This is a genomic window from Actinacidiphila acididurans (genome assembly GCF_016918855.1).
GTDB lineage: Bacteria > Actinomycetota > Actinomycetes > Streptomycetales > Streptomycetaceae > Actinacidiphila > Actinacidiphila acididurans.
The window spans coordinates 57,672-173,014 of sequence record NZ_JADKYB010000017.1 but is presented as its reverse complement, the minus strand read 5'-3'; the positions used below and the strand labels follow the sequence as shown (position 1 = coordinate 173,014).

86 protein-coding genes and 4 tRNA genes (1 of these 90 only partly in view) are annotated in these 115,343 nt (G+C 72.9%); 55 read left to right on the top strand and 35 right to left on the bottom strand.

Annotated elements, in window-relative coordinates:
- From ITX44_RS28280 to ITX44_RS28270, 3 genes are all read right to left on the bottom strand, one after another.
- On the bottom strand, positions 1-371 hold the start of the coding sequence (locus ITX44_RS28280) for an ABC transporter permease (protein ID WP_236061830.1). The gene continues 2,497 nt to the left of window position 1, outside the view; 371 of the gene's 2,868 nt are visible here — the first part of the coding sequence; it begins with the start codon at positions 369-371; its stop codon lies beyond the left edge, outside the window.
- Positions 371-3,970, bottom strand: a complete 3,600-nt coding sequence (locus tag ITX44_RS42335) for an FtsX-like permease family protein (protein WP_205360309.1) — start codon at positions 3,968-3,970, stop codon at positions 371-373. The genes ITX44_RS28280 and ITX44_RS42335 overlap by 1 nt, the downstream gene beginning before the upstream one ends.
- Positions 3,971-4,118: 148 nt before the next feature.
- Positions 4,119-4,523: a globin gene (locus ITX44_RS28270; RefSeq protein ID WP_307795524.1), complete on the bottom strand. Its 405-nt coding sequence runs from the start codon at positions 4,521-4,523 to the stop codon at positions 4,119-4,121.
- A gap of 73 nt (positions 4,524-4,596) precedes the next feature.
- Here ITX44_RS28270 and ITX44_RS28265 point away from each other — a divergent pair, with 73 nt between their 5' ends.
- Positions 4,597-5,493 carry a methyltransferase domain-containing protein gene (locus tag ITX44_RS28265; protein WP_205360305.1) on the top strand — a complete coding sequence of 299 codons (897 nt, stop codon included), beginning with the start codon at positions 4,597-4,599 and terminating at the stop codon, positions 5,491-5,493.
- Here the strand turns inward: ITX44_RS28265 and ITX44_RS28260 are convergent.
- Entirely contained in the window at positions 5,474-6,184 is a 711-nt protein-coding gene (locus ITX44_RS28260) for an FHA domain-containing protein (RefSeq protein ID WP_307795523.1), read from the bottom strand. The two genes, ITX44_RS28265 and ITX44_RS28260, sit on opposite strands and share 20 nt — an antisense overlap.
- 37 nt (positions 6,185-6,221) lie before the next feature.
- On the opposite strand from ITX44_RS28260, the gene ITX44_RS42805 reads away from it, so the two are divergent.
- Positions 6,222-6,467: a hypothetical protein gene (locus tag ITX44_RS42805; protein WP_307795522.1), complete on the top strand. Its 246-nt coding sequence runs from the start codon at positions 6,222-6,224 to the stop codon at positions 6,465-6,467.
- A gap of 90 nt (positions 6,468-6,557) precedes the next feature.
- Here ITX44_RS42805 and ITX44_RS28255 read toward each other — a convergent pair whose 3' ends face one another.
- The 13 genes from ITX44_RS28255 to ITX44_RS28195 all read right to left on the bottom strand — a co-directional run bounded on the left by ITX44_RS28255 (position 6,558) and on the right by ITX44_RS28195 (position 24,742).
- Positions 6,558-7,889, bottom strand: a complete 1,332-nt coding sequence (locus ITX44_RS28255; RefSeq protein WP_205360300.1) for a vWA domain-containing protein — start codon at positions 7,887-7,889, stop codon at positions 6,558-6,560.
- 56 nt (positions 7,890-7,945) lie between these two features.
- Positions 7,946-9,238: a PP2C family protein-serine/threonine phosphatase gene (locus ITX44_RS28250; protein ID WP_205360299.1), complete on the bottom strand. Its 1,293-nt coding sequence runs from the start codon at positions 9,236-9,238 to the stop codon at positions 7,946-7,948.
- 3 nt (positions 9,239-9,241) lie between these two features.
- The gene (locus ITX44_RS28245) at positions 9,242-12,016 is read right to left on the bottom strand and encodes a serine/threonine-protein kinase (RefSeq protein ID WP_372441015.1); all 2,775 of its coding nucleotides are present in this window, start codon (positions 12,014-12,016) and stop codon (positions 9,242-9,244) included.
- Between the two features lie 235 nt (positions 12,017-12,251).
- Positions 12,252-13,535, bottom strand: a complete 1,284-nt coding sequence (locus ITX44_RS28240; RefSeq protein WP_205360292.1) for a hypothetical protein — start codon at positions 13,533-13,535, stop codon at positions 12,252-12,254.
- Between the two features lie 27 nt (positions 13,536-13,562).
- The gene (locus tag ITX44_RS28235; RefSeq protein ID WP_236061828.1) at positions 13,563-14,558 is read right to left on the bottom strand and encodes a glutamate ABC transporter substrate-binding protein; all 996 of its coding nucleotides are present in this window, start codon (positions 14,556-14,558) and stop codon (positions 13,563-13,565) included.
- Between the two features lie 95 nt (positions 14,559-14,653).
- Positions 14,654-16,069, bottom strand: a complete 1,416-nt coding sequence (locus tag ITX44_RS28230; RefSeq protein WP_205360289.1) for a GlnX family signal transduction membrane protein — start codon at positions 16,067-16,069, stop codon at positions 14,654-14,656.
- A 245-nt stretch (positions 16,070-16,314) separates the two neighbouring features.
- On the bottom strand, positions 16,315-17,448 hold the full coding sequence (locus ITX44_RS28225) for an N-acetylglucosamine kinase (RefSeq protein ID WP_307795521.1): 1,134 nt from the start codon (positions 17,446-17,448) through the stop codon (positions 16,315-16,317).
- Positions 17,439-18,701: a 6-phospho-beta-glucosidase gene (locus ITX44_RS28220; RefSeq protein WP_205360288.1), complete on the bottom strand. Its 1,263-nt coding sequence runs from the start codon at positions 18,699-18,701 to the stop codon at positions 17,439-17,441. Before ITX44_RS28220 ends, ITX44_RS28225 begins: the two co-directional genes overlap by 10 nt.
- Positions 18,698-19,615, bottom strand: coding sequence for a carbohydrate ABC transporter permease (locus tag ITX44_RS28215; protein WP_205360285.1), 918 nt, complete (start codon positions 19,613-19,615; stop codon positions 18,698-18,700). Before ITX44_RS28215 ends, ITX44_RS28220 begins: the two co-directional genes overlap by 4 nt.
- Positions 19,616-19,621: 6 nt before the next feature.
- Positions 19,622-20,572, bottom strand: a complete 951-nt coding sequence (locus tag ITX44_RS28210) for a carbohydrate ABC transporter permease (RefSeq protein ID WP_205360283.1) — start codon at positions 20,570-20,572, stop codon at positions 19,622-19,624.
- Positions 20,572-21,903: an ABC transporter substrate-binding protein gene (locus ITX44_RS28205; protein ID WP_205360281.1), complete on the bottom strand. Its 1,332-nt coding sequence runs from the start codon at positions 21,901-21,903 to the stop codon at positions 20,572-20,574. Before ITX44_RS28205 ends, ITX44_RS28210 begins: the two co-directional genes overlap by 1 nt.
- Positions 21,904-22,181: 278 nt before the next feature.
- Positions 22,182-23,402 carry an ROK family transcriptional regulator gene (locus tag ITX44_RS28200; RefSeq protein ID WP_205360279.1) on the bottom strand — a complete coding sequence of 407 codons (1,221 nt, stop codon included), beginning with the start codon at positions 23,400-23,402 and terminating at the stop codon, positions 22,182-22,184.
- A 272-nt stretch (positions 23,403-23,674) separates the two neighbouring features.
- A complete protein-coding gene (locus ITX44_RS28195) occupies positions 23,675-24,742 on the bottom strand; it encodes a mechanosensitive ion channel family protein (RefSeq protein WP_372441011.1) in 1,068 nt (355 codons plus the stop codon).
- A 256-nt stretch (positions 24,743-24,998) separates the two neighbouring features.
- Between ITX44_RS28195 and ITX44_RS28190 the strand changes: the two genes are divergently transcribed.
- Positions 24,999-25,535, top strand: coding sequence for an HNH endonuclease (locus ITX44_RS28190; protein ID WP_205360278.1), 537 nt, complete (start codon positions 24,999-25,001; stop codon positions 25,533-25,535).
- A gap of 59 nt (positions 25,536-25,594) precedes the next feature.
- Here the strand turns inward: ITX44_RS28190 and ITX44_RS28185 are convergent, their stop codons facing one another.
- Positions 25,595-29,053: a beta-N-acetylglucosaminidase domain-containing protein gene (locus ITX44_RS28185; protein ID WP_307795520.1), complete on the bottom strand. Its 3,459-nt coding sequence runs from the start codon at positions 29,051-29,053 to the stop codon at positions 25,595-25,597.
- A gap of 363 nt (positions 29,054-29,416) precedes the next feature.
- Positions 29,417-29,914, bottom strand: coding sequence for a DinB family protein (locus ITX44_RS28180; protein WP_205360275.1), 498 nt, complete (start codon positions 29,912-29,914; stop codon positions 29,417-29,419).
- Positions 29,915-30,117: 203 nt separating this feature from the next.
- Here ITX44_RS28180 and pepN (ITX44_RS28175) point away from each other — a divergent pair, with 203 nt between their 5' ends.
- A complete protein-coding gene (gene pepN / locus ITX44_RS28175; protein WP_205360273.1) occupies positions 30,118-32,694 on the top strand; it encodes an aminopeptidase N in 2,577 nt (858 codons plus the stop codon).
- 409 nt (positions 32,695-33,103) lie between these two features.
- Positions 33,104-34,528 (top strand): alkaline phosphatase family protein, encoded by a 1,425-nt coding sequence (locus tag ITX44_RS28170; RefSeq protein ID WP_205360271.1) that lies wholly within the window; start codon positions 33,104-33,106, stop codon positions 34,526-34,528.
- Between the two features lie 94 nt (positions 34,529-34,622).
- Here the strand turns inward: ITX44_RS28170 and ITX44_RS28165 are convergent, their stop codons facing one another.
- From ITX44_RS28165 to pepN (ITX44_RS28145), 5 genes are all read right to left on the bottom strand, one after another.
- Positions 34,623-34,868 (bottom strand): hypothetical protein, encoded by a 246-nt coding sequence (locus tag ITX44_RS28165; protein WP_205360269.1) that lies wholly within the window; start codon positions 34,866-34,868, stop codon positions 34,623-34,625.
- A 66-nt stretch (positions 34,869-34,934) separates the two neighbouring features.
- The gene (malQ, locus tag ITX44_RS28160) at positions 34,935-37,106 is read right to left on the bottom strand and encodes a 4-alpha-glucanotransferase (protein ID WP_205360266.1); all 2,172 of its coding nucleotides are present in this window, start codon (positions 37,104-37,106) and stop codon (positions 34,935-34,937) included.
- 267 nt (positions 37,107-37,373) lie between these two features.
- The gene (locus ITX44_RS28155; protein ID WP_236061827.1) at positions 37,374-40,700 is read right to left on the bottom strand and encodes a S8 family serine peptidase; all 3,327 of its coding nucleotides are present in this window, start codon (positions 40,698-40,700) and stop codon (positions 37,374-37,376) included.
- 260 nt (positions 40,701-40,960) lie between these two features.
- Complete coding sequence (locus ITX44_RS28150; RefSeq protein WP_236061824.1) at positions 40,961-41,941, bottom strand: hypothetical protein; 981 nt, start codon at positions 41,939-41,941, stop codon at positions 40,961-40,963.
- A gap of 150 nt (positions 41,942-42,091) precedes the next feature.
- Positions 42,092-44,686: an aminopeptidase N gene (pepN, locus tag ITX44_RS28145; RefSeq protein WP_205360260.1), complete on the bottom strand. Its 2,595-nt coding sequence runs from the start codon at positions 44,684-44,686 to the stop codon at positions 42,092-42,094.
- 248 nt (positions 44,687-44,934) lie between these two features.
- On the opposite strand from pepN (ITX44_RS28145), the gene ITX44_RS28140 reads away from it, so the two are divergent.
- The 5 genes from ITX44_RS28140 (at position 44,935) to ITX44_RS28120 (ending at position 48,371) form a co-directional block, all read left to right on the top strand.
- A complete protein-coding gene (locus ITX44_RS28140) occupies positions 44,935-45,570 on the top strand; it encodes a mycothiol-dependent nitroreductase Rv2466c family protein (protein ID WP_205360390.1) in 636 nt (211 codons plus the stop codon).
- A 69-nt stretch (positions 45,571-45,639) separates the two neighbouring features.
- A complete protein-coding gene (locus ITX44_RS28135; protein WP_205360258.1) occupies positions 45,640-46,026 on the top strand; it encodes a VOC family protein in 387 nt (128 codons plus the stop codon).
- A 267-nt stretch (positions 46,027-46,293) separates the two neighbouring features.
- Positions 46,294-46,893: a biotin transporter BioY gene (locus ITX44_RS28130; protein WP_205360257.1), complete on the top strand. Its 600-nt coding sequence runs from the start codon at positions 46,294-46,296 to the stop codon at positions 46,891-46,893.
- 152 nt (positions 46,894-47,045) lie between these two features.
- The gene (locus ITX44_RS28125; RefSeq protein WP_205360255.1) at positions 47,046-47,534 is read left to right on the top strand and encodes a ribose-5-phosphate isomerase; all 489 of its coding nucleotides are present in this window, start codon (positions 47,046-47,048) and stop codon (positions 47,532-47,534) included.
- A gap of 9 nt (positions 47,535-47,543) precedes the next feature.
- Positions 47,544-48,371: an Fpg/Nei family DNA glycosylase gene (locus ITX44_RS28120; RefSeq protein ID WP_205360253.1), complete on the top strand. Its 828-nt coding sequence runs from the start codon at positions 47,544-47,546 to the stop codon at positions 48,369-48,371.
- A 76-nt stretch (positions 48,372-48,447) separates the two neighbouring features.
- Here ITX44_RS28120 and ITX44_RS28115 read toward each other — a convergent pair whose 3' ends face one another.
- The gene (locus ITX44_RS28115; protein WP_205360251.1) at positions 48,448-49,677 is read right to left on the bottom strand and encodes a GNAT family N-acetyltransferase; all 1,230 of its coding nucleotides are present in this window, start codon (positions 49,675-49,677) and stop codon (positions 48,448-48,450) included.
- Between the two features lie 196 nt (positions 49,678-49,873).
- Between ITX44_RS28115 and ITX44_RS28110 the strand changes: the two genes are divergently transcribed.
- Together ITX44_RS28110 and ITX44_RS28105 are read left to right on the top strand one after the other, a co-directional pair.
- Positions 49,874-50,971, top strand: a complete 1,098-nt coding sequence (locus ITX44_RS28110) for a PP2C family protein-serine/threonine phosphatase (RefSeq protein WP_236061822.1) — start codon at positions 49,874-49,876, stop codon at positions 50,969-50,971.
- Between the two features lie 230 nt (positions 50,972-51,201).
- Positions 51,202-51,396, top strand: coding sequence for a hypothetical protein (locus tag ITX44_RS28105; protein ID WP_205360247.1), 195 nt, complete (start codon positions 51,202-51,204; stop codon positions 51,394-51,396).
- On the opposite strand, the gene ITX44_RS28100 is transcribed toward ITX44_RS28105, so the two are convergent.
- Complete coding sequence (locus ITX44_RS28100; RefSeq protein WP_205360245.1) at positions 51,361-52,440, bottom strand: asparaginase; 1,080 nt, start codon at positions 52,438-52,440, stop codon at positions 51,361-51,363. The genes ITX44_RS28105 and ITX44_RS28100 overlap by 36 nt on opposite strands.
- 192 nt (positions 52,441-52,632) lie before the next feature.
- On the opposite strand from ITX44_RS28100, the gene ITX44_RS28095 reads away from it, so the two are divergent.
- Positions 52,633-53,085 (top strand): Lrp/AsnC family transcriptional regulator, encoded by a 453-nt coding sequence (locus ITX44_RS28095; protein WP_205360242.1) that lies wholly within the window; start codon positions 52,633-52,635, stop codon positions 53,083-53,085.
- Between the two features lie 55 nt (positions 53,086-53,140).
- On the opposite strand, the gene ITX44_RS28090 is transcribed toward ITX44_RS28095, so the two are convergent.
- Complete coding sequence (locus ITX44_RS28090) at positions 53,141-54,223, bottom strand: aldo/keto reductase (protein ID WP_205360240.1); 1,083 nt, start codon at positions 54,221-54,223, stop codon at positions 53,141-53,143.
- Between the two features lie 164 nt (positions 54,224-54,387).
- On the opposite strand from ITX44_RS28090, the gene ITX44_RS28085 reads away from it, so the two are divergent.
- On the top strand, positions 54,388-55,317 hold the full coding sequence (locus tag ITX44_RS28085; protein ID WP_307795519.1) for an AraC family transcriptional regulator: 930 nt from the start codon (positions 54,388-54,390) through the stop codon (positions 55,315-55,317).
- A gap of 81 nt (positions 55,318-55,398) precedes the next feature.
- Here ITX44_RS28085 and ITX44_RS28080 read toward each other — a convergent pair.
- Positions 55,399-55,469 (bottom strand) — tRNA-Gly (locus tag ITX44_RS28080).
- A 109-nt stretch (positions 55,470-55,578) separates the two neighbouring features.
- Between ITX44_RS28080 and ITX44_RS28075 the strand changes: the two genes are divergently transcribed.
- From ITX44_RS28075 to clpX, 5 genes are all read left to right on the top strand, one after another.
- Positions 55,579-55,655, top strand: a tRNA-Pro gene (locus ITX44_RS28075).
- Between the two features lie 211 nt (positions 55,656-55,866).
- Positions 55,867-57,264, top strand: coding sequence for a trigger factor (gene tig / locus ITX44_RS28070; RefSeq protein WP_205360238.1), 1,398 nt, complete (start codon positions 55,867-55,869; stop codon positions 57,262-57,264).
- Between the two features lie 333 nt (positions 57,265-57,597).
- A complete protein-coding gene (locus ITX44_RS28065) occupies positions 57,598-58,224 on the top strand; it encodes an ATP-dependent Clp protease proteolytic subunit (protein WP_307795518.1) in 627 nt (208 codons plus the stop codon).
- Positions 58,225-58,285: 61 nt separating this feature from the next.
- The gene (locus ITX44_RS28060; protein ID WP_236061872.1) at positions 58,286-58,960 is read left to right on the top strand and encodes an ATP-dependent Clp protease proteolytic subunit; all 675 of its coding nucleotides are present in this window, start codon (positions 58,286-58,288) and stop codon (positions 58,958-58,960) included.
- A gap of 187 nt (positions 58,961-59,147) precedes the next feature.
- Complete coding sequence (gene clpX, locus ITX44_RS28055; RefSeq protein WP_205360236.1) at positions 59,148-60,431, top strand: ATP-dependent Clp protease ATP-binding subunit ClpX; 1,284 nt, start codon at positions 59,148-59,150, stop codon at positions 60,429-60,431.
- A 105-nt stretch (positions 60,432-60,536) separates the two neighbouring features.
- Here clpX and ITX44_RS28050 read toward each other — a convergent pair whose 3' ends face one another.
- On the bottom strand, positions 60,537-61,541 hold the full coding sequence (locus tag ITX44_RS28050; protein WP_205360234.1) for a hypothetical protein: 1,005 nt from the start codon (positions 61,539-61,541) through the stop codon (positions 60,537-60,539).
- A 116-nt stretch (positions 61,542-61,657) separates the two neighbouring features.
- Between ITX44_RS28050 and ITX44_RS28045 the strand changes: the two genes are divergently transcribed.
- The 16 genes from ITX44_RS28045 (at position 61,658) to obgE (ending at position 85,844) form a co-directional block, all read left to right on the top strand.
- On the top strand, positions 61,658-64,294 hold the full coding sequence (locus ITX44_RS28045) for a valine--tRNA ligase (protein ID WP_205360233.1): 2,637 nt from the start codon (positions 61,658-61,660) through the stop codon (positions 64,292-64,294).
- Between the two features lie 64 nt (positions 64,295-64,358).
- Positions 64,359-65,903, top strand: a complete 1,545-nt coding sequence (folC, locus tag ITX44_RS28040; RefSeq protein WP_307795517.1) for a bifunctional tetrahydrofolate synthase/dihydrofolate synthase — start codon at positions 64,359-64,361, stop codon at positions 65,901-65,903.
- Between the two features lie 13 nt (positions 65,904-65,916).
- On the top strand, positions 65,917-66,252 hold the full coding sequence (locus tag ITX44_RS28035) for a DUF4233 domain-containing protein (RefSeq protein WP_205360224.1): 336 nt from the start codon (positions 65,917-65,919) through the stop codon (positions 66,250-66,252).
- Positions 66,253-66,323: 71 nt separating this feature from the next.
- A complete protein-coding gene (ndk, locus tag ITX44_RS28030) occupies positions 66,324-66,737 on the top strand; it encodes a nucleoside-diphosphate kinase (protein ID WP_205360222.1) in 414 nt (137 codons plus the stop codon).
- Between the two features lie 255 nt (positions 66,738-66,992).
- The gene (locus ITX44_RS28025; RefSeq protein ID WP_205360366.1) at positions 66,993-68,015 is read left to right on the top strand and encodes a rod shape-determining protein; all 1,023 of its coding nucleotides are present in this window, start codon (positions 66,993-66,995) and stop codon (positions 68,013-68,015) included.
- 126 nt (positions 68,016-68,141) lie between these two features.
- Positions 68,142-69,101 carry a rod shape-determining protein MreC gene (gene mreC / locus ITX44_RS28020; protein WP_205360220.1) on the top strand — a complete coding sequence of 320 codons (960 nt, stop codon included), beginning with the start codon at positions 68,142-68,144 and terminating at the stop codon, positions 69,099-69,101.
- 12 nt (positions 69,102-69,113) lie between these two features.
- On the top strand, positions 69,114-69,806 hold the full coding sequence (gene mreD, locus ITX44_RS28015; RefSeq protein WP_205360218.1) for a rod shape-determining protein MreD: 693 nt from the start codon (positions 69,114-69,116) through the stop codon (positions 69,804-69,806).
- Entirely contained in the window at positions 69,803-72,031 is a 2,229-nt protein-coding gene (mrdA, locus tag ITX44_RS28010; RefSeq protein ID WP_205360215.1) for a penicillin-binding protein 2, read from the top strand. Before mreD ends, mrdA begins: the two co-directional genes overlap by 4 nt.
- On the top strand, positions 72,028-73,224 hold the full coding sequence (gene rodA, locus ITX44_RS28005; RefSeq protein WP_205360213.1) for a rod shape-determining protein RodA: 1,197 nt from the start codon (positions 72,028-72,030) through the stop codon (positions 73,222-73,224). Before mrdA ends, rodA begins: the two co-directional genes overlap by 4 nt.
- A gap of 59 nt (positions 73,225-73,283) precedes the next feature.
- Positions 73,284-74,858, top strand: a complete 1,575-nt coding sequence (locus ITX44_RS28000) for a CYTH and CHAD domain-containing protein (protein WP_205360211.1) — start codon at positions 73,284-73,286, stop codon at positions 74,856-74,858.
- A gap of 132 nt (positions 74,859-74,990) precedes the next feature.
- Complete coding sequence (locus ITX44_RS27995) at positions 74,991-76,952, top strand: TIGR03960 family B12-binding radical SAM protein (protein ID WP_205360209.1); 1,962 nt, start codon at positions 74,991-74,993, stop codon at positions 76,950-76,952.
- Positions 76,953-77,911: 959 nt separating this feature from the next.
- Positions 77,912-78,664 carry a TIGR03936 family radical SAM-associated protein gene (locus ITX44_RS27990; protein WP_205360207.1) on the top strand — a complete coding sequence of 251 codons (753 nt, stop codon included), beginning with the start codon at positions 77,912-77,914 and terminating at the stop codon, positions 78,662-78,664.
- A gap of 219 nt (positions 78,665-78,883) precedes the next feature.
- A complete protein-coding gene (locus ITX44_RS27985; protein ID WP_205360205.1) occupies positions 78,884-83,443 on the top strand; it encodes an Rne/Rng family ribonuclease in 4,560 nt (1,519 codons plus the stop codon).
- Between the two features lie 206 nt (positions 83,444-83,649).
- The gene (gene rplU / locus ITX44_RS27980; protein WP_205360204.1) at positions 83,650-83,970 is read left to right on the top strand and encodes a 50S ribosomal protein L21; all 321 of its coding nucleotides are present in this window, start codon (positions 83,650-83,652) and stop codon (positions 83,968-83,970) included.
- 13 nt (positions 83,971-83,983) lie between these two features.
- Positions 83,984-84,238, top strand: a complete 255-nt coding sequence (gene rpmA, locus ITX44_RS27975; RefSeq protein ID WP_205360202.1) for a 50S ribosomal protein L27 — start codon at positions 83,984-83,986, stop codon at positions 84,236-84,238.
- Between the two features lie 160 nt (positions 84,239-84,398).
- Complete coding sequence (gene obgE, locus ITX44_RS27970) at positions 84,399-85,844, top strand: GTPase ObgE (protein ID WP_205360201.1); 1,446 nt, start codon at positions 84,399-84,401, stop codon at positions 85,842-85,844.
- A 73-nt stretch (positions 85,845-85,917) separates the two neighbouring features.
- Here obgE and ITX44_RS27965 read toward each other — a convergent pair whose 3' ends face one another.
- Entirely contained in the window at positions 85,918-86,367 is a 450-nt protein-coding gene (locus ITX44_RS27965) for a GtrA family protein (RefSeq protein WP_205360199.1), read from the bottom strand.
- A gap of 378 nt (positions 86,368-86,745) precedes the next feature.
- Between ITX44_RS27965 and ITX44_RS27960 the strand changes: the two genes are divergently transcribed.
- The 7 genes from ITX44_RS27960 to ITX44_RS27930 all read left to right on the top strand — a co-directional run bounded on the left by ITX44_RS27960 (position 86,746) and on the right by ITX44_RS27930 (position 94,706).
- Positions 86,746-88,326: a glycosyltransferase family 2 protein gene (locus ITX44_RS27960; RefSeq protein WP_205360197.1), complete on the top strand. Its 1,581-nt coding sequence runs from the start codon at positions 86,746-86,748 to the stop codon at positions 88,324-88,326.
- A gap of 191 nt (positions 88,327-88,517) precedes the next feature.
- A complete protein-coding gene (galE, locus tag ITX44_RS27955; RefSeq protein ID WP_205360196.1) occupies positions 88,518-89,489 on the top strand; it encodes a UDP-glucose 4-epimerase GalE in 972 nt (323 codons plus the stop codon).
- 88 nt (positions 89,490-89,577) lie between these two features.
- Positions 89,578-90,693: a glutamate 5-kinase gene (gene proB, locus ITX44_RS27950; RefSeq protein WP_307795529.1), complete on the top strand. Its 1,116-nt coding sequence runs from the start codon at positions 89,578-89,580 to the stop codon at positions 90,691-90,693.
- A gap of 189 nt (positions 90,694-90,882) precedes the next feature.
- Positions 90,883-91,359, top strand: a complete 477-nt coding sequence (locus tag ITX44_RS27945; protein WP_205360195.1) for a DUF8830 family protein — start codon at positions 90,883-90,885, stop codon at positions 91,357-91,359.
- A 36-nt stretch (positions 91,360-91,395) separates the two neighbouring features.
- Positions 91,396-92,697 carry a glutamate-5-semialdehyde dehydrogenase gene (locus ITX44_RS27940; protein ID WP_205360194.1) on the top strand — a complete coding sequence of 434 codons (1,302 nt, stop codon included), beginning with the start codon at positions 91,396-91,398 and terminating at the stop codon, positions 92,695-92,697.
- Between the two features lie 94 nt (positions 92,698-92,791).
- Entirely contained in the window at positions 92,792-93,265 is a 474-nt protein-coding gene (locus ITX44_RS27935) for an SCO2583/SCO2584 N-terminal domain-containing protein (protein WP_205360193.1), read from the top strand.
- 193 nt (positions 93,266-93,458) lie between these two features.
- Positions 93,459-94,706, top strand: coding sequence for an SCO2583 family membrane protein (locus tag ITX44_RS27930; RefSeq protein ID WP_205360192.1), 1,248 nt, complete (start codon positions 93,459-93,461; stop codon positions 94,704-94,706).
- Here ITX44_RS27930 and ITX44_RS27925 read toward each other — a convergent pair.
- Entirely contained in the window at positions 94,588-95,658 is a 1,071-nt protein-coding gene (locus ITX44_RS27925) for a M48 family metallopeptidase (RefSeq protein WP_236061859.1), read from the bottom strand. The two genes, ITX44_RS27930 and ITX44_RS27925, sit on opposite strands and share 119 nt — an antisense overlap.
- Before the next feature lie 291 nt (positions 95,659-95,949).
- Here ITX44_RS27925 and ITX44_RS27920 point away from each other — a divergent pair, with 291 nt between their 5' ends.
- The 6 genes from ITX44_RS27920 to ITX44_RS27895 all read left to right on the top strand — a co-directional run bounded on the left by ITX44_RS27920 (position 95,950) and on the right by ITX44_RS27895 (position 99,965).
- Positions 95,950-96,105: a hypothetical protein gene (locus tag ITX44_RS27920; RefSeq protein WP_205360190.1), complete on the top strand. Its 156-nt coding sequence runs from the start codon at positions 95,950-95,952 to the stop codon at positions 96,103-96,105.
- Position 96,106: 1 nt separating this feature from the next.
- Positions 96,107-96,712 (top strand): nicotinate-nucleotide adenylyltransferase, encoded by a 606-nt coding sequence (gene nadD / locus ITX44_RS27915; RefSeq protein WP_205360189.1) that lies wholly within the window; start codon positions 96,107-96,109, stop codon positions 96,710-96,712.
- Between the two features lie 32 nt (positions 96,713-96,744).
- Positions 96,745-98,571, top strand: a complete 1,827-nt coding sequence (locus ITX44_RS42800) for a LytR C-terminal domain-containing protein (RefSeq protein ID WP_205360188.1) — start codon at positions 96,745-96,747, stop codon at positions 98,569-98,571.
- A gap of 151 nt (positions 98,572-98,722) precedes the next feature.
- Positions 98,723-99,157 (top strand): ribosome silencing factor, encoded by a 435-nt coding sequence (gene rsfS / locus ITX44_RS27905; protein ID WP_205360187.1) that lies wholly within the window; start codon positions 98,723-98,725, stop codon positions 99,155-99,157.
- Positions 99,154-99,804 carry a histidine phosphatase family protein gene (locus tag ITX44_RS27900; RefSeq protein WP_236061857.1) on the top strand — a complete coding sequence of 217 codons (651 nt, stop codon included), beginning with the start codon at positions 99,154-99,156 and terminating at the stop codon, positions 99,802-99,804. Before rsfS ends, ITX44_RS27900 begins: the two co-directional genes overlap by 4 nt.
- Before the next feature lie 88 nt (positions 99,805-99,892).
- Positions 99,893-99,965 (top strand) — tRNA-Ala (locus ITX44_RS27895).
- Positions 99,966-100,184: 219 nt separating this feature from the next.
- Here ITX44_RS27895 and ITX44_RS27890 read toward each other — a convergent pair.
- Positions 100,185-101,117, bottom strand: coding sequence for a helix-turn-helix transcriptional regulator (locus ITX44_RS27890; protein ID WP_205360185.1), 933 nt, complete (start codon positions 101,115-101,117; stop codon positions 100,185-100,187).
- A gap of 301 nt (positions 101,118-101,418) precedes the next feature.
- On the opposite strand from ITX44_RS27890, the gene ITX44_RS27885 reads away from it, so the two are divergent.
- A complete protein-coding gene (locus ITX44_RS27885; RefSeq protein ID WP_372441014.1) occupies positions 101,419-102,930 on the top strand; it encodes an MFS transporter in 1,512 nt (503 codons plus the stop codon).
- Here ITX44_RS27885 and ITX44_RS27880 read toward each other — a convergent pair.
- Together ITX44_RS27880 and ITX44_RS27875 are read right to left on the bottom strand one after the other, a co-directional pair.
- Entirely contained in the window at positions 102,909-103,979 is a 1,071-nt protein-coding gene (locus ITX44_RS27880; RefSeq protein ID WP_205360183.1) for an alkene reductase, read from the bottom strand. The two genes, ITX44_RS27885 and ITX44_RS27880, sit on opposite strands and share 22 nt — an antisense overlap.
- An 86-nt stretch (positions 103,980-104,065) precedes the next feature.
- Positions 104,066-105,448, bottom strand: a complete 1,383-nt coding sequence (locus tag ITX44_RS27875) for a glycosyltransferase 87 family protein (RefSeq protein ID WP_307795516.1) — start codon at positions 105,446-105,448, stop codon at positions 104,066-104,068.
- Between the two features lie 151 nt (positions 105,449-105,599).
- On the opposite strand from ITX44_RS27875, the gene ITX44_RS27870 reads away from it, so the two are divergent.
- Positions 105,600-105,672 (top strand) — tRNA-Ala (locus ITX44_RS27870).
- A 262-nt stretch (positions 105,673-105,934) separates the two neighbouring features.
- On the opposite strand, the gene ITX44_RS27865 is transcribed toward ITX44_RS27870, so the two are convergent.
- Positions 105,935-106,378 carry a hypothetical protein gene (locus ITX44_RS27865; protein ID WP_205360182.1) on the bottom strand — a complete coding sequence of 148 codons (444 nt, stop codon included), beginning with the start codon at positions 106,376-106,378 and terminating at the stop codon, positions 105,935-105,937.
- 283 nt (positions 106,379-106,661) lie between these two features.
- Between ITX44_RS27865 and ITX44_RS27860 the strand changes: the two genes are divergently transcribed.
- From ITX44_RS27860 to ITX44_RS27840, 5 genes are all read left to right on the top strand, one after another.
- On the top strand, positions 106,662-107,600 hold the full coding sequence (locus tag ITX44_RS27860) for a GlxA family transcriptional regulator (RefSeq protein ID WP_205360181.1): 939 nt from the start codon (positions 106,662-106,664) through the stop codon (positions 107,598-107,600).
- Positions 107,601-107,803: 203 nt separating this feature from the next.
- Positions 107,804-109,750: a S53 family peptidase gene (locus ITX44_RS27855; protein ID WP_205360180.1), complete on the top strand. Its 1,947-nt coding sequence runs from the start codon at positions 107,804-107,806 to the stop codon at positions 109,748-109,750.
- 279 nt (positions 109,751-110,029) lie between these two features.
- Positions 110,030-112,906 carry a leucine--tRNA ligase gene (gene leuS / locus ITX44_RS27850; protein ID WP_205360179.1) on the top strand — a complete coding sequence of 959 codons (2,877 nt, stop codon included), beginning with the start codon at positions 110,030-110,032 and terminating at the stop codon, positions 112,904-112,906.
- A 138-nt stretch (positions 112,907-113,044) separates the two neighbouring features.
- Positions 113,045-113,680 (top strand): hypothetical protein, encoded by a 636-nt coding sequence (locus tag ITX44_RS27845; RefSeq protein WP_205360178.1) that lies wholly within the window; start codon positions 113,045-113,047, stop codon positions 113,678-113,680.
- Between the two features lie 138 nt (positions 113,681-113,818).
- Entirely contained in the window at positions 113,819-114,664 is an 846-nt protein-coding gene (locus tag ITX44_RS27840; protein ID WP_205360177.1) for a DegV family protein, read from the top strand.
- Positions 114,665-115,343: the final 679 nt, after the last annotated feature.

Here is a 115,343-nt window from a genome sequence, read left to right as displayed (position 1 = left end):
AGGAAGGTGTGCTCGACGGAGTCCGAGAACCCCGGGTCCAGCACGGACGGCGCCCCCGGGTCCGCGCCCGGATCGTAGTCGTCGGTGAGCGACACCGAACGATCCCGGGGGGACGCAGAGGCGACGGCATGCCGCACCGCGGTGTCCTCGTACCGGTCCACGTCGCGCGGCAGCGCGGCGGCCAGGAAGGCGGTGACCATGACCAGGGCGAAGGTCGCGAGCGCGGCGCCCGGCGCGGTCCGCAGCCGCATCCGGGTCCAGGGCAGGCGGACGGGCCGGTGCGGCTCGCCGGAAGCACCGGACGGACCGGGAACACCGGTTGCAGCGGGCGCCGGTGCGGCGGGCGCACCCGAAAGCGGGGTGTCCGTCATCAGTCCTCCCCCTGGCGGCGCAGTGCCGCTGCCGGGTCGTTGCGGCGCAGGGCGGTGGCGGCCACCACCAGGAGGGGGACGACCAGCACCGCCGCGAGAAGCTCGGCGAGGCGCCCGGGCGGAAGTTCGACCAGCAGGTCCGGCACGGGGCGCCCCGCGGAGGACGTCAGGACGATCAAGGGCGTCACCAGGCGGGTGAGCGCAGTGCCCAGGCCGATCCCCACCGCGAGCGAGATCAGCACCAGAATGCCCTGCTCGGCGGCCATCATCCGGGCGAGCTTGCGGCGGGGCGCACCCAGGGCGCGGAGCACCGCGAACTCACCGGTCCGTTCGCGGATCGCGCCGACCGCGGAGACCGCGAAGCCGACCGCGGCGAGCACCGCGGCGGCCACCACGGCGGCGGGCAGCGCCGACTGCGGCCCGGCGCCCAGCGGGTCGCCCCGCAGTTCGGCCGCCATCTCGTCGCGGACCAGCACGGTGTCCACGTCGGTACGGGCCCGCAGCGCGGCGGCCACCTGAGCCGTGGCCCCGGGACGGGTCGCCACCCACCACTCGGTGGGCTGCAACGGGAGCGCGTTGTGCGACACCAGGAGGCGGTTCATCGTGCGCAGGTCGATCAGCACCGTGCCCGCGTCCTTGTCCGCGGCGCCGCCGTTCGCCCCCGGCGTGTCCCCGGCGTCCGGGCCCTGGTCCGAAGCGCCGCCCGACCCGGCCCCGCCGCTCGAGGAACCCGTGTCCTGGGCCGGCGCCGAGCCGTCCAGTGCCGCCACCGTGTCCCCTGTGCCCGGAATGGCCTTGACGGCCGCAATGATGCGCACTGTGGTATTGAGCCCGTTGATCTGTACGCGGACGGTGTCCCCGACCTTCGCGCCGACCGCCCGCAGATACGACTCGGTGGCGATCGCGGCGGGCACCGGTACGGGCGGCGCGGTCGGCCGGGCCCGTACGGTCACGGTCGGCGGCTGCTGGTAGGCGGTGGGGTCGATGTGCTCGAAGCCGGTGCGGAAGGTCACCGAGAGCAGCGCGGCACCGCCCGCCCGGGTGGCGGTGACCGACGGGTCCTTCCCGCCGGGCAGGTCGCCGAGGGTCGGGTCGTCGAAGAGGGCCGTGGCGGACCAGGGAGCCGCCTTGCCGGCCGCCAGGGGGCGCGAGGTCCCGTCCGTGCCCGTCACCATGGCGGAGGACAGTACGAGCCGGTGCTCCTGGGCGGCGTCGGGCAGCGTGTACACCGCGTCGAGGCGGACCATCCGCAGCGGGGCCGCGGGGGCGCCGCCGGCCGTACCAGCGGCGGCGCCCAGATCCAGCACCAAGGGGTGCGGGCGGCCGTCGGGCGGAAGGTCGCCGAGGACCATGTCGTAGTCGACACCATTGGCGTCGGTCAGCACCGCGCTCAGGTGGTCGGCCTCCTGGCCTGGGACGGCCGTGCCCGCGGTGACGGCGAGGGAGGCGGTGAAGGTGACGGTACGGGCGCCGGCCGGCAGCGGCAGTCCGGCGGTGTCCCCGGAGGCGCCGGCGCCCGGGCCGGCCGGGGACGGACTCCCACCGGAGGGCGCGGCCGACGACGTACCCCCGGACGTAGCTGCTGACGTGCCGCCCGCCGTACCGCCGCCCGGCGAACCCCCGGGTGAACCGCCACCGGGTGAATCCGCAGCCCCACCCCCGTTCGCCCCCGCCCGCAGCGGCGCGAGCAGGCTCGCCAGGCTGCGGCCGCCGGCCAGGTCCGGCCGCATCCGCATCGCGGTCGCCGCCTGTTCGGTGTCGATGGCCAGGACGGTGGCGTGCCGTTCCTGGGTGAGGAGGATCTGGTCGCGGGTGGCGGGCGCGGCGGCGGTGATGCCGGGGACGGAGGCGAAGATCCCGGCCTGGCCGAAGGGCGGCGTGGTCATGCCGGTCACCCGCACATCGGCGCCCACCGCGTAGTCGGCCTGGTCGCGCTGCGAGCGGTCCCAGCTCGCTCCCTGGCCGATCGAGAAGACGCCCATGGCGACGGCCAGCACCAGCAGCAGGGCGGCGCTCGCGCCGCGGCGGGGACGGCGGGCCAGTTGCCAGCCGGCCAGCGCCCAGGCCAGGCCGCGGCCGCGGGAGGCGCGGCGTTCGCCGAGCCGGGCGGCCAGCGGCAGCAGCCGAAGCACCAGCACGGTCCCGGCCAGCAGGCACAGTGCGGGCGCGGCCACCAGCACCGGGTCGATGCCCAGGCCGCCGCTCGCGGTGGTGCTCAGGGCGCCGCTGCCCGAGGCGCGGCGCTGCAACTGCCAGTACGCGACCCCGGCGACCGCCACCAGGGCGAGGTCGGCGCCCGCGCCTATTGCGGCGGGCAGTGCGCGGCGCCTGGTGCGCCGTACCGGGGCGCCGCCTGTGGTGCGTACGGCGGGCGCGATCACGGCCAGCGCACAGGCCGCGGCGGTGACGGCGGCCACCAGCCAGGCCGTGCCCGTTGCGCCCGCGCCCAGGGACGCGCCGGTGCGCGCCATGGCGCCGGTTCCGGCCAGCAGCCTGGTGATCGGTCCGGCCAGCAAAGGCGCCGCTATTGCGGCGGGTATCGCCAGCAGCAGGGCCTCGGCCGCGGCCAGCCGCCCGACCCGGACCCGGGAGGCGCCACGAGCGCGCAGCAGGGCGGTCTCCCCGGCGCGTTCCTCGGCCAGCAGCCGGGCCACCAGCAGCAGCGCGAAGCCGGCCAGCACCACCAGTTGGAGGGCGCCGATCAGCAGGGTGGAGCGGGTGACGAGCAGGCTGCGGCGCAGGTCGTCCACGAGCACCGGCAGGCCGCTGGCCGCCGAGGCGTCGGCGGTGGCCTGGTCGTCGCTGATCGTGGCAAGGGCGGCGCGTACGGAGTCGGCCACCGTGCCCATCCGGGTCGTGGTGATCCGGCGGAAGTCACCGGTCGCCTGCCAGGACATCTCGGCGGGCGCGACGCGGCCCGAGGCGAAGTCGGCGGGGTCGGCCAGCAGCGGGCCGTAGGTGGTGAAGGCCACGGTGTGCACGCCCCGCCCGGCCAGCGGGTCCAGGTGCCAGTACGGGTCGGTGCGGTCGCGGGGCCGGTAGACGCCGGTGACGCGGACGGTGAGCGGGGGCCCGCCCAGCCGGTTGGCCAGCACCAGGGTGCGGCCGGGCCGCACCCCCAGCGTCTGGGCCGCGGCCTCGGGAACGGCCACCTGCACCGGCGCCGACCCGGGAGCGGCCGGGGCCGGCCAGGCACCGGCCGCCAGCACCAGCCGCGCGCGGTCGAAGGTGGCCAGCAGGGTCAGGTCCGGGTCGCCGCCGCGCGGGGTGCCGGCCGGGCGCAGCGCGAGCGGCAGACCGTACGGGCCGGAACGCGTCGAGGAGCGCACAGCGGCTGGCAGGCCGCCGAAAGCGCCGCCCAGGACGCGGCGCAGTTCCCGGTCCATGGGCGCCGGGTCGCCGGACAGCGACGACTGGACCTCGACCGTGGCCTGTCCGGCCGCCTGGTGCCGCAGCGTACGGCGCAGGGCCGCGTCGCCTATGGCGCCGCTGAACGCGGTGAAGGTGGCCAGCACCGAGGTGGCGAGCAGCACCGTCAGCAGGGCGGCGGCCAGCAGCAACCGGTGTGCGCGCACCCGCAGCAGCACGAATCCGGTCATGAGCACCCCCCCGTCCACTTGCTGACGGGATGCTCTCAAACGGGACGAAGAATCTGAACGGCGCCGAGTCCGTCGCAATGTGATCGTGACCGCTCGCCGGGACACGCCGTCCCGGCGAGCGGTCAACGCCGGTGCGCCGGCGGCCGGATCAGCCCCGGGTGTTCACCATGGACGCGGCCGCGTAGACCAGGTAGTCCCACAACTGCCGCTCGTACTCCGGCGCGAGCTCCAACTCGTCCACGGCGGCGCGCATGTGCCGCAGCCAGGCGTCGTGCGCGGCCCGGTCCACGGCGAAGGGCGCGTGCCGCATCCGCAGCCGCGGGTGGCCGCGCTCGTCGCTGTAGGTGCGCGGGCCGCCCCAGTATTGCATCAGGAACAGCCGCAGCCGCTCCTCGGCCGGGCCCAGGTCCTCCTCCGGGTACAGGGCCCGCAGCTCCGGGTCGTCCGCCACACCCTGGTAGAACCGGTGCACCAGACGGCGGAAGGTCTCCTCGCCGCCGACCAGCTCGTAGAAGGTCTGCTGCTGCAGCTCGCCCCGCGGGATCTCAGTCACCCTCCCATGGTGCCAGGCTCCCGGACGGAGGACCCGGGTCGTAGGACCAGGGGCCGGGGCGCACGATGGAGGCATGGCCGAGACCGCGCAGGAGCAGCGTTACCGGGTCGCGGCACGGGCGCTGCGGGCGCGGATGGTACGGCGCATCGTGGCGGGCGGCGGCCTGACCGACCCCGCCTGGCGGCAGGCGTTCGCCGAGGTTCCCCGGCACCTGTTCGTGCCGGTCTCCGTGCCCGGCGGCAACCCGTCCGGCGGCCCCGGTGGCGCGAACGACCCCCGCAGCGTGCTGCGCCGGCTGTCCGCGGCCTATGCCGACCGGCCCATCGCCACCCGGGTGGTGGCCGGCGAACTCGTCTCCTCGATCAGCCAGCCGTCACTGATGGCGCAGATGTGCCAGGCGCTGGACCTACGGGACGGCCAGCGGGTGCTGGAGATCGGCGCGGGCACCGGCTACAACGCGGCGCTGCTCGCCCACCGGCTCGGCCCCGGGGCCGTCACCACCGTGGACCTCGACCCGGAGATCACCACGGCGGCCCGGGCGAACCTGGCCGCGTACGGCACCTCGGCCGCCCGCTCGGTGGTCGTGGTCACCGGCGACGGCGCGCTCGGGCACCCGGACGGGGCACCGTACGACCGGATCGTGGCCACCTGCGAACTGCCCGCCGTCCCGCCGGCCTGGCTCGCGCAGGTGCGCCCCGGCGGTCTGATCCTCGCGCCCGTCGCCACCGGGCTGGCGCTGCTCACCGTGCACGGCCCGGAGCGCGCCGAGGGCCGCTTCCTGCCGACCTCCGCCTACTTCGTGCCGCTGCGCGGCCCGGGCATGGTCGCCGCCCCGGTGGCCGGCCCCTTCAGCGGCCGACACCCGGCCCGGACCCGCTTCGGCCTGACCGTGCACGGCACGCGCCAGTGGCTCTGGCTGGACGACCCGCGGGGCCCGCGGACCTGGCCGCTCAGCCCTGCCGCAGGGTGATGGTGGTCCAGGCGCCGACGTGGACCCGGTCGCCCTCGCGCAGCTGGACCGGGGTGTAGGGCGGGATCGGGTCCTCGGCGAGATTGACGGTGGTGCCGTTGGTGGAGTCCTGGTCCACCACCGCCCAGGTGCCGTCGGACTGCTGGACCAGCACCGCGTGCTTGTGCGAGACCCCCGGGTCCTCCGGGGCGCGGGCCAGGTCGATGTCGGGCGCCTCGCCCGTGCTGTGCCGGCGGCGCCCGATGGTGATCTGGTTGCCGGTCAGCGGGAGCTGGATCTCCGGGGAGAAGGCGGGGAAGTACAGGCCCTGCGCGTCCGGGCCGCTGCGGGCCATCATCGCGGTGAAGTACTCGCGGTCCGCGGCGACCACCGCCACCCAGCCGGCGCCGCGCACGGGCGTGCCCGGCACCACCGTGGGCGGCGCGGCGGGCATCCCGGCCGAGGTGGCCCCGCTCGAAGCGGCCCCGGCCGCGTCCGGGCCACCGGAGGTCACGGTGCGGGCGGGCGGCGGCGAAGGCGTGGACGGCGGTTCCAGCAGGAAGTCCCCGGACCCCGCGGCCAGCGTCAGGGACTCCACGGGCACCGGCTCCGCGGGCCGGTTGACCTGCGAGGGCCGGGAGAGCTGCGAGTCGTACCGCTGGTAGGGCGGGAACCCCGGCGGCGGGCCGGTCACCGGGGGCGGGCCCGTCACCGGCGGTGGGCCGTGCGGGACCACGGTCGCCGCATGGGTGCCGAAGTTGTACGCGCACTCCTCGCAGAAGGGCGCCGCGCCCTCCCTCGGGGTGCCGCACTGCGGGCACATCTCGGCCGGGGCCGGCTGCTGCGCCGCGAACGCGGGCGGCGAGACCGACGACGGCGGAGTGGAGGCCGGCGAGGCGGAGGATGAGGACGCCGAGGACGCCGGCCGCTGCGGGTACGCGGACGGCGTCATCCGCATTCCGCAGACCTCGCACCAGTCCGAGGTGCTGGACTGATGGTTGTTCGGACAGATCGGCATGATGCCGGCCCCCCTCCGCCGCGCCGGGCGGCTCACAGGTCGTGTGCGAGCACTGCGCAGCAGGCAGTCACTTCTTCACGCGTACGGTCTTGGTCGACCGCGTCTCCAGGGTCATCTCGTCGGCGTCGGCGACTTTCGCCTTCAGCCGCACAGTACCGCTCGCGGCGTCGACCACGTCGACCACCTTTGCCAGCAGCTTGGCGGTGTCCTCGTTGCCGGAGGCGCTGGCCAGTTGCACCGCGCGGCCCAGCTTCGCGGTGGCGCTGTCCAGGTCGCCGGCCTTGCGCGCCTCCAGGCCCTGCTGGATGACCTGGGCCAGCTCGGCCTGCCCGGTGTAGTGGGCGACCTGCGGGCTGATCCGGGTGGAGGCGGCCATGTCGTCGGTCCACAGCGCCCGCACCAGCCCCTGCCCGAGGGTCTCCGCGGTGCCGTCGGCGGCCGGCAGCACCAGCGAGACGCGGGCGGCCAGCCGCTCCTGGCCCACCTCGGCAGGCGGCACCCGGACGCTGATGTGGTAGTCGCGGGACTCGTCGCCCCACGAGCCGGTGGGGTAGTCCCCGGCCCGCGGACCCGCCTCGGTACGACGCGCCGTCAGATCCTCCACCGTGGGCGCGACCTGCTTGACGAAGGCGATCTCGGAGCCCTGCGGCGTCCACAGCCGCAGCGCCACGTCCGCGATCTCCTTGCCCATCGCGTTCTCCATCATCGCCTGGAAGTCGGCGGCCAGGCCCGCCGGGTCGGCCACGATGTCGACCGAGCCGAGCAGCGCCGAGGCGATCCCGGTCAGCTCCTTGACCTCCCAGTCGGTGCCGACCCCGCGCGCGTCACAGGTGAAGCGGCCGGCACAGGCGTCCAGGGTGTCGCGCAGGTCCTCAGGCTTCTCGTGCTCGTTGCGGCCGTCGGTGAGCAGAATGCCGTGACGTATCGTCACGTCCGACGTGGCCAGCAGCTTGTCGGCCAGCCGCAGCCAGGTGCCGATCGCGGTGCCGCCGCCCGCGGAGAGCTTGCGCAGCGCCTGCTTGGCCTGGTGCCGGGTGGCGGCACTGGCGACGGCCAGGCCGCCGTCCGCCGGGTAGATCTCGCGCGCCACATGGGTGCCGGCCACGATGGCGAAGGAGGTGCCGTCGCGCAGGGCGTCCACGGCCACCGCGGTGGCGTCGCGCGCGTTGCGCATCTTGGTCGGCGGATACTCCATCGAGCCCGAGCAGTCCACCATGATCACCACGCCCGCGGCGGCCGGATTCCCGGCGCCGGACAGCGGCTGGCCGCCGGTGGTGCCGCCGCCGGTGGCGGTGACCGTCACGATGGCGTTGACCTCAGCGGCACCCTCGGGCAGGTATTCGTTCTGGTACACGTCGACCGAGAACTGCGGCACGTTCGACTTGGAAAGATTGGCCATCGCTTCCTGCGCTCCTTAAGAACCCTCGCAAAGCCCCGCCCCCCGGCGCCGGCCGGCTAGGCGGACGGAATTCCCGCCCTGGACACGGTGGCCGGGAAGGGCAGCACCGCGACCGTCACGTTGTCGTGGCCGCCGCCGTCCAGCGCGACACCCAGCAGCGCCCGGGCGCTCGCCAGCGGCCGGCTGCGCGCGTCCGGCAGCACCACCTCGGCCATCTCGGCCGCCGATTCCGCGTAGTTCCACAGCCCGTCGGTGCACACCACGATCACCCCGGGCCCCTCCGGCCGGAAGGCCGCCACGTGCGGATCGACCTCCACCGCGTCGGCGCCCAGCCAGCCGGTGATGGCGTGCGCGCGCGCGTCTGCGTACGCCTCGGCCTCCGTCATCAGTCCCGCGGCGACCATCCGGGCCGCCCAGGAGTCGTCCTCGGTCAGCCGCGCGGGCGGCCGGCTGCGGTCGTCGGGGATCCAGTACGCGCGGCTGTCACCGATCCAGCCGACGGTGAACACCGGCCCGGTGACCACCGCGCTCACACAGGTGCAGGCGGGTGCGTTGTGGTGCGGGCGGGCCGCCGGGTCGTCCTCGTCGGCCAGCGCGGTCACCGCGTCGAAGGCGGCCAGCAGCGCGCCGCGCATCGCCTCCTCGGCGCCCGTGCCGCGTTCCAGGGCGGCCAGCAGCGATTCGCCGCCCGCCACCGAAGCGGCGGCCGAGGCGTCGTCCGGGCGGTGCGCGGTGGACACGCCGTCGCAGACCACGGCGGCGACCGCGGGGGTGCCGTCGGGCAGTGAGGCGGTGGCCACCACGAAGGCGTCCTCGTTGCGGTGGTGCCGCAGCCCCCGGTCGCTGACCGCGGCCACGCCCTCCAACTCCTGCTCCTGGTGGTCGCGCTGGCGCGGCTGGGCGTGCCCGCAGTGCTCGCAGTAGCCGTCGTCGTCCACTCCGCCGACCCCGCAGGCCACGCACACCGCCTGGCCGGCCGCCGGCGCCGGCGACTCCTCCTCACGCGGGTCGGACAGCCGGGCCACCAGACCCAGCGCCAAGGTGTCGCTGTCGCCCTGCGTCCCCTGCGGCGGGGCCAGCACGAAGGAGCCGGTCTCGTCGGGGCTCGGGCCGTCAGGTGCCGTCGGCCCGGTAGCGGTAGCGGTCGCGGGCGGGGCCATGGACCCGGCGGCCGGCGCGGGTGCCGGACGCGGTTCCGGCGTCCTGGGCGCGGCCAGGTTCAGGCCGCACCCGCCGCAATAGCGGTCGGTCTGCTCCAGCGGTTCCCCGCAGTCCGGGCAGAGAAGCGGGGGAGCGGGGCGGGCGGCCGGCGGGGCCGTGGAGGCGGTCGGGTCGGACTGTGCTGCCATCGGTCACACCCACGTCCGGGGGCGGAAGCGGTTGGCGCGCTCCACCAGTTCGATCCTCGTACTGCCGTCGGTGGCCAGCCTGGCCAGCACCCGGTAGGAGCTCTCCAGGCCGAACCGAAGGCCGCGCTCGCTGAGATCGGCGCCCAGGACGCCGCCGGTCAGGCCGGGCACGGGCGCGCCCATGGCGCCGGGCGCGCTCTCGCCGGAGCGGCCGGCCAGCACCCAGTCCAGGGCGGTGCCGAGCACCTCGGTGGCCAGCTGCTCGCGCCGGTCGGAGTCCAGGCCCTGCCGCTGCAGCGCCTCCACCTGCCGGGAGGCCGCGTACAGGTCGGTCAGCAGCGGCTCCGTGGGCGCGCGGTCGCGCAGCCGGGCTCGTACGGACGCCACCCGGGCGGCGGTGAAGTGGATGGACGCCTCCGGCACCGATTCCAGCGCCTCCACCGCCTTTGACCGGTCGCCGGCCCGCAGCAGCACCCTGGCCAGGCCGAACGCGGCGCTCACATAGCTGTGGTCGGTGGCCCACACCAGGCGGTAGTACTCGGCGGCGTTGTCGAGCTGGCCCAGCACCTCGGCACATATGCCGAGCGCCAGCTTCGGGGCGGGCTCGCCCGGGAAGGCGTCGTAGACCGCGTCGAAGCTGAGCGCCGCCGTCTCCTGGTCGCCGGCGCACAGCGCGGCCAGGCCGCGGTGCCACACCACCCGCCAGTCGGCGCCGGCCTCGGGAGCACCGGAGCCGGCGCCCGGACCGCCGGAGCCGCGCGAGCCGCTGGCACCTGAGCTGCTGGCCCCTGAGTTGGGCCCCGAGCCATTGGCCCCCGCACCGCCGCCTCCCGAGCCGTCCAGCGACTCCAGGACGCCGAGCGCGCCCGCCGCGTCGCCCAGCTCCAGCCGGGCCCGTACCTCGCGCAGCCGTCTTTCCACCGAGTCCTCGGGCGCCGACTGGAGCGCCACCAGCAACTCGGCGGGGGCGGCGGCGGACAGGCCCGCCAGGAAGCCCGCGTTGGGGTCACCGGGGTCCACGTGCGGCACCGGCAGGGCGAGGACGGCCTGTGCGGAGTCCAGCCGGGACACCACGGGCCGGGCCGGGCCCCACACGGCCGGGGCGGCGCCGGAGACGGCCGCGGGGGCCGTACCGGGCGCGGCGCCGGCACTGATGGCCGTACCCGCCGCGGCGGGCGCGCCACCGGGCAGGGCGGCCACCGCCGGAGCGCCCGCGCGGGCGCCCTTGCCGCGGCCGCGCGCCGCGGCGCCCAGCGTCGAGGTGTCGCCGTTGACCGGCCGGACCAGTTCGGTGTCCACCACGCGCAGTTCGGGCCCGAACAGGGTGGACAGGGCCGGCCGGGGCTGCCCGGTCTCCAGCGCGACGACCTCCCGCAGCACGCCCAGGAGCTGGTCGGCCATCTCCTCGGCGGAGGCGAACCGCTTGCCCGGGTCGGGGTCGGTGGCCCGCACCAGCAGCCGGTAGAAGGACTCGTACCGCTGGAACACCTCGATGTTGGCCGGGTCCGGCAGGCTGTCGGCGAAGACGGTGGTGTAGCCCTGGAAGTCGAAGGTGAGCACCGCGAGGGTGCGGGCGACCGTGTACAGGTCGGAGGCGACCGACGGGCCCACCTCGGCGACCTCGGGCGCCTGGTAGCCGACCGTGCCGTAGATCGCCGACTCGGTGTCGTCCATCCGCCGGACCGCGCCCATGTCGATGAGTTCGAGCCGGTCCTCGGTCTGGATGGCGTTGTCGACCTTGAAGTCGCAGTAGAGCAGGTTGCGGCTGTGCAGGTGGCCGAGCGCCTCCAGCGCCTCCACCGCGTACGCGATGGCCTGCGCGACCGGCAGCGGCTGGCGCCTTCCGTCCGCGCCGCGCCGCTCGTTGGCGATCTCCTTGAGCGACTTGCCGCCCACGTAGGCCATCACGATGTAGCCGTCGAGGGTGCCGGTGCGCTGGTCCAGGTGCTCGACGAAGTTGTAGATGCGCACGATGTTGGGGTGCTCGATCTCCGCCAGGAAGCGGCGTTCGGAGACCGCGGCCGCCAGCGCGTCCTCGTCGCCGGTGTCCAGCAGGCCCTTGAGCACCACCCACCGGTCGGAGACCGCGCGGTCCACCGCCAGGTAGATCCAGCCCAGGCCGCCGTGCGCCAGGCAGCCCACCACGTGGTACTGGCCGTGCACCACGTCGCCGGGCCGCAGCTTGGGCGTGAAGGAGTACGGGTGCCCGCACTTGGTGCAGTAGCCCTCCGTACGCCCCGGCCGGTCACCGCGGCCGCGGCCCACCGGCGCCCCGCATTCGCTGCGGCTGCAGAACCGCTTGCGCTCGGGCACCTCGGGGTTGGCCAGCACCATGGCGGCGGGATCGGGCCGCGGCACCGTCGGCACCGCGACAAGGCCGGCGCCCAGCTTGCCGCGCGCCGGGCCGCTGTTGCCGCTCTTGCTGCTGCGTACCGACACCGAGCGGCCCACGGTGCCGCCGCTGAGCCCCTGCGACAGCCGGCCGGAGACCGACCGGCGCGACGACTGGGAGGAGGACCGGGAGGACCGCGAGGACTGCGAACCGGACCGGCCGGAGTCCGAGCCGGTCCGCGCGGACGGCAGGTTCGCCGCCGCGCCCGGGGCACCGGCCGCTGCCGCCGTCGCGGAGCCCGCCGCGACCGCGGCGCCCGCGACTCCCGCCGCCCCCGCGCCGAGCGGTCCGGCACCGGCCCGGTTCTGCGCCGCCGGCGCGGCGGCCGGCTGGGCCGCCAGTCCGCAGGTGTCGCAGTACAGCTCCCCGCTGCCCATGTCCTCCATGGTCCCGCCGCAACCGGGCCGTTGGCACTTGCTGCTCACGGTTGTCCCCCTCAGCCTTTCCCCTGAACCTGCGGCCCTCTCGACCGTGCAGACGTAAGCGTGGCACCGAACGGTTCTCGTCCCGCGCGTTTCGGCGTGTGTACGGTTCCGGTCATCCGTACGGGACGCGCCACTTCGGTGCCCGCCCCGTTGATGCCTCCGGCCCGACCGGGCACTTCGGCCCCGGTTCTCCGCGTCACGCGGGCCCCCTGCGGTCGGTCGGGGTCCGCGGGGTGCTGCCGATCTCGGTGACCGCCTGCTGGTAGCGCTGCACCGCGCGGTCGGCGGCGGCCAGGTCGCACGGCGCGCTCCACAGCAGCCGCCGCGCCTGGTCGTAGCGCTCGATCAGCACCGGGTCCTCGGCCATGCCCAGGCGCGCCACCTTGGCCCGGTACGCGTCCAGCCGGCCGCGCAGCTCGGCGCGGACCGCCAGCGGCGCGGTGACCGCGCTCAACGAGTCGCGGGCGCGCAGCAGTTCCTCGTCGGCGGTCTGCTCCAGGCCGTCGAGCAGCGGCGAGAGCCGGTGCCACTGCGCGGTACGGGCGAACTCCTCGGCCGCGGCGAGCTGTTCGTGCAGCGCCGCGGCCGGGCCGCTGACCGCGGGCACGTCCGAGGCGAGGATCTTGGACAGCACCTCGACGCGGGCGCCGCGGGCCTCGGTCAGTGTCCGGTCGGCGCGGGAGAGCACGTCGCGCAGCCGGACGAGCCGGTGCTCTGCGTCGTCGCGTACGTGCAGCACCGCCTCGACCTCGCGGCGGATCTCCTCCAGTTGCCGTCCGGCCTGCTCGTAGCGGGAAACGTCGGGCCGGCCGGGCGCGGGCACCGGCTGCCAGAAGGCCAGCGGGTCGGAGACCGTACGGGCCCGCAACTCGGCCAGCTCCCGGACCAGGTGTTCCAGGTCGTCGCCGGACGGGTGGGTGCCGGGCCGGACGCCCACCGACTGGGCCAGCGAGCGCACCCGCTGGGTCTCGGCGGCCAGCAGGTCTATCCGGGCGGGCAGCGCGGACCACACGGAGTCGGCGGCGGCCACCGTCTCCATCGCCTGGTCGTACCAGGCGTTCATCCGCGCCAGCAGCTTCTCCAGGCTGAGTTGTTCGGTCAGCCGGGCCGGGCCGGTCAGCGAGCGGGCGTGGTCGGGCACGGCGGCGCCGGTAACGGTCACCCCGTCGCCGCGCAGCAGCTCGGTGAGCCGCGTCAATTCCGTCTGGGTCGGCCAGCGGCGCCGGGCCCGCAGCTCACGGGCGGCGTGCAGCGCGTCCGTGTACGCCTCGAAGTGCGTCCACAGCGCGGAGATCGCCGCGTCCGTGGCGGCCCACCGCTCCTTGGTGACACCGGTCAGCTCGGCGCCCTCCAGCAGCCGGCGGCCCGAGTGGTCCTGGAGCGCCAGCAGGGAGGACTCGACCGCCTCGTGCTCGGCCCCCAGCCGCGCCAGGGCACGGTCCACCTCCTCCCGGCCCATCACCGGTCCCGCGACCGCCATCACACCCTCTTCCTGTGCGTCCGCCCGTCATCGGTACACCGGGGCCGGCGGCCCGGTGATGCCCGGCAGTTCCTTGGCGAGCCAGGTGCGGTACGACTGCATCCACGCGCTGTCCGCACCGCCCGACTCGTACTGCGCCAGCACCTGGTTGACACGCCGTACGAGGTCGTCGTCGGCCAGGTTCATGGCCACACCGTACGGCTCCCGGGTGACGGGTTGTCCGACCAGGTGCGTCGTGGGGTCCTGCGCGGCCTGTCCTGCGGCCAGCGCGTTGTCGGTGAACACCGCGTCGGCCTGTCCCAGTTGCAGCCGCACCAGGCAGTCGAGCTGGTTGTCCAGGGCCAGTATGCGCGCGCCGTGCGGTGCGGCGTCCAGCGCGCTCTGGCCGGTGGAGCCCTTCGCGGTGCACACCCGGCGCCCCTTGAGGCTGTCGTCGAAGCCGGTGACGGGGGAGTCCTTGGCGGTCAGGAGCTGCTGGCCGGCCGTGAAGTAGGGCACGGAGAAGGCGACCTGTGCGGCGCGCGCGCAGTTGACGGTCATGGTCCGCACCACCATGTCGACCCGGTGGTCGGTGATCGCCTGGATCCGCTGCGAGGTGGGCACGGTCAGATACTGCACCTTCGAGGAGTCCCCGAGGACGTCCTGCGCGATCGCCTTGACGATGTCGATGTCGAACCCGGCCAGCCGGCCGGTGGCGGGGTCCCGGAAGCCCCACAGGTAGCTGTTCTGGTCCACGCCGACCAGCAGCCGGCCGCGCGCCCTGATCCGGGCTACCGCGGCGCCGTCGGTGCTGCCCGAGGCCGGGTTCAAACTCGCCGAGCAGTCGTCCCGCGGTCCCGCCGGCCCCTCGGCCGGCGCCCGCCGCGCCGCCGCGCCGACGGGCGCCTGGGTACGGCCTTCCGCCGCGCCCTTGCCCGCGGCGGCCTGCCCCCGGCCGGCCGGCACCAGCACGGCGGTGACCGCCAGCGCGCATGCCGCCGCAATGGCCGCGACTGCGATCCGCCCGCGCACTGTCGCTCGCAACTTCCCGCGCCTTTCCGTCCGCCGCCGGCCGTGTGCCTCCAGGGAGGGCTCCCCGCAGGGGCCGGCCGCGGCCCCTCCTGCCAGGTTCCTGTCGCTCACCGGTACTCCGAAAGTCGCCGCCCGATGCCCAGGAGCGCGCCCGCCGCGGCGAGCACGGCCAGCAGACCGGCGCCGAACGGGAGCAGCGACAGGGCGCCGTGGCCGCTGTCGGCGGCCGAGCGGAATTCCGTCTGCTCCTGGTGGACGGCCTGCTCGAGGTCCTGGTCCACCCGGTCGAAGCACTGGCCGGTGGTCTGGGTGACGGTGGCGCCGCCCGCGTCCTTGCCGCCGATCACCTCGGCGACGGCGGTGGCGTAGTCGCCCTTGTTGTCGCTGGCCCGCTCGGCGGCGTGCCGCTGCCGCCAGATCTGCACGCTTTTGACCGCGGCGTTCACCGGGGTGCGGCCCGCATTGGTGTCGGCCAGCGCCAGGGCCTGGGCGAGTTCGCCGCCCACGCCCTTGGGATCGGTGCCGGCCAGGCCGTTCATGCCCTTGGCGAAGCTCGCGTCGTAGGAGTCGCCCGAGCCGCGCGTCACCAGGGTGAGGTTCTCGTCGCCGCGCGCTTGGAGCACCGCGATCCGGGCGTTGTTGAGCACCTGGAGCGACTTGGCGCCGTGCGCATAGGAGTCGCCGAGGTCCCCGCGGGCCACCAGGTGCGCGGTCAGCAGCCACACCAGGGCCACCGCGGCGGCGCCGCTGGCCGCCATCATGCCGCGGTTGAACACCCGGTTGGTGCGCAGGTAGTGCCGCCGCTGCGCCCACACCAGGGCGGCCAGCGCCACGGCGCCCAGCGCCCACGCCGCCCACGGCAGCGCCCTGGACCGGGCGTAGTCGTGGTTCAGCCGCGCGGTCTCCGCGCGGTAGAGGGTGTTCGCGGCGCTGAGCAGGCCGTTGTCCTTGCGCATCTGCTCGTTGGCATACCGCAGATACGCGCCGCCGAGCGGGAAGCCCTGGCGGTTGTCGGCCTGGGCGGTGGCCACCAACTGTGTGTAGTAGGGAAGCTGGGTGCTCAGCGAGGTGAGCGCGGCCGCGTCCGTGGCGCCCCTGCTGTTGGCCGCCGCCTGGGTGATCAGCGTCGAGGCCTGGTCGATGTCCTTGCGGTAGCGGTCCGCGACGGACTGGGGCTCCTCGCCGCCGACCAGGAAGCCGCCGGTGACGGTGGCGTCGGCGTCGGCGAGCAGCCGGTAGATGTCGGCCGCGTCGCTGCTCAGCGGGCCGCTGTGGTGCAGCACGTTGTCGGCCGCGGTCGAGCGTTCGGTGATCTGCCACGCCGTCACCCCGCCGAAGGCCACTGCCAGGAGGGCCAGCGCCGCACCGATGATCCGCAGCCGGCCAGGCTCGGTGGTGGCCGCGCCGCGTACCCGGTCCGAGGTCTCCCGCCAGGCCCTGCGGCGGCCCTCCGGCTCCGGCGCGCCCGTCCCCGGCCGCCCGGTCCCCTCCGGCGGCGCCGGCTTCGTCGGCGTGTGCGTCACATGACCTCCCCCAGCCCCGGACCTACGACGTGCGCGGGGTCACCCAGAAGTATGGCTGCCGCCGCTTGCACGCTTCCACGCACGCAGGGGCATTTCGGTTCCGTCGGATCATGGGCCACGCGGGCCGGGGACGCAACAGCGGCCGAGGTCGCGGCGGTTCGCCGTGACGCCGGCCGCTGCCGTACCCGTCACCATGGCGGTGGGGAACGGCCCGGCGCCATTGCGGCGGTCCGGCTCCCCGGCGCTCAGGCGTAGTGCGCCCGCAGCCGCTCCTGGGCGGCGGCCGGCGCCCCGGTGTGGTCCAGGCCCAGCAGGGCTGCGCCCAGCACCGGCGGAGCGGTCACCACCCGTGGCCGGGCCTTGGGGGCTCGGGCCGTCAGCCGTTCGGCGATCCGGTCCATCAGGTACGGATTGCGGGCCGCCATCACCCCGCCGCCGAGCACCACGTCGGTCTCCTGGTCCAGCAGGTCGAGCCGGTCCAGGGCCACGGCCGCCAGCACCACGATCTCCTCGGCCTGCCGGTCCAGGATCGACCGGGCCAGCGGGTCGCCCGCGTCTGAGGTGGCGAACAGCACCGGGGTGAGCTCGTGCCTGCGGTGGGCGGGGATCGCCCCCAGGTGCAGCGCCTCGATCAGCGCGTACATGCTGGGCAGCCCGAAGTGGCCGGGCAGGGTGGTGGCCAGCGCGGTGGGGCCGCCGCGCCCGTCCTCGGCGCGGGCGGCGTACCACATCGCCTCCTCGGCGAGCCCCGAACCGCCGCCCCAGTCGCCGGATATCCGGCCCAGCGCGGGGAAGCGGGCGGTGCGTCCGTCCGGCAGCATGCCGACGCAATTGATGCCGGCTCCGCACACCACCGCCACGCCCCGCGGCGCGTCCACTCCGGCCCGCAGGATGGCGAAGGTGTCGTTGGCGACGCGCGTCGACCGGGCCCAGCCGCAGGCGTGCACCGCCGCCTGCAGCTGTTCCTCCTCCACCGGCAGATCGGCGTTGGCCAGGCAGGCGGAGGTGTGCTCGGCGAGCGGTGTCCCGGCGCTCGCCGGGTCCCCGGGGCCCGGCAGGCCCGCGTCGGCCGCCGCGCGCGCCACGGTGCGCGCCAGCTCCGACACGGCCGCCGCCACCCCGACGACGGGCGGCTGGAAGCCGCCGCCGCGGGCGGCGCCGAGCACCGTCCCGTCTGCGGCGATCAGCGCCACGTCGGTCTTGCTGTTCCCCGCGTCGACGGCGAGGACGCCACCGGGGACGAGCGGCTCGACGTCCCTTCCGGGCCGGGGGTCCGGGTTCGTCCCGGAACCGTGAGCCCGGTCGGGATCCGTCCCTGGCCCGGGGCCCTGGCGGGCGTCCCCACCGGGCCGGGGGCTCGGGTGGAGGTTCAGGCCCACGCCAAGTGCTCCCGGTTGTGCGCGATGAGACGGTCGGTCAGGGCCTCGGCGTACTCGTACTGTCCGATCAGCGGATGGGCCAGCAAGGCCGCGAAGACCCGGTCCCGCCCGCCGCGCAGCGCGGCCTCCAGCGCGAGGTCCTCGTACGCGGTCACGTGCGCGACCAGGCCCGCGTACAGCGGCTCCAGCGACGGCACGGGCAGCGGGGCTGCCCCGGTGGCGTCCACCGCCGCGGGCACCTCGATCACGGCGTCGTCGGGGAGGAAGGGCAGCGTCCCGTTGTTGTACGCGTTGACTACCTGGACGTCGCCGGTGCCGCGCAGCAGCGAGGAGGCCAGCGCCACGGCCGCCTCGGAGTAGAAGGCGCCGCCGCGCTTGGCCAGCAGGGCGGGCTTCTCGTCCAGCGCCGGGTCGCCGTACATCTCAAGGAGCTGCTTCTCCATGGCGGCCACCTCCGCCGCCCGGGAGGGGCGGGTGCGCAGCTCGCGCACCACCTCGTCGTGCGCGTAGTAGTAGCGCAGGTAGTACGAGGGCACCACGCCGAGCCGGTCCACGATCTGCCGCGGCATGTGCAGATCCGCGGCAATGGCGTCGCCGTGCTCGGCCAGCAGCTTGGGCAGCACGTTCTCGCCGTCCGGGCCGCCGAGCCGCACCCCGCGCTCCCAGGTGAGGTGGTTCAGGCCCACGTGGTCCAGGTGCACCTGCTCGGGCGCCACGTCCAGCAGGGCGGCGAACTTGCGCTGGAAGCCGATGGCCACGTTGCACAGCCCGACCGCCCGGTGCCCGGCCTGCAGCAGCGCCCTGGTGACGATGCCGACCGGGTTGGTGAAGTCGATGATCCAGGCGTCCGGCGCGGCCCGCCGTACGCGTTCGGCGATGTCCAGCACCACCGGCACGGTACGCAGCGCCTTGGCCAGCCCGCCCGCGCCGGTGGTCTCCTGGCCCACGCAGCCGCACTCCAGCGGCCAGGTCTCGTCCTGCTCGCGGGCGGCCTGCCCGCCCACCCGGAGCTGGATCAGCACCGCGTCCGCGTCCGCCACGCCCGCGTCCAGGTCGGCGGTGGTCACCACGGTCGCCGGGTGGCCCTGGCGGGCCAGGATCCGCCGGGCCAGGCCGCCGACCAGCTCCAGCCGCTCGGCGGCCGGGTCGATCAGCACCAGCTCCTCGACCGGCAGGGTGTCGCGCAATCGCGCGAATCCGTCGATCAGTTCGGGGGTGTACGTGGACCCGCCGCCCACGACTGCCAGTTTCATCCCTTGACTCCCGTCAGGGTCACGCCTTCGATGAAGGCCTTTTGCGCGAAGAAGAAGACGACGATCACGGGGGCCATCACCAGTACGGTGGCCGCCATGGTGAGGTTCCAGTTGGTGTGATGGGCCCCCTTGAAGGACTCCAGGCCGTAACTGAGCGTCCAGGCGGCCGGGTTGGAGCTGGCGTAGATCTGCGGACCGAAGTAGTCGTTCCAGCAGTAGAAGAACTGGAAGAGCGCGACCGCGGCGATGGCCGGCTTGATCATCGGCACGACGACGGTGAGCAGGGTGCGCACCTCGCCGCAGCCGTCGACCTTGGCGGCCTCGGTGTACTCCTTGGGCACGGTGAGCAGGAACTGCCGCAGCAGGAAGATGGTGAAGGCGTCGCCGAAGGCCATCGGGATGATCAGCGGCCACAGGGTGCCGTCCATGCCCATCTGCTTGGTCCAGAACAGGTACATCGGGATGATGATCACCTGCGGCGGCAGCATCATGGTCGAGATGACCAGCATCATCACCAGGTTGCGGCCGGGGAAGCGGAACTTGGCCAGGGCGTACGCCACCGGCAGCGACGACACCACGGTCAGCGCGGTGCCGGCCACCGCGTAGACCAGGGTGTTGCGCCACCAGGTCAGGAAGCCGGGCGTGTCCCACACGGTGCGGAAGTTGGACCACTGCCAGGTGTGCGGCCACAGGTCGCGGGTCAGCGCCTGGTTGTCGCTCATGACCGCGGTGAGGAAGACGAACACGAAGGGCAGCACGAAGAAGGCCGCGGCGGCCAGGCCCAGGGCGTGCACCGCGATCCACTGCAGGGCCCGCCGGCGGCGGGCGGCACGCCGGGCGCGGGTGCCGGAGGCGGTGCCGGGCCGGGGCGCGGAGGCGCCGCGGGACAGGGTGGCGGGGGTGGCGTGGGTCATGTCCGGTCAGTCCTCCGCGGAGATCAGGCCGCCGCGACGGCGCATCAGCAGCGCGGTGAAGGCCATCGCCAGCACGAACAGCACCAGGGCCACCACGCACGCGGCGCCGTAGTCGAAGCGCTGGAAGCCCAGGTTGTAGACGAGCTGGGGCAGCGTCAGGGTGGAGCGGTCCGGATAGCCGGGCTCGAACTGCTGCCCGGAGTTGCCGATGATCCCGGAGGCGACCTTCCCGGCCACGAGCGGCTGCGTGTAGTACTGCATGGTCTGGATGACCCCGGTGACGACCGCGAACATCACGATGGGCGAGATGTTCGGCAGCGTCACGTACCGGAACCGGTGCCAGGGCCCGGCGCCGTCCAGCTCGGCGGCCTCGTACTGCTCCCGGGGCACGTCCAGCAGCGCGGCCATGAAGATCACCATGAGGTCGCCGATGCCCCACAGGGCGAGGACGGTCAGCGCCGGCTTGGACCAGCCGGGGTCGGTGAACCAGCCGGGGGCGGGGATGCCGATGCCGCCCAGGACGTGGTTGACCGGCCCGGTGCCCGGGTTGAGCAGGAAGACGAACGCCATGGTGGCGGCTACCGGCGGCGCGAGATACGGCAGGTAGAAGGCGGTACGGAACAGGCCCGCGCCGGTCTTGATCTTCGTGATCAGCAGCCCGATGCCCAGCCCGAAGACCACCCGCAGGGTGACCATCACCACAACCAGCCACAGGGTGTTGCGCAGTGCCGGCCAGAACAGCGGGTAGTCCCGGAAGACGTAGGTCCAGTTCTTGCCGCCGGTCCATGTCGGCGCGGCGAAACCGTCGTAATGGGTGAAGGAGAAGTAGAGCGTGGACAGCAGCGGGTAGACGAAGAACGCGGAGAACCCGACGATCCAGGGCGACAGGAAGGCCAGTGTGCGCAGCGCGGCCTTGCGGCGCTTGGCCCGCAGCAGGGGGTGGACGGCGGTGCTCATCAGCGGGCCTGCGCGATGTCCTTGTCGACCTGCGAGTCCACGCCCCGCAGCCCGGCCTGCAGATCCTTGACCTTGCCCGACTCGTAGGCGTAGCCGAAGTCCTGGAGCGTCACCTGGTACGCGCCGCCATTGATGCTGGCCGGCGTGGTGGTGCTGGCCGGGTTCTGCGCGATGTCGATGAAGGTACGGAAGCCCGGGTCCGGGTCCAGCTTCGGGGACTTCAGCGCGGCCAGGGTGGAGGGCACGTTGTGGATCGCGTTGGCGAAGGAGACCACCGCGTCGGTGTCGGTGGTCATGAACTTCACCAGCTCCCAGGCGGCGTTCTTCCTGGCGCTGTTGCTGGCGATGCCGATGACCGTGCCGGACAGGTAGCCCTTGCCGTAGGTGCTCGCCTGGTCGTCGGGCACCGGGAAGGGCGCCACGCCCAGGTCGTTCATGCCGGCGTCGCGGGCCATGCCCAGCCGCCACTCGCCGTCGATGCCCATCGCCACCTGGCCGGTGTGCAGCGGGTTCTTGGCGCCGAATTCGTCACCGAAGGTGTTGCGGTACTTCTCCAGCTTGTCGAAGCCGCCGAGCGCCTTGACCATCTGCTGCTGCCAGCTGAACATCGCGGCGAACCCGGGGTCCTGGGCCACCTGCGACTTGCCGTTCGCGTCGAAGTACTTCACGCCCCACTGGGCGGCGAGGTGGCCGGGCGTGGACTCGTAGCCGTGGAAGTCCGGCATGAAGCCGAGCTGACGGTACGAATTCCCGCTGGTCTTCGTCAGCTTGACCGCGTCCTGCTGGAACTCGCTCAGCGTCTTCGGCGGCGCGCTGATGCCGGCCGCCGCGAACTCCTTCTTGTTGTAATACAGCCCGTACGCGTCGCCGAGCAGCGGCAGGGTGCAGCGCTTGCCCTGGTACTGGGTGTACTCCAGCATCGGCTTGGGGAAGGTGGCCGCCGGGTCGATGCGGTCGCGGCTCAGGAAGGGCGCGAGGTCGGTGAAGGCGCCCGAGGAGCAGAACTTGCCGACGTTGTCGGTGGTGAAGGACGACACGACGTCCGGGGCCTGCGAGCCGCCGGCCCGCAGCGCCTGGTTGATCTTGTCGTCGGTGATGTTCGCCTGCACCTTGACGTGGATGTTGGGGTGCGCCCGCTCGAACCGGGCGACGTTGTCGTTGATCGCCTTCAGCTCGTTCGGCGCCGACCAGCCGTGCCAGAAGGTGATGGTGACGTCCTTGGTGGCGTCGTCGTTCGCCGAGGACGAGTTCTGGCCGGTACACGCGCTCGCCAGCAGCGCTATCGCGGCCGTGGCCGCCACGGCGGCGGCTGCCTTCGTCAGACGGGTCACTGCTGTCTACCTCCGGAGGGGCGAGGGTGCGGGGGTGCTGAGGCACTCCGGGAGCGCGGGGATGCTCGGGGAGCGCGCGGGCGTACGGCGCGGGTGCGGCCGGCGTGCGGAGGGTGCGGGTACGGGTGTGGTGGGGGGACGGGGGGCGGACGTGGGTAGGGGGTGCCGTCGGAACGGCGGTGGGCCTCCTGCCGGGTGGCGGTCGAGGCGGGCCGGTGCCGTTCCGCTCGGGGAGCGGCCTGACGCGGGTTCGGTGCGGCCGGGTGGGTTCGGTGGGGTCAGCGCGAGGTGTCGAACACCTCGTCGCGGGTCGTGGCCAGGGCGCTCTCCAGTGCCCCGTTGAGCACGGGGTGGGTCTGCACGGTGCCGAGCACCAGGCGGGGCCTGGGCACCGCGAGTTCGGCCAGCTCGGCCTGGATCATGGCGCGCAGCGGCTCGCCGCCGGCGGTGATGACGTCGCCGGACAGCACGATCAGCTCCGGGTCGAGCACCGCCACCATGGAGGCCAGGCCCACCGCGTGACCGGTGGCGCAGCGGGCCAGCAGCTCGGCGTGCGCCCCGCTCTCCTCGCCGGCCTCGTACCGCTCGCCGGCGTCGGCCAGCAGTGCGGCCGCCGCGTCCGGCAGGGTGCCCGGCGGCTGCTCGATGTGCAGCTCCCGGGCGATCCGCAGCACCGCGTTGCAGCCGGCCAGCTCCTGGAAACCGCCGTTGTTGGCCTTGGTGACGTTGCGGACCAGCGGAGTGCCCGGCACCGGCAGGAAGCCGACCTCGCCGGCGCCTCCGGTCCAGCCGCGGTGCAGCCGGCCGCCGATCACGATGGCGGCGCCGATGCCCTCCTCGTTCCACAGCAGCACGAAGTCCTCGTGGCCGCGGGCGGCGCCGATGCGCTGTTCGGCGACCGCGGCGAGGTTGACGTCGTTGTCGTACTCCAGCGGCAGGGGCAGTGCCGCGGCCAGCTCGTCCAGCAGCGCCGGCGAGTGCCAGCCCGGCAGGTGACTGGCGTAGCGCAGCCGTCCGGTGCTGGGGTCGAAGGCGCCGGGCGTGCCGATCACCACCCGGTGCAGGTCCGAGCGGCCGAGCCCGGCCGCCTTCACCGCGCCGTCCAGCGCCTGCACCACTTGCTCCACCGCGCTGCCGGCCCGGCGGTGCGGGGTCGGCAGCCGGTACGAGCCGACGGTGCGGCCGGTGATGTCGGCGACCGCCGCCCGGATCCGCTCGGTGTTGACGTCCAGGCCGGCGACATGGGCGGCGTTCGGGTTCACCGAGTAGAGCTGCGCGTTGGGGCCAGGGCGGCCCGCGGTGGTGCCGGTGACCTGCACCAGGCCGGCTGCCTCCAGACGGGCCAGCAACTGCGAGGCGGTGGGCTTGGACAGCCCGGTCAGCTTGCCGATCCGGGTCCGCGACAAGGTGCCGTGTTCCAGCAGCAGGTCCAGCGCGGCGCGGTCGTTCATGGCGCGCAGTACGCGCGGCGTTCCAGGGGTGCCAGCCATGCGCGCCATCCTCCCTCAGTTCACTGTTAGGAAAGTTTCCTATTGGCGAAACGAAAGGTAGGCCCGCGCCGATCGGAGCGTCAAGGGGGATCGGCGGTGGTTCGCCCAACTCGTTATGAACCCCCGGGCATGTACCCGGGGCGTGTGCCGGACACGGAACAGCCCCCGGCACCACCAGCGTGCCAGGGGCCGTGCGCGCGGGAAAGAGGCCGTACGGCGCGAGGAGGGGGGCTACGGCGCCGGAGAGGCCGTACGGGCCCGCGACGGGCCGGCCGCGGTCCTCACTCCCCTGTGGCGGGCGGGGGCACCGGCGGGCGCGGCGGGGTGACCGGGACCGGCTCATCGGCCGGCGCGGGGGCGGCGGTCTCCACCGACAACGGCATCGGGGCCGTCGGCTCGGCGGCCGTCGCCACCGGCACCCCGCTGGTGATCACGATGCCCGCCTCGTCGAAGGCCCGCTTGATCCGCCAGCGCAGTTCCCGGGCGACTCCCGCGGACTCGCCGGGCATGGTCTTGGCCTGCACCTGGATCACCACGGACTCCGCGCTCACCGACGTCAGGCCCAGCACCTGCACCGGCTCCCAGAGCTTCTCGTCCCAGGGGTCGTCCTTGGCCAGTTCCTCGGCGGTGGCCGCGATCACCCGGCGGGCCCGGTCCAGGTCCTCGTCGGTGCCCACCTGCACGTCCACCACCGCTGTCGCCCAGCCCTGGCTGAGGTTGCCGATCCGCTTGACCTCACCGTTGCGCACGTACCAGATCTCGCCGTTGTCGCCGCGCAGCTTGGTCACGCGCAGCCCGACCTCTATGACCGTGCCGCTGGCGACGCCCGCGTCGATCACGTCGCCGACGCCGTACTGGTCCTCCAGGATCATGAAGACGCCGGACAGGAAATCCGTCACCAGGTTGCGCGCGCCGAAACCGATCGCCACGCCCGCGACGCCGGCGCTGGCCAGCAGCGGCGCCAGGTTGATCTGCAGCACCGACAGCACGGTCAGCGCGGCCGTGCCGAGGATCAGGAACGACGCCACACTGCGCAGCACCGACCCGATCGCCGCGCTGCGCTGCTTGCGCCGCTCGGCGTTGACCAGCAGGCCGCCCAGCGTGGTGTTGGCGGCGGCCGCCGCGCCCCGGTTCATCCGGTCGATCAGCCGGGTGATGGTGCGCCGCACCACGTTTCGCAGCACCAGGGCGATCAGCAGGATCAGCACGATGCGCAGGCCGCCCGACAGCCATCCGGCCCAGTTGTCGTCCACCCAGGTGCTGGCCTGAGCCGCGGTGTGCGGCAGGGCGAGGACAGGGGAGCGGGGAGCGGTGGCAGGCGCGGCGGCCAGGGACGTCGCGGTGGGCACGGGTGGAACCTCCGTCGGATGGATCGGCTTCCAATCTATCCGGCGACCGATGCCGTCTCGTTGCCGTCCTCGAGGGGCGGAAGGGCCGGCGGCGGGGGATGAACAGGACTGTGAGGCCAAGTCCGAGCAGAAGTGTGGTCCAAAACACCCTCGGTCCGTTACCCGGGCATGGTGGCGCGGTGCCCCGCCTTCCGGAGAGACTGAGACAGATCGTCCCGGCGCGAGCCACGCGCCGCCGGCGTTAGAGGAGGCATCCGTGCCGCATGTCCTGGTCCTGAACGCGTCGTACGAACCGCTCGGTGTCGTACCGCTCCGCCGCGCGCTCGTCCTCGTGCTCAACAACAAGGCCGTGTGCCTGGAGGAATCCGGCGCCTACCTGCACAGCGAGACAGAGGCGCTGCCGGCGCCCAGTGTCGTCAAACTCACCAAGTTCGTGCGCGTGCCCTTTCGCGGCACCGTGCCGTTGACCCGGCGGGCCCTGTTCGCCCGGGACGGCGGCAAATGCGCGTACTGCGGAGCCGCCGCAACCAGCGTCGACCACGTCATTCCGCGCAGCCGCGGCGGGCAGCACGCCTGGGACAACGTGGTGGCCGCCTGCAGACGGTGCAATCACGTCAAGGCCGACCGCCATGTGGCCGAACTCGGCTGGCGGCTGCGCCATCAACCCGCCCCTCCCACCGGTCTGGCCTGGCGGATCATCGGGACCGGCCATAGGGACCCGCGCTGGCTGCCATACCTGCAGCCTTTCGGCGCGGACGACGCCCTGGCCCGGATCGACGGCATATCAGCCTGAGACCCGGGCCTTCGTGTGTCACGGGGTGCCCGCCCGCCGCCCGCCCGCGGCGGACCGGGTCATCCCGTGACCGCGTATGCCTGGACGCTGTACAGCGAGTAGCCGTACTTGGTGGCCCGCCGCACTCCCTGCACCCGCAGGAAGCGGGTCCCGGCCGCCGCGTCCGGCCCGTCCAGCCATACGGTCTCGGTGCCGCCGGCGCCGTCCGCCACCGTCGCCGCGGTGTGCCAGGTGGTCCCGTCCGTCGAGACCTGGATCTCGTAACGCGCCGCATAGGCGTCCTGCCAGCGCAGCACCACCTTGCCGACCCGGGCCGGGGCCGGCAGCTCGACCTGCACCCAGGCGTCGTCCCGCACCGGTGAGGACCAGCGGGTCGCCGGATCGCCGTCGGCCACCGCGGCCGCCGGGAAGTCCGCCGTCTCGTCGCCGGAGGAGGTGGCCACCGAACCCGGCACCAGGTCCGGGCCGCCGGTGTGCGGGTGGGTGCGCAGCGTCAGGCGCCGCTCCACCGTGCGCCCGGCCACGGTGACGCGGACCGGGACGGTGTACGTGCCGGGGGCGGTGTCCGCCGCGACCCGTACCGTCAGCGGGACGGCTGCCGTCGCCCCGCGGGGCAGCGTCAACTGCGCCGGGGCGGTCACCGTGACGCCGTGGGGCGCGCCGCCCACCGCGACCGCCGCCTGTGCGGCGCGCGGCAGTCCCGAGGCCACCCGGGCGGTCAGCGTCGCCGTCGAGCCGGCCTCCGCGTCCAGCACGGCCGCCTGGTCCAGGGTGACCCTGGGCGCGTCCGCGAACCACGGCACGATCTCGTGCACTCCGGCCGCGTCGGACAGCCGTACGGCGTCGGCCAGCACTCCGGCGTGCACCTCGGTCCAGCCGCTCGGGTCCAGGGCCCCGATGCGCCGCCAGACGCCGCCGGTGCGGACCTCCACCGCGACCGGCTGCGGCACCGGGCGCGGCGGCCGGGGCACGGCTCCGACCGGGACGGGCGGCGCGGGCGCGTTCGGCGGGCCGGGCGGGAAGACGTACGCGGGCGGCGCGGTGGGCGGGGGGCCGCCGGCCGCCGCAATGGTGACGGTGTCCAGCAGCCGCGCGCCGCCGAAGCCGACGGTCACCGGGCCCGGGCCCGAAGAGGTGGTCAGGTCGCCGTCGACCACCGCGGCGGCGTTCGCCGGGCCGGTCGCCTTCGGCGCGCTCTGGCCCGGCACGGTCACCGAGAACTCGCGCACCATCACCGACGCCGACTGGGTGTCGGTCGCCCGCAGCCGGATCCGGCGGGCCCGGGTGCCCGGCGGCAGGGTCGCCTCGATCACCGGCTGGTCGTGGTATTCGGCGATGCGCCGCCAGCCCGAGCCGTCGTCGTCGGCGACCTCGAGGACGGCGTCGTGCAGGAAGTCGTCGGAGCCGCTGCCGTCGCCCATGGCGACGCGCACGGCCGAGACCGGCCTGGCCGTTCCCAGGTCCACCCCGATGGTGTCGTCCGGCTGCGGCGGGGCGTCGCTGGCCCAGGCCGTGCCGTCCTTGCCGTCCACCATGGCGGAAGGGTCGGTGCCGTGCCCGGAGGCCATCGAGGTCGTCGCGGTCCGCCCGTCGGTGCCCACCCCGGCCCAGGCGTCGCCGTCGTCCACCGCGCGGGACAGGAAGTCGTCGAGCACCTGGCCGCCGACCTTGACCGTGCCCTGCGCCAGGGCGGCACGGTCCCGGTCCAGGGCCTGCCGGGCCCGCCAGGCGGCGGCGCCGTCGTTCCGCGCCTGGGCCAGCAGCATGTCCACCGCGTGCCCGCCGGCCGCCCCGTACAGCGACATCCGGTCCAGCCACGGCCCCACCTCGTCGCCGAAGGTGCCGTCGGCCAGTGCGCGCAGGTTCGTCTTGGCGCCCTGAAGCACCGTGAAGGCCGAGCGCAATTGTGTCGCCGCCGCCTGGGTGCGCTGCGGGTCGCGCGCGTCCATGGCGTCCTGGAACGCGGTGACCAGCGGCCGCAGATACGCCGACTCCTCGCCGCCGAGCGCGGAGGAGGACTCGTTGCCGGCCAGCGCGCGCAGCGCCGCCCTGGTACGCGGGTCGGGGCCGGCCAGGTCGTCCACGGCGGCCTGCCAGGAGGCGGCCGGGTCGTACCCGCCCGGGTTCCAGGCGTAGTCGGCGGCGGTGAACAGCGGGATCCGGGAGGCGGCCGGCTGCTGCATCGCGGAGGCCAGCACCCCGGCCGACACCGTGGCCAGCGCCGGCTCGCGGCCGGTGTAGGGCCCGAGGAACAGCCGGCCCGGGGCGAAGTCGTTGACCGGGTAGTCGTCCACCGTCAGCAACGGGTGCCGCAGCGCCGCCCTGGCACCGGCCACCTGGGCGCCGGTGATGGTCTGCGGCAGCACGCCCACACCCGTCCAGGCCACCTCCACCCCGGGGTCCAGCGCCGCGGCGAGCGCGGTCCGGTACGGGGTCGGGCCGTCCTGGTAGTACTCGGTCGGCAGCAGCGACAGGTCGGCGGCGCCGTAGCGCTGCTGGAGGTGGGCGGCGACCGCGTTGGCGACGCTCGCCTGGGCGCGGGCCGCCGCGTCCGGGCCGGTGCCGAACCGGGCCGTGTCGGCGCCGCAGTGCCACTCGCTGTAGCTCACGTCCTGGAACTGGAGCTGGAACGCGCGCACCCCCAGCGCCCACATCGCGTCCATCTTGCGCTCCAGGGCGCGCAGGTCGCCGGGCGAGCCGAAGCACATCGACTGACCCGGCGCCACCGCCCAGGCCAGGGTGACGTGGTCGCGGGCGGCCCGCTCGGCCAGCGCCCGGAAGCCGGCGCGCTGGGCGGCCGGGTACGGCACGCGCCACTGCGTCTGGCGGTACGGGTCGTCGCCCGGCGCGTACAGGTAGCGGTTCTGCTTGGTCCGGGCCATGAAGTCGAGCTGGGCCAGGCGCTGGGCCTGCGTCCACGGCTCCCCGTAGAAGCCCTCGGTGACGCCGCGCACGGGGGCGGCGGGCCAGTCCCGTACGGTCACCCCCGCGAAGCCGGCGGCGCCGCCCTGGCGGATCACGAGCTGACGCAGTGTCTGGGCGGCGTGGTACAGGCCGTCGTCGCCGCGGCCGTCCATGGCGACCGTGCCGCCGCCTACCGCGAGCCGGTAGCCGCCGTCGGGCAGGTCGCCCTGCGCGGGGGCGTGCAATTGTGCCAGGGGCGCGGCCGCGGGCGCGCCGGCGTAGACCGTCAGCCCCGGGCCGGGGCGGTCGGAGCGGACGACGTCCTGCGCGCCGGCCGTGCGCAGCACGTCGTCGATCTCGTCCAGCGCGTACGGGTCGGCGCCGCCGTCGGCGACCAGCGTCACGGTGGCGGTGACCGGCGCGAAGGTCCCCTGCGGCTTGATGGTCTGCGGCCTCGGCCACACGGAGGGGACGGCCGGCCCGTGTTCGGTGCCGGTCGCGGTCGTGCCGCCGGCCGCCTGACCGGAGGGCTGGTCCGCCAGCGCGGGGGCCTGCCCGAGCCATCCGCCGACCACGGTGGCCACCACGGCCACCGCCGAACTCCTCCGCAGCACGCGACCTCCCTGCGGCACGTTTCCGACTGTCCGACTGTTGGATTGTCCGGAGTTCCGGCGCGACGGTGCTCCGGCGCGCGCCCTCCGGCATGCCGGCCGCGCTGCCGACGACACGGGGGCCCGGTGAGCTTCCGCGGCACCCCGGTGGGGCGCCCTTTCCGCCGGGCGTCCGGCGTACCCGCGGTATTTCGTCGCCGGACCGCGAGAACATCACTCCCGCCACCCGTGTGTCAACGTCCTCTTCCGCGCCGGTTTTCCGCAGGCTGGGCGGCCGGGACGAACCGGGGCGGTCCCGCGGCCCACCCGGACGTGAAACCCGCAGGTGCGGGTGGTTCTCGGGCCGGCTCCGCAGGACGCGGACCGTCAGTCCGTCAGCACCAGCCACTGCCGTCCGTCGATGAGTTCGCGGGCCGCGTCCAGGTGGCCGGCGTGCGTGGCGGTCTCCGCGATCACGTGCAGCAGGATCTCCCGCAGCGTGCCGAGCCGGCTGTCCGCGAACAGGTCCGGCGGCCACCAGGCGGGGGCGTCCTGCGCACGGCGGCCCGCGACCACCGCGTCGCACAGCGCGGCCTCTTCCCGGTAGGCCGCCAGAACCGTCTCGGCCGGCTCCTGCGGCCCGACCCGCCAGGCTTCGTCCCCACTGGTCAGCCCCTCGATGACGGTCGCCTCGCCGGCGGCCACCGCCCGGAACCAGAACCGCTCCACATCCAGCGTCAGATGCCGCACCATCCCCAGGCACGACCACCCCGACGGCAGCACGGCCCGCCGCAGCGCCTCCTCCTCCAGCCCCGCCAGAATTTCCGTCACATGCCGCCGCTGCCCGTCCAGACACGCCAGCAGCGCCGCGATCTCCGCATCCATTCGGCTCCCCTTTCCCCCGGACTCCTCGGCCGGCCCTCAACCTATCGGCGCGGCCGGTCGCGCCCCGGACCCGCGGCGGCGGTCGCCCGGGGGCCGGAACAGGACTTCGCCGTTGATCCCGAGTTGTCCACAGGGTGTCCGGCGAGGGAGGGGGCGACATGCGAGGATGGGCTTTCCGGACAAGGACGTAAGGAGTGGCCACCGTGGCTGGAACGAACCTGACGCGCGAGGAGGCGCAGGAGCGCGCACGCCTGCTCACCGTCGACTCGTACGCGGTCGAGCTGGATCTGAGCGGCGCCCAGGACGGCGGGACCTTCAGCTCGCGGACCACGGTGCGGTTCGACGCGGCCCAGGAGGGCGCCGCGACGTTCATCGACCTGGTGGCGCCCACCGTGCACGAGGTGGTGCTGAACGGGACGGCGCTGGACCCCGCCGAGGTGTTCGCCGACTCGCGGATCGCCCTGCCCGGGCTGGCGGCGGGGGCCAACGAGCTGCTCGTGGTCGCCGACTGCGCGTACACCAATACGGGCGAGGGCCTGCACCGCTTCGTCGACCCGGTCGACAAGCAGACCTACCTGTACACCCAGTTCGAGGTGCCCGACGCCCGCCGCGTCTTCGCCAGCTTCGAACAGCCTGACCTCAAGGCGGCCTTCACCTTCACCGTGACGGCCCCGGCCGGCTGGACGGTGATCTCCAACTCGCCGACCCCCGAGCCCACCGAGGACGGCGTCTGGAAGTTCGCGCCGACCCCGCGCATCTCCACCTACATCACCGCCCTGATCGCCGGTCCCTACACCTCCGTGCACAGCAGCTGGGAGGACGGCAGCGGCCGCAGCGTGCCGCTGGGCATCTACTGCCGGCCGTCGCTGGCCGAGTACCTGGACGCCGAGGCGATCTTCGCCGTCACCCGGCAGGGCTTCGACTGGTTCGAGGAGAAGTTCGACTTCCCCTACCCCTTCGCCAAGTACGACCAGCTCTTCGTCCCGGAGTTCAACGCCGGGGCGATGGAGAACGCGGGCGCGGTCACCATCCGCGACCAGTACGTCTTCCGCTCCAAGGTGACCAACGCCGCGTACGAGGTGCGGGCCGAGACCATCCTGCACGAGCTCGCCCACATGTGGTTCGGCGACCTCGTCACCATGGAGTGGTGGAACGACCTGTGGCTGAACGAGTCGTTCGCCACCTACACCTCCATCGCCTGCCAGGCCCATGCCCCTGGCTCGGCCTGGCCGCACGCCTGGACCACCTTCGCCAACTCCATGAAGACCTGGGCCTACCGGCAGGACCAGCTCCCTTCCACCCACCCGATCATGGCCGAGATCAAGGACCTGGACGACGTCCTGGTCAACTTCGACGGCATCACCTACGCCAAGGGCGCCTCGGTGCTCAAGCAGCTCGTGGCGTACGTGGGGATGGACCAGTTCTTCGCCGGCGTGCAGGCCTACTTCAAGGCCCACGCCTGGGGCAACACCCGGCTGTCCGACCTGCTCGGCGCCCTGGAGGAGAAGTCCGGCCGCGACCTGAAGACCTGGTCCAAGGCGTGGCTGGAGACCGCCGGCATCAATGTGCTGCGGCCCGAGATCGCCGTCGGCGCGGACGGCGTCATCACCTCCTTCTCCGTCCGCCAGGAGGCCCCGGACCTGCCGGCCGGTGCCAAGGGCGAGGCGGTGCTGCGCCCGCACCGGATCGCCATCGGCGCCTACGACCTGCGCGAGGGCAAGCTGGTGCGCACCAACCGGATCGAGCTCGACGTCGACGGCGAGGTCACCGAGGTGCCGCAGCTGGCCGGCGCCCGCCGCCCCGACGTGATCCTGCTCAACGACGACGACCTGTCCTACGCGAAGGTCCGGCTCGACGAGCAGTCGCTCGCGGTCGTCCGCGACCACCTCGGCGACTTCACCGAGTCGCTGCCCCGCGCACTGGTGTGGGCCGCGGCCTGGGACATGACCCGGGACGGCGAACTGGCCGCCCGGGACTACCTGGAGCTGGTGCTGCACGGCGTCGCCAAGGAGACGGACATCGGCGTCGTCCAGTCCCTGCACCGCCAGGTCAAGCTCGCCCTGGACCTCTACACCGACCCCGCCTGGCGCGAGAGCGGCCTCACCCGCTGGACCGAGGCGACCCTGGAGCACTTCCTGGCCGCCACGCCCGGCAGTGACCACCAGCTCGCCTGGGGCAGGGCGTTCGCCACCACCGCCCGCACCTCCGAGCAGCTCGACATCCTGGCCGGCCTGCTCGACGGCACGGTCTCCTACGAGGGGCTCGCCGTGGACACGGACCTGCGCTGGTCGCTGCTCACCCGGCTGGCCGCCACCGGGCGGGCCGGCGAGGACGAGATCGCCGCCGAGCTCACCCGCGACCCCACCTCCGCGGGCGAGCAGCACGCGGCCGCCGCGCGGGCCGCCCGGCCCACCGCCGAGAACAAGGCGGACGTGTGGGCGTCCGTGGTGGACGACGACAAGCTGCCGAACGCCGTGCAGGAAGCGGTGATCGGCGGGTTCGTCCAGTCCGACCAGCGGGAGCTGCTGGCGCCGTACACGCAGCGGTACTTCGCCGAGGTGAAGCGGGTCTGGGAGACCCGCAGCCACGAGATGGCCCAGCAGATCGTGGTCGGCCTCTACCCCGCCCTCCAGGTCTCCCAGGCCACCCTCGACGCCACCGACGCCTGGCTGGACCGGGCGGAGCCGGTGCCGGCGCTGCGGCGGCTCGTGGTGGAGAGCCGGGCGGGGGTCGAGCGGGCGCTGCGGGCCCAGAAGGTGGACGCGGCGGCCGCTCGCTGAGCGGGTAGCAGCAGGTCCTTCGAAGGGGTGAGGGTCGCACGGACCCTCACCCCTTCGGCGTGCCCGGACCGGGAACGGCGACAGCGACAGCGACGGCGACGGACGACCGACCTCCCGCCTGCCGAGGGCCCGTCAAGCCCGTTCAAGCCCCCCGCATCACCGCCCCCGTTGGGCGAGAAGGGCCCCCGTCAATCCCGGCAACCCGCCGTGCACACGGTCGTGTGACATCCGAGACAGGGCATGGCGAATTCCGGGCAAACCAGGGGAAGCTGAGGCCAAGCGGCTGCGTCCCGTTGGTCACATGTTCACCGTTCGCCTCCATCGCATCACGCCTTGCTGTCGCGAGAGTTTTGAAGAGTCCACGTCAGGACTCGCACCGGCAGCTCAAGGGACCTCAAGGGAGGACTACATGGCCGAGTTGACTCGACGCCGGCTCCTCGGTTCGGCGGCGGGGGCGATCGGCGGTTCGGCGGCGCTCGCGCTGCTGCCGCCCAGCGTGCGGCGGGCGGTCGCGGCGGGACCGCCGCAGAACAGCTCGCTCGCCGACATCGAGCACGTCGTCCTGCTGATGCAGGAGAACCGCTCCTTCGACCACTACTTCGGCACGCTCTCCGGGGTCCGCGGCTTCGGCGACCCGAACCCGCTGACCCTTTCGACCGGCCGCTCGGTGTTCTACCAGCCCGACTCGGTCAACCCCGACGGCTACCTGCTGCCCTTCCATCTGGACACCAGGACGACCAGCGCCCAGGCCATCCCCTCCACCAGCCACGCCTGGTCGGTCCAGCACCAGGCGTGGAACAACGGCAGGATGGACAAGTGGCTGCCCGCGCACCGGTCGGCCGACGGAGCCAACGGGCCGTATGTGATGGGCTATTACACCCGCGACGACATCCCGTTCCAGTTCGCCCTCGCCGAGACGTTCACCGTCTGCGACAACTACTTCTGCTCGGTGATGGGCCCGACCTGGCCCAACCGGCTGTACTGGATGACCGGCACCATCGACCCGGGCGGTACCAAGGGCGGCCCGGTGACCAGCAACAGCGCGCCCAAGCCGTACACCTGGACCACCTACGCCGAGCGGCTCCAGGCGGCCGGCGTGAGCTGGAAGGTCTACCAGCAGACCGACGACTACGGCTGCAACATGCTGGAGCAGTTCGCCAACTTCAAGAACGCCAAGTCCGGCTCGGCTCTGTACGAGAACGGCGTGCGCCCGCAGCCCGAGGGCACCTTCGAGGACGACGCCCGCAACGACCGGCTGCCGACCGTCTCCTGGATCATCCCCACCAGCACCCAGTCGGAGCACCCCGACTACCTGCCGGCCGCCGGCGCCGACTTCGTGGCCCAGAAGCTGGAGGCCATCGCGTCGAACCCGGCGGTGTGGGCCAAGACCGCGTTCATCCTCAATTACGACGAGAACGACGGCCTGTTCGACCACGTCCCGCCGCCCACCGCGCCCACCGGCACGGCCGGCGAGTTCGTCCAGGGGCTGCCCATCGGGGCCGGTTTCCGGGTGCCCGCGATCATCGTCTCGCCCTGGACGGTCGGCGGCTACGTGGCCGGCGAGGCCTTCGACCACACGTCCCCGCTGCGGTTCCTGGAGCAGGTCACCGGCGTGAAGGAGACCAACATCTCCGCCTGGCGGCGCTCCACCTTCGGCGACATGACCTCGGTGTTCCGCTTCACCGACGCCCGGCCGGCCCCGCAACTCCCCACCGACACCGCGGCTCAGCTCGCCGAGGCCGAGCAGGAAGTCGCCACCCTGCCCAAGCCCAAGCTGCCCGGCGCCGCGCAGAGCGTCCCGGTCCAGGAGCCCGGGTCCCGCCCGCACGTGTAGCCCGTACGAGAACGTACGCCCGTATCGACGGCGTCGTCGGTGCGTACGCCTGGTCCGCCCGTGTCGTCCGCGGCGACACGGGCTCGGGCGTGCGTCAGTTGTCCTGCTGCTTGCCGCGGGACTTGTCGGTCACGATGACCAGGCCCGCGATGATCGCGAAGAGCACGAGCGGCGTGGCCACGAACAGGCCGAGCGTCTGGGCCACGCTCAGGCCGGAACCCGGGTCGTCGCCGTTGTCCCGGGTCAGCGCGAACGCCGGGGACGACATCAGCAGCATGAGCGTGGTCCCGGAGGTCACGACCCCGGCCCGCACGAGCTTCTTGGTGAGCTTCTTGTCCACACGCTCAATGTAGTGACCACCCCGGCGGGGCGCGCGCCCGGGGGTCCCTTACGGCGCGCGGCCCGCTCAGCGCGCCCCTTCAGGGCCGCCCCCGTCCGCCCCGCCCTCGTCGGACCGGCAGCCCTGCGACCCGCACCCTTCCCACGCGGCCGCCTCCGAAGTGGCCGCTTCCGAATGCACCTCCGCCAGCGCCCGCCGCACCTCATCCGCGAGCGCGTGCAGCCGGGGCGAGGCCGTCAGCTCCTCCAGGGACATCGGCGTGCCGTCCGGCCCGGCCACCGGAAGACGCCAGTTCGGGTACTCGTCCCAGGTCCCGGGCAGATTCTGTGGACGGCGGTCGCCCACCCCGTCGGGCAGCCACACCCCGATCATCCGGGCCGGGGTGCGGGCCAGGAACCGGTGCACCGCCTTGATCACCGCCTCCTCGTCGGCCGCGCCCTCCGGCAGCAGCCCCAGCCGGCTGAGCAGCGCCAGCCACTCGGCGACCTCCGCCGCCTGCTCGGCCTGCTCCTCGGCGAGCGGCCGGCCGAGCAGACCGAGCCGGTCCCGCAGCTCCACGTGCTCGCCGGTGAGCCGGGCGGCGGTGCTCGGCAGGTCGTGCGTGGTGGCGGTGGCCAGGCACGACGCCCGCCACGCGGAGGGCGGCAGCGGGCGCCGGTCGGCGGCCGGGCCCTCGTAGCGCCGCTCGAACCACAGCACCGAGGTGCCCAGCACACCCCGGTCGGCCAGTTCCTCGCGCACCCCCGGGCCGACCGTGCCCAGGTCCTCGCCTATGACCACGGCCCCGGCCCGGTGCGCCTCCAGCGCCAGCAGGCCGAGCATCGTGTGCGCGTCGTAGCGCACGTAGGCGCCCTCGGTCGGCGGGCGGCCGGCCGGCACCCACCACAGCCGGAACAGGCCCATCACGTGGTCCATCCGCAGGCCGCCGGCGTGCCGCAGCATGCGGGCGATCAGGTCGCGGTAAGGGGCGTGCCCGGCCTCGGCGAGCGCGTCCGGGCGCCAGGGTGGCAGCCCCCAGTCCTGGCCGCGCGAGTTGAACGCGTCCGGCGGCGCCCCCACCGACATGCCGGCGGCCAGCACGTCCTGCATCGCCCAGGCGTCGGAGCCGGCCGGGTGCACGCCCACCGCCAGGTCGTGCACGACGCCGATGCCCATCCCGGCGTCCCGGGCCGCCCGCTGGGCCGCGCCGAGCTGCGCGTCGGTCAGCCAGGTGAGCCAGCAGTGGTGGTCCACCCGGTCCAGCCGCTGGGCGCGGGCCCGGGCCACCTGCGGGGAGCGCGGGTCGCGCAGCGCGGCCGGCCAGGTGTGCCAGTCGGGCCCGTGCACCTCGGCCAGCGCCGACCAGGTGGCGTGGTCGTCCAGCGCCTGGCCCTGCTCGGCCAGGAAATCGGCGTACGCGGCGCGCCGGCCCGGGCTCAGCGGGACATCCCGCAGCAGGTCCAGCGCCTGCGACTTCAGCGCCCACACCGCGTCCCGGTCGATCAGCGCGTTCCCGGTCAGCACGGACCGCCGCAGCTCGTCGGCCTCGGCGGACAGCAGCGAGGCGCGCTCGCGGGCCCGCGGCGACAGGTAGGCGTACTCCGGGACCTCCTCGATCCGCAGGTACACCGGGTCGGGGAAGCGGCGGGAGGAGGGGCGGTACGGGGAGGGGTCGGTGGGCGGGCCGGGCACGGCCGCGTGCAGCGGGTTGATCTGGACGAAGCCGGCCCCCAGCGCCCGGCCCGACCAGGCCGCCAGGTCGGCGAGATCGCCCAGGTCGCCCATGCCCCAGGAACGCCCGGACAGCACCGAGTAGAGCTGGGCCATGAAGCCGAAGGTGCGCCCCGCCGGGCCGGGCAGCCGCTCGGGGGCGACCACCAGCTCGCCCCGCACGGTACGGCCGTCGGGCGCGGTGGCGAGCAGGACGTACGAACCGGGCTCGTCCGGGGTGCCCGTCACGAGGTCGCCGGCGGTGGTCCGTACCTCCAGGCCGGCCGGCTCCGGCACCCGGCCGGCCAGCGCGTCGCGCACGGTGCCGCGGCCCGCCCGTACCACCGTGAGCGGCGGCAGCACCCGGTCCGCCCGGGCCCGCTCGTACTTCTCGGCGGCCCGGGCCACCGCCTCGGGGGTGCTCGCGTCCACACCGAGCGCGGCCAGCACCGCCACCACGGTGTCCTCCGGCACCCGCACGCTCTTCCCGGGCGCCGGCTCGTACGTCACGTCGACGCCGTGCAGTCCGGCGAGCCGCAGACGGTCCATCCCCGCTCCGTTCGTTCGTCTCCCGGGCTCCCGGGCACCCGCTCGGGTCCCTCCGGCGGCCGGACCCGGGCCTGTTGTGCCCTACCCCGCCGGGTCGGGCCTCATGTCCTGCCCCCGGCCGTACGGACGCGCGAACGGCCGCAACCGTGAAGACCGCAGGGCGCACGTACGACAGCTGCCCGTGCAACGGACGGCGGGGCGGCCGCCGAATCGGCGACCGCCCCGCGGACAGTGCTCAGCGCACGCCTGCCGCAAACCCCTACGGCACTACGGCACCGTCTTGGTGATGATCACACTGCCGGTGCCGGCGACCGAGCCGCGCGCGTCGAGGAGCTGGACCTCGCCGAAGAGCTGCCGGCCCTCGGGCGCGGCCGAGGAGGCCAGCACCGAGGCGGTCACCTGCGCCGAGGCGCCGTGCGCCAGGACGACGGGCGCCGAGCCGTCCACCGAGACCTGGCCGAGGGAGTCGGCGTAGTAGACGTCCTTGTAGGAGTACGTCGTCGTGCCGGCCGGCACCGAGTAGCCGTCCACCTCGAAGGTGTAGGTGCCCGGCGCCGGGTCGGTCAGGCTCACCGACTCCTCGGCGTCGCCGTCCGCGGACTGGCCGACGAGCGTGCCGTCCCGGTAGACGTACAGGTCCAGGTCCGCCGAGGCGTCCGACGGCGAGCCGATCGCGACGTCCAGGCGCGACACCCCCGAGCCGAGGGTCAAGGTGGTGGTCTGCGTGTCGCCCTGCGCGATGGTGGGCGTGGCGGTGGCCGCCGAGCCCAGCGGGCCGCCCTCGAGCGTGCCCTGGATCGGGGCGAAGCCGTTGGTGACGGTCCAGGAGACCGGCGCCGGGGTGCCGACCTTCGCCTCGTCCACGGTCCGCACCGCCGGGTCGAAGGCCGCCCCGAGCACGGAGACGGTCAGCCGGTACGGGTTGTCCAGCAGCGGCGAAGTGCGCCGCGCCTCCACCTCGATCTCCCACACGCCCGGCATGGGCGCGGTGTAGGAGCGCACATCCGGCCGGCAGACGTTCGCCGGGTTGTCGTAGTTCGGGTAGCAGTCGGTCGTCTGGTGCGGGTCGAGCGGCACACCGTAGGGGTGCATGGTGATGAACCGGGTCTGGCTGCCCGGCTTCAGCCCGTCCATCGCGATCTCCAGCGAGGTCGCGCCGGCCGGCACCGTGACGAAGTACGAGGTGGTGCTGTCGCGCTCGATCGAACCGGAGCGGGTCAGGGTGTACGACGGGCCCGCCGCCGGAGCGGAGACCACGACCGCGGCCGGGATCCGGGTGTCGGTGCCGCGGGTCAGCGGGTCGTCCAGGTTCAGCAGCGCGCTGTGCACGCCGGCCGAGCGCGGGCGCGCGGTGATCCGCAGGTTCACCGGCTGGTTCAGCGGCAGCCGCACCAGCGGGCCGCCCTCGACCCGGAACGTCCCGTCGTTGTGCGCCCAGCTCAGCGTCTGCCACTGGGCCGCGGCCGGGCCACCGGTACGGGTGACGGTGACGGTGTACGTGCGCGAGCCGCCGGCGGTCAGGCCGCCCTCGCGGTCGTACACGCCGGTGCCGTAGCCGGGGGTCTGCAGGAAGGAGGACAGCACCGTGTTCACCGGGGCCTTGACGGTGTACGTGTCCGCGGACACGCCCCGCTTCAGCAGGTCCCAGGCCCGGCCCACGGCCACCAGGCCGGCGCCCTGGTCGACCGTCTGGAAGCCCGGGATCTCACGGGCGGTGCTGGTCAGCGCGGGGCGCAGCTGCGCCGGTGTGACGGTCAGGTGGTGCTCCTTGGCCGCCGACAGCAGCAGCGCGGTGGCACCGGTGGCCTGCGGGGAGGCCATCGAGGTGCCCTGGAGCATCGCGTAGCCCGGCGGCAGGCTGTAGCCGGCCTCCTTCACCGGGGAGCCAGGCTCCCAGGTCGGGATCGCGTTGATGGACGCGCCCGGCGCGCTGATCACCGGGGCCAGGCCGCCGTCCTCGCGCGGGCCGCGGGAGGAAAAGGGCAGCATCGAGTACGGCACGGTGACCTGCGAGCCGTAGTTGGCCGCCCAGGTCTCCTTGGAGATGGCCGCGCCCACGCTCAGCACGTGGTCGGCCAGGCCCGGGTCGCCGATGGTGTTCAGGCCCGGCCCGTCGTTGCCGGCCGAGATGACCAACTGCACCCCGTAGGTGTCGATGAGCTGCTTGTAGAGCAGGTCACGGGCGCTGGCACCGTCGTTGAGGGCGCCGAGGCCGCCGATGGACATGTTGACGACGTCCACGTGGTGGTTGACCACCAGGTCCGTCATGCCCTCGGTGAGCGCGATGTTGGTGCAGCCGCCGGTCCAGGTGCAGGCCCGCGAGGAGACGATCTTCGCGCCGGGCGCGGCGCCGTTCATCTTCCCGCCGAACAGGCCGTAGGCGCTGGTGATGCCGGCCACGTGGGTGCCGTGCTCGGACTCCACCACACCGATGTTGACGAAGTCGGCCGTCTTGCCGACCCAGGACCCGCCGTAGGGGTCCATGGGCACGTTCTTGCGGATCTCGATGGTGAACGGGATCGACTCCGAGATGGCCGTCGCCGGGTCGTCGGTGCCGAAGTGCCCGATCTGGAAGCCGTCCTTGTACGGCTTCATCGGCGTGTCGTCGGTGAAGTCGCCGTTGTTGTTCAGGTCGACCCGGACCGTGCCCGCGGCCGGGTCGTAGAGCAGGCCCCACACGTCGGTGGTGTCGCCGTCGCGGTTGAGGTCGCCGTTCATGTCGCCGCCGATGGTGGCGGACTCCGCGAAGCGGGCGAACTTGTACGTGCCGGCCGGCGCGGTCCAGGTGCGGCCGGCGCTGGTGAAGGAGGGCCCGGTCACGTCGGTGACCATCGCGCGCCAGGTGGCGTCGCCGTCCAGGATCGGGTCGGTGGCGGTCACCCAGTCGACGATCTTGCGCTCGCCGGTGCTGGTCCTCTGCAGCGCCGGGTGGCCGACGTCGACGCCGGCGTCCAGGATGCCGATGGTGATGCCGCGGCCGTCGGCCGTGGGGTGGTCCTTGACGAAGTCCACCGCGCCGGTCTCGAAGGCCGGCTGGTAGGGGTTCTTCGCCGGAGTGTTCCGGTCCGGGCCCGGATACGTGGCCGCGGGCCTGGAGTGGCGCGCGGCGGCCGGGGTGGTGTCGGCGGCCGGGGTCGGGTCGTCGAGCGCGATCTCCTGCTTGAGGTCGATCGCCAGCACCTGCGGCAGCTTGCCGGCCGCGGTGATCGCGGCGGCGGCCTTCGCGGTCGGCACGGTGGCCCGCACGTAGCCGACCTGGTCGTAGGTCAGGCCGACGCTGGCGCCCTGCGCCCGCAGGCTCGCGGCGACCCGGGCGGTGTCGCCCGGGGTGGCCGCCACCATGAAGGTGACGTTGCGGGCCTTGTCCGCCTCGGCCTTGGCCAGGGCGGCGGCGTCCGCGGCGCCGAGCTTGTCCGGGGCGTCCTTGCCGGCCGAGGCGGCCCCGCCGGGCGCGGCCGGCGCGGGCGTTGACGGACCGGTCCCGGCACCGGCGGACGCGACGGCGGGCCCGGCGCCGGCCAGCGCGGCCGCCAGGCCCGCCGCGAGCGCGACGCGGACCGCCCGTCTGCGTATGGAGAAGTGAGCGAAGGTCATGGGCATCCTTGGCTGTGCGTTGGCGAGGTGTTCGCTGTGCGGAGCCGTACGACCGCTCACATTGAAGGAATGGGGTGCTCTTTGGGGAGTGTTGACCTCGTCATGGCCTTTCGCTGACGCATTTCCGCCACACGCCATCGGGGACATACAGGGGTGATGCGGCGCAATTCACCAGGGTGCGGGGGGTCGGGCGGAACAGCCGGCGGGCCGTCGGTCGACGCGTTCCGGTACGGTCCGTCCCCCGACCCTCGTCCGCGCCGTCACCTGGGCGTGACCACCACGTACGCGGCCGGCGCCCCCTCTCCCGAGGCCATCAGGGCGGAGAGCACCACCCCCGCCTGCTGCTGCTCGGCGTCCCGCAGCGCGTCCGCCGTCACCGGCAGCACCGTGATGCCCAGCGCCTCCAGCCGCTCGCGGTGCCGGGCCGACCACGAGTCCGTCCCGCCCTTCGGACAGGAGCACGCCTCGATCACCAGCGCCACCGCGTGCTCGGGCCAGTACGCGTCCACCCCGCCCAGCGGCGGCCCGCCCGGCAGGGTCAGCCGCACGTTCCACACCGGATCGGGCAGCCGGTGCCGGCGCACCATCGCGTACAGCCGCTCCTCGGCCAGCGCCCGGCCCTCGGCGCGCAGCACATCGGTCGCCCCGCACACGTGCGGAGCCTCCAGCAGCCCGCCCCGGGTCAGTTCGGCGATCACCGCCTGCGCCTCGCAGTGGCCGCGCCGCACCGCCTCGGCGAACAGCACCCGTACCGTGTCGACGTCGTCCAGCGCGGCCACCGCGTCGGCCAGCGCCCGGGCCGGCGGCGCGCACGGCACCCCGGCCACGTCCCGCGGCTGCGGCAGTTCGTCGGCCCGGTGCAGCGCCACGTCCCCGGCGTCCCGCAGCCGCCGGTGCCGGCCGATCAGCACGTCGATGCGCGGCAGCCCGGCCAGCGCGGGCACGCAGGCGAATCCGTACAGGGCCAGCGCCGCCGGCCCGGTCACCATCGCGCGCGGCGCACGCGGGTCGCGCCCGGCGTACAGCAGCGCGGCACGCACCCGTTCCTGACTGCTGGGCGGGCCCGGATGCAGCAGATACACCTGCGGCAGCACCTGCTGCCAGGGGCCGCCGGGCCCGCACCGGTCCGCGATCTGCTGGTCGCTCAGGCCGCGGTGCTTGAGCCTGCGTTCCGTCACCACGGTGTCGGCGGCCCCGCCGTGGTGCCCGGCCGCTCGGGGAGAAGGCTGGTTCACGTTCATGCGCAGTGGATTCCCGCGCCCCCGGCGGCCCCGAACCCCTGTTACACACCTGTCGGCAAAACCGGACAACTCCGGGCTAAAGTCCACATGTTCGGATGCCGAGAGGGGAGGCGCCGGCGCAGCGGCCGGCCCTCCCCTCAAAGGCGCGGGTCACAGGCTCGCGTCGCAGGACTGGGCGCGCAGGGCGCGGGCCAGGTCGTCGCGGGACTCCAGGACCAGGCGGCGCAGGGCGGGGGCCGCGTCCTCGTGGGCCGCCAGCCAGGCGTCGGTGGCGGTCAGGGTCTCGGGGCGGTCCTGGAGGGAGGGGAAGAGACCGCGGACGACGGCCATCGCGATCTCGATCGAACGCGTGGCCCAGATCCGCTCGACGACGGCGAAGTACGGGTCGGCGTAGGGGGCCGTCAGCTCGCGCTGCCCGGGCTGGGCGAAGCCGGCGATGGTGGCCTCGACCAGGGCGTTGGACAGCGTGTCGGACTCGACCACCTCGGCCCAGGCCGTCGCCTTGACCTCGGCGGAGGGACGGGAGGCCAGACATCGGACCGCGTGCCGGTGGCCGGAGGCGGTGTCGTCCCGGGACCGCTCGGCCGCGATCTCCGCCGCCCCGGCGGCGCCCTGCGCGGTCAGCGCGGCCAGGAACGTCCAGCGCAGCTCCTGGTCCACCTCCAGCCCGTCGATCTTGGCCGAGCCGTCCAGCAGCCCGCGCAGCAGTTGCAGGTCGGACGCCGACGCCGCGACCTCCGCGAAGAACCGCGCCCAGGCGAGCTGGTGGCCGCCGGCCGGCTCGGCCAGCCGCAGTTCGCGCAGGGCGCCCTGGGCCACCTCCTGCCCGGCGGCCTCCCGCGCCTGCGGCGCCACGAACTGGGTCAGGGCCGCGCGCGCCTGCTGGTGCAGCGACTGGAGCACTCCGATGTCGCTCTCCCGCCCGGCGAACCGCAGCACCAGGTCCAGGTAGGCCCGGGCCGGCAGCAGCGCGTCCCGGGTCAGGTTCCACACCGCCGACCAGGCCAGCGCCCGGGCCAGCGGGTCGGTGATGTCGCCCAGGTGCCCGCTCAGCGTCGTCAGCGAGGCGTCGTCGAAGCGCATCTTGCAGTACGTCAGGTCGTCGTCGTTGACCAGCACCAGGTCCGGCCGCGGCCGTCCCACCAGGGCCGGTACCGCGGTGGCCGGCCCGGCCACGTCGATCTCGACCCGGGCGTAGCGCTCCAGCGCGCCGCCCGCGCCCAGCTTGTACAGGCCGACCGCCACCCGGTGCGGGCGCAGCCGCGGCTGCTCGCCCTCGCCGGTCTGCAGCACCGTGAGCGAGCTGATCCGCCCCTGCTCGTCGCACACCACCTCCGGCGTCAGCGAGTTCACCCCGGCCGTCTCCAGCCAGGCCGCCGACCACTGGGCCATGTCCCGGCCCGAGGTCTCGCCGAGCACCGACAGCAGGTCCACCAGCGCGGTGTTGCCGTAGGCGTGCCGCTTGAAGTACCGCCGCGCGGCCTCCAGGAACGCCTCCCGCCCCACGTACGCCACCAACTGCTTGAGCACCGCGGCGCCCTTGGAGTAGGTGATGCCGTCGAAGTTGAGCTTGGCGGCCTCCAGGTCGGGGATGTCGGCCACCACCGGGTGCGTGGACGGCAACTGGTCGGCCCGGTACGCCCAGGTCTTGCGGCGGTTGGCGAAGGTGATCCACCCCTCCCCGTACCGCGTCGCCTCGACCTGCGAGAAGGACGCCATGAAGTCGGCGAAGGACTCCTTCAGCCACAGGTCGTCCCACCACCGCATGGTCACCAGGTCGCCGAACCACATATGGGTCATCTCGTGCAGCACCACATTGGCCCGGTGCTCGTACGACGCCCGCGTCACCTTGCCGCGGTAGACGAACTCCTCGCGGAAGGTCACCAGGCCCGGGTTCTCCATCGCCCCGAGGTTGTACTCGGGCACGAACGCCTGGTCGTACTTGCCGAAGGGGTACGGGTAGTCGAAGGAGTCGTGGAAGAAGTCCAGCCCCTGCTTGGTGACCTCGAAGATCTCCTCGGCGTCCAGGTGCCGGGCCAGCGAGCGGCGGCACAGCACCCGCAGCGGGATCTCCAGCGCCTCGCCGCCGGTCAGGGCGCGCGTGTAGTGGTCCCGCGCCACGTGGTAGGGGCCGGCCACCACCACCGTGATGTAGGTGGAGATCGGCCGGGTCGGCAGGAAGTCCACCGTGACGCCGCCGTCCGGCGCCGGTGCCGGCTCGCCCTGCGCCGCGCTGTTGGACAGCACCTCCCAGCCCTCGGGCGCGGTGACCCGGAAGGTGAAGGGGGCCTTGAGGTCGGGCTGCTCGAAGTTGGCGAAGACCCGGCGGGAGTCGGCCGGCTCGTACTGGGTGTACAGGTACACCTCGCCGTCCTCGGGGTCCTCGAAGCGGTGCAGGCCCTCGCCGGTGTGCGAGTAGAGGCACTGCGCGTCGACCTCGAGGGTGTTGTGCTCGGCGAGGCCCTCCAGCGCGATCCGGGCGCCGTCGAAGACCGCCGCGGGATCCAGGTCGCGGCCGTTGAGCCGGACCGAGGTCACCGACCGGGCGATCAGGTCGGCGAAGGAGGAGGCGCCCGGCTGCGCGCACCGGAAGTCGATCACCGTGGTCGAGCGGAACGTGCGCTCGGCGCCGCCCGGCGCGGGCCCGGTGGCCGACCGCACGTCCAGCGCCACGTCGTACCGCTCGACGGACAGGATCGCGGCCCGGGCTCGGGCCTCCTCACGGCTCAGGTTCTCGCCGGGCACGGGCACACTCCTTCGGGTGGTTCACTCAGGTGGTACGCGGTGTTGTCACATACCGGTGGTATGTGACTGTGTACACGAGGGGCAGGGGTCTCCTGCCCGACAGGCCATCCTTTCACCCGGGGAATGCGGTCACGCACATGCCGCGTTGTGCGTTGTGCAAGAGGTGTGCCCAATGCGTGTCCGGCGTGGCGCACCCGGCCGGAACCGTCTGAGGAGTACCAGTGACCGCCACCGCCCCCGAAACCGAGCTGCAGGACACCGCCACGACGACGGCCGACTTCTGGTTCGACCCGCTGTGCCCCTGGGCGTGGATGACCTCCCGCTGGATGCTGGAAGTGGAGAAGGTCCGCCCGGTCCGGGTGCGCTGGCACGTGATGAGCCTGGCGGTGCTCAACGAGAACAAGCTGGACACCCTGCCCAAGGAGTACGCGGACTTCCTGCGCGACGCCTGGGGCCCGGTCCGGGTCGTGATCGCCGCCCAGCAGCAGCACGGCGACGCGGTCCTCGCCCCGCTCTACACCGCGCTCGGCACCCGCTTCCACAACCAGAAGCAGCCCCGCACCCGCGAGACGATCGTGGCGGCCCTGGAGGAGGTCGGCCTGCCCACCTCCCTCGCGGACTACGCCGACACCGACACGTACGACACCGAGCTGCGCGCCTCCCACAAGGTGGGCATCGACAAGGTCGGCCAGGACGTTGGCACCCCGGTCATCGCGGTGCCCGGCGCCGACGGCGACGAGGTCGCCTTCTTCGGCCCGGTGGTCACCCCCACCCCGCGCGGCGAGCAGGCCGCCCGGCTGTGGGACGGCACCCTGCTGGTCGCGTCCACCCCGGGCTTCTACGAGATCAAGCGGACCCGGACGGCCGGCCCCAGCTTCGAGTGACGCGCTCCGCGTCGCGATCCCCCCACTGTCCCCCCCGCTCCCGTGTTCCCGTGAGATTGCGGTCCCCTCATGCCACACCTCGGACTGGTCACCGTCGTGGTGCGCGACTACGACGAAGCCATTGATTACTACCGGCGCGCGCTCGGCTTCGAGCTGCGCGAGGACACCCCGCGGGTCGACGGCGGCCGATGGGTGGTGATGACGCCGCCCGGCGCCCGGGAGACCGGTGTGCTGCTCGCCGAGGCCTCCGACCCCGGGCAGCAGGCACGGGTCGGCGACCAGACCGGCGGCCGGGTCGGCTTCTTCCTGAACACCGACGACTTCGACCGGGACTACAAGCGGATGGTCGCCGAGGGCGTGGTCTTCGAGGAAGAGCCGCGCACCGAGCCGTACGGCGTGGTGGTGGTCTTCCAGGACCTCTACGGCAACCGGTGGGACCTGATCCAGCCGGCCTGAATTGGTGGTTCCCCACAGTTCCCGGCAACCCGCGCGGGGCGGGGCGCGGCCGTCCGCGCCCGCCCCGCTCGCGGCGGCAAACGTGACATGGCTCACGTCACCTGCTGAAACACCCTCACCGGCGGCATCCGGGCACTGCCTTGACCGGGCACGGAAGGCTCCAAGTGAAGGTCGGCGGCTTTGTAGGTGCCACACGATGATCGGCCCCGTGGGGCCGGGGTAGCGTCACGAGGTCCGCTTTCCCTCACCCACCTCCGGGGAGTCCCGATGAGCACCGCCGCCCCGGCCGCGTCGGCCGGCACCGTCCTGGCCGACCTGCTGCCCGCCTCCTCCGCCGCCCGCGCCCGGCTGCGCGACGCCGCCCTGATCGCCGGCGGCGCCGGCCTGACCGGCCTGGCCGCCCAGCTCTCGGTGCCGGTGCCCGGCTCGCCGGTCCCGGTCACCGGGCAGACCTTCGCCGCGCTGCTGGTCGGCACCGCGCTCGGCGCCCGCCGCGGCTTCGCCTCGCTCCTGCTGTACGCCGTCGCCGGCGTCGCCGGTCTGCCGTGGTTCGCCGGCGGCTCCTCCGGCTGGTCCATGCCCAGCTTCGGCTACATCCTCGGCATGCTCGCCGCCTCCGCGGTCGTCGGCGCCCTGGCCCGCCGCGGCGGTGACCGCACGGTGCTGCGGATGGCCGGGGTGATGGTGCTCGGCTCCGCCGTGATCTACGCGATCGGCGTCCCTTACCTGGCCCACTCCGCCCACCTGTCCGCGAGCCGCGCGGTCGCCCTGGGCCTGCGCCCCTACCTGCTCGGCGACGCCATCAAGGCCGCGCTCGCGATGACCGCGCTGCCCGCCGCCTGGAAGCTGGCCGGCGGCCGGGACTGAGCCGCAGCGGGCGCCCGCGGCCGGTACACCTGTGTCCGCCCGGGCGCCCGCGGCCGTGCACCCGCGTCCGCCCCCCCCGGCGCGCCCCGGGTCCCGCCGGGGCCGGGCAGGGCAGGCGCGCCGGGCCCCGCCGGGCATGACAGACTCGGGGCATGCGCGTGTATCTCGGCTCGGATCATGCCGGCTTCGAACTCAAGAACCACCTCGTGGAATGGCTCACCGCGGCCGGGCACCAGCCCGTGGACTGCGGGCCGCACATCTACGACGCGGTGGACGACTACCCGCCGTTCTGCCTGCGGGCGGCGGAGCGGACCGCCGCCGACCCGGGCAGCCTCGGGATCGTGATCGGCGGCTCGGGCAACGGCGAGCAGATCGCGGCCAACAAGGTCAAGGGCGTTCGGGCCGCGCTGGCCTGGAACGAGCAGACCGCCTCGCTGTCCCGGGAGCACAACGACGCCAATGTGCTCAGCATCGGCGCCCGGATGCACTCCCAGGAGGAGGCCACCAAGTTCGTCGAGATCTTCCTGGCCACCCCCTACTCGCACGTCGAGCGCCACCAGCGCCGTATCGACATGCTCACCCGCTACGAGGCGACCGGGGAACTGCCGCCGGTCCCCGCGCACCACCCGCAGCAGGACTGAGCCGAGGGCATGCCCGAAGGACACACGATCCACCGGCTGGCGCAGGACATCGGGGAGCGCTTCGCCGGCCGTCCGGTGCGGGCGAGCAGTCCGCAGGGCAAGTTCGCCGACAGCGCGGCGCTGCTCGACGGCACCGTGCTGGAGGCCACCGACGCCCACGGCAAGCACCTCTTCCTCGGGTTCGGGCCGCTCGGCTGGGTGCACATCCACCTGGGCCTGATCGGCACGGTCGCCTTCGAGGGCCCGGCCAGCGACACCGTACGGCTGCGGCTGGCCGGCGCCGGACCGGGCGGCCCGACCATGGACCTGCGCGGCCCGGCCGCCTGCGCGCTGGTCACCGACGGCGAGAAGCAGGCGATCGGCGCCCGGCTCGGCCCCGACCCGCTGCGGCCCGACGCCGACCCGGACCTGGCCTGGGCCCGGATCTCCCGGTCCCGGGTGTCGGTGGCCGCGCTGCTGATGGACCAGAAACTGCTCGCCGGGGTCGGCAACGTCTACCGCGCCGAGGTGCTCTTCCGGCACGGCGTTGACCCCTTCCTGCCCGGCCGGGCGCTTTCCCGCGAGCTGTGGCGGGCGATGTGGGCCGACCTGGTCGCCCTGATGCGCCAGGGCGTGCGCAACAACCGCATCGACACCGTCCGCCCCGAGCACGAGCCGGCGGCGATGGGCCGTCCGCCGCGGGTGGACGACCACGGCGGCGAGGTCTACGTCTACCGCCGGGCCGGCCTGCCCTGCCTGCTGTGCGGCACCGAAGTACGCACCCAGGTGCTGGCCGCCCGCAATCTGTTCTGGTGCCCCACCTGCCAGCCGCCGCAGGAGGCGTCCGTACGTCCGTAGCGGCCGTCGTACGGGCGCACACCGGCCACGTCGTACGTACGCGGGCCTCCGCGTGGCCCGCCTCCGCGCGGCCCGCTCAGAACCCGTGCGGCAGCCACGGCTCCACGTCGCCGTGGAAGGCCGCCGACGCCTCCCGCAGCGCGCCCGGCCGCAGCTCGCGTACGGTCCCGGCGGCGGCCATGGCGCGCAGGGTCGGGCCGCCGAGGTAGGCCGCGCCCAGGTCGCGTACGGGCACGGCCAGGTCCGCCGGTGCGGTGGTCCGTTCGCAGGTCGCCCCCTCGGCGTCGCCGGACAGCCGCCAGGCGCCGGAATTCCACGGGCAGAAGGGGTCCTCGACGGCGAGCACCACGTCCACCGGACAGGTGTAGGTGCGGGCCGACAGCGCCGCGCCCACGTCGACCAGCCGCAGGTGCAGCCCGTCGCGCCAGCCGAGCCGGCAGCGGCGCAGGTCGGAGACCAGGTGCACCAGCGGGTCGTCGGCCGGGCGGTTGCGGAAGGCCACCGAGGAGGTCAGGTCGATGTCCGCCAGGTACTGCCACAGCGCGGCGCCGACCGCGGGGTCCAGGGCCTCGAGGTCCTTGAGCCGGACCACCGACTCGCTGCCGCCCGCGCCGCGCTGGGGCTTGACCGCGTACCGGGCGTAGCCCCGTACCTCGCCGTCCAGTTCGGCGAGCACGCACAGCAACTCGGTGGCGCCGTCCCGGTCCGCGGGCGGGTCCAGCACCGGCTTCCGCTCCCAGCCCGGCTGCCGGGCCAGCATTCCCGGCCGCCCGGCGACCACCTGCGCGTACACCGCCTCACAGGCGTCGAGGGCCGCCGCGGCCGGGCCCAGCCGGAACCGCACCCGCCGCCCCTCCTCGGGCACGGCGAAGCTCACCCTGGTGGTGTCGACGGTGCCGGACATCTCGCGGGTGGCGACGCCGTAGCCGAAGCGGCCGTAGATAGCGGGCTCGGAGGCGGTGAGAATGGCCACGCTCTCGCCGCGGGCCCGGAAGTCGTCGAGCTGCCGGCGCATCATGGCGGTGAGCACCCCGCGGCGCCGGTGGGTGGGCTGGACGCTGACCATGGTGACGCCGGACACGGCCAGCGGGGCGCCGCCGGGAACCGTCATCCGGAAGGAGAAGGCACCCGCGGTGCCGATCAGCTCCTCCCCGTCCCAGGCCGTCAACGACCGCTCGGTTTCGGTCAGTTGTCGCCACAGCTCGCGGTCTTCCGGAGCACTGGCCGGCCAGCCGAAGGCCCGCGCCAGCCGGTCGAAGTAAAGGTCCCACAACTCGGGCGCCAAGGGCCGTACGTCGGTCGTCATGAATCCTGCCTACCAGCCGGACGGTGTGCGGGCGAACACATTTCCGGCCCCGGCGGGACCTGCACGGCAGCTCCCGCCGAGGGGAGGAGTCCGGTCTCACAGTCCATCCCGCCTGCGCGATGCCAGGTCGGATGGGTAGGGTCGCCGGGACATGGCAAAGAGGGTGGCAAATGAAGGTATCGGGCTACGGTGGCGCATGCGCTGGCACCGGGCCCGGCTCACCGTGCGCCGCTCCGCCGTCGACTACTTCCGCGGCGACGCCCCGGACTGGACGGGCCTGGCCGTCCTGCTGCTGACGGTGCCGGCCCTGGCCGTCACCACCGTGTGCGTGCCCGTCTGGTGCCCGCCCAGCGCCCTGGTGCTGCCCATCCTCACCGGCGGCCTCCTGCTGCGCCCGGCGAGCCTGCTGCTCCTCTACGCCGCCTCCGCCGTCGCCCTCGTCTCGGAGTCGGCGGTGCTCGGCCCCTACCGCGAGGGTCCGGCCCGGGTCACCCCCGGCACCGTGCTGGTGGTGACCGCGGTCGCGCTCACCGGCCTGATCATCGCCCAGTTCCGGGCCCGGGTCGGCGTGCCCTGGCGGCGCGGCCACACCATGCTCTTCGACCTGCGCGAACGCATCCGCGTGCAGAGCCGCTTGCCCCGCCTCCCGGCCGGCTGGCACGCCGAGATGGCGCTGCGGCCGGCCGGCGGGCAGTCCTTCTCCGGCGACTTCGTGGTGGCCACCCGCACCTCGGAGGGGCGGGTGCTGGAGGCCGTGCTCACCGACGTGTCCGGCAAGGGCATGGACGCGGCCTCGCGTTCACTGCTGCTGTCCGGCGCCTTCGGCGGACTGCTCGGCTCGCTGCCGCCGCACTCCTTCCTCCCGGCCGCCAACGGCTATCTGCTGCGCCAGAACTGGGACGAGGGGTTCGCCACGTCCGTGCACCTCGTGCTCGACCTGGAGAGCGGCGACTACGAGCTGCTGTCCGCCGGGCACCTGCCCGGCGTCCAACTGCACGCCGGCAGCGGCCAGTGGGAGGCGATAGCCGCCGAGGGGCCGCTGCTCGGGGTGTACGACGGGGCCGAATTCCTCGGCGTCAAGGGCACCTTGCGGTCCGGCGACGTGCTGCTGCTGTTCACCGACGGGCTGGTGGAGACCGCCGAGCGGGACATCGCCGAGGGCATGGACCGGCTGATAGGGGAGGCCGACCGGTTCGTGGCCACCGGATTCCGCGGCTCCGCCTGGCGGTTGATCGAACAGGTCGCCAAGGACGTCAACGACGACCGGGCGCTGCTCGTCGTCTGCCGGGACTGAACCAGGGGTCTTGTGACGGCGTTTCAGGGCGACCGTGAGTCTTCTCACGGCTTGCCCGGCGCAAGCTGCCGCCATGTGGCGGATTCGCTCATCTCCCAGGTGGGAATGGGATTATGGGCCACACGGGTCTCCCGTGTCGCCGGGTGATGGCACCATGGGGAACGGGCGTGGCGGGGGCAGCGGAGCGGTCCCCGGGACCGAGGCATTACCTGACGAGGAAGTGATCCGCTGTGGTTATCTCCGCATCCGCTGTGCTCATCCTGGCGGTCATCTTGTTCGTGCTGATCCGCAACAAGTCGATCAAGTGGGGACCGGCGCTGGTGGCCGCCCTGTTCGGCTTCTTCCTCGCCTCGACGAACATGGCGCCGACCGTCAACCGGTTCCTGACGTCAGTGGCCAACACCATCGACCAGATAAAGTTCTGACGCCGGAAGCGCCTGGCCGGGGGTGCCCAGCACCTGCCGCAGGACCGCCTCGGCGTCCGTGTCGGCATCTTCGGCATCCTCGGCATCCGAACCGGCCGCCGCGCCGGACAGGGCGTCGGCGGCCAGCAGCGAGGCCAGGACCGCGATCCGGGCCTGGCCCGGGCGCAGCGCCCCGGCCAACTGGGCGCCGGCGGCCACCAGGTCCACCGCTCCGCCGCCGGTGTAGATCGGCGCCACGGCGCCGGCTGCCACCCGGGTACTGACCGCCACCAGGACACCGTCCCCGGTGGCCTTGCGCACCGTGTCGGCGATCTCCGGATTGGCGTTGCCGGCGCCGGTGCCGGCGAGCACCACACCGCGCGCGCCGGCCGCGAGCGCGGCCTCGAACAGCACGCTGTCGGCGTCGCTGTGGTGCATCACGATGTCCACCCGGGGCTCGGCGGCCCCGGGCGCGGGCAGCGGCAGCGCGGCCGGCCGCGGCCGCCGGCGCCCCCAGGTCACCCGGCCGAACTCCACCCGGCCCAGCGGCAGTCCGTCCGGGTCGCCGAAGGCGTGCAGGCCCGTGGTGTGCTTCTTCACGGTGCCGCGGGCGGCGAACACCCGGCCGGCGAAGACGATCACGGCGCCGATGTTTCGTCCGGTGGCCGCGGTCAGCAGCGCGTCGTAGAGATTCCCGGCCGCGTCGCCGTCCTCCGCGTCCAGCGGCTGCTGGGCGCCGGTGAACACCACCGGGCGGCGGTCGGCGTGGAAGAGGTCCACGAAGAACGCGGACTCCTCAAGCGTGTCGGTGCCGTGGGTGACAACGATGCCATCCACCGACGGGTCGGCGAGGTGCTCGTGCACCGCGTGCAGCAGGCGGAGCTGGTGGCCGGTGGTCAACCGGGAGCTGTTGACCGTGAACAGGTCCACCACCTCGACGTCCACGCCCTCGGGCACGGCGCCGGCGGCCAGCACCTCCCGCCCGGCGGCCTCGGCGGCGTACCCGTCGCCCTGCCAGCGGCTGGCTATGGTGCCCCCGGTGCTGATGACCACGACGCGTCGCACGATGCTTCCGCCTCCCTGTGCTTGCCGGCTGCTGGTTGCCCCCGTGCGTCGGGCCCGCCGCTCGCGGGCCCGATCTGTGACTGCGCAATCCGTGACTACGTACCCCTCCAGCACAATGATATGCGCGTAGACCTGCCATATGATTGCGAATACTGGCCGGTATTCCGTTCAAGCGTGCTACAAACCACTCCTATGGATGCGATCGACAGACGAATCTTGCGCGAGCTGCAGGCCGACGGCCGGCTGACCAACCAGGAACTCGCCCAGCGGGTGGGGCTGACGCCTTCCCCCTGCCTGCGCCGGGTACGCCAGTTGGAGGACGACGGGGTGATCCAGACGTATCGCGCCGTGGTGAACCCGGTGGCCGTCGGTCGCGGCTTCGAGGTCTTCGCCTCGGTGGAGGTGCGCCGCGACCCCGCCTCGGTGGCCGCCTTCGAGGCCGAGGTCCAGGAGACGCCCGACGTGGTGGAGGCGTACCGGCTCTACGGCGCGCCCGGCTGCCTGCTGCGGATCGCGGTCGCGGACTCCGACGCGTACGAGCGCTTCTGGACCGACAAGCTGATCGCGCTGCCGGGCGTCACCGACGTGAACTCGCAGATGATCATGAAGCGGATCAAGTCGCCGGGGGGCATTCCGGTCGACTGAGCGGGTGGCGGCGGGCTCTTGGGGGCATTCAGCGGCACCCGGCGGCGCGGGGCACTCAGTACCGCACGGCGCTCTGCGTCAGCGGCGGGTAGATCCCGGACGGCTCGCCGTCGACGGTGGTCCCGGCGAACTGGAGCATGGCCCGCAGCGCGCCGTGCATCGGCGCGGGGTAGTCCAGGACCGGGGCGGAGACCTCGTCCAGCGCCTTCAGGTGCTCCGGGGCGAGGGTCACCTCCAGGCCGGCCAGGTTCTGCTCCAGGTGGTCCACCCGGCGGGCGCCGACGATCGGCACCACGGTGCCCTCGCGCGCCCGCAGCCAGGCCAGCGCCACCGCCGCCGAAGAGGTGCCCAGTTCAGCGGCGACCGCGGCGACCGCGTCGATCACGGCGTACTCCTCTTCACTCGGGCCGCCGACGAAAGCGGTGCGGGCCGAGTCGGTGACCTGGACGTCGCGCCGGTACTTCCCGGACAGGAAGCCGTTCTTCAGCGGGCTCCACGGCACCAGCGCCATCCCCTGGTCGCGGGCGAGCGGGGCGAGTTCGCCCTCCACCGTGCGGGCCAGCAGGGAGTACTCCACCTGGAGCGCGATCAGCGGGGTCCAGCCCTTGAGCAGCGCCGTCGTCTGGGCCTGGGCGGTGAGCCAGGCGGGGGTGTTGGAGAAGCCGATGTAGCGGACCTTGCCGGCCCGGACCAGGTCGTCCAGGGCCCGCATCGTCTCCTCGATCGGGGTGTTGCGGTCCCAGTTGTGCAGCCAGTACAGGTCCAGGTGGTCGGTGCGCAGCCGGCGCAGGGTCTCCTCCAGTTGGGCGATGACCGAGCGGCGCCCGGCGCCGCCGCCGTTGGGGTCGCCGGGGAAGAGGTTGGTGAAGAATTTCGAGGCCAGCACCACGCGGTCGCGCAGTCCCGGGCGGGCGGCGAAGAAGTCGCCGAGGATCCGCTCCGAGTGGCCGTTGGTGTAGAAGTTCGCGGTGTCGACGAAGTTCCCGCCGCGGTCGAGGTAGGCGGCCAGGATGCGCTCGGACTCCTCGACGCTGCATCCGGCGCCTCCCGGATCCTCTCCGAATGTCATCGCGCCGAGGGCGAACGGGCTGACCCGCAGCCCCGAGCGGCCGAGGGTGACGTAGTGGTCGAGCGGCATGATCGTGCTCCCAACGGGTCGGTATGTCTGGCTTGCCGTCCCTTTCATCGAACCCTGACTCGCCCCGCCCGCGGTAGACCGATCCGCTCGACCTCTTGCCCGATCCTGCCGATTCCGCCTCGATCGGGCTTGTCCGGCTCTCCACCCGGTGGTTCAGTGAAGGTGTGCCCGACACCGCCGAGCTGCTGGCCGAGATCCGCGACCGCGTCGCCGCCCACGCGCGGCCCGACCTGCGTACCACCGTCGACGGGCTGCTGCTGTCCAGGGTGGAGTCCACCGAGCCGGACCATTCGCTGACCGAACCGCTGCTGGTCGTCATGGCGCAGGGCGGCAAGCGGCTGCTGCTCGGCGACCAGGTCTTCGAGTACGGGGCGGGGGAGTGCCTGGTGGTCAGCGCGGACCTGCCGGTCACCGGCCACTTCCTGGGCGCCACGCCGCGCACTCCGGCGCTGGGGGTCGGGCTGGCGCTGCGCCCGGCGGCCATCGCCCCGCTGCTGCTTGAGGCCCCGGCGGTACGACGCCCCCGCGGCCCGGCCGGCGCGCCCGCGATCGCCACCGGCGAGGCCGGCCCCGACCTGCTCGACGCGGTCGCCCGGATGCTCAGGCTGCTCGACCACCCCGCCGACGTGCCCGTACTCGCCCCGCTCGTCGAACGGGAGATCCTGTGGCGGCTGCTGACCGGCCCGCACGGCGCCATGGTCGCCCGGATCGGCCTGGCCGACAGCAACCTCTCCCACGTCGGCCGGGCCATCCGCTGGATCCGCGACAACTACGCGGAGCCGCTGCGCATCGCCGACCTCGCCGGGCTGGCCGGGATGAGCCCGTCCGCCTTCCACCGCCACTTCCGCGACGTCACCGCCATGAGCCCCCTCCAGTTCCAGAAGCGCATCCGCCTCCAGGAGGCCCGCTCCCTCCTCATCGCCCGCGCGGGCGACGTCGCCGGCGTCGGCCACCTCGTCGGCTACGACAGCCCCACCCAGTTCAGCCGCGAATACCGGCGCCTGTTCGGCGCCCCACCCGGCCGCCACACCTCCCACCTCCGCACCGCCCCGCCCCCCGGGGAGGCCGCCCGCGACACCCGCTCCCTCCCCTGACCGCCGCCTGGAACAAGATCGGACACGCAAACGGCCCAGGACCACGGAAACCGTCCGTGACCTGGGCCGTTGCAGAGAAAGAGCGGGCGACGGGAATCGAACCCGCGTAGCTAGTTTGGAAGACTAGGGCTCTACCATTGAGCTACGCCCGCGTGCCCGGTGATTCTGGCACATCGCATAGTAGCCGGTCGAACGGTGGAGTGGCGGGTGAATACCGGCTGCCCACAGTTGTGGCGGCATGTACTCTACGTGTCGCACCAACGGGGTGTGGCGCAGCTTGGTAGCGCGTCCGCTTTGGGAGCGGAAGGCCGTCGGTTCGAATCCGGCCACCCCGACCAGCACTTCCGCGGCCGGGCCGCGGTGCGGGGGCGGGCCGGCGGACGCGGCCCGCACATGGCCGGCAACGGCCCCTCCGGGCACTGCCCGGCCCGCCCGGGACCCTTGTGCTACGGGTACGATGGCTGGACGGCGTCCGCACGCGCGCAGCCTTGGTACGCCACGCACCGCGGACCGCCACCACCAACGTAAAGCCCCCAAGGAGACCCAACCGTGAAGAGCGCCGTCGAGACTCTGAACCCGACCCGGGTTCGACTCACTGTCGAGGTGCCCTTCGAGGAGCTCAAGCCCAGCCTCGACGCGGCGTACAAGAAGATCAACGACCAGGTCACGGTGCCGGGCTTCCGCAAGGGCAAGATCCCTGCGCGCGTCATCGACCAGCGCTTCGGTCGCGGCGCGGTCCTCGAGGAGGCCATCAACGAAGCGCTGCCGAAGTTCTACACCGAGGCGGTCGAGAGCGGGGAGCTCAACGTCCTCGGCCAGCCGGACGTCGACATCACCGAGTTCAACGACGGCGACGAGCTGAAGTTCACCGCCGAGGTGGACATCCGCCCGACCCTGGAGATCCCGGACTACTCCGGCATCGAGGTCGTCGTGGACGCCGTCGAGGTCGCCGAGGAGGACGTGGACACCTCCCTGGAGCAGCTCCGCGACCGCTTCGCCTCCACCACCCCGGTCGACCGCCCCGCCGCCGAGGGCGACGTCGTGGTCGTCGACCTGGAGGCCTCGGTGGACGGCAAGGTGCTGGACGACGGCATCGCCACCGGCGTCAGCTACACCATCGGCTCCGGCCAGCTCCTGGAAGGCATCGACGAGGCCGTCACCGGCCTGTCCAAGGGCGGCTCCGCCACCTTCACCTCCGAGCTGCGGGGCGGCTCCGCGGCCGGCGTCGCGGCCACCGTCAAGGTCGACGTCTCCGACGTCCAGGCCCGCGAACTGCCCTCCCTGGACGACGAGTTCGCCCAGCTCGCCTCCGAGTTCGACACCCTGGAGGAGCTGCGCGAGGACAGCCGCAAGCGGCTCGCCCGGGTCAAGGCGTACGACCAGGCCACCCAGGCGCAGGAGAAGGTGCTGGACGCCCTGATCGAGCTGGTCGAGGTGCCGATCCCGGAGAAGCTCCTCAAGGACGAGATCGAGACCCGGGTGCACAACCTGGAGCACCACCAGTTCCCGGCCACCGGGCAGACCTGGGAGTCGTTCCTCGAGGGCGAGGGCAAGACCCGCGAGGAGTACGACGCCGAGCTGGAGAACCAGTCGGTCAAGGGCATCAAGACCCAGTTCATCCTGGACGAGCTGGTCAGCAAGGAGAAGCTGTCCGTCAACCAGGAGGAGCTGACCGAGCACCTGGTGCGCCGGGCCGCCTCCTCCGGGATGACCCCCGACCAGTTCGCCCAGGCCGTCGTCGAGGGCGGCCAGGTGCCGATGCTCGTCGGCGAGGTCGCCCGCGGCAAGGCGCTGGCCCTGGTCGTCGAGGCCGCCAAGGTCACCGACACCAACGGTGAGACCGTCGAGCTGGAGGACGAGGAGGACGAGACGGCCGAGACCGTAGACGCCGCCGCCCTCTCCGGCGAAGGCGCGGCCGCCGAGGACGAGCAGCCCGCCGAGCAGTGAGCCGTCACGGGCCCGGACGCCACCCCGCGTCCGGGCCCGTCGCATGTACGGCCACCGGTCGCCCGTACGCCCCCGGGCGGCCCGTGCCGCCCGCGTACGGCCGTACGACCGCCGTGTCCGCCGCGCCGCGCACATCGCCCCACCTCACGCGCGGTCCCGTACCGCTGCGGCGTTGCCCGGGCACGGCCCGGCACCCTGCGCTCACAGCGAACAGTAGGCCGTAGGGGATTGCCCGGCCCCACCTGCGCGTTAGGGTCCGTAAGCAGGAGGGCCCCCGGCCCGAAGACAACTCAGCGGCGGCTGCGGCCGCCCGAACAGCGAGCAGGTGGACACGTGACGACTCCGATGCCTTCCGCCGCCGGCGAGCCGACCATCGGTGGCCTCGGCGACCAGGTCTACAACCGACTGCTCGGCGAGCGGATCATCTTCCTGGGCCAGGCGGTCGACGACGACATCGCCAACCGGATCACCGCGCAGCTCCTGCTGCTCGCGGCCGACCCGGAAAAGGACATCTACCTCTACATCAACAGCCCCGGCGGCTCGGTGACCGCCGGCATGGCCATCTACGACACGATGCAGTTCATCAAGAACGACGTCGTCACGATCGCCATGGGCATGGCCGCATCCATGGGCCAGTTCCTGCTGACCGCGGGCACCCCCGGCAAGCGGTTCGCGCTGCCGAACACCCGCATCCTGATGCACCAGCCCTCCGCGGGACTGGGCGGATCGGCCACCGACATCAAGATCCAGGCCGAGCAGCTTCTGCACACCAAGCGCCGGATGGCCGAGCTGATCGCCGAGCACTCCGGCCAGAGCTTCGAGCAGATCACCAAGGACTCCGACCGCGACCGCTGGTTCTCCGCCGAGGAGGCCCAGGAGTACGGCCTGATCGACGGCGTGATGCTCTCCGCCGTCCACGTCCCGGGCGGTGGCGGCACCGGCGCCGGCAACGGCTCCTGAGCCGCACAGCCCCCCGACTCACTCGAAGCTCCTCATCACCAGGACGGTGGACGTGAACCCCATGAACTTCCCCGGCAGCGGCCTGTACGAGCGCACCCGGGCCGAGCGGCCGGGGCTGCTCGGTGCCGAGGCCCGCTACGTCGTCCCCCGCTTCGTCGAACGGACCTCGCAGGGCATCCGCGAGTACGACCCCTACGCCAAGCTCTTCGAGGAGCGGGTGATCTTCCTCGGGGTCCAGATCGACGACGCCTCCGCCAACGACGTCATGGCGCAGCTGCTGTGCCTGGAGTCGATGGACCCGGACCGGGACATCTCCATCTACATCAACAGCCCCGGCGGCTCCTTCACGGCGCTGACCGCCATCTACGACACCATGCAGTTCGTCAAGCCGGACATCCAGACCGTCTGCATGGGCCAGGCGGCCTCGGCCGCCGCGGTGCTGCTGGCGGCCGGCACCTCCGGCAAGCGCATGGCGCTGCCCAACGCGCGCATCCTGATCCACCAGCCGTACACCGAGACCGGCCGCGGCCAGGTGTCCGACCTGGAGATCGCCGCGAACGAGATCTTCCGGATGCGCCAGCAGCTGGAGGAGATGCTCGCCAAGCACTCCACCACGCCGATCGAGCAGATCCGCGACGACATCGAGCGGGACAAGATCCTCACCGCCGAGGAGTCGCTGGCCTACGGCTTGGTCGACCAGATCGTGTCGACCCGCAAGAGCTCCGTATCGGTCTGAGTGTCGGTCTTACCGACCCGACCGTCCCCGGCCGCGCGTGCGGCCCCCCGGTCCGCCCGCGCGGCGAGTGGACAGGCGAGTACCGCCAAGGGGGGCCCACACGAGGGGCACGGCAAGGTACCGTCGATGAGAGAAGCACCAGGCTCCGTTGAAGGCCGACGGATCCCAGGCGAAGGGGAAACACCTCGTGGCACGCATCGGTGACGGTGGAGACCTGCTGAAGTGCTCGTTCTGCGGGAAGAGCCAGAAGCAGGTGAAGAAGCTCATCGCAGGCCCGGGCGTGTACATCTGCGACGAGTGCATCGACCTCTGCAACGAGATCATCGAGGAGGAACTCGCCGAGTCCTCCGAGGTGCGCTGGGAGGACCTGCCCAAGCCGCGGGAGATCTACGAGTTCCTGGAGAGCTACGTCGTCGGCCAGGAACCGGCCAAGAAGGCGCTCTCGGTGGCGGTGTACAACCACTACAAGCGCGTCCAGGCGGGTGAGAACGGCCGCCCCGGGCACGAGGACTCCATCGAGCTGGCCAAGTCGAACATCCTGCTGCTCGGCCCGACCGGCTCCGGCAAGACCCTGCTGGCCCAGACGCTGGCCCGGATGCTCAACGTACCCTTCGCCATCGCCGACGCCACCGCCCTCACCGAGGCCGGGTACGTCGGCGAGGACGTGGAGAACATCCTGCTGAAGCTGATCCAGGCGGCCGACTACGACGTCAAGAAGGCCGAGACCGGGATCATCTACATCGACGAGATCGACAAGGTCGCCCGCAAGAGCGAGAACCCGTCGATCACCCGGGACGTCTCCGGCGAGGGCGTGCAGCAGGCGCTGCTGAAGATCCTGGAGGGCACCACCGCCTCGGTGCCGCCGCAGGGCGGGCGCAAGCACCCGCACCAGGAGTTCATCCAGATCGACACCACGAACGTGCTGTTCATCGTGGGCGGCGCGTTCGCCGGTCTGGAGAAGATCATCGAGTCCCGGGCGGGCGCCAAGGGCATCGGCTTCGGCGCGACCATCCGCTCCAAGCGCGAGCTGGACATGACCGACCAGTTCTCCGACATCATGCCGGAGGACCTGGTGAAGTTCGGGATGATCCCGGAGTTCATCGGCCGGCTCCCGGTCATCACCAGCGTGCACAACCTGGACCGGGAGGCGCTGCTGCAGATCCTGGTCGAGCCGCGCAACGCGCTGGTCAAGCAGTACCAGAAGCTCTTCGAACTCGACGGCGTGGAGCTGGAGTTCGAGCGCGGCGCGCTGGAGGCCATCGCCGACCAGGCGATCCTGCGGCAGACCGGCGCCCGCGGCCTGCGCGCCATCATGGAGGAGGTCCTCCAGTCGGTGATGTACGAGGTGCCGTCCCGCAAGGACGTGGCCCGCGTGGTCATCACCGCCGACGTGGTGCACTCCAACGTCAACCCCACGCTGGTGCCGCGCGAGCCGCGCATCGTGGGCAAGGGCGAGCAGAAGAGCGCCTGACCGCTCCACGCGGAGGGCAGGAAACCGCGCACGCGGCACATACGCACAAGGGGGCGCCCCGGTCACCGCGACCGGGGCGCCCCCTTGTGCGCGTACCGAAAGGCGTCAGGAGATCTGCACCCGGCTGTCCTTGCGGACCCGGGCGGTCAGGTCGGCCGCCTGGTCCATGCTCTGGCCGCTGCCGCCGGTGGCGATGCTGGCCAGGTCGAAGGACAGGGTGTAGCCGACCGTGCTGTAGTCCGCCCACAGGCACACCGGCGTGGTCAGGACCTTGCCGCTCACCGTGGACTTGGTGGTCTGGCACTCCATGACCGCGTCGTCCATCCCGGCCGGGTGGACCTGCTGCGGGCTGCCGACCAGTTCGGTCTTGTCGCCGCTGCCGTCGGTGGAGGTGTCCTTGGCCGCCTGCTGCTTGAGCTCGGCGAACATGCCGTCCACGACCTTCTTCGGGTCCGCGACCGTGCCGTACACCCCGCTGAAGGTGAGCATCTTGCCGGTGAGCTGGGAGCCGGACGTGTAATTGGCCGCCACCTGCGTCGGGTTGGACACGCCCAGCGCCCTGAGCTTGGCCAGGTCGGTGTCGTCGAACCCGTCGCTGGAACCGGTGCCGTCGTCGGACTTCTTGTACGTGTCGGCGACCGTGGCCGGCGTGGTCAGCTTGTAGTGCTTGCCGTCGTTCGTGATTGCGCTGCCGCCGCTGTTCCCGCTGCCCTTGGTGACGAAGAAGACGCCCGCGCCCACCGCGACCAGCGCGACCACCGCGCCGACGATGATCCCGGTGCGCTTGCCGCCGCCTTGTGGGGCCTGCGGCTGCTGGTAGCCGTAGGGCTGCTGCGGCGGGACCTGGCCGTACGGCGGCTGGCCGTAGGGCTGCTGCGGCGGGGCCTGCGGGGGTGCCTGCTGGGGGTAGCCGTACGCCGGCCGGCCCGCCGGCGGCGCGGCCGGCGCCCCGTACCCGGGCTGCGGCTGGCCGTATCCCCCCTGGTAGCCGCCCTGGCCGTAGCCCGGCTCGGCCGGCTGGCCGTAACCGCCCGGCTGGGGCGGCTGCCCGTAACCGCCGGGCGGCGGCTGCTGCCCGTACGGGTTCGGTGGCGGCTGGTTGTAACTCATGAGCTTCGTCCCCTCCGTTAACGAGTCCGCCCATCCTTGCGGATCCGGGCGGGCCCACGACCGCGGGGGTGCAACTGATTCGTAACAGCTCCGTCCGCACCCGTAGAATTCATCGCGTGACCGAGAACACTCAGCAGGGCCCCGCACGCGGGCCGCAGGACAGCACCCCCGCACTGCCGACCACGTACGCGCCGGCCGAGGTAGAGGGGGCGCTGTACGAGCGCTGGGTGGAGCGCGGCTATTTCGAGGCCGACGCCAAGAGCGACAAGCCGCCGTACACCATCGTCATCCCGCCGCCGAACGTCACGGGCAGCCTCCACCTCGGGCACGCCTTCGAGCACACGCTCATCGACGCGCTGACCCGCCGCAAGCGGATGCAGGGCTACGAGACGCTGTGGCAGCCCGGCATGGACCACGCGGGCATCGCCACCCAGAACGTGGTCGAGCGCGAGCTGGGCAAGGAGGGCAAGTCCCGCCACGACATGGGCCGCGAGGCGTTCGTCGAGCGGGTCTGGCAGTGGAAGAACGAGTCCGGCGGCCAGATCTCCGGCCAGATGCGCCGCCTCGGTGACGGCGTCGCCTGGTCCCGGGAGCGCTTCACCTTCGACGAGGGCCTGTCGAAGTCCGTCCAGACCATCTTCAAGCGGCTCTACGACGACGAGCTGATCTACCGCGCCGAGCGGATCATCAACTGGTGCCCGCGCTGCCTCACCGCCATCTCCGACATCGAGGTGGAGTACGAGGAGGACGACGGCGAGCTGGTCTCGATCCGGTACGGCGAGGGCGCGGACAGCGTCGTCGTCGCCACCACCCGGGCCGAGACGATGCTCGGTGACACCGCGGTCGCCGTCCACCCCGACGACGAGCGGTACCGGCACCTGGTCGGCCGCACCATCAAGCTGCCGCTGACCGAGCGGTCCATCCCCATCGTCGCCGACTCCCATGTCGACCCCGAGTTCGGCACCGGCGCGGTCAAGGTCACCCCGGCCCACGACCCGAACGACTTCGAGATCGGGCAGCGGCACGGCCTGCCGGCCATCACCGTGATGGACGAGCACGCGGTGATCACCACGCACGGCCCGTTCCAGGGCCTGGACCGGTTCGAGGCCCGCTCGGCCATCGTCGCCGCGCTGCGCGCCGAGGGCCGGATCGTCTCCGAGGTCCGCCCGTACCGCCACTCGGTCGGCCACTGCTCGCGCTGCAAGACCACCATCGAGCCGCGGCTGTCGATGCAGTGGTGGGTCAAGGTCGCGCCGCTGGCCAAGGCCGCCGGCGACGCGGTCCGCGACGGACGGGTCACCATCCACCCGCAGGAGATGGAGAAGCGGTACTTCGACTGGGTCGACAACATGCACGACTGGTGCATCTCGCGCCAGTTGTGGTGGGGTCACCGGGTCCCGGTCTGGTACGGCCCGAACGGCGAGCAGATCTGCCTCGGTCCGGACGACGAGCCCCCCGCCGGCGAGGGCTGGACCCAGGACCCCGACGTCCTGGACACCTGGTTCTCCTCGGCGCTGTGGCCCTTCTCCACCCTGGGCTGGCCCGAGCCGACCGAGTCGCTGGCCAAGTTCTATCCCAACTCCGTCATGCTCACCGGCTACGACATCCTGTTCTTCTGGGTCGTCCGGATGATGATGTTCGGCCTGTACGCGATGGACGGCCAGGTGCCGTTCGGCACCATCGCCCTGCACGGCATGGTCCGCGACCAGTTCGGCAAGAAGATGTCCAAGTCCTTCGGCAACGCGGTCAATCCGCTGGACTGGATGGACAAGTACGGCTCCGACGCGCTGCGCTTCACCCTGGCACGCGGCGCCAACCCGGGCGTCGACGTGCCGATCGGCGAGGACTGGGTCCAGGGGTCGCGCAACTTCGCCAACAAGATCTGGAACGCCACCCGGTTCGCGCTGATGAACGGCGCCACGGTGGCGGGCCCGCTGCCCGCCCCCGAGCAGCTGTCGGCCACCGACCGGTGGATCCTGTCCCGGCTGAACTCGGTCGTCGCCGAGGTCGACGCCTACTACGACGACTTCCAGTTCGCCCGGCTCAGCGACACCCTGTTCCACTTCGCCTGGGACGAGGTCTTCGACTGGTACGTCGAGCTGTCCAAGACCACCTTCACCGGCGGCGGCGAGGCGGCCCGGGTCTCCGGCCGCGTCCTCGGCGAGGTCCTGGACGTCGTGCTGCGGCTGCTGCACCCGGTGATCCCGTTCGTCACCGAGACGCTGTGGACCACCCTGACCGGAGCCGAGTCCGTGGTGATCGCCGACTGGCCGGCCGACAGCGGCTTCCGCGACCCGGCCGCCGAGGCGGAGATCGCCGAGGTCCAGCGAGTGGTCACCGAGGTCCGCCGGTTCCGCAGCGACCAGGGACTGCAGCCCGGCCAGCGGGTCCCGGCCCGGCTCACCCTGGGCGGCACCCTGCTGGCCCCGCACGAGGAGGCCATCCGGCAGCTCCTGCGGCTCCAGCCGGCCGCCGAGGACTTCCACGCCACCGCGACCCTGCCGGTGGCCGGCGCCACCGTGGAGCTGGACCTGTCCGGCGCCATCGACGTCGTCGCCGAGCGCAAGCGGCTGGCCAAGGACCTCGCGGCCGCCGAGAAGGAGAAGGACCAGGCGGAGCGCAAGCTCGGCAACGAGGGCTTCCTCGCCAAGGCGCCCGAGCAGGTGGTCGCGGGCATCCGCACCCGCCTGGCGGCCGCCGAGTCCGACATCGCGCGGATCACCGCGCAGCTCGCGGCCCTGCCGCAGGGCTGACACCGCACCCGCCGCGACGGGCCCGGGCCGATCGGCCCGGGCCCGCATCCGTAGACTGGACGCCGTGAGCAACCCCACCGGCGACGAGCCGTACGAGCCGGACTTCGCGCAGGACCACGAGCCGGGCCCGGCGGACGACGACACGCAGGACGAGCCCCGCACGCCGCGCGAGGCCGACATGGCGGTCATCGAGGCCGGCAGCCGTACCCTGCGCGCCCAGGTCTCCGCGCCCTCCCCGGAGGACGACGTGCCGGGCCGCCCGGCCGACCCCGCGGTGGACCGCGAGCTGCGCGCGGTGGAGGAGGAACTGCTCGGCCGCTGGCCGGAGACCAAACTCGACCCGTCGCTGGACCGGATCGCCGCGCTGATGGACATCCTCGGCGAACCGCAGCGCGCCTACCCGTCGATCCACATCACCGGCACCAACGGCAAGACCAGCACCGCCCGGATGATCGAGCGGCTGCTGCTCGCCTTCGAGCTGCGCACCGGCCGCTACACCAGCCCGCACGTGCAGTCCGTCACCGAGCGGATCAGCCTGGACGGCACCCCGATCGCCGCCGAGCGGTTCATCGAGATCTACCGGGACATCACCCCGTACGTGACCATGGTGGACGAGTCCCGGCCGCACCGGCTGTCCTTCTTCGAGGTGCTGACCGGCATGGCGTTCGCCGCCTTCGCCGACGCGCCGGTGGACGTCGCCGTGGTCGAGGTCGGCATGGGCGGCAGCTGGGACGCCACCAACGTGGTGGACGGGCAGGTGGCCGTGGTCACCCCGATCTCGCTGGACCACACCGAACGCCTCGGCCCGACGCCGGGCGACATCGCGGTGGAGAAGGCCGGCATCATCAAGCCGGACGCCACCGTGGTGCTCGCCCAGCAGCCCGCGGACGCCGCCAAGGTGCTGCTCAAGCACGCCGCGCAGACCGACGCCACCGTGGTCCGCGAGGGCGAGGACTTCGGCGTGGTGCACCGCGAACTGGGTGTCGGCGGTCAACTGCTCACCCTGCGCGGCCTGGCCGGGGAGTACGAGCAGATCTTCCTGCCGCTGCACGGCGAGCACCAGGCGCGCAACGCGGCGGTCGCGCTCACCGCGGTCGAGGCGTTCTTCGGCATCGGCCGCATGCACCTGCGCACCCTCGACGCGGACACCGTGCGGCAGGCGTTCGCCTCGGTGACCTCCCCGGGCCGGATGGAGGTGGTCCGCCGCAGCCCCACCGTGGTGCTGGACGCGGCCCACAACCCGGGCGGCGCGCAGGTCACCGCGGCCGCCGTCAGCGAGGTGTTCGGTTTCACCCATTTGGTCGGTGTGGTGGGACCGAGCAGCGACAAGGACGTACGCGGGCTGCTGGAGGCGTTCGAGCCGGTGTTCGCCGAGGTCGTGGTCACCCGCAACTCGACCGCGCGGGCGATGGACGTGGACGATCTCGCGGCGCTGGCCGTCGAGGTGTTCGGCGAGGACCGGGTGCAGGTCGAGCCGCGGCTGGACGACGCCCTGGAGGCGGCGATCACGCTCGCCGAGGACGAGGGCGAGTACGCGGGGGCCGGTGTGCTGGTCACCGGCTCGGTCATCACCGTGGGAGAGGCCCGGCTGCTGCTGGGCCGCAAGTGAAGGGACGCCTCCGGTGCGCACGTTGTGTTCCACCACGCTGATCAGCGAGTTCTTCGTCATCGGGTTCGCCGGGCTGGTGGCCATGAAGCACCCCGACCTCTCCCAGGCCCAGGTGTGGTCGGTGTGCGGGGCCGCGATGGCGGTGTGCGTCCTGCTGTGCGGGGTGCTCAGCCGGCGCGGCGCGGTCGCGGTGGGCTGGGTGCTCCAGGCGGCCCTGGTGGTCAGCGGCTTCGTGATCGGTACGATGTTCTTCCTCGGCGTGGTCTTCGCGGCGCTGTGGTGGGCGTCGGTCCACTTCGGCCGCAAGGTCGACGCGATCCGGGCCCGTAACTCCGCCTCGGCGGCTTGACGGCGCGGGCGGCCTTGTAGGCTCATGGCACATCCGCCCGTCATATTTGCTCATGCCTCAGGAGCCGTACCGTGTCCCAGCGCACCCTCGTCCTTCTCAAGCCGGACGCCGTTCGCCGCGGCCTGATCGGCGAACTGATCGGCCGTATCGAGCACAAGGCGGGCTGGACGATCAGCGCCCTGGAACTGCGCACCCTGGAACGGCCGGTCCTGGAGCAGCACTACGCCGAGCACGTCGGACGCCCGTTCTACGAGCCGCTGATGGAGTTCATGTCGGCCGGTCCCTCGGTCGCCATGGTGGTCGAGGGCGAGCGGGTGATCGAGGGAGTACGCGCCCTGGCGGGCCCCACCGACCCGATCGCCGCGCCCGCCGGTACCATCCGGGGTGACTACGGCACCATCACCCGGGAGAATCTGATTCACGCCTCGGACTCGGCGGAATCCGCCGAGCGGGAAATCAAGATCTTCTTCCCCGGCCTGGCCTGACCGGGGCCCGAACAGGGCCTGATCACGGCATGTCCGGGCGCGGATCATCCCCATTGATCCGGGGAATGTCCGGGGGCATATGACGAGGTCGATCGGGAACCATTCACCCCGACACGGCGTCACCATTACAGAGGTCCGCTGTGTGTTCTGATGACAATGACGTCGGAACCCGACCGCCGCGCCCGGCCGGGCGCGACTACGATGGAATCTCCGCTCACGCTCGGGAAGGCCAGACGTATCCACATGGCGAACAACATGTCGTTCATCGGCCGTGACATGGCTGTCGACCTCGGGACCGCCAACACGCTGGTGTACGTCAGGGGCCGCGGGATCGTCCTCAACGAGCCGTCGGTGGTGGCGGTCAACACCAACACCGGCGGCATCCTGGCGGTCGGTGCCGAGGCGAAGAAGATGATCGGCCGCACCCCCGGCAACATCGTCGCGGTGCGCCCGCTGAAGGACGGCGTCATCGCCGACTTCGAGATCACCGAGCGCATGCTGCGCTACTTCATCCTCAAGGTGCACAAGCGCCGTTACCTGGCCCGGCCGCGCGTGGTCATCTGCGTCCCCTCCGGCATCACCGGCGTCGAGCGGCGCGCGGTCATCGAGGCGTCCACCCAGGCCGGCGCCCGTACCGTGCACATCATCGAGGAGCCCATGGCGGCGGCGATCGGCGCCGGCCTGCCGGTCCACGAGGCCACCGGCAACATGGTCGTGGACATCGGCGGCGGCACCACCGAGGTCGCGGTGATCAGCCTGGGCGGCATCGTCACCGCGCAGTCCATCCGGGTGGCCGGCGACGAGCTGGACAACGCGATCATCCAGCACATCAAGAAGGAGTACAGCCTGCTGCTCGGCGAGCGCACCGCCGAGCAGATCAAGCTGACCATCGGTTCGGCCTTCGCCTCGAAGGCCGACGAGGAGCACACCGAGATCCGCGGCCGCGACCTGGTCAGCGGACTGCCCAAGACCGTGGTGATCTCGGCCGCCGAAGTGCGCAAGGCCATCGAGGAACCCGTCAACAGCATTGTCGACGCGGTGAAGACCACCCTGGACAAATGCCCGCCGGAGCTGTCCGGCGACATCATGGACCGCGGCATCGTGCTGGCCGGCGGCGGCGCCCTGCTCACCGGCCTGGACGAGCGGCTGCGGCACGAGACGGGCATGCCCATCCACATCGCCGAGTCGCCGCTGGACTGCGTGGCGCTCGGCGCGGGCAAGTGCGTCGAGGAGTTCGAGGCGCTGCAGCAGGTCCTCGACGCGGCGCCGCGCAGATGACCGCGCGGACCACGACGGCCCGGTCCATCTGATCCGGCGTCGGCACCGGATCACCGCACACTGGCACCGACCGGCCGCGGCCCGAAGCGGCGGCGGGTCCGATGAGGAAGGCACGGACTGGCGCCCGTGAGGGACACACGAGAGAGCCGGCTTCTGCTGGTGCTGCTGGTGGTGATCGCGTTCGCGCTGATCACCGTGGACATCCGGGGTGGTGAGAACTCACCCCTCGACGGCCCGCGCCAGGCGGCCCAGTCCGTCTTCGGCCCGGTCGAGAACGGTGTCTCCCACGCGGTGGACCCGGTGGGCAACGCCTTCTCCGCGATCCGCGACTCCGACGGGAAGGCCGCCACGGTCCGCCGTCTGGAGCGCGAGAACCTGGCGCTCAAGCAGCAGCTCGGCAGCAAGGACACCACCCGCGCCCGGGCCGCGGAACTCGACCAGTTGCTGCGCACCGCCGGCGCCGGTCAGTACACCATCAAGGGCGCGCAGGTCATCGGGATCGGCGCGGCCCAGGGCTTCTCCTGGACCGTCACGATAGACGCGGGCAGCAACGACGGCATCACCCGCGACATGACGGTCATCAACGGCCAGGGCCTGGTCGGCCGGGTCACCACCGTCGGCCCGTCCACCGCCACCGTGCTGCTCGCCAACGACCCGGACTTCACCGTCGGCACCCGGCTGGAGGGCTCGCAGGAACTCGGCTTCGCCACCGGCCAGGGCGAGAACCCGATGCGGGTGCAACTGCTCAACGGCAAGGCCTCGGTGCACAAGGGCGACCGGATGGTCACCTTCGGCTCGGAGGCCGGCAAGCCCTTCGTGGCCGGCGTCCCGGTCGGCACGGTGGTCGGCGTCGAGCCGTCCGCGGGCAACCTGACCAAGACCGTGCTGGTGCAGCCGTTCGTCGGGTTCACCCGGCTGGACATCGTCGGCGTGGTCGTGGTCGGCCCGCGCAGCAACCCGCGGGACGGTGTGCTGCCGCCGCGGCCGACCACCGCGCCGCCCGCCAGGCCCACGGCCAAGGCGACCCCCAAGACTCCGACGACGCCCGGCGGCACCGCGACCCCGAGCACCACCGCCACCCCCTAGGACGGCCCACCCATGCGCCTCAACCGGATCGTGCTCTCCGCCTTCCTGGTGGTGATCGCCATGGTTGTCCAGGTCAGCGTGCTGGCCCGGCTGCACCTGCCCGGTGCCGTGCCCGACCTGCTGCTGCTCACCGTGCTGGGCCTGGCCCTCACCTACGGCCATGTCGGCGGCAGCCTGGTCGGCTTCTCCGCCGGCCTGCTCGCCGACCTCGCCCCGCCGGCCGACCACGCGGTGGGCCGGTACGCGCTGGTGCTGTGCGTGGTCGGATACGCCGCCGGGCTGGCCAAGCCCGAGTCGGGCCAACTGCGCACCGCCGTCGGGCCCATGCTGGTGGTCATCGGCGCGGCCGTCACCACCACCTTGCTGTACGCGGGGGTCGGCAGCCTGGTCGGCGACACCGCCGGCGCCCATGTGGGCGTGGTCAAGCTGCTGTTCACCGCGACCGTCTACGACCTGCTGCTCGCGCCCTTCGTGGTCCCGGTGGTGATGGCCCTGGCCCGCCGCTTCGACCACGACCCGATCACCGAGGACGCCTCCGGCGGCTTCGGCACCCGGAACCGTTCGCGCGGCGGCCCGCGGATGGGCCTGCGCCCCGGCGTGCGGCCCGGGACCCGTACCGGGATCAGCCCGCAGCGCGGCCTGTTCGGCCGGGCCGGAAAGATCGCCAAGACCACGTCGATGGCCAGGGGAGGGGTGCGCCGGTGAGCAACATCCCGGACACCGGACGGAACACACGGATCACCATCCGGCTGGTGATCCTCCAGGTCATCGTCGTGTCGCTGCTGCTCACCCTGGGCGGCCGGCTGTGGTACCTGCAGATCCGCAACGGGCAGCAGTACCAGCAGAAGGCGGCCAGCAACAACACCCAGCAAGTGGTCACCCCGTCCGTGCGCGGCTCGATAGTGGACGACCGCGGTGTGCCGCTGGCCGACAACGAGACCCGGCTGGTGGTCTCGGCCAGCCGTACCGACCTGCTCAAGCAGGCCGACGACGGGCAGGCCGTGCTCACCCGGCTGGCGGGCGTGCTCGGCATGAAGCCCCAGGACGTGATGGACAAGGTCCGGCTGTGCGACGCGCAGACCCCCCGGCCCTGCTGGAACGGTTCGCCCTACCAGCCGATCCCGATCACCGACGCGGCCACCACCCAGCAGGCCCTGCAGATCATGGAGCGCCGCGAGGACTTCCCCGGCATCACCGCCGAACCCACCGCGGTGCGCCGGTACGCGTCCCCGAACCAGGCCAACGCCGCCCAGGTGCTCGGCTACCTCGGCCCGGTCACCGACCAGGAGGTCGCGGACTCGGCGAAGACCAGCAACCCGCTGCTGCGTTCGGACCAGATCGGCCGCTCCGGCCTGGAGAGCGCCTACGACGAGCAGTTGCGCGGCAAGGCGGGCGTGACCCGCTACGAGGTGGACAACCTCGGCCGGGTGATCGGCAAGGCCGGCGACACCCCCGCGGTGCCCGGCGACACTCTGGTCACCAGCCTCGACTCGCGGGTCCAGGCGGTCGCCGAGCGCGAGCTGGACACCGCCATGAAGGAAGCCCGCCAGACCTACGACACGATCACCCACGAGAACTACAAGGCCGACTCGGGCGCGGTGGTGGTGATGGACAACCACAGCGGCCGGATCATCGCCATGGCCAGCGCCCCGACCTACAACCCGAACGTGTGGGTGGGCGGCATCTCCGCCAAGGACTACAAGGCGCTCACCGACGCCAAGTCCAACTATCCGCTGCTCAACCGGGCCATCCAGGGCCAGTCCGCGCCCGGCTCCACCTTCAAGGTGGTCTCCACCTCCGCCGCGGTCAACGCCGGGTACGACATCAACGGGGCCTACCCGTGCACCCAGTCGATGACCATCGGCGACCGGGTGTTCAAGAACTTCGAGGGCGAGTCCTTCGGCGACATCTCGCTGGAGCGCGCCCTGGAGGTCTCCTGCGACACCGTCTTCTACGGCATCTCCTACGACCAGTGGCAGAAGGACGGCGGCACCGACCCCAAGCACCCCAAGGACTGGTTCTACAAGACCGCCCACCAGTTCGGGCTCGGTGCCAAGACCGGCGTCGACCTGCCCGGTGAGGTCACCGGCCGGGTCCCGGACCGGCAGTGGAAGAAGGACTTCTGGGACGCCAACAAGAACTACTGGTGCGCCACGGCCAAGGCCCACAAGAAGGACAAGAACCCGCCGCTGGGCATCGCCATCGCCATAGAGAACTGCCCGGACGGCTACGTGCTGCGCGCCGGTGACTCGGTCAACTACGCGATCGGCCAGGGCGACACGCTGGTCACCCCGGTCCAGATGGCCCGTGTGTACGCGGCGCTGGCCAACGGCGGCACCCTGTACGAGCCGACCCTCGGCAAGGCGGTGGTCAGCCCCGACGGCAAGACCATCACCCCGATCAAGCCCAAGGTCACCGGCCACCTGCCGGACACCCCGAAGACCCTCGCGTACATCAACAAGGCGCTGGCCGGCGTGATCACCGACGGTACCGCCGCCTGGAAGTTCGGCGGCTGGCCGCAGGACAAGATCCCGCTGCACGCCAAGACCGGTACCGCCGAGGTCGCCGGCAAGCAGACCACGTCGTGGCTGGACACGTACACCAAGGACTACACGGTCGTGATGACCATCTCCCAGGCCGGTACCGGTTCCGGCGGTGCGGGTACCGCCATCCGGCGGATCTACGAGGCGATGTACGGGATCACCCCGGACACCCCGCAGATCGACCCGAAGAAGGGCCTCATGCCGACCCCGGTCGCCACGCTGCCCAAGGTCAACCCCGACGGGGTGGTCGTGCCCGCCTCCTACGACGTACCGCTGCTCGTGTCGCCCACCGGCTCGCACACCGCGGATGCAGGCGGGCCGGTCCCGGCCGCGCTCACCCCGACACGTACCGAACGGCTGCTCTACGGCAGGAAGTACGCGGCATGAGCGCGCACACGTATTCCATCCGCCGGTTCACCCCGGAGCGGTCCACGCTCGGCAAGCTGTTCGCGCGGGACTCGGTGGTGCGCCGGATGGACTGGCTGCTGCTGTTCGCCGTCGCGCTGCTGTGCGGCATCGGCACCCTGCTGGTCTACTCCGCGACCCGCAACCGCACCAACCTCACCCACGGCGACCACTACTACTTCCTGATCCGGCACCTGATGAACGCCGGGATCGGCCTGGCCCTGGCGATAGGCGCCATGGTCATAGGGCACCGCAGGATGCGCGGCCTGGTGCCGTTCCTCTACGCCTTCTCGATCCTGGGCATCCTGGCGGTGCTCAGCCCGCTGGGCTCGACCGTCAACGGCGCCCACTCCTGGATCGTGATCGGCGGCGGCTTCTCGATCCAGCCCTCGGAGTTCGTGAAGGTCGCCATCATCCTGGGCATGGCCATGGTGCTGTCGGCCCGGGTGGACGCGGGTGACCAGAAGCACCCGGACCACCGCACGGTGCTCCAGGCGCTGGGGATCGCGGTCCTGCCCATCCTGATCATCATGCTGATGCCGGACCTCGGCTCGATCATGGTGCTGGCCTCGATCATCCTCGGGGTGCTGCTCGCCTCCGGCTCCTCCAAGCGCTGGGTGGTCGGCCTGATCTTCGCCGGCATCGCCGGATCGCTGCTGGTCTGGAAGCTCGGCGTGCTCAGCAAGTACCAGGTCGACCGGTTCGCGGCGTTCGCCAACCCCGCCCTGGATCCCTCCGGTGTCGGTTACAACACCAGCCAGGCCCGTATCGCCATCGGCTCCGGCGGCCTGCTCGGCAAGGGCCTGTTCCACGGCACCCAGACCACCGGCCAGTTCGTGCCCGAGCAGCAGACCGACTTCGTCTTCTCGGTGGCCGGCGAGGAACTCGGCTTCGTCGGGGCGGCCTTCATCATCCTGCTGGTCGGCGTCGTCCTGTGGCGCGCCTGCGCGATCGCCCGCCAGGCCACCGACCTGTACGGCACGATCGTCGCCGCCGGGGTGGTCGCCTGGTTCGCCTTCCAGTCCTTCGAGAACATCGGCATGACGCTCGGCATCATGCCGGTCGCGGGTATTCCCTTGCCCTTTGTCTCCTACGGCGGATCATCGATGTTCGCCAATTTCGTGGCCATAGGACTGCTGCAGTCGGTGAAGATGCAACGGCCGATGTCGGCGTAGCGGAACCTGTCCCGCCGAACGGCATTGCCTCGCGGGGGCGGTGCGATTAGGTTCCACCCATGGGCACCCGGGTCCGCGAGACGGAACGGAAGTACGAGGCCGCGAGCGACGGCCGGGGCCGGGTACGGCCCGCTCCGGCCGATCTCGCGGACCTGCCCGAGGTCGCCGCGACCCGCGAGCCCGCGCCGGTCCGGCTGGACGCGGTGTACTTCGACACCCCCGCCCTCGCCCTCGCCGCGCACCGCCGGACCCTGCGCCGGCGCACCGGCGGTGACGACGAGGGCTGGCACCTGAAACTGCCCGCCGCCGAGGCGGACACCCGCACCGAGGTGCGCGCCCCGCTCGGCCCGGCCGAGGGCGCGCCGCCGCGGGAACTGCGCACCGAGGTCGCCGCGGTGGTCCGCGGCCGTCCGCTGGCCCCCGTGGCGCGGCTGCGCACCGAGCGCCGCCGGGTGCTGCTGCTGGCCGGGGACGGGCGGACCCTCGCCGAGATCGCGTACGACAAGGTGACCGCGTCGGTGCCGGCCGCGGACGCCGACGCCCGGGACACGGCGGGAGCCGTCGGCCCCGGGCACAAGGACACCGGCGCCTGGATCGAGGCGGACAGCTGGACCGAGGTCGAGGTGGAACTCGCCGAGGGCACACCGGACCTGCTGGACGCCGTGGAGGAACGCTTCGTCGCCGCCGGCCTGCGCCGCTCCCGGTCCGGCTCCAAGCTCGCCCGGGCACTCGGCGACGACCGCCCGCCGGTACCGCCGCCGCCCCCCGACCCGGTCGTCACCGCCGGCCAGGTCCCCCTGGGCTACCTGTACGCCCAGCTCACCGCGATCCTCGCGCTCGACCCGGCCGTGCGCCGCGACGAGGAGGACGCCGTGCACCGGATGCGGGTGGCCACCCGCCGGGCCCGCAGCGCCATGAAGAGCTTCCGCCGCGAACTGGACCGCGAGGTCACCGACCCGATCGGCGCCGAGCTGAAGTGGCTCGCCGCGGTCCTCGGCGGCGCCCGGGACCGCGAGGTGCTCGCCGAACGACTGGGCGCGCGACTGGCCGAGCTGGGAGGCGGGCAGGCCGGCCCGGACGTGCGCCGCCGCCTGCTCGACCCGGGCGACCACCGCGCCGCGCACGCCGCCGTCGTGGCCGAACTCGACGGCTCCCGCTATTTCGCGCTGCTCGACGCCCTCGAAGCGCTGCTGGCCGCGCCGCCCTACCGCCGCCGGGCCGCCGGGCCCGCGGCCGAGGCCGCCGCCGCGACCGTACGCCGGGACCACGCGCGGCTGCGGCACGCCGTCGAGGCCGCCCTCGCCCTGCCGCCCGGCCAGGACCGGGACGTGGCGCTGCACGAGGCACGCAAGGACGCCAAGCGGGCCCGTTACTCCAGTGAGGCCGCGCGCATCGTGCTCGGCGGCAGGGCAGCGGCCCACACCGCCCGAATGAAGGGCGTGCAGCAACTCCTCGGCGAGCACCAGGACAGCGTGATGTGCCGGGTCGCCGTCGCCGAGGCCCGCCGGCAGGCCCGCGCGGCCGGCGAGGACACCGCGCCGTACAAGGCCCTCCGGCGCAGGGAACGGGAGATCGCCGCCGACATCGAGGCCCGGCTGCCGGGGGAGTGGCGGGCGGCGGACCGTCCGCTCTGAGCGGCGCCGCCTCGGTCCCGGCGGTGCGCGGCCCGGTCCCGGCGGTGCGGGCCCACCTGCGGGCGGCCGTGACCGTCATCCGGCTCGGGTAGTGTGGGGTGATTCCACCGCCAGCTCACGAGAGACGCCGAGATGCCTGTCGAGTCGGTCTTCCCCCGCCTGGAAGCGCTGCTGCCGCATGTACAGAAGCCGATCCAGTACGTCGGAGGGGAACTGAACTCCACCGTCAAGGACTGGGACAGCGCCGACGTGCGCTGGGCGCTGATGTACCCCGACGCCTACGAGGTCGGCCTGCCCAACCAGGGCGTCATGATCCTCTACGAGGTGCTCAACGAGCGCGCGGGCGTCCTGGCCGAGCGCACGTACAGCGTCTGGCCCGACCTCGAAGCGCTGATGCGCGAGCACGGGGTGCCGCAGTTCACCGTGGACGCCCACCGCCCGGTGCGCGCCTTCGACGTGCTCGGCGTCAGCTTCTCCACCGAACTCGGCTACACCAACCTGCTGACCGCCCTGGACCTGGGCGGCATCCCGCTGGACGCCGCCGAGCGCACCCTGGACGACCCGATCGTGCTGGCCGGCGGGCACGCCGCGTTCAACCCCGAGCCGATCGCCGCCTTCATCGACGCCGCCGTGATCGGCGACGGCGAGCAGGCCGTGCTGGAGATCACCGACGTGATCCGGGCCTGGAAGGCCGAGGGACGCCCCGGCGGCCGGGACGAGCTGCTGCTGCGGCTCGCTCGCACCGGCGGGGTCTACGTGCCGCGCTTCTACGACGTGGAGTACCTGCCCGACGGCCGGATCGCCCGCGTCGTGCCCAACCGGTCCGGCGTGCCGTGGCGGGTGGCCAAGCACACCGTCATGGACCTGGACGAGTGGCCGTACCCCAAGCAGCCGCTGGTCCCGCTGGCCGAGACCGTCCACGAGCGGATGTCCGTGGAGATCTTCCGCGGCTGCACCCGCGGCTGCCGTTTCTGCCAGGCCGGCATGATCACCCGCCCGGTCCGCGAGCGCTCGATCACCGGCATCGGCGAGATGGTGGACAAGGGCCTGCGCGCCACCGGCTTCGAGGAGGTCGGCCTGCTGTCGCTGTCGTCGGCCGACCACAGTGAGATCGCCGACATCACCAAGGGCCTGGCCGACCGGTACACGGACGACAAGATCGGCCTGTCGCTGCCCTCCACCCGGGTCGACGCGTTCAACATCGACCTGGCCAACGAGCTGACCCGCAACGGCCGCCGCTCGGGACTGACGTTCGCGCCCGAGGGCGGGTCGGAGCGGATCCGCAAGGTGATCAACAAGATGGTCTCCGAGGAGGACCTGATCCGCACGGTCGCCACCGCGTACGGCAACGGGTGGCGCCAGGTGAAGCTGTACTTCATGTGCGGGCTGCCGACCGAGACCGACGACGACGTGCTGCAGATCGCCGAGATGGCCAAGAAGGTCATCCAGAAGGGCCGCGAGGTCACCGGCCAGAACGACATCCGGTGCACGGTGTCGATCGGCGGGTTCGTGCCCAAGCCGCACACCCCGTTCCAGTGGGCCCCGCAGCTCGGCGTGGAGGAGACCGACGCGCGGCTGGAGAAGCTGCGGGACGCCATCCGCGGGGACAAGCGGTACGGCCGCAACATCGGCTTCCGCTACCACGACGGCAAGCCCGGCATCATCGAGGGCCTGCTCTCCCGCGGCGACCGCAGGGTCGCCGACGTGATCCGCGCGGTGTACGCCGCCGGCGGCCGCTTCGACGGCTGGCGCGAGCACTTCTCCTACGACCGCTGGCTGGACGCCTGCGAGACCGCGCTGCCCGCGCACGGCGTGGACCTGGCCTGGTACACCACCCGCGAGCGCGTCATCGAGGAGGTCCTGCCCTGGGACCACCTCGACTCCGGCCTGGACAAGGACTGGCTCTGGGAGGACTGGCAGGACGCCCTCGACGAGACCGAGGTCGACGACTGCCGCTGGACCCCCTGCTTCGACTGCGGCGTCTGCCCGGCCATGGACACCTCGATCCAGATCGGCCCCACCGGCAAGAAGCTGCTGCCCTTGACGGTCGTCAATTCCGCGCCCGCTCCGGCGGCGGCCGGGCACGCGCATTAATCACCTCCACCCGGTACCGGGCACCGGCGCGACGGGACTGCCTGCGCGCCCTCGTGCCCGGTACGGGCCGGGGCGCCGGCGTGCGTGCGGGTGTCCGTGACTTCCGCCGGGTGCTGATTTCTCTGGGTTGTTCCGGATCCTTCTGGTATGGCGTGCGGAATATCCGGCTCCGGAAATGTGCATTCACTTTTTACCCGTAACGATGCTGCTCCTGTGCTTCAATGAGAGCAGTGGGAACGGTGAGCGGCTTCGGGGTGGGTCCGGCACCCCGGATCGTCGTTCCGTACGGGGGCCATGAATGAAACTTGTACGATTCCCTGCCGCCGGCACTGCCGCGGCTTTCACTGTGTGCAACAGTGCGCCCTCGACCCGGGCGCAGACACTCGGCCCCGCGCGCCGGTCCCGTAGCTGAACGAGCCGTCACCCAGGGCGCTTTGGCGCACCCCTGTGCTCCGCCGCGGTCCGGCTCCGCCCCCTTCCTCCGGGGCCGGTCCGCGGCGGACCCCCGCTTTCGGCGGCCGGCGGTTCCCGGTAATCGGGGTCCGTCCGCCGCTCAATTCCGACGGGTGCGGAAAACCCGGAAATCGGGGAAACCGAATAACCGGACAGGTGTCCTGGCGTAAAAACATCGGTGTGTCCACCACGTACCGCCGATGAACGGTTCCGCATGCCCGCTCCCGGTGTCCTCGCCCGGTCGGCGGGCCGGTCGTCGTGCCCGCCGCGTCCGGCAGGTTGTCCACAGGGGCGGTACGGGCGGCGCGAAGGACGGGGCACGCGGCGTAACCTTGTATACGTACGGACCGGGCCGCACCGGGAAGCAACTTGTGGAAGTGCCGCCGTGGCACCGGCCGTCACGCCAGCGCCGGCAACGGCGACCGCCACGACCAGCAGCACACGACGAGAAGGACTGAACGACACTGGGCAAGCGACAGCCCGAAGGCCCCCCGCCCGCACCCGCGGTGCAGCGCATCCGCCTGCGGTACACCAAGCGCGGCCGCCTCCGGTTCACCAGCCACCGCGACTTCCAGCGCGCCTTCGAGCGGGCACTGCGCCGCGCCGAGGTGCCGATGGCCTACTCGGCCGGCTTCACCCCTCACCCCAAGGTGTCGTACGCGGGCGCCGCACCCACCGGCGTCGGCAGTGAGGCGGAGTATCTGGAGATCGCGCTCGCCAAGGCGCGCGACCCGGAGCCGCTGCGGGCTCTGCTGGACGCGTCGCTGCCCGCGGGGCTGGACGTCGTCGAGGCCGTCGAGGTCCGCACCCCCGGACTCGCCGAACGCCTCGAGGCGTCCGTGTGGCAGCTCCGGCTGGACGGGGTCGAGCCGCAGGACGTGCGCCGGGCGGCCGCCGTGTTCCTCGCCGCCGACACCGTGGAAGTACAGCGCGACACCAAGAACGGCGTCCGCACCTTCGACTGCCGGGCCGCAGTGACGCGGCTGGAGGTCGTGGACACGGACGCAGTGCACAATGATGCCGATAGGCCGCACGACCGCGCCTGTGCGATACTGCGGCTGGTTGTGCGGCATCTGACACCTGCCGTACGACCCGACGACGTACTGTCCGGCCTCCAGATCGCGGCCGACCTCGCGCCGCCGGTCCCCGCAGCGGTGACCAGGCTGGCGCAGGGGCCGCTCGACGAGGAGTCCGGTACGGTCACCGACCCGCTCGCGGCCGACCGCGACGCCGTGGCGGTGCCGGCCGGTTCCGCCTAGGTACGACGTCGACGCGGTGCCGACGAGACCGGGAGCCACCCGGGCCCGGCGCCGCTGACCACATGAGACTTTCGCCGGCCCCCGATGGGCGGGCCGGCGAGCGACACAGCAGCTCCCGTGCGGCGCCCGCGCCCCCGGAGGGCGGTTCCGCGTACCAAGCGGCAGACCCCCGCCGGTCCACGGCACGGCGCCCGGGAGCATGACGGGAGCAATGCCCGAATGCCCGAGACCGAACCGACCGTGCCGGAAGTGAACCCCGGCACCACCGACAACGAGACCGCCGGCGCCCAGGCCGCCGACGAGACCGCGGCCCCGCGCCGCCGACGTCGCGCCGCCTCCCGCCCGGCGGGACCCCCGGCCGCGACGGACGCGGCCGCCGACGGCGCCGCACCGGCGTCCGCGCAGCCCGGCGAGGGCGGCGCCGAGGCCGCCGAGGGCGAGCCCGCGGCGCCGGCCCGTACCCGCCGCCGCGCGACCCGTAAGGCCACCGCGCCCGCCGCGCAGGGCGACGCCGACCAGTCGGCCGCCGCTGCCGAGGACGCACCCGCCGCGGAAGAGGCCGTGCCCAAGCGCCGCCGGACCACACGTAAGGCGACGGCCGCTGCTGCCGAGCCCGCCGCCGAGGCTCCTGCCGCCGCCCCGGAGGGCGGCGCGACCGATGCCGGTTCCGCGCAGGCCGCCGAGGGCGAGTCCGCGGCGCCGGCCCGTACCCGCCGCAGGGCGACCCGCAAGGCGACCGCGCCTGCCGCCGAGGCGGAAACAGCCGCCGCTGAGGCCGCGCCCGCGCAGGCCGGTGGCGACACCGCCGAAGCCGAACCCGCCGCGCGCCCGCGGCGCCGCACGACCCGTAAGGCCACGGCTGCCGAGCCCGCCGCCGCAACGGCGGAGGCCGACGCGGCCGACGCGGCCGCCGCCGCCGAACCCGTCGGTGAGACCGTTGCCGCCGAGGGCGAGTCCGCCGCGCCGGCCCGTACCCGCCGTCGCGCGACCCGCAAGGCCACCGCGCCCGCCGCCGAGGCCGAACCCGCCGCAGTCGCGGCGGCCGAGGAGCCGCCCGCCGCCGAAGAGGCCGCGTCCAAGCGGCGCCGGGCCACCCGTAAGGCCACGGCTCCGGCCGGTGCCCCGGCGGAGGCGGTCGTGGAGGCCGCGCCCGCCGAGCCGGTTGCCGAAGCCGCTGTCGCCGAGCCCGCCGCCGAGGAGACGCCGGGCCGTACCCGTCGCCGGGCGACCCGCAAGGCGACCGCGCCGGCCGGTGCCCCGGCGGAGGCCGAGGTCGTCGTGGCGGCCGGAGCGCCCGCCGGGACCGCGGCGCAGGCCCCCGTGGCCGAGCCCGTCGCCGAGGAGCCGGCGGAGGCCGCGCCGGCCCGTACCCGTCGCCGGGCGACCCGCAAGGCCAGCGCGCCCGCCGGACCGCCGCCGGCCGCGGAGGCCACCGAGGCCGTACAGGCTCCGGTCGCCGAGCAGCCCGCCGCCGAGGAGGCGCCCGCGTCCAAGCGGCGTCGGGTGACGCGCAGGACGACCGCAGCCGAGGCCGAGCAGGCGCAGGCCGCGGGCGCCGGGGCGCGGAAGGGCGCGGCGGTGCCGACGTTCTCCGCGGGCTCCGCGGGCGAGGGCTCGCGGCGGCTCAAGCCCGGTGCGCTCGCGCCCAGGGACGAGAGCGTGCACGCGTACACCGGTGCCGCGCGCACCGAGGACGGCGGCTGGCTGGTCGAGGTCGACGACGCGCACGAGATCCGCGGCTACGGCGACACCCTGGAGCAGGCGACCGCCGAGGCCGTGGCCGCGGTGGCCCTCGCCTTCGGGATCCCCGCGCAGTCCGTGGTGATCGAGGTCCGCACCGAGGACGTCGCCGCCGAAGAGGCGGTCACGGAGGCGCCGGCCCGGGGCCGGCGGCGTGCCGTACGCCCGGCGATGGCCGTCTTCCAGGCGCCGGTGTTCCAGGCCCCGGCCCCCCCGAAGCCTGCCGCGGAAGAGCCCGAGGACCGCGCCGTGCAGGGCGACCAGGCCGAGCACGAGGAAGAGGCGGAGGAGGAGCGCCCCTCGCGGCGGCGCCGTCGCCGCCGCGGCCCGGGCGAGCCGTACGCCGCCGTGACCGCCGCCGACGAGCCGGAGACCGAGTCCGCGGCCGACCTCGAGACCGAGGCGGAGACGGAGGCCGAGGGCGAGGTCGAGGAGGCCGACGAGGGCGAGGGCGGCGAGCGTCCTTCGCGCCGCCGTCGCCGCGGTGGCCGCCGCCGGCGCCGGGGTGACGCCGCCGAGGCCGGCGAGAGCGCAGCCGAGGACGAGACCGACCAGGACCACGACGAGGACGAGGGCGAGCCCGAGGCCGAGGAAGGCGCCGAGGACGAGGACACGGACGTCTCCGGCACCAGCAGCAGCCGGCGCCGGCGCCGTCGTCGCCGCCGGGGCACCGAGGCCGCGGCCGAGGAGACGTCCGGCGACGACCCGGAGCGCACCGTCGTGAAGGTCCGCGAGCCGCGCCCGCGCACCGAGGGCACCAGCGTCGACGAGGTGCAGTCCATCAAGGGCTCCACCCGCCTGGAGGCCAAGAAGCAGCGCCGCCGCGAGGGCCGCGAGCAGGGCCGCCGCCGGGTGCCGATCATCACCGAGGCCGAGTTCCTGGCCCGCCGCGAGGCGGTCGAGCGGGTCATGGTGGTGCGGCAGAACGGCGAGCGCACCCAGATCGGCGTGCTGGAGGACAACGTCCTCGTCGAGCACTACGTCAACAAGGAGCAGGCCACCTCCTACGTCGGCAACGTGTACCTGGGCAAGGTGCAGAACGTGCTGCCGTCCATGGAGGCCGCCTTCGTCGACATCGGCAAGGGCCGCAACGCGGTGCTCTACGCCGGTGAGGTCAACTTCGAGGCGCTGGGCCTGTCCGGCGGGCCGCGCCGGATCGAGACCGCGCTCAAGTCCGGCCAGTCGGTGCTGGTGCAGGTCACCAAGGACCCGATCGGCCACAAGGGCGCCCGGCTGACCAGCCAGGTCTCGCTGCCCGGCCGTTACCTGGTGTACGTGCCCGAGGGCTCGATGACCGGCATCAGCCGCAAGCTGCCCGACACCGAGCGGGCCCGGCTGAAGACCATTCTGAAGAAGATCGTCCCCGAGGACGCGGGCGTCATCGTGCGCACCGCGGCCGAGGGCGCCAGCGAGGATGAGCTGCGCCGCGACGTCGAGCGGCTCCAGGCGCAGTGGGCGGACATCCAGAAGAAGGCCAGGACCGGCAACGCGCCGACGCTGCTGTACGGCGAGCCGGACATGACCGTGCGGGTGGTCCGCGACATCTTCAACGAGGACTTCTCCAAGGTCATCGTCAGCGGCGACGACGCGTGGAACACCGTCCACGAGTACGTCTCGCACGTCGCGCCCGACCTGGTGGAGCGGCTGTCGCGGTGGAACTCCGACGTCGACGTGTTCGCCACCTACCGGATCGACGAGCAGTTGCTGAAGGCGCTGGACCGCAAGGTCTGGCTGCCCTCCGGCGGGTCGCTGGTGATCGACAAGACCGAGGCCATGGTCGTCATCGACGTCAACACCGGGAAGTTCACCGGGCAGGGCGGCAACCTCGAGGAGACCGTCACCCGCAACAACCTGGAGGCGGCCGAGGAGATCGTCCGGCAGCTGAGGCTGCGGGACCTCGGCGGCATCGTGGTGATCGACTTCATCGACATGGTGCTGGAGTCCAACCGCGACCTGGTGATGCGCCGGCTGCTGGAGTGCCTGGGCCGGGACCGCACCAAGCACCAGGTGGCCGAGGTCACCTCGCTGGGCCTGGTGCAGATGACCCGCAAGCGGGTCGGCCAGGGGCTGCTGGAGTCCTTCTCCGAGACCTGCGTGCACTGCAACGGCCGCGGCGTGATCGTCCACATGGACCAGGCCACGACCGTCGGCGGCGGGGGCAAGCGCAAGCGCCGCCGCGGCGCCGGGGCCGGCGAGCCGGACCACGAGCACGAGCACGTGCTGGAGCCCGTGGCCGGGACCGGCCCGGAGCCTGCCGTGGCGGGCTCCGAGGAGGCCGTTGAGGCCGCCGGGGGCGAGCTCGAGGAGCTGCCGGAGCTGGAGCCGATCGAGGTCGGCGAGTCGGACCTGGTGCCCTCGGTCGGCGACCCGGAGGAGGAGTGGTTCGGCACCGCCGCCGAGGCCGAGGCCGCCGCGGCGAGCACGCGCGGCCGGCGCCGGCGCGGCAGCCGCAAGGCGACCGCGCCCGCGGGCGCGCCCGCCGCCGCCGACCGCGAGCAGGAGGCCGCGGTGGTGGTCGTGCCGGTCAGCGAGCCGGTCGTGGTGCCCGAGCCGGAGGTCTCCACCGAGCCGCCGGCCCGTACCCGCCGCCGCGCGACCCGTAAGGCCACCGCGCCCGCCGGGGCGCCGTCGGCCGCCGAGGAGGCGACGGTCGTGGTCGTCGCCCCGGAGCGCCCGGCCGCGGCTGCCGAGCCGGAGCCCGAGGTCTCGACCGCGCCGCCGGCCCGTACCCGGCGCCGTGCCACCCGTACGGTCGCCCCGGCCGGTGAGGACGCGGCGGTCGTCGTGGTGCCCAACACGGCGTCCGGGGAGGCACCCGAGGCCGCGGTCACCGGGGACGGCGAGGCCGAGGAAGGCGCGGAGCCCAGGAAGCGGGCCGCCCGTACCTCCGCGGCGAAGAAGACGCCGGCCAAGAAGACGGCGAAGAAGGTGACCGCCAAGAAGACCGCCGCCAAGAAGACCGCGGCGAAGAAGACGGCCACCAAGAAGACGGCGGCGAAGAAGACCACCGCCAAGAAGGCGGCCGCGTCCGCAGAGTGACACCGGATTCGCCCGGGTGAGCGGCCTGCGAGCCGCCCGCCCGGGCGAATTTGACCCGGTCGAGGGCACTCCGTAACCTTGACCTTCGGCGTTTGTACGCCTACCCCTGAGCACCTTCCTCCCGGCGGTCCGCCGGGAGAGGCCTCCCGAGCGTCACTGGGGCGGCTGGCATCCGGGGTCCGAATCGAGCAGAGAGTGAGTTCCGCGTGTACGCGATCGTGCGCAGCGGCGGGCGCCAGCACAAGGTGGCCGTCGGTGACATCGTCGAGGTAGACAAGATTTCCACCGGCAAGGTCGGCGACACGGTCGAGCTCTCGACGCTGCTCGTCGTGGACGGCGAGGCCGTCACCAGCGACCCGTGGGTGCTGGCCGGCATCAAGGTGGAGGCGGAGATCGTCGACCACCACAAGGGCCAGAAGATCGACATCCTGCGGTACAAGAACAAGACCGGCTACCGCCGGCGCCAGGGCCACCGCCAGCAGTACACGGCGCTGAAGATCACCGACATCCCGGTTGCGGCGAAGTAAGGACTGAGGAGAGATGGCACACAAGAAGGGCGCGTCGTCCACCCGGAACGGCCGTGACTCCAACGCTCAGCGGCTCGGCGTGAAGCGCTTCGGCGGTCAGGTCGTCAGCGCCGGTGAGATCATCATCCGCCAGCGCGGCACCCACTTCCACCCGGGCTCCGGCGTCGGCATCGGCAAGGACGACACTCTGTTCGCCCTGTCGGCCGGTGCGGTCGAGTTCGGCAAGAAGCGCGGCCGTCGCGTCGTGAACATCGTTCCCGCGGCCTGAGCGGCGGCGCAGGGACTTCTTCGAGGGCGGACCCGCTTCCCGGCCACGGGACGCGGGGCCGCCCTCGGTTCGTTCGACCCGCACCCGCCCGCCGCGCGTGACCGCCGCCGCGCGACGGCCCTGAGCAGCATCTGTCCGAGCATCTGGAGGAAGAGCCACCATGACCACCTTCGTGGACCGCGTCGAGCTGCACGTCGCCGCGGGTAACGGGGGCCACGGCTGCGCCTCCGTGCACCGGGAGAAGTTCAAGCCGCTCGGCGGCCCGGACGGCGGCAACGGCGGGCGCGGCGGCGACGTGATCCTGGTCGTCGACCAGGACGTCACCACCCTGCTCGAGTACCACCACAGCCCGCACCGCAAGGCCACCAACGGCAAGCCCGGCGAGGGCGGCCACCGCTCCGGCAAGGACGGTACCGACCTGGTGCTGCCGGTGCCCGACGGCACCGTGGTCCTCGACAAGCGCGGCAATGTGCTGGCCGACCTGATCGGTCAGGGCACCACCTTCGTCGCCGCCCAGGGCGGCCGTGGGGGCCTCGGCAACGCCGCGCTGGCCTCGGCGCGCCGCAAGGCGCCCGGCTTCGCTCTGCTCGGCGAGCCCGGCGAGGGCGGCGAAGTGGTGCTGGAGCTCAAGACGGTGGCCGACGTGGCGCTGGTGGGCTATCCCAGCGCCGGCAAGTCCTCGCTGATCTCGGTCCTGTCCGCGGCCAAGCCGAAGATCGCCGACTACCCGTTCACCACCCTGGTGCCCAACCTCGGCGTGGTGACCGCGGGCGAGACCGTCTACACCATCGCCGACGTGCCGGGCCTCATCCCGGGCGCCAGCGAGGGCCGCGGGCTCGGCCTGGAGTTCCTGCGGCACGTCGAGCGCTGCTCGGTGCTGGTGCACGTGCTGGACACCGCGACGCTGGAGGCCGACCGTGACCCGGTGACCGACCTCGACGTCATCGAGGCCGAACTGCGGGCGTACGGCGCCGGGCTGGAGAACCGGCCGCGGCTGGTCGCCCTGAACAAGGTGGACGTGCCCGACGGGCGCGACCTGGCCGAGCTGATCCGGCCGGACCTGGAGGCCCGCGGCTACCGGGTGTTCGAGGTGTCCGCGGTCTCCCACGAGGGGCTCAAGGAGCTGTCGTACGCGCTCGCCGGGATTGTCGCCGAGCACCGGGCCGCCCAGCCGGTGCAGCAGGCCACCCGGATCGTCATCCGGCCGCAGGCGGTGGACGACGCGGGCTTCACCGTCACCCACGAGGGCGAGTTCTTCCGGGTCCGCGGCGAGAAGCCCGAACGCTGGGTCCGCCAGACCGACTTCGCCAACGACGAGGCCGTCGGCTACCTCGCCGACCGGCTCAACCGCCTGGGCGTCGAGGACGAGTTGGTGAAGGCCGGTGCCAAGGCCGGTGACGGCGTCGCCATCGGCCCCGACGAGGACGCCGTGGTCTTCGACTGGGAGCCCTCGCTTGCCGCCGGCGCCGAGATGCTGGGCCGGCGCGGCGAGGACCACCGCCTGGACGCCCCCCGGCCCGCCGTCACCCGGCGCCGCGACCGGCAGGCCGAACGGGACGAGGCCGACCAGGAGTTCCGCGCCTTCGATCCCTTCGGCGAGAAGTGACCCTCCTCGGCGAAGGGTGACCCTGCCCGGCGAGCCGTGACCGGACGGCGCCGACGCTGAGCACTGCCTCGGCTCAGCGCCCGGCGACCGGCTCGGCCGCCGGCGCCGGCTCGGTGGGCGCTTCCGCCTGCGCCTTCCCGGAGTTCAGCAGGATCCTCCGCGACAGGACGTATGTGAACGGGATCGCGGCCGCGGCCGCCACCAGGGGCGCGATTTTGTCGTTCATGTGCGCGCCCTCCACCAGGGCGAACACGCCGACGCTCGTCACCACGTAATTGGTGAGATTGGTCAGCGGGAAGAGCAGGAACTTCTTCCAGGTCGGCCGGGTCCGGTAGGTGAAATAGGTGTTCAGGAAGAACGACCCGATCATGCTGAGCACAAAGGCGCAGGTATAGGCCAGGAAGTACGGCATCAGCGGGTGCAGCGCCAGGTAGAAGCCGTAAAAGGTGGTCGTGTTGACCACGCCGACGAGCGCGAAGCGGACGACCTGGAGCAGCTGCGGCGAGCGGAGCGAGCGTTGCACCACTGAAGGGTGCTGCTTGGCGTGGCTTCCCGTCAACGCGGCTCCCTCAGGGTCCGGCGGATCCGCGCATCGAAGAGCCCGATCACAGCCTCTTCGTCGAAGCAGGGAACTACGATCGACAATCGCATGGGTCACCGGGTCGCTTTCGGGGTCGTACGCGGCTGGGCGCGGGTACGGAGAGTGCGGGATTCGGCACGTTTCGTGCGCGTTTCCCAGCGTACGGCGCACAGGCTCCCGTAACCCGGACACCGCCGGGTGTACGGCCGATGTTCAACGACGGGCCCGGAGCGCAGGAAGAAGAGTTCACCCCGGTGTGGGCAACCGAAAACGGCAAATACTACTCTGGCCGCTTGGAGAAGATCGCGGAAGTGAGGGTCCTTGAAGGCGCGTGTCAGTGTCGTCGTGATCACATTCAACGACGCGGAGCATGTCACCACGGCCGTCGAGTCGGCGCTGGCCCAAGGTGACCACGTCGGCGAGGTGATCGTCGTCGACGACTGTTCCACCGACGCGACCGCGGAGGCGATCGCGGCGGTGGCCGACCGCGACCCCAGGGTCCGGCTGGTGGCGCGCACCACCAACAGCGGCGGCTGCGGCACCCCCCGCAACGACGGCCTGGCCGCCGCCCAGTACCCCTACCTGCTCTTCCTCGACAGCGACGACATCCTGCCCGAGGGCGCGGTGGCCGCCCTGCTGCCGCTCGCCCAGAAGCACCGCGCCGACGTCACCGCCGGCCGGGCCGTGCGCCGCGAACTGCCCGGCGGCCGCGAGACCGTGTGGGCGCCGAAGATCTACGGCGACGGCGCGGCCCTGCCCGGCATCGTCCTGACCGGCATAGAGGACCACCCCGAACTGCTCTGGGACACCCTGTCGGTCAACAAGCTCTACCGCACCGCCTTCCTGCGCGAGCGCCGCATCACCTTCCCCGACGGCGCCTTCCACTACGAGGACTTCGTCTTCACCGCCCGCGTCTACGCCGCCAAGCCGCGCATCGCGTACACCGACGAGCCGGTCTACGTCTGGCACGTACGCCGTCAGGCCGCCCGGCTGTCCATCTCGCTGCGCCGCGGCGACCTGGCCAACTGGCGGCACCGCGTCGCCGCGCACCGCGGAGTGGTGGACACCCTCCGCGACGCCGGCGCCTACGGCCTCGCCGAGTCCGCGCAGGCGAAGTTCCTCGACTACGACCTGCCCATGTACGTCAGAGAACTGCCGCAGCGCTCCCCGGGTTACGTCTCCGGTTGGTGGAAGGTGACGCGGGACTACGTGGCCGGCTTCGACCGGGAGGGCGTCGCGCAGGCCACGGTCCCGTCGCGCTGGATGGCCCGCGCGCTGACCGCGCCCGGCGCCGACGAGCCCGAGCCGGGCGCCGCGGGGCTCGGCCGGCTGGTGGAGCTGGCCGCCCGGCCGCCCCGGCTGATCCCGCCGTACGGCAGCACGCCCCCGCCGGAGCTGGCCGAACTCCCCCCGGAGCAGCTGCCGGTGACCGTCGAGGCGCGGGTGCAGACCGGCGCCAACACCCGGCTCGCACTGCGGGTCCGCGAGCTGTACGGGCGGCTCGCCGCGCTGCACCCGGTCGCGCTGCGGGTGGAGCTGACCGAGCGCGGCACCGGCCGGCCCGCGATCACCCTGGAGACCCCGCTGATCGGCGAGGGCACGGACTGGACCGCCGCGGTCCGGCTGCGCACCGCCGACCTCGCCCGCGGCGGCCGGCTGGCGATCTGGCACATCCGCGCCGAGATCCGGTACGCGGGCACCTCCGCCCGCACCATGACCGAGGTGCGCGCCGCCGACGGCCAGGAGGCCCGGCGCGGCGCGGTGGTCCGCCCGACCGGCCAGGTGCTGCTGGTGCAGACCCACATCACCCCCGGCCGCGCGCTGATCCTCCGGGTCGCCGACGGCGTGCAGGGAGCCCGCCGGGTCGCCAGCGGACGGCTGCGGCGGCTGCTGGGCAAGTGACCGGCACCGGCCGCCACCGTGCGGCGGCCGGGCACCGCGGACGACACGGTGGCGGGCGCCGCGAAGGGCACCGTGAAGGGCCTGCGGACGGGTCCGCGAGGGTCACGCGGGGCTCGCGAACGGCACCGCGAAGCCCGTCCCCGTTCACCCCGGATTCACCCCGGTGACCGCCGGCCGTCTAGACTGACCGGATGACCTGGATGATCACCGGCGGTGCCGGATTTATCGGTTCGCACGTCGTCAAGGCGATGACCGAGGCCGGCGAGCGGGTCGTCGTCCTCGACGACCTGAGCACCGGCGACCCGGCCCGGCTGCCGGCCGACGTCCCGCTGGAGCGCGGCACCGTGCTCGACCGCGCCGTGCTGGACCGGGTGCTGCGCGAGCACATGGTGGACGGCGTCGTGCACATCGCCGCCAAGAAGCAGGTCGGCGAGTCGGTGGAGCGCCCGCTCTGGTATTACCGGGAGAACGTCGAGGGCCTGCGCACCGTCCTGGAGGCCGCCGCCGGCGCCGGGGTGCGCCGCTTCCTGTTCTCCTCGTCCGCGGCCGTGTACGGGATGCCGGACGTGGACCTGGTCACCGAGCAGACCCCGTGCGAGCCGATGAGCCCGTACGGCGAGACCAAGCTCGCCGGCGAGTGGCTGGTCAAGGCGGCCGGCCGGGCGCACGGCATGGCCACCGCCGCGCTGCGCTACTTCAACGTGGCCGGCGCGGCCACCCCCGAACTCGGCGACCCCGGCGTGTTCAACCTGGTCCCGATGGTCTTCGAGCGGCTCTCGCAGGGCAAGCCGCCGCTGATCTTCGGCGCCGACTACCCCACCCCCGACGGCACCTGCATCCGCGACTACATCCACGTCGAGGACATCGCCTCCGCGCACCTGGCCGCCGCCCACCGGCTCATCGAGGACCCCCAGGCCGCGCTCGTGCTCAACATCGGCCGCGGCGAGGGCGTCTCAGTGGCCGAAATGGTGGAGATCATCCGCGAGGTTTCGGGCCACACTGGGATCGAACCCGAGGTGGCCCCGCGCCGCCCCGGCGACCCGGCCCGTGTCGTCGCCTCCGCCGAGGCCATCGCCAAGGAACTGGGCTGGACGGCCAAGCACGACGTCCGGCAGATGGTCACCTCGGCCTGGGCAGGCTGGCAGGCGCGGCACCCGGAGTAGCCGGCCGAGGGGCGGAGCGACACGAAGGACACACGTGACCGCGCAGGTGACCGGCCGGGCGAGCGAGGAAACGGGCGAGGCCGGGGAAGTGAGCCGGGCGGAGGTCCGGCAGGCCCGCCGGATCGTGGTCAAGGTCGGCTCGTCGTCGCTGACCACCGCCGCCGGCGGGCTGGACGCGGACCGGGTCGACGCCCTGGTCGACGTGCTGGCCAAGGCTCGCGAGGAGCGGGAGATCGTCCTGGTCTCCTCCGGCGCCATCGCCGCCGGGCTCGCCCCGCTGGGCCTGTCCGGCCGCCCCCGTGATCTGGCCCGCCAGCAGGCCGCGGCCAGCGTCGGCCAGGGCCTGCTGGTGGCCCGCTACACGGCCTCCTTCGCCCGCTACGGCATCCGCGTCGGCCAGGTGCTGCTCACCTCCGACGACGTCAGCCGCCGCGCCCACTACCGCAACGCCTACCGCACCCTGGACCAGCTGCTGGCCATGGGCGCGCTGCCGGTGGTCAACGAGAACGACACGGTGGCCACCGACGAGATCAGGTTCGGCGACAACGACCGGCTCGCCGCGCTCGTCGCCCACCTGGTCCGCGCCGACCTGCTGATCCTGCTCTCCGACGTGGACGGGCTCTACGACGGCGACCCGCGCACCCCGGGCACCCGCCGCATCGCGGAGATCCGGGGCCGCAAGGACCTGGAGGGGATCTCCATCGGCAGCGCCGGCCGTTCCGGGGTCGGCACCGGCGGCATGGTCACCAAGGTGGACGCGGCCGGCATCGCCACCGGCGCCGGGGTGCCGGTGGTGCTCACCTCCGCGGTGCACGCCGCCGACGCGCTGGCCGGCCGGCCCACCGGCACGTACTTCCACCGCACCGGGAAGCGCTCCGCCGACCGGCTGCTGTGGCTGGCGCACGCCTCGGCGCCGCGCGGCGCGCTGCGGCTGGACGCGGGCGCGGTGCTGGCGGTCACCGAGCGGCGCAGTTCGCTGCTGCCGGCCGGGCTCACCGCTGTCGAGGGCGACTTCACCGCGGGCGACCCGGTGGACCTGCTGGACGAGGCGGGCCGGGCGGTCGCCCGCGGCCTGGTCAACTTCGACGCCCGGGAACTGCCCCGGCTGCTCGGCCGCTCCACCCGCGACCTGGCCAAGGAGCTGGGCCCGGCCTACGAGCGCGAGGTCGTGCACCGGGACGACCTGGTGCTGCTGCATCCCTGATCACCGGCGGACCCGTTCCGCCGCCCGGGTGAGTCCCTTGCATCGGGGGCATGGGCCGCCCCTTCGCAGGACCTGCACGGGGCTTCTTGGCCAAAACACCTCCGCGGTCCCCACGAGCCTGGTCAACTCTTAGAGGGCCCTCTTCCGGGGTCACGTCGGGGGAGTCGTCCACGGGACAGGAGGCCGCCTGTGAAGCGAGGGCGTCAAGGGCCGTCGTCCAGGGGCCCCGGGGAGCGCGCGCTGGTCAGCGTCGACGGCGTCGGGGCGGACGGCCCGGGCGACGGCGACGCGGCGTCCGGCGGCCGGTCCCCGCGGGAACCCGACCCGGCCCGGCTGTGGCACGTCACCCTCAGCGTCGCGGGGCCGCGCACCCCGCTCGCCGAGGTCCGGCGCGGCCTGGAGCAGCTCGCCCACGACCATCCCTTCCTGCTCACCAGCCGCTACGCCACCGACCACGCCGAGGTCCGGTACTGGGAGGAGGCCCGCGACGTGCACGACGCGGCCGCGATGGCCCTGCGGCTGTGGGGCGAGCACCGCTCGACCGCCGGGCTGCCGCCCTGGGAGACCGTCGGCCTGGAGGTGATCGACCGGGACACCTACCACCAGCGCCTGGCCGAGGGCTACGGCCCGCCGCCCGCGGCCCCGGTGGGCGTACATCCGTTCTGACCCCTTCCGCGGTGTCCCGACCGGTACGCTGCACGCATGACCGCCAGTTCCTGGGCCATGCCCTCGCCGCTCCCCACGTCGCCCGTGCTGCTCGCCGCCTACCGCGCGCGAGCCGCCGCCGCCGACCTGGCCCCGCTGCCCAGGGCCGTCAAGGACGACGCGCTGCTCGCCATCGCCGACGCCCTGATCGTCCGCACCCAGGAGATCGTCGCGGCCAACGCGCAGGACGTGGCCAAGGCCGAGGCGGCCGGCACCAGCCCGGCGATCGTCGACCGGCTCACCCTGACCCGGGAGCGGGTCGCCGCCATCGCCGCCGACGTCCGCCACGTGGCCGGCCTGCCCGACCCGGTCGGCGAGGTGGTGCGCGGCTCCACCCTGCCCAACGGGCTCGACCTGCGGCAGGTCCGGGTCCCGCTCGGCGTGGTCGGCATCATCTACGAGGCCCGGCCCAATGTGACGGTGGACGCCGCCGCCCTGTGCCTGAAGTCCGGCAACGCGGTGCTGCTGCGCGGCTCCTCCTCCGCCTACACCTCCAACAACGCCCTGGTCACCGTGCTGCGCGACGCTGTCGGCGGCGCCGGCCTGCCGGCCGACGCGATCCAGCTCGTCCCCGGCGAGAGCCGCGAGTCGGTCACCGAGCTGATGCGGGCCCGCGGCATGGTGGACGTGCTGATCCCGCGCGGCGGCGCGGACCTGATCCGTACCGTCGTGGAGGGTTCCACCGTCCCGGTGATCGAGACCGGCACCGGCAACTGCCACGTGTACGTGGACGCCGACGCCGACCTGGACACCGCCGTACGCATCCTGGTCAACTCCAAGGCCCAGCGGGTCAGCGTGTGCAACTCGGCCGAGACGCTGCTGGTGCACCGGGACATCGCCGAGCGCTTCCTGCCCCTGGCGCTGGACGCGCTGGCCGAGGCCGGGGTCACCGTGCACGGCGACTCGCGGGTGCTGGAACTGGCCGAGGCGGCCGGCAGCAAGGCCACCGTGGTTGCGGCCACCATGGACGACTGGGAGACCGAGTACCTGTCGTACGACATCTCCGCCGCGGTGGTGGACTCGCTCGACGCGGCTGTCGGTCACATCCGGCTGTGGTCCTCCGGGCACACCGAGGCCATCGTCACCTCCTCGCAGCCCGCCGCCCGCCGCTTCACCCAATTGGTGGACGCGGCCGCCGTCATGGTCAACGCCTCCACCCGGTTCACCGACGGCGGCCAGTTCGGCTTCGGCGCCGAGATCGGCATCTCCACCCAGAAGCTGCACGCGCGCGGGCCCATGGGGCTGCCGGAGCTGACCTCCACCAAGTTCGTGGTCACCGGGGACGGTCACATTCGTTGACTTGCGCCTCCGGCGTACCGGCGGGTGACCGGCGGCACACCGCGGGACCACATTCCCCTGCCCAAAGGACCAACTTCCGCATTACCCTGGACAGATGCCGGACGATGACGAGTTCGCCTCCGTAGTCCTCGACGAAGATTTCGTACGGTCCGCTCTGTTCCATGAGCCCACGGCCCGGGAACGGATGCTCGCCGTTGCCGAAGGTCCGATGTTGCCGCCCGGCGCTCCCGGCCGGCGCAGAAGGCCCGCTGCCGTCCCCGAGCTGGACGACGACGAGGCCGAGTCCGACGAGCTGTACGCGGCCGGGCATCCGTACCGCGGCAGCACCACCCGCTGGCATCGCCCGGTCGCCTGGGCCCTGGCGGTGGTCATGGGCATCGGCGTGGTCGCCCTCAGCTTCGCCGCGGTCTACCGGGGGGCGGGCGGTGGCCGGCAGCCCGCGCCGACGGCGCCGTCCAGCGGCTCGGTGGGCACGGTCGACCCCGGGTCCGGCACCGTCGCCACCACCGGCGGCAGCCCGGCCGGTGCCCGCAGCACCGTTCCGGTTCTCACCACCCCTCTGCCCTGAGGCGTGCTCGAGGCGAGCCCCGGGATGTGCCCTGAGAGCGTGTTCCCGGGACGTGCTTTCAGGGCGGGCTTTCAGGGCGTGCTCCAGTACATGTGCCCCGTCGGCGCGGGTTCATGTTCCGTGCCCTGACCGGTTGTCAAGTTGACCGGTACCAGGGCGTTTATTCACCGGCTCGGAGACTTAACCTTGTGATATGAGCGGGCCTGGAGACCCTCCCGAGGGCACGCCCGAGGGCGCCCCGGGAGGCGGTGACGACGACTACCGATCCGTCGTCTTCGACGAATCGTTCGTGAGAGCTGCCCGGATCCAGGAGTACTCCGCTCAGGAGCGGCTGGACGGCGGCGGCGCCGCTCGGGCCGTCCGGGTCCGGCACGCGATGCCGCACGTCCTGGCCCGCCAGGCGATGGCGCTGGTCCTGCTGCTCGTCCTGGCCTTCGGCTTCGCGGTCTACATGGGGGTGCGGCATCCCTACCGCTCCGACCCCGTGGTGCCCACTGCCCGGCTGCTCACCACGGTGATACCGCTGGTGCCTACCGGCCCGGTGCCCGCGGTGTCCGCCGCGTCGCCCTTCGCGGGCAGCTCCGCCGCGCACTACCGGATCGGTGTGGACGGGATCGACCCCGACGGCTCCCGCCGGATCGGCGACTTTTCCGAGCAGGAGGTCGACGAGGCGTACGCCACCGCCAAGGAGTACCTGACCGACTCCTCGCTGGACACCCGTACGGTGCTCGCCGGCGACGTCGGCGCGGTGCGCAACCTGCTCAGCCCCGGGCAGCTCGACCAGTTCGACGCCAGCCTCACCCGGCCGGCCGACGACGGAATGCACGAGGCCACCGGTTGGCTGGTCCGCTTCGACCCGGCCGCCCGGGTCCGGCTGGTCACCGACGAGATCCGGGTGCAGGGCACTCTCCAGGCCGCCGAGACCAGGGACAACCAGCTCGAAGTCACGGCCGACCACACCTTCGTCTACGCGCTGCGCGGGCCGGCCCCGGCCGGCGCCGCCTCGCTGTTCACCGTGCGGCGGCAGCTCACCTTCCGCTTCGACCACGAGGACCTGCGCGAGCACCACATCCAGGTGGCCCGCGCCGACATCGCGGCCGGCCCGCTGGCCTGCGTCGCCCCGCTGGAGGGCTTTCGCCCGATATTCGCCGGGCACACCGCCTCCGGACCGGCGCCGAGCGGCAACCCGTACGACCACGATCACCCGGTCGGGGCGGTGTGCACCCCGATGGGGGGCGCGAACGGCGCGAACAGCGGCGCTGCCGGTCCCGGCGATCTCACCGGTACCGGCGGCACTGCCGGGCGTACGGGTCCTGCGGGTCCTACGGGTTCGGGCCGTCCTCCGGCTCCCCCGACGCCGGCGACCCCGGCTGTTCCTGCGACCCGTGGTCTCCTGACCCCTGCGGACGCTCGTCCGTCGTCGTCGAACCCGACCCTGTGAACACGTCCCGCAGCTTCCCGCCCAGGTCACCGGCCCCGTTGGACAGGTCGCGGATCAGGCCCATCAGCGGGTCCTTGCTCTGCTTGACCGACTGGGCGTAGTGGTTGGCCGAATCCCGGAAGGCGTCGCCGACCGAGGCGTCCCGGTCCTCGGTGCGCTTGGGGTAGTGGCCGTCCATCAGCCGCTGGTAGTCCCGGCTGGTGGCCCACCGGCGCAGTTCGGCGGCGCGCACGGCGGTGAAGGGGTGGCTGCGGGGCAGCACGTTGAGGATCTTCAGCACCGAGTCGCGCAGGTCGCCCGATGCCTCGTACTCGTCGGCCTGCTTCAGGAACGCGTCCACGTTCATCTCGTGCAGGTGGTTGCCGCCGGCGATCTTCATCAGGCCGCGCATCGACGCCTGCAGGTCCTGGCCGACCAGCAGCCCCGCCCGGTCCGCGGACAGCTCCGACTTGCGGAACCACTCGCGCAACGCGGTGACGATGGCCAGGATCGCCAGGTTGCCCAGCGGGATCCAGGCCAGCCGGACCGCCAGGTTGGTCAGGAACAGCAGTATCGTCCGGTAGACGGAGTGGCCGGACAGCGCGTGGCCCACCTCGTGGCCGACGACCGCCCGCATCTCCTCCTCGTCCAGCAGCTCCACCAGCCCGGTGGTGAGCACGATGATCGGCTCGTCCATGCCGATGCACATCGCGTTGGGCTGCGGGTCCTGCGTGACGTACAGCGCCGGGACCTTCTCCAGGTCCAGGATCCAACAGGCGTCCCGCAGCATGTGGTTGAGGTGCGGGAACTGCTCGTCGCTGACGCGGACCGAGTCCGACAGGAACAGCAGTCGCAGGCTCCGCTCCGGCACGAGGCCGCTGAGCGCCTTGAACACCGTGTCGAAGCCGCTCAGTTTGCGCAGCGCCACCAGTGCGGACCGGTCGGCGGGGTGCTCGTAGGCGCGCGAGGACATGTCGGGGAAACGGCGACGGGTGCGGCCGGGCAGCTTCTCGGTGCTCACCGGACCGCCCGTGCCGGCGCTGTCCGCCGCGCCCGCCCCGGCACCGCCGGCCGGGCCGTCCGCCGATCCCTTCGACTCGTTCGATTCGTGCGGTTCGGACATACTGGACCCAACCCCCTGTGCTCGACCGTCGTACAGACAGGACGCGCGGAGCCTGCGCGAAGTTCCCCCGGGCCCGCCCGTACGATGTGGGGCTGAGCCAACCGCCCGTTCCCGTTTCCGCAAGCAAAGGGTCCGCCGATCATGTCGACCGTCGCAGCCTCCGCCCTGACCCCGCTCACCGCCCTTGCCGAGGGCGGCGGCCACCACAACAGCCTGAGCCCCTTCCTGACCGGCTTCGGGGCGCTGGGGGGCCTGCTGATCCTGCTGCTCATCGTGACCCGTTTCAACCGGGACTGAGATGACGGCGGCCAAGAAGCAGCGCATCGGTGTGATGGGTGGCACATTCGACCCCATCCACCACGGGCACTTGGTGGCCGCCAGCGAGGTGGCCAGCCTGTTCCACCTCGACGAGGTGGTGTTCGTGCCCACCGGCCAGCCCTGGCAGAAGGACGACCGCTCGGTCTCCCCGGCCGAGGACCGTTACCTCATGACGGTGATCGCCACCGCCTCCAATCCGCAGTTCTCGGTGAGCCGCAGCGACATCGACCGTGGCGGGAAGACCTACACGATCGATACGCTGCGGGACTTGCGGGCCGAGCACCCGACGGCGGATCTTTTCTTCATCACCGGTGCCGACGCGCTGGCGCAGATCTTCTCCTGGCGCGACGCCGAGGAGCTGTTCTCGCTCGCGCATTTCATCGGCGTGACACGTCCGGGGCATACGCTGTCCGACCCGGGCTTCCCCGAGGGAGGGGTGTCACTGGTGGAGGTTCCGGCGCTGGCGATTTCGTCGACCGGCTGCCGCCAGCGGGTCGCCAAGGGGGACCCGGTCTGGTATTTGGTGCCGGACGGGGTGGTGCGCTACATCGACAAGCGCGCGCTGTACCGGGACACCGCCGGATAGCGGTTGCGACGAAACACGCGAAGGGGTTCCTCGTGAACGACGCAAACCCCCGTTGGCACTATGCCGAGTCGGGCAATGACGACGAGCCGGACCCCTACCCGCAGGATCCCTACTACCAGCAGCAGCACTACGGTTACGACGCGTACGGCAGACCCCTTCCGCCCCCGCCGCCCGGCGGCGGCCAAGTGCCCGGGCAGCAGGGCCAGGACGGCCAGCCGTACTACCAGGACTCCGGGCAGAGCTACGGCGGCCACCCCCAGCAGCAGAACTGGATCCCGCAGCAGCCCCAGCAGCCCTACTACGAGCAGGGTTACGGCACCGGTCAGCCCTCTGCGTACGACACGGGACAGCACACCGCGTACGACCCCGGCCGCCAGGCGCCGGGCCCCGGCACGGGCCAGTACCCCGGCTACGACACCGGCCGGCAGCCGCAGTACGACACAGGCCAGCAGCCGCTGTACGACACCGGTCAGCACGCCGTCTACGACACCGGGCAGCACACGGCGGTGCACGACACCGGGGGCCACCCGGTGTACGAGACCGCGCAGCAGCAGGCCGTCCACGAGCAGGAGCCCGCACCGAACTACCACACCGAGCAGTTCGCCTTCGTCGACGAGGAGTCGGAGGAGTCCGAAGAGGTCATCGACTGGCTGAAGTTCTCCGAGTCGCGCACCGAGCGGCGGGAGGAGGCCAGGCGGCGCAGCCGCAACCGCAAGGTGGGCCTGGTGGTCGTACTGGTGCTCGCGCTGCTCGGCGGGGGCGGCTACCTGTGGCAGGCTGGCAGGATCCCGGGGCTGGGCAAGGACAAGAAGGCCGCCGCGGCGGCGGCCGGCGGCGCGCAGAAACGTGACGTCATCGTGGTCCACCTGCTCCCGGTGAGCGGCGGCCCCAGCGCCACCGCGCTGCTGGTGGACAACACCACCAAGGGCCGCGGCACCACGGTGCTCATCCCCAACTCCCTCGCCCTGTCCGCCGACGACGGCAGCCCCACCACCCTGGCCTCCTCCGTCGCCGACGGCGTCGGACCGACCCGGGACTCGCTCAACGCGCTGCTGGGCGCCGACATCAAGGGCAGCTGGCGGCTGGACTCGCCCTATCTGGAGCTGCTGGTCGACTCCCTCGGCGACATCTACGTCGACACCAACGCCGCGGTGAAGGGCACTGGCAAGGACAGCGGGAAGACGCTGGTCGCCAAGGGCAGCCAGACCGAGCTGACCGGGCAGGCGGCCGTCGCGTACGCCACCTACCGGGCGCCCGGCGAGCCGCAGACCGCGCAGCTCGCCCGGTTCGGGCAGGTCATGCAGGGCGTGCTGAAGAAGATGCCGAGCGACGCCCTGGACGCCACCAAGACCGTCCAGTCGCTCGCCCAGATCCTCGACCCCTCCCTCACCGACAAGGAACTCGGCGCCTCCCTGGGCCAGCTCGCCGAACTCGCCAAGACGGGCGCCTACACCACCACCATGCTTCCGGTGCAGAAGGACGGCACCGTCAGCGCGCAGGCCACCGCCGACGTCGTCAAGAACGTCCTCGGGGGCGCCCTCGGCAAGCAGGGCCCCGGCGCCTCCGCGCAGCCCAGGGTCGCCGTCACCGACAAGAGCGGCAAGGCCAAGGCCGGCGCCATGGCGCAGGCCGCGATCGTCAACGGCGGCACGTACACCTATGTGCCGGGCGCCAAGGCGACGACCACCCGCGCGACCTCCGAGGTGCTCTACTCCGACCCGGCGCGGCTGGCCGCGGCCAAGGACGTGGCCGCGACGCTGGGCCTGCCGGCCGGCTCGGTGCAGAAGGGCACGGTGCCGTCGAACGCGGACATCTCGGTGGTTCTCGGCAGGGACTACCAGCTCCCGGCGCAGCAGTGAGGCACCGCTCCTGAGGTACGGTCCCGGGTCCGGTCGCGATGCGCGGGCCCGGGAGCGGCCGCCGCGTTCGGTGGCCGGATATCCGGTCGGGCGCTGTCGGAGGGTCGTGAGACCCTGGAAGTAGACAGCCCCCGATCGGAAAGCCGTATCTGTGACCGCCACTGACCGTTCCATCGAGCTCACCCGGGCCGCCGCGCAGGCGGCGGCCGACAAGCTCGCGCACGACGTCATCGCCTACGACGTCAGCGAGGTGCTCTCCATCGCCGACGCCTTCCTCGTCGCCTCCGCGCCCAACGACCGCCAGGTGCGGGCCATCGTCGACGCCATCGAGGAGCGGCTGCTGAAGGAGCTGGACGCCAAGCCGGTGCGGCGCGAGGGCGAGCGGGACGGCCGGTGGGTCCTGCTGGACTACATCGACATCGTGGTGCACGTCCAGCACTCCGAGGAGCGGGTCTTCTACGCTCTGGAGCGGCTGTGGAAGGACTGCCCGGAGATCGCGCTGCCCGAGGACGCGGTCGCCACCCGCGGCAAGGGCGCCGAGCACGCCGCCACCACGGCGCCCGGGGACGAAGGGCTGCTGAACTGAGCGGGGAGCGCGGCCGGGGCCGCAGGATCGTCCTGTGGCGGCACGGCCAGACGACGTGGAACGTGGAACAGCGCTTCCAGGGCCAGACCGACATCGCCCTCACCGACACCGGCGTCGGCCAGGCCCGCCGGGCCGCCCGGCTGCTGGCCGCGCTCGCCCCCGACGTGATCATCTCCTCCGACCTCAGCCGCGCCGCCGACACCGCCGCCGAGCTGTCCGTCGTCACCGGCCTGCCGGTCACCCACTACCCGGAGCTGCGCGAGACCTACGCGGGCGTCTGGCAGGGGCTGACCCACACCGAGATCAACGAACAGTTCGGGGACCAGTACCAGGCGTGGCGGCGCGGCGAGCCCGTACGGCGCGGCGGCGGCGAACTGGAGACCGAGGTCGCCGACCGTGCCGCGCCCGTGGTCCAGGCCGCGGCCGACAAACTGGACGACGGCGGAGTGCTGGTCGTGGTCAGCCACGGCGGCACCATCCGTACCACCATCGGCCGGCTCGTCGGCCTGCCCCCGGCCACCTGGGAATCCCTCGGCGGTCTCACCAACTGCTGCTGGTCCGTGCTCGGCGAAGGGGTACGCGGCTGGCGGCTCACCGAGCACAACGCCGGGACCCTGCCCGAGCCCGTGCTCGGCGACGACACCTGATCGGATTTCGTTTCCGGTCCGCTCACCGGCTATGCTTCTTCCCGTCGCCCCGCGAAACAGCGAAGCAGCTGGTAAGAGGGGTGAGTGCGGGGCTGTAGCTCAGTTGGTAGAGCGCTTGCATGGCATGCAAGAGGTCCGGGGTTCAATTCCCCGTAGCTCCACTCGGGCGAGGGCGAACTGTGTCCGCGGAAAGCGCGGACCGGTCGCCCTCGTTGCTTTTTGGCACGGACTCCGTCCGCGCTGCGCGGGGGGCTTCGCCCACCCGCACCCCCGCGGTACTCCGGGGCGAGGGTCGGGGATTTGCGGGGCGCACTTCGGGGGTGGGTTTTCCGGGCTGGGGGCTGGGGCTTTCGGCGCGCTCTTCCCCGGGGGGGTGACGGTCAGGCCGTGACGGTGGGGCGGGCCGGGTCCTGGGCGGTTCGGGCGGCCAGCACGTCGGAGAGGCGGCGGCCGTGGCGGGCGCAGCCGATCAGAGGGTTCTCGATGGCGCGCAGGCGCTCGACCTGGACGCGGTCCTCCTCGCCGACCGGGGTGTAGACGACGATGCGCTGCTCGGGCATCCCGTCGATGCTCAGCGACATCGAGGTGAAGTTGATCAGGCCGACCTCCGCGTGCCGGAAGATCTTCACCCGGCGGCCCGGCGCGGCCACGTCCCCGCTGGCCCACAGCTGCGCGAAGGCCGGGCTCTCGGCGATCAGGCGGGCGATGAACGCCTCCCACGCGGGCTCGCCCACGTGCCGGCCGTACGACCGGCGGAGCTGGGCCACCATCCAGGGCAGCTCTTCCGGGCTGTTGACCATGGTCGAGCAGCACTCCGGCACCGTGAACATCTTGTAGAGCACATTGCGCTGCGGCCGCTCCACGAGTGATGTCATCGGCCACAGCGTGCGGTAGGTGTCGTTCGCGGCCTGGACGTCGTACCGCGCGTTGAAGACCGCGGCCGGCAGCGGGTCCAGCGTGCCGAGGATGCCCAGCACCTCCTCGCCGACGACTTCGACGTCGGAGACCGGCTCGCGGACGAAGGGGATGCCGGCCAGCCGGTAGAGGTGCTCGCGCTCGGTCGTGTCGAACTGGAGCACCCGGGCCACCGCGTCCAGCACCTGGACGCTGGCGTTGATCGGCCGGCCCTGCTCCAGCCACGTGTACCAGGTCACCCCCACCCCGGCGAGCTGCGCGACCTCCTCGCGGCGCAGGCCGGGCGTGCGGCGCCGCAGCCCGGGCGGCATGCCGACGTCCGCCGGGGTGATGCGGGCACGCCTGCTGCGGAGAAAGGCGGCGAGCTCGCTGCGGCGCTGGTTCTGCGACTGAGCCATGCCCTCCATCGTCACTCCGGCCGCCGGAGCGTGCCAGGTGCTGTCAGTACCAGGATCAGTGGACTCTCGTTACCCGTATCCAGGTGCCCGCACGCTGGTGCGCATGACGAATCGTTCGCAGCCGGCCTCTGCCGCAGGATCGCACGGCGGGTCCGCCTCCTCCTTGTCCTCCGTTGCCCCGTCCTCGTCGTCCGCGGCGGACCGCCGCCCGGGGGCGGTCTCCGATACCGGCCCGGCCCGTGCCGGGCGAGCCGGACCGCGGCCCGGGCTGCTGCTCACGGTCATCCTGGCCGGGCAGTTCATGGCCCTGCTCGACGTGTTCATCGTCAACGTGGCCGCCCCGACCATCCGTGCCGACCTGCACACCTCGGGCGCCGGCCTGCAACTGGTGATCGCCGGCTACACCATCGCCTACGCCGTGCTGCTGATCACCGGCGCCCGGCTCGGCGACCTGCTGGGCCACCGGCGGCTCTTCGTGGCGGGCCTCGCCCTGTTCACGCTCGCCTCGCTGCTGTGCGGGCTGGCGCAGAACACCGGCGAGCTGATCGGCTTCCGGTTCGCGCAGGGCACCGGCTCGGCGCTGATGATCCCGCAGGTGCTCAGCCTGCTCCAGCTCACCTTCACCGGCGAGGCCCGGACCCGCGCGATGAGCGTGTACTCGGCCGTGATCGCCTCGGGCGCCGCGATCGGCCAGTCGCTCGGCGGCGTGCTGGTCAGCGCGAACCTGTTCGGTGCCGGCTGGCGGCCGGTGTTCCTGGTGAACGTGCCGATCGGCGTAGTGCTGCTGGCCATAGCCCCGCGGGTGCTGCCCGCCGACGCCCGCAGCGCCGCCGAACGCCGCCGGGGCCTGGACCTGCCGGGCCTGGCCGTCCTGGCGGCGGCCGTCACCCTGTTCACCGTGCCGCTGGTGCTCGGCCAGCAGGAGGGCTGGCCGGCCTGGGGCTGGGCGTGCCTGGCACTGAGCGCGGTGCTGTTCGCGGTGTTCGTCGTCCTGGAGACACGGCTCGCGCGGCGCGGCGGGGCGCCTCTGGTGTCCGTACGGGTGCTGCGGGCGCCCGGCATGGCCCGGGCGATCGCGGTGATCGCCCTCGCCATGGCGGTCAACGCCGGCTTCCTGTTCGCCATCGCCCTGCACCTGCAGTCCGGGCTCGGCTTCAGCGCTCTGCGCACCGGGCTGACCTTCGTGGCCACTGCCGTCACCTTCGGCGGGGTGGGCCTGAACTGGCGGCGGCTGCCGGCCCGCTGGCGGCCCTGGATGGCCGTCTTCGGCCTGCTGCTGGCCGCCGGGTCCTTCGCCGCTCTGTCGGCCGCCCTGCGCGGCGGCGGTGACGGCGGCGCGGTGCTCTACCTCGGCCTGGCCGGCCTCGGCGCCGGGCTCGGCTTCGCCTTCAGCCCGACCTTCACCATCGCCCTCGGCAAGGTGGTCCCGCAGGACGCCGCCGACGCGAGCGGCCTGCTCGCCACCGTCACCCAACTCGGCCAGCTCATCGGCGTGGCCACCTTCGGCACCCTCTACCTCAACCGGCTCGGCTCGGGCACCGGCAGCCACCCCTCGGCGCATGCCCTGGCCGTCACCTACGTCGTGATGGGCGTGATCTCGGTGGTGGGCGCACTGATCGCGGTGGAGCGGGGGCGGCGCCGTACGAACGTGTCGATCGGGCAGTCCACGGTGGTCGCGGGGTCCGCGGACCGGGCCGGGGGACAGCCGCAGGCCCGGTCCGGGGGAGACGGTGCGTCCGCGGATGCGTCCGGGGGCGTGCCCGCCGGCGACGGCCGGTCCGCGGGCGGCGGTCAGTCCTCCAGCGCCGGGTAGTCGGTGTAGCCGCGCTCGTCGCCGCCGTAGTACGTGGAGCGGTCCGGGGTGTTGTACGGGCCGCCCCGGCGGAGCCTGCGGGGCAGGTCGGGATTGGCGAGGAAGAGGGCGCCGAAGGAGAGCATGTCGGCGGTGCCGTCCTCGATCACGGCCAGCTCCTGCGGACCCGTGTGGCGGCCCTCGGTCCGGGCGTTGAGGATCAGCACCCCGGAGAACCGCTTGCGCAGCTCCGCGGTCAGGGCGCGGTCGGCCGGCTCCACCACATGCAGGTAGGCCGGCCCGACCCGCTCCAGGCCCTGGAGCAGCGCGAAGTACGTGGCGTCGGGCTCCGGTTCGCGCAGGTCGCCCAGCGGATTGCCGGGGGAGACGCGCAGCCCCGTACGGTGTGGGCCGATCGCGTCCGCCACCGCGCCGACCAGCTCGACCGCGAACCGGGCGCGGCGCCGCGGGTCGCCGCCCCACGCGTCGGTGCGGACATTGGAGTTCGGGGCCAGGAACTGGTGCACCAGATAGCCGTTGGCGCCGTGCACCTCGACCCCGTCGAAGCCCGCGCTGATCGCGTTGCGGGCCGCGGCCACATGGTCGGCGACGGTCGCCTCGATGCCCGCTTCGTCCAGCTCGACGGGCACGACGAAGTCCTTGGGCCCGTCCGCGGTGTACACCTGCCCCTTGGCGGCGACCGCGGAGGCGCCGACCGGGCTCAGCCCGTCCGGCAGCAGCGAGGGGTGGCCGATCCGGCCGGTGTGCATGAGCTGGGCGAAGATCCGGCCGCCTGCCCCGTGCACCGCGTCGGTGACGGTGCGCCAGGCGGCCACCTGCGCCTGGCTGTGCAGGCCCGGGGTGTCGGGGTAGCCCTGGCCGACCGGGGACGGCTGGATGCCCTCGCTGACGATCAGCCCGGCCGAGGCGCGCTGCGCGTAGTACTCCGCGGTCGCGTCCGTGGGGGCCAGCCCCGGTCCGTACGCGCGGCTGCGGGTCATCGGCGCCATCACGATACGGTTCGGCAGCCGGGCACCGGCCAGGTCGATGGGGTCGAACGCGGTCGTCAACGCGGTCTCCAGGCGGGTCGTCCGGGTGCTGCTGAAGGGACCCGCTCACCGTAACCCGCGACCGCCGTTGATTTGTTGAGACTTCATTAACTCTCGGCCGGGGAGGACCGCCGCCCGGCGCCGGCCGGCCGCTTCTCGGTGCCGGCCCGCAGGGCGCGGACCGCCACGGCGCCGGCCAGGGCGAGGAAGGCGAGGCCGGCCAGCGGGTAGACGGCCGCGGCCAGTATCTCCGGCGCGTTCTCCCGCAACTCGGGGCGGGCCGTGCCGTGCGGCAGCAGCCAGATCACGTAACTGCCGAACACCGCGGTGAGCACCGCCGCGCCGGCCAGCCACCGACGGTCGTGGCGCCGTACCCCCTCCGCGGCGAGCAGCACCACCATCGGCACCGCCCACACCCAGTGGTGCGACCACGACACCGGGCTGACCAGCAGCGCCGTCACCGAGCAGGCCACCGTCGCCCAGGCCGTCCCCAGCGGCAGCGACTCGCGGGCCAGCAGCGCCACGACCGCCACCGCGAGCCCGGCCGCCGCCACGGCCAGCGAGAGCAGCAGCCAGGCCGTACCCGGGTCGCCGGTGTGCTCCAGCCTTGCCACCACCCCGCGCAGCGACTGGTTGGCGACGTTCTCGGCCCGCCCGGGGCGGTCGGGGGCGAGGACGACACGGCTCCAGTAGCGGCGCGAGTCGTGCGGCAGGGCGAGCGCGGCGATCAGCACGGTGGCGGCGAAGGTGCCGCTCGCCACCAGGGCCCGGCGCAGATACGGCGTGCCGCGCATCAGCAGCCCGGCGGCGGCCAGTATCACCACGAACAGGGCGGGGGTGAGCTTGATGCCGGCCGCGATGCCGATGCCGATCCCGGACCAGCGGGCGGCGGGGGCCCGGGTCATGTCCCACAGCACCAGAACGCCCATCAGCAGGTTGATCTGGCCGTAGCGCAGGGTGCCCCACAGCGGTTCGCTCCAGACCGACAGTGCGGCGATCGCCAGGACCGTGGGGAGCGCGGCCGGGCGGCGCACCAGACGCAGCGTGAGGCCCGCGAACACGACCGCGAGCACCAGGTTGGCCGCGGTCGCGGCGGCCCGCATCGTGCCCACCGCCATCCAGGTCAGCGGCACGAACAGCAGCCCGGCGAAGGGCGGATACGTCATCGGGAGCTGCGCGGTCATCACCCGCAGGCTGTAGATGTCGCCGCCGGACCGCACCGTCCAGCCCACCGCCCGATACACCATCACGTCCAGCAGGGAGACGTGCGCCAGGCGCTGTACGGCCCACAGCACCGCGAACGACACCAGGCAGCCGGCCAGGGCCCACCACACGGCCTTCCGGAGCGGGGCGCCGGGAGCGGGCCACCACCCCGGCAGTACGAGTCGGCGCGCCGCGGAACGCCACGCGGAGTCTCCTGCCGCCGGCCCGGCCGAGGACGCGTCCGGCTGTCCTTCCGCCCGCCCGGCCCACTGCCTCCCGTCGTCCACGCGCCGCTCCTTCCGCCCGGTCCTCCCTCCCCGCGCTGCTGCCGAACCCCGAGGTCGGAGCCCTGTCCCGGCCCGGGAATCGATTTGCCTCACCGCCCCCCGTGCCGTGTAAAGTGTCCCGAGTCGCCCGGCAAACGGGCCGACACCACGCGGGGCTATAGCTCAGTTGGTAGAGCGCTTGCATGGCATGCAAGAGGTCCGGGGTTCGAATCCCCGTAGCTCCACTCGGGCGAGGGCGAAGTGTGTCCGCGGAGAGCGCGGACCGGTCGCCCTCGTTGCTTTTTGGCGCGGACTCCGTCCGCGCGTGGCGGGGGCTTCGCCACCCGCAGCCCCCGGGGTACTCCGGGGTGCGGGTGGCAATTCGTGGGCCGTGCTTCCGGGGTGGGTACGACGGGGCGAGGGCCGGGGATTCGGTGGGTTGTACTTCCGTGGGGGCACTTCGGGGTGGCGACCCCGCGGGAGGGTGCGGGGCCGTGCGGGTCGGGATCAGGCGCCGGTGGAGGAGCCTGGGCGGACGATCATCAGGACGGTGACCGCGGCCCACAGCAGGTTGAACACGCCCGCGATCATCGCCAGGCGGGGGGCCAGGGCCGCGGCGGGGGCCTCCATCGCGTTTTCCTGGAGGGGGAGCAGCGCGAAGAGGCAGACCGCGGCCAGGGCGGTCAGGATGATCGAGGCGATCAGCCAGGGCGTGCCGAGGACGTGCATGCTGCTCGCCGTGGCGAAGCCGAAGACCGGCACGGCCAGGCTCACCGCCGCGTAGACCCGGGTGATGCGGTGCAGGGTGCCCAGCGTGGTGAGCGCGGCGGCCGGGTCACCGGCGGCGTCCGCGGTGCGCAGGGTGCGGGGGAACATGCTGGCCGCGACGGCCACCGGGCCCACCCCGAGGACGGCGGCCAGGACGTGCAGGGTCAGGAAGAACTTGGACATGGCGGCGGACGGGCCTTCCTCCGGGCAGCGGCCACGACGCGGACGTGACCGTGGTGCTGCGAGGAGCGCGCGGAGCGCGGGTAACGCGGCCGGGACCACGCCGGGATCGCGACCGGATCACGACTGGAACGCACCGAGCCTAAACACCCCTGCCTGCCCCACCCAGTGGCGGGGGTGCCAGCTTTCAACGGGAAATCGCCAACCCCACCATTTCGGCTCTGACCTGGTGTGACGTCCGCCACTGCGGTGTTGCGGGGTGTGTGCGGCCCCCTACGTTGTCGCCATGCACACCGTCGCCGTGCTGGCCCTCGACCAAGTGATCCCGTTCGACCTCGCCACCCCCATCGAGGTGTTCAGCCGCACCCTCACGCCCGACGGCCGGCCCGGCTACCGGGTCCGGGTCTGCGCCGAGCGGCCCGAGGTCGACGCGGGCAGCTTCACCCTCACCGCGCCCTGGGGCCTGGACGCCCTGGCCGGCGCCGACACGGTGATCGTGCCCGGCGTCAGCGACCCGTCCCGTCCGCTGTCCGAGCCGGGGCGCACGGCACTGCGGGAGGCCGCGGCGGCCGGCACCCGGATCGCGTCCATCTGCGTGGGCACCTTCGTGCTGGCCGCCGCGGGGCTGCTGAGCGGGCTGCGGGCCACCACCCACTGGGTCGCCGCGGACCGGCTCGCCGGGATGTACCCGGACATCGAGGTCGACCCGGACGTGCTCTACGTCGACAACGGCCAGATCCTCACCTCGGCCGGCGCCGCCGCCGGGCTGGACCTGTGCCTGCACCTGATCCGCCGTGACTACGGCTCCGCGGTGGCCGCGCACGCCGCCCGGCTGTCGGTGATGCCGCTGGAACGCGAGGGCGGCCAGGCCCAGTTCATCGTCCACGAGCCGCCGCCCGTGCCGCGCGGCTCGGTGCTCGAACCGTTGCTGCGCTGGATGGAGGAGAACTCTTCCAGCCCGCTGACCCTGGGCGACCTCGCCGCCCACTCCGGTATGAGCTCCCGCTCGCTGATCCGGCGGTTCCGCGAACACACCGGCACCACTCCGTTGCAGTGGCTGCACCGGGCCCGGGTCCGCCAGGCGCAGCACCTGCTGGAGACCACCGACCAGCCGGTCGAACGCATCGCCGTCCGCGTGGGTTTCGGCTCGCCCACCGCCTTCCGCGATCGCTTCAAGCGGATCACCGGGACCAGCCCGCACGCGTACCGCCGGGCCTTTCGATGACGCTCGCGGCACTGCCGGCGTCGATCGTCAACCCCCCAATGACCAATGGTTCCTTGACTCGCTCTTGGGGAAACCATGGCCCTGGCATGAACTGATCGACGAAAGAGTGACGCTCTGCGGTACCAGTCGTACGCATTCCGGCAAGGGGCGGCGAACACCGCGCAGCACAGCTCACGCGACAACTCGCTTCGCATGGGGGTTTCATGAGACTTGAGCGCAGAAGAACGCGCGCGGCAATGGTGGCGGCAGCAGCGCTGCCGCTGGTTGCCGGGGCGCTCGCGCTCGGCAGCCAGTCCGCGTCGGCCGATCAGCCGGCGCGGACACTGCTTTCCGGCACCAAGCCCTCCTGGGCTGTTGCCAAGGCGGACAAGGGCGCCACGTCCAACACCGGGAAGGTGACCGTACGGGTCTACCTTGCCGGCAAGGACGCGGCCGGCCTCGCCAAGTATGCCCAGGCCGTGTCGGACCCCAACTCCGCACTGTACGGCCACTACCTGACGCCGGCCCAGACGCAGGCCAGTTACGGTGCCACCAAGGCGCAGATAGCCGAGGTCACCAACTGGCTGAAGTCCTCCGGCCTGCAGGTGACCGGCACCAACCAGCACTACATCACCGTCAGCGGTGACGTCGCCGCCGCCGAGAAGGCGTTCGGCACGCAGCTCCACAACTTCAGCCGGGCGGGGCACGTCTACCACGCCCCGGCCAGCACCGCCTCGGTGCCCGCCTCGCTCCAGGGCGCGGTGCTCACCGTCAGCGGCCTGGACAACGCGCCGAAGCTGAACCACCACGACGACACGCTGCCGGGCCCCGGCGCCGCGTTCGTCAACGCCGGCCCGTTCTCGTCGTACTACGGCTCGAACGTCAACAAGAGCCTGCCCTCCGCCTACGGTGTCCAGGCGCCGTACGCCATCCAGGGCTACACGGGCAAGCAGCTGCGCGCGGCCTACGGTGCCGGCAGCTACACGGGCAAGGGCGTCACGGTGGCCATCACCGACGCCTACGCCTCGCCCACCATCGCCGCCGACGCGTCCCAGTACGCCTCGCGCCACGGTGACAAGGCGTACAAGCCCAACCAGCTCCGCCAGGTGCTGCCCAAGAACTACAACAGCACCGACGCGTGCGACGCCTCCGGCTGGTACGGCGAGGAGACCCTCGACGTCGAGGCCGTGCACGCGGTCGCCCCCGACGCCGGCATCGTCTACGTCGGCGCCGCGTCCTGCTTCGACAACGACCTGCTCGACGCCCTGAACAAGGTCGTCGACAACCACCTGGCCGACATCGTCTCCAACTCGTGGGGTGACGTCGAGGCCAACGAGACCCCGGACGTGGCCGCGGCCTACGACCAGGTCTTCGAGCAGGGCGCGGTCGAGGGCATCGGCTTCTACTTCTCCTCCGGCGACGCGGGCGACAACGTCGCTTCCACCGGGACGAAGCAGCCCGACACCCCCGGCAACTCCCCGTGGGCGACCTCCGTCGGCGGCACCTCGCTGGCGGTCGGAAAGAACAACAACTACGAGTTCGAGACCGGCTGGGGCACCGAGAAGGGCGTGCTCTCCGCCGACGGCAAGAGCTGGACCACCCCGGCCTACACCTCGGGCGCGGGCGGCGGCACCAGCAGCCTGTACGCGCAGCCGTTCTACCAGCGCGGCGTCGTGCCGAACTCGCTGGCCCTGGCCAACGGCGGCACCACCAAGCAGCGTGTCGAGCCTGACATCGCCGCGGTCGCCGACCCGAACACCGGCTTCCTGGTGGGCCAGACCCAGACGTTCTCGGACGGGTCCGTCAAGTACGGCGAGTACCGCATCGGCGGCACCTCGCTGGCCTCTCCGGTGATCGCCGGCGTCCAGGCGCTGACCGAGGAGGCGCGGCACGGTCAGCCGATCGGCTTCGCCAACCCGCTGATCTACTCGCGGTACGGCTCCTCGGCCTACCACGACGTGACCGACCACCCGTTCGGTCCGCAGGTGCTCTCCGAGGTCCGCGTCGACTTCGCCAACAGCGAGAACGCGAGCGACGGCACCATCACCTCGCTGCGGCTGCTCGGCCGTGACGCCTCGCTGTCCGCCACGCGCGGTTACGACGACGTCACCGGTGTGGGCACGCCCACCAGCCACTACGTCCAGACGTACGGCTCGTTCCACAAGCACTGATCCGCACCACCTGTGAGGTTCCCCGGGCGGTTCCGCCGCCCGGGGAACCTCGGTGCGACCCTCCGCACCGCTGCTGTAACCTGACCGCATGCGAGCTGTGAGCCTCCTGCTTAGCGAGCCGCGCTGACCACGGACACCGTCAGTGCGGCACCCCTCCTGCGCGAGGGGCTTTTTTGTTTCCGCGAGGCGCCGCAAGGCCGCTGACCAGGGCAATGACCAGGCAGACGGGCGCAGGCTCCCGGCCGCAGCCGTCATGACATCGATGGAGTACCGAGGACGATGAGCGACACCACCCCGGCCGCCGAGACGGCTGCGCCCCACCGCTACACGGCCGAACTGGCCGCGGAGATCGAGGGCCGCTGGCAGGACTACTGGGAGGAGCACGGCACCTTCGCCGCGCCCAACCCGAGCGGGGAACTGGACGGCGACCCCGAGCTGGCCGGCCGGCCCAAGAAGTTCATCATGGACATGTTCCCGTACCCCTCGGGCGCGGGCCTGCACGTCGGCCACCCGCTGGGCTACATCGCCACCGACGTCTTCGCCCGCTTCCAGCGCATGACCGGCCACAACGTGCTGCACACCCTGGGCTTCGACGCCTTCGGCCTGCCCGCCGAGCAGTACGCCGTCCAGACCGGCACCCACCCGCAGGTCTCCACCGAGGCCAACATCGTCACCATGCGCCGGCAACTGCGCCGCCTGGGCCTGGGCCACGACCGGCGGCGCTCCTTCGCCACCATCGACCCCGAGTACTACCGCTGGACGCAGTGGATCTTCCTGCAGATCTACAACTCCTGGTACGACACCGAGGCCGGCCGGGCCCGGCCGATCGACGAGCTGGTCGCCCGGTTCGCCGCGGGGACCCGCGCCACGCCCGACGGCCGTCCCTGGGCGGAGCTGACCGAGGCCGAACGCGCCGACGTCCTGAGCGGCTACCGGCTGGCCTACGCCGCCGAGTCCCCGGTCAACTGGTGCCCCGGCCTGGGCACCGTACTGGCCAACGAGGAAGTCACCGCCGACGGCCGCTCCGAGCGCGGCAACTACCCGGTCTTCAAGGCCAACCTGCGCCAGTGGATGATGCGGATCACCGCCTACGCCGACCGGCTGCTGACCGACCTGGACGACCTGGACTGGCCCGAGGCGATCAAGCTGCAGCAGCGCAACTGGATCGGCCGCAGCGAAGGCGCCCGCGTCGACTTCCCCGTGCACGGCGCCGCCGACGGCGACTACGCGATCACCGTCTTCACCACCCGCCAGGACACCCTGTTCGGCGCCACCTACATGGTGCTGGCCCCCGAGCACGACCTGGTCGACACCATCACGCCCGCCGCCTGGCCGGAGGGCACCCACGAGGTGTGGACCGGCGGCCACGCCACGCCCGCCGACGCGATCGCCGCCTACCGCAAGCAGGCCGCCTCGAAGTCCGACGTCGAGCGGCAGGCCGAGGCCAAGGACAAGACCGGCGTCTTCACCGGCGCCTTCGCCGTCAACCCGGTCAGCGGCGAGCCCGTCCCGGTCTTCATCGCCGACTACGTCCTGATGGGCTACGGCACCGGCGCGATCATGGCGGTGCCCGCTCACGACACCCGCGACTTCGCCTTCGCCCGCGCCTTCGAACTGCCGATGCGCTGCGTGGTCGAACCCACCGACGGCCGCGGCACCGACCCCGCCGCCTGGGACGACGCCTTCGCCTCCTACGACGCGAGGATCATCAACTCCTCCGGCGCCGACATCTCGCTGGACGGCCTGAGCGTCACCGACGCCAAGGCAGCCATCACCACCTGGCTGGCCGAGCGCGGCATCGGCGCGGGCACCGTCAACTACCGCCTGCGCGACTGGCTGTTCAGCCGCCAGCGGTACTGGGGCGAGCCCTTCCCGATCGTCTACGACGAGGACGGCGTCCCGCACGCCCTGCCCGACTCGATGCTGCCGGTCGAACTGCCCGACGTCGACGACTACAGCCCCCGCACCTTCGACCCGGACGACGCGGACACCTCCCCGGAGACCCCGCTGTCCCGCAACGCGGAGTGGGTCCACGTCGAGCTGGACCTGGGCGACGGCCCGCGCCGCTACCGCCGCGAGACCAACACCATGCCCAACTGGGCCGGCTCCTGCTGGTACGAGCTGCGCTACCTGGACCCCTACGACACCGAGCAGCTGGTCTCCCCGCCGGCCGAGGCGTACTGGATGGGCCCCCGCGACGGCCAGCGGGCCGGCGGCGTCGACCTGTACGTCGGCGGCGCCGAGCACGCGGTGCTGCACCTGCTGTACGCCCGCTTCTGGCACAAGGTGCTGTTCGACCTGGGCCACATCTCGTCCTACGAGCCGTTCCACAAGCTGTTCAACCAGGGCATGATCCAGGCCTACGTCTACCGCGACGCCCGGGGCATCGCCGTCCCGGCCGCCGAGGTCGAGGAGCGCGACGGCGCCTACTACTACGCCGGCGAACCCGTCACCCGCGTGCTGGGCAAGATGGGCAAGTCCCTGAAGAACGCCGTCACCCCCGACGAGATCTGCGCCGAGTACGGCGCCGACACCCTGCGGCTGTACGAGATGGCCATGGGCCCGCTGGACATGTCCCGGCCCTGGGACACCCGCGCGGTCGTCGGCCAGTACCGTCTGTTGCAGCGGCTGTGGCGCAACATCGTGGACGAGCAGACCGGCGCCGTCACGGTCGTCGACGCCGACCCCGACGAGGAGACCCTGCGGGCGCTGCACAAGGCGATCGACGGGGTCACCTCGGACATGGCCGGCCTGCGCTTCAACACGGCGATCGCCAAGATCACCGAGCTGAACAACCACCTGACCCGCTCCGGGCGCCCGGTCCCGCGCGCCATCGCCGAATCGCTGGTCCTGCTGATCGCCCCACTGGCCCCGCACACCGCCGAGGAACTGTGGACCCGGCTGGGCCGCGTCGGTTCCCTCGCCCACACCCCCTACCCGGTCGCCGACCCCGCCTACGTCCAGGACGAGACCGTGACCTGCGTCGTCCAGGTCAAGGGCAAGGTCAAGGCACGGCTGGAGGTGCCGCCGGGCATCGCCGACGCCGAACTGGAGGCCCTGGCGCTGGCCGATCCCGCGGTGGTCGCCGCGGTCGGCGGTGCCCCGGTCCGCAAGGTGATCGTCCGGGCGCCCAAGCTGGTCAACGTGGTCGTCTGACCAGCACTCCAGCCCCTTAGGGGTGCCCTGCGGGGCGGGTTCGGGGATCCAACGGATCCCGGAGCCCGCTCCCGTCCGGTTACCGTGGACAACAGGGCCCGGCGCCCACGAGGTGCCGCCGATACTGAGGAGTCGCCCGTGGACATCGCCGCCGTGGTCGCTCTCGTGTTCTTCCTCGCCTTCGTCACCCTGGCCGTGGTGGCGACAGTCCGCACCGTCCGAACGGTCAGACGCACCATCTCCCGGGGCAGTGCCCAGGCCCGCCGTGTGGTGGAGGACAGCAGACTGCGCGCCCGCCGCCTCGCCCTCACCGGGCCCGCCGGCGAGCTGGTCCAGCTGCGCCTGGACCTGCGCGCCTCCATCGACAGCACCTACACCGCCCTCGAGGAGCGGCGCGACGAGGACGCTTCCCTCTCCGAGGCCAGCCAGCTCTTCGCCCGCCTCAACGAGCACGCCCGTGCCCTGGACAACGAGCTCCGGCTCCTCGAACGCGAACCCGACCGGGCCCGCCTCGCCAAGCGCCTGCCCCCGCTGGCCAAACGCGTCCGCCGGATCACCCACGCCGCCGACTCCCTGCGCTGGGCCGCCCAGGACCGGGCCCGCCGCTTCGCCGACGACGAGTTGTCCGCCCTCAGCCGCGACATCCAGATCGAAGCCGACGCCCTGCGGCACTGGGTACCCCCGGCCGGCCCCGCAGTCCCCGGCCCCGACCCGCTCGGCCCCACGCCCGCCCCGGCGGAATGGCCCAAGCTGGAAAAGCCGCCGGGCGAGTGACCGGACCCGCCGGGCCACCCCGGCACCGAGGCCGTCCGGCCCGCGTGCGGCCGCGTCCGGCCCCGCACGAGCGCGTGCCGGGCGGCGCGGGCAAGCCCGAAGTGTTCGTTCATGAACCTCCCGGGTAACCTCCCGCACATGTCCCCGCATGTCGCCATCGTCACGGATTCCACGGCCTACCTGGGGCGGGAGGCCATCCAGCGCCACGGCATCACCGTGGTCCCGCTCACCGTGGTGATCGGCGACGAGGCCCTTGAGGAGGGCACGGAGATCTCCGCCCCGGCCGTCGCCCGGGCCCTTCAGCGACGGCATTCCGTCACCACGTCGCGTCCGGCCCCGGCCGAGTTCACCGCCGCGTACGAGGCGGTGGCGGCTTCGGGTGCCGACGCCATTGTGTCCCTTCATCTCTCCTCCGATTTCTCCGGTACGTACGACGCCGCGTGCGTCGCCGCCAGGTCCGCCCCGGTGCCCGTCAGTGTGGTGGACACGGGAATGGTGGCCATGGCCCTCGGCTTCACCGTCCTGTCCGCGGCCGAGACCGCGGAGGCCGGTGGCACTCCCGACGAGGTCGTGGCCGCCGCCGAGAAGCGGGCGGCCGACACCTCGGCCGTCTTCTACGTGGACACCCTCGACTACCTCCGCCGCGGCGGACGCATCGGTGCCGCCCAGGCCCTCGTGGGCTCAGCTCTTGCCGTCAAACCCCTCCTTCGTCTCGCCGACGGCCGCATCGAGTTGCTGGAAAAGGTCCGCACCGCCTCCAAGGCCCTCGCCCGGCTCGAAGACGTCGTGGTCGAGCAGTCCGGCACCCGCCGGGTCGCCCTCGCGGTCCACCACCTCGCCTCCCCCGATCGCGCCGCCACCCTCGCCGACCGCCTCCGCGACCGCGTCCCCGGCCTGGACACGCTCGTCGTCAGCGAAGTGGGGGCCGTGATCGGGGCCCACGCGGGACCGGGCCTGCTCGGCGTGGTGGTCTCGCCGTACTGACCCCGCTCCCGGCCGATCCTGTCGTTCCCCTGCCGGCCCGGTAGGGCGACCTCCCCCTGGACTGTCGTGTCCGCTCATTTGTCTGCGCGCCCGCGGACCCGTTTGAGCGGTCGGGCCGGGGCGGGCCCGGTCCGATCCGACGTCTCGATCATGCACCCGATCACACACAGTCACACCACCTCGGAAGCGAACTCACTCGAACGAGTGGTCGAGTTATCCACAAGGGCCGAGTTGTCCACAGATCTCGACCAAGATCGTTCCGAGGGTCTTGCGCGGTCCACCATCGACTGCATGAACACATGGAATTCATCGGACTCGGCAGACTCGTCGGTCCTCGCAGCGGGCCCGGGCGGTCAGGCCGGTGCGGCCGGTTCGGCAGAGGCAACCGACCTGGCAGGTCCGGCTGTCGCGGTCACCGGTTTTCCCCGGGTCGTGATCCCGCCCGGGCGCGGTCGGCACGGGCGGGAAGCCGCCGCGGCGCTCACCCGTGACCGGCTGGCCGCGATGTTCGGACCACCGCGCCCGCCCGACGAACTCGTGGGGCCACGTCCCCCCGACCCGCCATCGCTTCGACCACGTCTTGACCCCTTGACGGGCGCGGGGACCTACGTCGCGACGCCGGAGCCGGTCCCGGAGACCCCATATACACAGGCCTCGTATACGCAGAGTCATTCAGGGG

Excerpts from the sequence above, each read along its gene's own strand:
- ITX44_RS28120 (WP_205360253.1), top strand. The coding sequence starts at position 47,544 with ATGCCCGAAGGACACACGATCCACCGGCTGGCGCAGGACATCGGGGAG.
- ITX44_RS27885 (WP_372441014.1), top strand. The coding sequence starts at position 101,419 with ATGGCCCTGCTCGACGTGTTCATCGTCAACGTGGCCGCCCCGACCATC.
- galE (WP_205360196.1), top strand. The coding sequence starts at position 88,518 with ATGACCTGGATGATCACCGGCGGTGCCGGATTTATCGGTTCGCACGTC.
- ITX44_RS28090 (WP_205360240.1), bottom strand. The coding sequence starts at position 54,223 with ATGCCGCTCGACCACTACGTCACCCTCGGCCGCTCGGGGCTGCGGGTC.
- rpmA (WP_205360202.1), top strand. The coding sequence starts at position 83,984 with ATGGCACACAAGAAGGGCGCGTCGTCCACCCGGAACGGCCGTGACTCC.
- ITX44_RS28245 (WP_372441015.1), bottom strand. The coding sequence starts at position 12,016 with ATGGAGGACATGGGCAGCGGGGAGCTGTACTGCGACACCTGCGGACTG.
- ITX44_RS28170 (WP_205360271.1), top strand. The coding sequence starts at position 33,104 with ATGGCCGAGTTGACTCGACGCCGGCTCCTCGGTTCGGCGGCGGGGGCG.
- ITX44_RS28115 (WP_205360251.1), bottom strand. The coding sequence starts at position 49,677 with ATGACGACCGACGTACGGCCCTTGGCGCCCGAGTTGTGGGACCTTTAC.
- ITX44_RS27860 (WP_205360181.1), top strand. The coding sequence starts at position 106,662 with ATGCACACCGTCGCCGTGCTGGCCCTCGACCAAGTGATCCCGTTCGAC.
- ITX44_RS28180 (WP_205360275.1), bottom strand. The coding sequence starts at position 29,914 with ATGGATGCGGAGATCGCGGCGCTGCTGGCGTGTCTGGACGGGCAGCGG.
- ITX44_RS27995 (WP_205360209.1), top strand. The coding sequence starts at position 74,991 with ATGCCTGTCGAGTCGGTCTTCCCCCGCCTGGAAGCGCTGCTGCCGCAT.
- ITX44_RS42335 (WP_205360309.1), bottom strand. The coding sequence starts at position 3,970 with ATGACCGGATTCGTGCTGCTGCGGGTGCGCGCACACCGGTTGCTGCTG.
- ITX44_RS28130 (WP_205360257.1), top strand. The coding sequence starts at position 46,294 with ATGAGCACCGCCGCCCCGGCCGCGTCGGCCGGCACCGTCCTGGCCGAC.
- ITX44_RS27920 (WP_205360190.1), top strand. The coding sequence starts at position 95,950 with ATGTCGACCGTCGCAGCCTCCGCCCTGACCCCGCTCACCGCCCTTGCC.
- ITX44_RS27930 (WP_205360192.1), top strand. The coding sequence starts at position 93,459 with ATGAGCGGGCCTGGAGACCCTCCCGAGGGCACGCCCGAGGGCGCCCCG.
- ITX44_RS28210 (WP_205360283.1), bottom strand. The coding sequence starts at position 20,572 with ATGAGCACCGCCGTCCACCCCCTGCTGCGGGCCAAGCGCCGCAAGGCC.
- mreD (WP_205360218.1), top strand. The coding sequence starts at position 69,114 with ATGCGCCTCAACCGGATCGTGCTCTCCGCCTTCCTGGTGGTGATCGCC.
- ITX44_RS27985 (WP_205360205.1), top strand. The coding sequence starts at position 78,884 with ATGCCCGAGACCGAACCGACCGTGCCGGAAGTGAACCCCGGCACCACC.
- ITX44_RS28250 (WP_205360299.1), bottom strand. The coding sequence starts at position 9,238 with ATGGCAGCACAGTCCGACCCGACCGCCTCCACGGCCCCGCCGGCCGCC.
- leuS (WP_205360179.1), top strand. The coding sequence starts at position 110,030 with ATGAGCGACACCACCCCGGCCGCCGAGACGGCTGCGCCCCACCGCTAC.
- ITX44_RS27840 (WP_205360177.1), top strand. The coding sequence starts at position 113,819 with ATGTCCCCGCATGTCGCCATCGTCACGGATTCCACGGCCTACCTGGGG.
- ITX44_RS28125 (WP_205360255.1), top strand. The coding sequence starts at position 47,046 with ATGCGCGTGTATCTCGGCTCGGATCATGCCGGCTTCGAACTCAAGAAC.
- rodA (WP_205360213.1), top strand. The coding sequence starts at position 72,028 with ATGAGCGCGCACACGTATTCCATCCGCCGGTTCACCCCGGAGCGGTCC.
- ITX44_RS28255 (WP_205360300.1), bottom strand. The coding sequence starts at position 7,889 with ATGGCCAATCTTTCCAAGTCGAACGTGCCGCAGTTCTCGGTCGACGTG.
- ITX44_RS28265 (WP_205360305.1), top strand. The coding sequence starts at position 4,597 with ATGGCCGAGACCGCGCAGGAGCAGCGTTACCGGGTCGCGGCACGGGCG.
- ITX44_RS27940 (WP_205360194.1), top strand. The coding sequence starts at position 91,396 with ATGACCGCCAGTTCCTGGGCCATGCCCTCGCCGCTCCCCACGTCGCCC.
- ITX44_RS28025 (WP_205360366.1), top strand. The coding sequence starts at position 66,993 with ATGTCGTTCATCGGCCGTGACATGGCTGTCGACCTCGGGACCGCCAAC.
- ITX44_RS28060 (WP_236061872.1), top strand. The coding sequence starts at position 58,286 with ATGAACTTCCCCGGCAGCGGCCTGTACGAGCGCACCCGGGCCGAGCGG.
- ITX44_RS27855 (WP_205360180.1), top strand. The coding sequence starts at position 107,804 with ATGAGACTTGAGCGCAGAAGAACGCGCGCGGCAATGGTGGCGGCAGCA.
- ITX44_RS27865 (WP_205360182.1), bottom strand. The coding sequence starts at position 106,378 with ATGTCCAAGTTCTTCCTGACCCTGCACGTCCTGGCCGCCGTCCTCGGG.
- ITX44_RS28050 (WP_205360234.1), bottom strand. The coding sequence starts at position 61,541 with ATGAGTTACAACCAGCCGCCACCGAACCCGTACGGGCAGCAGCCGCCG.
- ITX44_RS28150 (WP_236061824.1), bottom strand. The coding sequence starts at position 41,941 with ATGAACGTGAACCAGCCTTCTCCCCGAGCGGCCGGGCACCACGGCGGG.
- ITX44_RS28240 (WP_205360292.1), bottom strand. The coding sequence starts at position 13,535 with ATGGCGGTCGCGGGACCGGTGATGGGCCGGGAGGAGGTGGACCGTGCC.
- ITX44_RS28200 (WP_205360279.1), bottom strand. The coding sequence starts at position 23,402 with ATGGCGCGCATGGCTGGCACCCCTGGAACGCCGCGCGTACTGCGCGCC.
- ITX44_RS28155 (WP_236061827.1), bottom strand. The coding sequence starts at position 40,700 with ATGACCTTCGCTCACTTCTCCATACGCAGACGGGCGGTCCGCGTCGCG.
- ITX44_RS27890 (WP_205360185.1), bottom strand. The coding sequence starts at position 101,117 with ATGGCTCAGTCGCAGAACCAGCGCCGCAGCGAGCTCGCCGCCTTTCTC.
- ITX44_RS28095 (WP_205360242.1), top strand. The coding sequence starts at position 52,633 with ATGGATGCGATCGACAGACGAATCTTGCGCGAGCTGCAGGCCGACGGC.
- ITX44_RS27925 (WP_236061859.1), bottom strand. The coding sequence starts at position 95,658 with ATGTCCTCGCGCGCCTACGAGCACCCCGCCGACCGGTCCGCACTGGTG.
- ITX44_RS28110 (WP_236061822.1), top strand. The coding sequence starts at position 49,874 with ATGCGCTGGCACCGGGCCCGGCTCACCGTGCGCCGCTCCGCCGTCGAC.
- ITX44_RS27935 (WP_205360193.1), top strand. The coding sequence starts at position 92,792 with ATGCCGGACGATGACGAGTTCGCCTCCGTAGTCCTCGACGAAGATTTC.
- ITX44_RS28000 (WP_205360211.1), top strand. The coding sequence starts at position 73,284 with ATGGGCACCCGGGTCCGCGAGACGGAACGGAAGTACGAGGCCGCGAGC.
- ITX44_RS28135 (WP_205360258.1), top strand. The coding sequence starts at position 45,640 with ATGCCACACCTCGGACTGGTCACCGTCGTGGTGCGCGACTACGACGAA.
- ITX44_RS28220 (WP_205360288.1), bottom strand. The coding sequence starts at position 18,701 with ATGAAACTGGCAGTCGTGGGCGGCGGGTCCACGTACACCCCCGAACTG.
- ITX44_RS28215 (WP_205360285.1), bottom strand. The coding sequence starts at position 19,615 with ATGACCCACGCCACCCCCGCCACCCTGTCCCGCGGCGCCTCCGCGCCC.
- malQ (WP_205360266.1), bottom strand. The coding sequence starts at position 37,106 with ATGGACCGTCTGCGGCTCGCCGGACTGCACGGCGTCGACGTGACGTAC.
- nadD (WP_205360189.1), top strand. The coding sequence starts at position 96,107 with ATGACGGCGGCCAAGAAGCAGCGCATCGGTGTGATGGGTGGCACATTC.
- obgE (WP_205360201.1), top strand. The coding sequence starts at position 84,399 with ATGACCACCTTCGTGGACCGCGTCGAGCTGCACGTCGCCGCGGGTAAC.